The sequence below is a fragment of the Mycobacterium sp. IS-1264 genome, assembly GCF_001954195.1.
GTDB lineage: Bacteria > Actinomycetota > Actinomycetes > Mycobacteriales > Mycobacteriaceae > Mycobacterium.
The window spans coordinates 57,672-149,390 of record NZ_MBES01000086.1; the positions used below are offsets into that span (position 1 = coordinate 57,672).

Below are 91,719 nucleotides of genomic sequence, written 5' to 3' on the forward strand. Positions count from 1 at the left end.
CATGAGTCGGCGACCGTGGGGCTCGCGGATGTCGCTGTGGGACAGGCGGATTCGGTGTTGCTCGTGGTCGGCCCGGAGGGCGGTATCGCGCCCGACGAGTTGGCGGCGCTGACGGACGCGGGCGCGCTAGCGGTCCGGCTCGGCCCGCAGGTGCTGCGGACGTCGAGCGCGGCCGCGGTGGCGCTGGGCGCGCTGGGCGTGCTGACCGACCGATGGGACGATCCGTCGAGCCTGTAATTTCGCAGGCCCTTACTCGCACTTTCCCTGCGAAATTACAGCCTCGCGGTGACGGCTTGCCGGCCATTGGGTCAGCAGCCACCCGGCGGTAAGATGGGAAATCTAGAAACTGCGCCCACCACGGGCGGGAACCGCAGAAGGCAGGCATCGGAAACCACGTGACGCCACGCGAGACCAGCGCCGCTGACGCATCGGCCTCTGCTCAGGTTCGCAGCAGCATCGATGTTCCGCCCGATCTCGTCGTGGGCCTGTTGGGTTCGGCCGACGAGAACCTGCGGGCATTGGAACGGATGCTCAACGCCGACCTGCACGTGCGCGGCAACACCATCACCCTGTCGGGTGAGCCGGCCGACGTCGCGCTGGCCGAGCGGGTGATCTCCGAGCTCGTCGCCATCGTCGGAAGCGGTCAGTCGATGACACCGGAGGTGGTGCGCCACAGCGTCGCCATGCTCGTCGGCACCGGCAACGAGTCACCGGCGGAAGTGCTCACGCTGGACATCCTGTCGCGCCGCGGTAAAACGATCCGGCCCAAGACGCTGAATCAAAAGCGTTACGTCGACGCCATCGACGCCAACACCATCGTGTTCGGCGTCGGCCCGGCGGGCACCGGGAAGACGTACCTGGCCATGGCCAAGGCCGTCCACGCGCTGCAGACCAAACAGGTGACGCGCATCATCCTGACCCGGCCGGCCGTGGAAGCCGGTGAGCGCCTTGGCTTTTTGCCCGGCACGCTGAGCGAGAAGATCGATCCGTATCTGCGGCCGCTCTATGACGCGCTGTACGACATGATGGATCCCGAGCTGATCCCAAAGCTGATGTCCGCCGGGGTGATTGAAGTGGCGCCGCTCGGGTACATGCGCGGCCGCACCCTGAATGACGCGTTCATCGTCCTCGACGAGGCGCAGAACACCACGGCCGAACAGATGAAGATGTTCCTCACCCGGCTGGGCTTCGGGTCGAAGGTCGTCGTCACCGGGGACATGACGCAAATCGACCTCCCCGGGGGCGCCAGGTCGGGCCTGCGATCGGCGGTCGACATCCTGGAAAGCGTCGACGACATCCACATCGCCGAGTTGACCAGCGCGGACGTGGTGCGTCACCGGCTGGTCTCCGAAATCGTCGACGCCTACGCCAGATACGAGGAGCCCGGCTCGGGGCTGAACCGGGCGGCTCGGCGGGCCTCCGGCGTCCGCAGTCGTCGATGATGGTGCCATGAGCATCGAGGTATCCAACGAGTCGGGCATCGACGTCTCCGAAGCGGAATTGGTCAGCGTCGCACGATTCGTCATCGCCAAGATGGACGTCAATCCGAGCGCCGAGCTGTCGATGGTGCTGTTGGACACCGCGGCGATGGCCGACCTGCACATGCGCTGGATGGACCTGCCCGGCCCGACCGACGTGATGAGCTTCCCGATGGACGAGCTCGAACCCGGCGGCCGCCCCGACGCGCCCGAGCCGGGGCCGTCGATGCTGGGCGACATCGTGCTGTGCCCGGAGTTCGCCGCCGAGCAGGCGGCCGCGGCGGGACACAGCCTCGGACACGAGCTGGCGCTGCTGACCATCCATGGTGTGCTGCACCTGCTCGGCTACGACCACGCCGAACACGACGAAGAAAAAGAGATGTTCGCCTTGCAGGAGCGGCTGCTCGAAGAGTGGGTCGCCGAACAGGTCGAGGCCTACCAGCAGGACCGCCAGGAGGAACGGGACCGCCGGTTGCTGGACAAGTCAAGGTATTTCGACAATTGACCGGTTTGTCTCAGCTGTTCGGCGCGATCGCGCTGATCGCGCTGGGAGGCCTTTTCGCCGCGATCGACGCCGCGATCAGCACTGTGTCGCTGGCCCGGGTGCAGGAGCTGGTGCGCGACGAGCGGCCCGGCGCGGTCGCGCTTTTCCGGGTGATGTCCGAGCGGCCCCGCTACATCAATCTGGTGGTGCTGCTGCGGATCATCTGTGAGATCACGGCGACGGTACTGCTGGTGGTGTTCCTCTACGACAACTACGGCATCAAGTGGGCGCTTTTCGGCGCGGCGACCACCATGGTGGTAACCAGCTTCGTCGTCATCGGGGTGGGCCCGCGCACCCTGGGCCGCCAGAACGCGTATTCCATTTCGTTGGCGACGGCCCTTCCGCTGCAAGCACTCTCGTGGCTGCTGATGCCGCTCAGCCGGCTGCTGGTGGTCTTGGGTAACGCGCTGACCCCGGGCCGCGGGCTGCGCAACGGGCCGTTCGCGTCCGAGATCGAACTGCGCGAGGTCGTCGACCTCGCCCAGCAGCGCGGTGTGGTGGCCGCCGACGAACGCCGGATGATCCAGTCGGTCTTCGAACTCGGTGACACCCCGGCGCGGGAGGTGATGGTGCCGCGCACCGAGATGATCTGGATCGAAAGCGACAAATTCGCCAGCCAAGCCACGAACCTGGCGGTCCGTAGCGGGCATTCCCGCATACCGGTGATCGGTGAGAACGTCGACGACATCGTCGGCGTCGTCTACCTGAAAGACCTTGTCCAACAGACGTTCTTGTCGGCCGACGGGGGACGGGACACCAAAGTCTCGCAGGTGATGCGCCCCGCGGTGTTCGTACCGGACTCCAAGCCGCTGGATGCGCTGCTGCGGGAAATGCAGCGCGACCGCAACCACATGGCGCTGCTCGTCGACGAGTACGGCGCCATCGCCGGCTTGGTCAGCATCGAAGACGTGCTGGAAGAAATCGTCGGGGAGATCGCCGACGAGTACGACCAGGAAGAGACCGCACCGATAGAAGACCTGGGGGACAAGCGGTTTCGGGTCTCCGCGCGGCTGCCGATCGAAGACGTCGGCGAACTCTACAATCTGGAATTCGACGACGACCTCGACGTCGATACCGTGGGCGGCCTGCTGGCGCTGGAATTGGGCCGGGTTCCGCTCCCAGGTGCCGAGGTCGTCACGCATGGCCTGCGGCTGCGCGCCGAGGGCGGACCCGATCATCGAGGACGGGTCCGGATCGGCACCGTTCTGCTGAGCCCGGCCGAACCCGTGGAGCAGGAAGGCGAACAGGATGGCTGAACGGCTGGACGACGAGGACGCGAAGCTGGTGGTGTTGGCGCGGGCCGCGATGGCCCGCGCCGAGGCTGACGGCGCCGCCGCCGTGCGCGACGTCGATGGCCGCACATACGCGGCCGCGCCGGTGAGCTTGTCGACGTTGCGGCTGACCGGTCTGCAGGCCGCGGTGGCCGCCGCGGCATCCAGCGGGGCGACCGGCCTGGAGGCCGCGGTCCTGGTGGCAGCGTCCGCCGACGATCCCGGCATCGCCGCGGTCCGCGAATTGTCCCCGACGGCGGTGGTCATCCTCACCGATCGCGACGGGAACGTCTTGTGACGGGTGTGCGCGCTCGCCCATGACTGAATTCCATTCCGGTTTCGTGTGTTTGGTCGGCAGGCCGAACACCGGCAAGTCGACGCTGACGAACGCTCTGGTCGGCACCAAGGTGGCGATCACCTCGAAGCGGCCGCAGACCACCCGCCACACCATTCGTGGCATCGTGCACCGCGACAACTTCCAGATCGTTCTGGTCGACACGCCTGGCTTACACCGGCCGCGCACGCTGCTGGGTAAGCGGCTCAACGATCTGGTCCGCGACACCTACGCCGAGGTCGACGTCATCGGGCTGTGCATCCCGGCCGACGAGGGGATCGGCCCGGGAGATCGCTGGATCGTCGAGCAGATTCGTTCGGTTGCGCCGAAGACCACACTCGTCGTCATCGTCACCAAGATCGACAAAGTGCCCAGGGACCGGGTGGCCGCGCAGCTCGTCGCGGTCAGCGAACTGGTCGACGGTTCGGCCGAGATCGTCCCGGTGTCGGCGGCGACCGGCGCCCAGGTCGACGTCCTGACCGACGTGCTGGCCGCCGCGCTACCGGTCGGCCCGGCCTACTACCCCGACGGGGAATTGACCGACGAACCCGAAGAGGTTCTGATGGCCGAGCTGATCCGTGAGGCCGCCCTCGAAGGAGTTCGCGATGAGCTACCGCATTCGTTGGCCGTGGTGATCGACGAGGTCAACCCCCGCGAGGATCGTGACGACCTGATCGATGTGCACGCGCTGCTCTACGTCGAGCGGGACAGCCAGAAGGGCATCGTCATCGGCAAGGGCGGTGCCCGGTTGCGGGAGGTGGGCACCGCCGCGCGCGGTCAGATCGAGAAGCTGCTCGGGACGAAGATCTATCTCGACCTGCGGGTCAAGGTCGCCAAGAACTGGCAGAGCGACCCCAAACAGCTTGGCCGGCTTGGGTTTTAGCGCCGCTCATCGTGTGACGCCGGCCCGTGCTGCCACCACACCGTGGGTTGCTTGCTCGCCCATCCGCAGACGGCCTCCAGCTCGGCCGCGAGTGAGATCAGCATGCCCTCGCTGTTGGCCGGGCCCATCAGCTGCACACCGATCGGCAGGCCGTCGGAGGTGAACCCCGCGGGCACGTTGATCGACGGCCAGCCCAGCACGTTCCACGGCCAGGTCAGCGGGCACGCCGCGATCATGGCGCGGTCGGTGCCCCAGCCGCTCAACCGGTCGAACGCGCGCGCCAACGGGGGCGGCTGCGCGGTCGTCGGGGCCAGCACCACGTCGACGATGTCGAAGATCGACCCCACCCGGCGCTGGGCCGCGGCCTCATGGAGGCGCGCGCTGCGCAGGATCGCCTGACCCAGCACATGGCCCATCCGCATGTTGGCCAGGGTGCGGGGGTCCCAGTTGACGCCGTCGCCCAGCCGTTCTTCCCAATCCCGAAGACCCGCCGTGGACCGGGCGAGAAAGTCCCACGACAACCGCAGCCCGTAGTCGGGGTTGCCGGTCTGCACGCTGTGGCCCAGCAGCTCGAGTTGCCTGGCCACGCTCCGGGTCGCGGCCAGGATGTCGGGATGCAACTTGGGCCGAAAAGCGGTGTAAGGGAACCGGGTTGACACCGCGATGTTCAGCGGACCGGGCGCGATCCCGACGTAGTCCGACGCCTTGATCGGGGGCGGCTTGTGCCGGTCGCCGTCGACGTTTCCGGACGCGGCGTCGAGCACCAGCGCGGCATCGGCCACGGTGCGCGCCAGCACGCCGTTGACCGTGATCCCGTTGAACGCCTCCGGTAACGGCCACGTCGAGATCCGGCCGCGCTGCGGCTTGATGCCTACCAGGTGGGTCCACGCGGCGGGGATCCGGATGCTGCCGGCGCCGTCGGAGCCGATGGCTGCGGTGACGAGGCCCGCGGCCACCGCGGCTGCGCTGCCGCCGGACGACCCGCCCGGCGTGTGCCGCCGCGACCAGGGGTTGCGGGTGTGTCCGAACCCGGGTCCGCTGGTGAACGGCCACTGGCCCAGTTCACAGGTGTTCGTCTTGCCGACGATCACCGCGCCGGCCGCCTTCAGGCGGCGCACCACCTCGGCGTCGTGGGTGGCCGGGGGCACATACCCCTCGGTGCCGAAGGCGGTCGGCACCCCGGCAACGTCGACGTCGTCCTTCACCGCGATCGGGATGCCGAGCAATGGTGCGGTGTCGCCGGCGGCCCGCCGCCGATCGGCCTCGGCGGCGTCGGCCAGCGCCGACTCGGTGAGCACCACGCGGAACGCGTTGAGGGTGGACTGACTGAGATCGATGGCGTGCAGGGCGCGGCGCACCAATGTGACCGACGTCACCGAGCGGCTGGCAAGCTGATAGAGCAGGTCGGTCAGCGTGGGCAGGCGCTGGCTGCGGGACCCGTAAGCGGACCCGGAAACGGACTCAGAAGCGCCGACCACGGGGTACGAGACTAACGGCGCGGATCCCCGCAATGTCGCGGCGGGGTGCAAAACTATTGTGATGCGGCTGTATCGAGACCGGGCTGTTGTGCTGCGCCAGCACAAGCTCGGCGAAGCCGACCGGATCGTGACCCTATTGACACGCGATCACGGGCTGGTTCGCGCGGTGGCCAAGGGAGTGCGGCGCACCCGCAGCAAATTCGGCGCACGGCTGGAGCCCTTCGCGCACATCGATGCGCAGCTGCACCCCGGGCGCAACCTCGACATCGTCACCCAGGTCGTTTCCATCGACGCGTTCGCCACCGACATCGTCAGCGACTACGGCCGATACACCTGCGGATGCGCGATGCTGGAAACCGCCGAACGCCTCGCCGGTGAGGAGCGGGCCCCCGCCCCGGCCCTGCACCGGCTAACCGTGAGCGCGCTGCGGGCGGTGGCCGACGGACGCCGTCCCCGTGACCTGCTTTTGGACGCCTATCTGCTGCGCGCCATGGGCATCGCCGGATGGGCACCGGCGCTGACTGAGTGCGCCCGGTGCGCCACCCCGGGCCCGCATCGGGCATTTCACATCGCCGCCGGAGGCAGCATTTGCCCGCAGTGTCGGCCGGCCGGTGCCACCACACCGCCGCTGGGCGTCCTGGACCTGATGTCCGCGCTGCACGACGGCGATTGGGAGGCCGCCCAGGCGGCGCCGCAATCCCATCGAAGCTATGCCAGCGGATTGGTCGCCGCGCACCTGCAATGGCATCTGGAGCGGCAGCTCAAAACGTTGCCGCTGGTGGAGCGCAACTATCAAATCGACAGGCAGATCGCCGAACGGCGCGCGGCGCTGATCGGGCAGGATGAGGCCTGTGGTTAAGTACCGGGTCACCGGGTCCCGGCGAACGGCCGAGCGCAAGCACAAGTTCAGCGACTTCCCGCAGCTGCCCCCCGCGCCCCACGACTACCCGACCTTTCCCGACAAGTCGACATGGCCGGTTGTCTTCCCGGAGCTGCCACCCGCCGCCGACGGCGGCCCGTGCCGGCCACCGCAGCATGTCTCGAAGGCGGCCGCGCCCAGGATCGAGGCCGACCGATTGCCCAATCACGTCGCCATCGTGATGGACGGCAACGGCCGTTGGGCAACCCAACGCGGGCTGAACCGCACCGACGGTCATAAGGCGGGTGAGGCCGTCGTGATCGACATCGTCTGCGGTGCAATCGAACTCGGCATCAAATGGCTCAGCCTGTATGCCTTCTCCACCGAGAACTGGAAGCGTTCCCCCGAGGAAGTCCGCTTCCTGATGGGATTCAACCGCGACGTGGTACGCATGCGCCGCGTGAACCTCAACACGATCGGGGTGCGGATCCGCTGGGTGGGTTCGCGGCCGCGGCTGTGGCGCAGCGTCATCAACGAATTGGAGATCGCGGAGGCGATGACGCGCAGCAACGACGTCATCACGGTCAACTATTGCGTGAACTACGGCGGTCGCGCCGAAATCGCCGATGCGACAAGGGAAATAGCACGCCTGGTGCAGGCGGGCAGGCTGAATCCCGAGCGGATCAGCGAGGCGACGATCGCACGTCACATGCAGCGGCCCGACATCCCCGATGTCGATCTTTTCCTGCGGACTTCGGGGGAACAGCGGTCCAGCAATTTCATGTTGTGGCAGGCCGCCTACGCCGAGTACATCTTTCAAGACAAGCTGTGGCCCGATTATGACCGCCGCGACTTGTGGGCGGCCTGCGAGGAATACGCGGAACGCAACAGACGGTTCGGGAGCGCGTAATGCCATCACTGCAGGAGCGCCTGGCCTCCATCCTCCGCGACGTGCTGCCCGTCGAGGACGAAGCCGACGGCGCACTGACGGTTCACCACGACGGCACCTTCGCGTCGCTGCGGGTGGTGAACATCGCCGAGGGCCTCGACCTGGTGTCGCTGACCCAGATCCTGGCGTGGGACCTGCCGCTGACCAAGAAGGTCAGCGATCTGGTGGCCAAGCAGGCGCACGACAGCAACTTCGGCACCGTGACCCTCGTCCAGAAGGTCAGCGACAAGGCGGTGCAGCGCAACTCCGGCAAGGGCGCGGCGAAGACCGCGGATGTGATGCTGCGGTACAACTTTCCCGGCGCGGGCTTGGCCGACGACGCGCTGCGCACCCTGATCCTGCTCGTGTTGGATACCGGCGCCGAGATACGGCGCTCGCTGACGGCCTAGGACACCGCCGCCGCGGTGGGCGCGACATCTTCGAAAGCGCCGCTCCGCAGCAGCGTGCCCAGCAGTTCTTGGTCGTGGTACGCCGGCCGGGTCGTGTCGATGAACCGTTCGACAACCTCGACGAAGCGGTCGGGATGGTCGTGATGCGGCTGGTGTCCGGACTTTTCGAAGATCTCCAGGCGCGAACCGGGCATCGCCGCGTGGGCCGTGTGGGCATGGTCCACCGGGATGATCAAGTCGTCTTCGCCCCAAATGATCTGCACCGGAACGGTTTGCATGAGGTAGCTGCGATCCAGCATGGTGACGAACTGGCCGCGGCTGTCCACCACCGATCGCAGGGTGCGTGCGAACGCCGCCAGCGCGGCGGGGTCCTGGAAGCCCTCGAGCAGGTTCACGGTATCGACGGCGTCGCGCCCGAATTTGGTGGAACCCAACAGGGTTTGAATGGCGCGGCCAACGACTCGCATGACAGGCAGCGCGCCCGGCAAGCGCACCATGGCCAGCGCTTCGCTGCCCATCGGGCTCGCCGCCAACCGCAGCGCGAAGCTCACGTCCTGCGCGACGCCGCCGGCACTCACCAGCACGATGCGCTCCACCAGCTGGGGATACTGATAGGCGAATTGCGCCGCGACGCCGCCACCGAACGAATGGCCGACGACGGTGACGCGGTCGATACCGAGCACGGCGAGCAGGTCGCGCATGCCGTTCGCGAAGGCCGCCAACGAGTAGTCGGCGCGCGGCTTGTCGGACTCGCCATGGCCCAGCAGGTCCGGCGCGATGACCGTGAACCGTTGCGCAAGCTTGGCGTGCACCGGGCCCCACGACGCGGATTTGTCGCCGACGCCGTGGATCAGCAGCAGAGCCGGTCCCGACCCCGCGATCCGGAAGGCGCGGCGGTAGCCATGGATCGTCCGGAACTGCAGTGACGGCGTCTCGACGTCGCGCACCGGCCGCAAGTGGGGCGATAGCTGGTTCCGCATCGTGTTCTCACTTCCCTTGAGGTGATGTCTCGGCCCGTGGGCCACTCATGGGTAGGAGCACGCGGCGGACGCGTGGCGGACACTTTTTTGCCGAACTTTTTTAGGAGCGGCACTCCGAGCAGGTGCCGAAGATTTCGATGGTGTGGCTGACCTCGGAGAAGCCATGCTTGGCGGCCACCTGCGCGGCCCACTCCTCGACCTCGTGGTCGCCCACCTCGACGGTGGTACCACAGCCGCGGCAGACCAGGTGGTGGTGATGATGCTCCGAGCACCTGCGGTAGACGGACTCGCCGGTATCGGTGCGCAGGGTGTCGACCAGTCCCGCCGCCGCCATCGACTGCAGCGTCCGGTACACGGTGGTCAGCCCGATGTTTTCGCCGCGGCGGCGCAGCTCGTCGTGCAGCTCCTGGGCCGAGCGGAATTCGTCGAGCGTCTCCAACAGTGTGGAAATCGCCGCCCGCTGACGGGTGGACCGAACAGTCGCTCCCGTCACTGCGTGTCCTCGCTCGCGTGCGCGACCGCATCGACGACGATGTGCGCGAGGTGGTGGTCGGCGAGGCGGTAGAGCACCTCGCGACCGGATCGCTCCCCGGCGACCACACCCGCGGCTTTGAGGATCTTCAGATGCTGGCTCACCAGCGGCTGCGGCACCCCCAGCGCGTCGACCAGTTCGTGGACGCAGCGCTGGGATTGGCGCAATTGCAGCACGATCGCGATCCGCACCGGTGCGGCCAGCGCGCGCAGCAGCTCGCCGGCGGCGTCGAGGATCTCCCGCGGCGGCGGCACGGGGTAATCGCCGAATTCGGCGTGCCCATGGGCATCCGCGCCGAGATCCGCGGTCGACGACGAGCCGTCGGCCGCCGTCGGCGTTGAGGAGGACATCACCATGGGAGAGTCATCACCTCGAGAGGTCCCGGGTCGTAGGAGCGCCTGCCGGTGGAAGGGCGATAGGCTTCCTCCACTGTCACATGCATGATGATGCATGTCAAAGACCGCGGGGCTGGTCGATACCATGACTGATGTTTTGCGCGCGGCGGTTGATCGCCGCACGCGTCCGCCCGACCCGGAAAGGGAGTGCACCACCCCGTGGCGTCCGTCATCGACACCGTAGTCAACCTGGCCAAACGGCGCGGCTTCGTCTTCCCTTCGGGCGAGATCTACGGCGGCACAAAATCGGCGTGGGACTACGGGCCGCTGGGCGTGGAACTCAAGGAAAACATCAAACGGCAGTGGTGGCGGTCGGTGGTCACCGGCCGCGACGACGTCGTCGGAATCGATTCGTCGATCATCCTGCCGCGGCAGGTCTGGGTGGCCTCCGGCCACGTCGAGGTGTTCCACGACCCGCTGGTCGAGTGCCTGAACTGCCACCACCGGCACCGCCAGGACCACATGCAGGAGGCCTACGCGGCGAAGAAGGGGATCGACGACCCCGAGTCGGTGCCGATGACCGAGATCGTCTGCCCAGACTGCGGCACCAAGGGCCAGTGGACCGAGCCCCGCGAGTTCAACATGATGCTCAAGACGCATCTGGGGCCCATCGAGACCGAGGAGGGGCTGCATTATCTGCGTCCCGAGACCGCCCAGGGCATCTTCATCAACTTTGCCAACGTGGTGACCACCGCCAGGCGCAAGCCGCCGTTCGGCATCGGTCAGATCGGTAAGAGCTTCCGCAACGAGATCACCCCGGGCAACTTCATCTTCCGCACCCGCGAGTTCGAGCAGATGGAGATGGAGTTCTTCGTCGAGCCGTCGACCGCGCCGGACTGGCATCAATATTGGATCGACACCCGCCTGCAGTGGTATGTCGACCTCGGCATAAATCCGGACAATCTGCGCCTATTCGAACACCCCAAGGACAAGTTGTCGCATTACTCCGATCGCACCGTCGACATCGAATACAAGTTCGGATTCGTCGGCAATCCGTGGGGCGAGCTGGAAGGCGTGGCCAACCGAACCGACTTCGACTTATCAACGCACGCACAACATTCCGGCGCCGATCTGTCATTCTACGACCAGGTCACCGATACCCGGTACACGCCGTACGTCATCGAACCGGCTGCGGGCCTGACCCGGTCGTTCATGGCGTTTCTGATCGACTCCTACACCGAGGACGAAGCCCCGAACGCCAAAGGCGGGATGGACAAGCGGACCGTGCTGCGCCTGGACCCGCGGCTGGCACCGATCAAGGCCGCGGTGCTGCCGCTGTCTCGGCACGCCGACTTGAGTCCCAAGGCGCGTGACTTGGCCGCTGAATTGCGCAAAAGCTGGAATATCGATTTCGACGACGCCGGTGCCATCGGGCGCCGTTACCGCCGCCAGGACGAGGTCGGCACGCCTTTCTGCGTGACGGTGGATTTCGACTCACTCGAGGACAACGCCGTTACCGTTCGAGCGCGCGACGACATGACACAGGAGCGCATTGCGATGGACGCCGTCGCCGATTACCTGGCGGTGCGGCTCAAGGGCAGCTAATCCGCAATTAATTGGCGAAAGTCCAGCCATTTCGCCGTCGGGTTGGCTTACGATCACCTGTGGCGGGTTTCACATGTGTCTAGTTGCCACGGGTGGGTGTCGAGCTGTGTGCAAGGGCGTTGATGCGGTGCACGTGTTGAGGTTGTGATGTTCTTCCCCTGGTTGCCACCGGAGATCAACTCGGCGCTGATGTTTGCTGGCGCGGGTCCGGGGCCCCTGCTCGCGTCGGCCACGGCCTGGGACGCATTGGCGGCGGATCTGGCGGGGGCGGCGGCGTCCTTCGATTCGGTCGTTTCGGGGCTGACCGGCGGACCGTGGACCGGTCCGGCGTCGCTGTCGATGGCGGCGGCGGCGGTGCCGTATGTGACGTGGCTGAACGCGGCCGCGACACAAGCCGAGGCGGCGTCCGCGCAGGCCTTCGCGGCCGCGGCGGCGTTCGAGACCGCGCAGGCGGGCACCGTGCCCCCGGCCGCGGTGGCGGCGAACCGGGCGCTGTTGCTGTTGCTGATCGCGACGAACTTTTTCGGTCAGAACACCGCGGCGATTGCGGCGACCGAGCTCGAGTACATGGAGATGTGGGCTCAGGATGTGGCCGCGATGACGGGGTACCACGCCGGGGCGATGTCGGTGGCGGCCACGTTGCCGTCGTTCAGCGCGCCCCCGGTGGGCCTGGCCGGGCTGGGCGCCGGGTTGGGGAACATCCTGTCCTCGTTCTTGTCCTCGTTCGTGTCCTGGTTGTCGGGCCTGCTTCCGGTCGGGGGATTGGCGGGATTGGCCGGCCAGGTCCAGACCTTCATAGCGGGCATTCCCGCTGTGCTCATCAATGCCGTGACTCAGCTTCCGACGACGTTGTCGGCGGTGCCGCTGACGTCGTTGGCGTCGGTGGCGCAGGTGGCGCAGGTGGGGATGGTTCCGGCGAGCATGGTTGCGTCGCCGATGATGAGCCTGGCGCAGGTCGCAAACGGCGCGGGGTTGGCCAGTTCCGCGACCACCGGGATGGCTGCGGTTCCCCAGTTCGTCGGTTCGAGCGTTCCCCCAATCAGTGTGCTGAGCGGCGCCACTACCGGCCTGGGGCCGGTTGGCGCCGGGCTGGGTAATGCGCGGTTGGTGGGGGCGATATCGGTGCCGTCGACGTGGCCGGGGTCGATGCCGATGCGCATGGCCACCCCGGTGACGTCCGGGCTGGGTGCCGGGTTGCCGAGCGCCGCGGCGGCCGAGGCGGCCGAGGTCGCCCCTGCGGCCGGAACACCGATGTCGCCGATGCCCGTGGGTGTCAACGGTATGCCCGGCAAGACGGACCGGGCGAGTCCGCATGTGGTGCCGACGAGGCCCACGGTGGTGCCCCGGACCGGGGTCGGATAGGGATCGGTCAATTCCGGATATCGAGCTCGGGACTGGCCTACGATAAATGTGCTTGTGCGAAAGGGGGCATCGTGCTATTGCCTCTTGGGACCCCGCTGCCGGACGACGCGGTGCTGGCGCAACGCGGCGAGTCGGGCTTGCTCGGTCGCTTGTCGGTTCCGATGAGTTGGGGCGTGGCCGTTCCGCCGGACGACTACGACCACTGGGCGCCGAAAGCCGAAGAGGGCGCCGATGCCGACCACAAGGTCGGCGACGGCGGCAATGCCGAGCCGGCTACCGACGAGGCCGAACCGCACTTCAAGGTGGCGCGGCCCAAGGGTGTGGTGCCGCATTCTCCTGCGGCCGGTTGACGGCCAACACGCCTAGAAACGGCCGCCGCCACCCATAAAGCCGCCGGATGCGCGCACGCTGCCGCCGAACGATGTGGGTCTCCATCCGCCGAATCCTCCCCTCATCGCGCCGCTGAGAAGGTCGCCGACGATGATTCCGCCCAGCAGCGCGCCGGTGTCGTCGCCCCTGCGGCGGGTGTAAGCGCGCTGCGCCGACTGCACATCGGCGTTCGCCAACGACTGCGCGGTGGCGGCCAGCGTCGAGGCGGCATTGGCGTGGGCGATCGCCCCGGCCGGATCGGCCGCCTGCTCGTGCGCGGTGGCGAGGTGCCGTCTGGCTTCGGCCAGCCGGGTCCGGGCCTCGGGCCCGACGCTGCCGCGGCGGGTGTCGATGTATTCGGAGACGCCGCGCACCCGCGACTCCGCGGTGAACAAGGCCTGCTCGAGTGATCGGTTGAGGCGCGCGGCGCTCGCCCGCTCCTCGGCCAGGACCGCCAATAGCCGATTGAGCTCGGCGTCGGCCTTGCCCAGCCGGGCGAAAGCGCCCAGCGGATCGGTGCCACCGCGCGCACTGTCGACGGCGCTGACGGCCGCGTCGCGCGCCGCACGCAGCTCGCTCTTGGGGTTCTGGTTTTGCAAGTGCTCGTTGGCGCGCTCGATGCCCGCTTGAATGTCGGCCATGACCGACGGCAGCTCGTCGACGGCATGGCGGATGTCGCCGGCCGCGCTGTCGATTGCGTCGAGCAGCGACCGCGCCTGGCCGAGCGCCGACTCGGCGGCTCGGAAGGCGTCCACCAAGCCGCCCTGCTGTCCGCTCACGGCCCGGTCGGCGAGAGCCCGAGCCGCCCCGATGTTGCGGTCGGCGAACGCCAGCCGCTCCTTGGCGGTCGTCACATTCCCGGCAACCGAAGTCAGTGCGGCGGGGTCGAATTCGTTGTGCAGCTCGGTCAGCCGCTGCTCGGCCGGGCCGATGCGGGCGGTGAGCTCGACGACCTGTTGGGTCAGCGCGTCGAGCCGCGATGCGGCGTTGATCACCAAATCCCGCAGTTTCTCGAACGCCTCGGTCTGCGACTCCAGCTCTCGGTCGGCGCGCGCCGCCGACACGATCACGCGAGTGAGCAGTTCGCGACGCTGCACCGGTGTCTCCGGTGTGTCGTCATCCAGCTGCTGGCGCACGGTGAACCCTTGGGACAGAGCCGTTTTGGCGTTGTTCACCGCCCGCGTGAACGGTTCGGTGCGCTCATCGCCGAATTCTTCGACAGCAAGCGCGAGTTCGTTGCAGCTCGTGCGCAGCGCGTTGTCGACGTCCACCACCATGGACCGGGACAGGTCGTCGAGGGTGTTCAACGGCACGGCGGCCAACGCATTCGCGTCGGTCGGGTCGACTTTTCGCGCCGCGGCCAGCGCGGCGGCGCGGCGTCGCCGGGTGCGATATCGCGTGACCAACAGCAGGACCACCACCGCGACGGCGACGACGCCCAGCGACACCAGCAGGACCACCCGGCCCGACGATCGGGGCGCCGTGTTGAGCCCGTTGGCCGCGGCGACTGCCGCGCCGCTCCAGTCGCCGGCGTGCAGCGCGGGTTCGATCCGGTTGCGCCGCAGGTTATCCACCTGGCCCGCGTTGATGCCCCTGATCGCGGACGGCACCAGGAAGGCGTATGCCCGGCCGGTCGTGGCCACCGCCAGCAGCGCGTCGTAGTCCCCGAGGTCGCTGGCGCTATAGGTCCGCTTCGCCCAGTCCTCCGCGCTCTGTCCGGAGAAGTCGCCGACGTAGACCACCCACAGTCGGATGTGGCGATCGGCGTAGAGCTTGTCAGCGGCCGACGTCACCGCGGCGCGACCGGAATCGGACAGGGCCGCGGCGTTGTCGGTGACGTACCCCGGCAGCCGAAACGGCGGTTGCGCGCCGGCCGATGGAGCCAGCAGCAGCCCGGCCGCGAGGATCGCCACCATCACACAGAACGGGCGAGCCGTGCGCATACTGGCAGACTGTGCCTCGGTGACCACGAATCAGCAAGACCCCTACGACGACTTCGACCGTCAACGACGGGTACCCGAAGCGCCGAAGACCGCGGGTTTGCCGGGTACCGAAGGCCAGCAACACCGCACCGACTTCGCCCGGGATCGTGCCCGCGTGTTGCACAGCGCCGCGCTGCGCCGGCTGGCCGACAAGACGCAGGTCGTCGGGCCCCGCGAAGGCGACACCCCGCGCACCCGGCTGACGCACTCGCTGGAAGTGGCGCAGATCGGCCGTGGCATGGCCGTCGGCCTGGGCTGCGACCCCGATCTCGTAGAGCTCGCGGGTCTGGCCCACGACATCGGCCACCCGCCCTACGGGCACAACGGTGAGCACGCCCTCGACGAGGTCGCCGCCGAGTACGGCGGCTTCGAGGGCAACGCGCAGAATTTCCGGATCCTGACCAGCCTCGAACCCAAAGTGCTTGACGCACAAGGCCACAGCGTGGGCCTGAACCTGACTCGCGCGTCCCTGGACGCGGTCACCAAGTATCCGTGGACGCGGCGCAAGGGCCGGGGCAAGTTCGGCTTCTACATCGAGGACCTCGAGCCGGCGGACTGGGTCCGTCGGGAGGCGCCGGCGGGCCGGACCTGCCTGGAAGCGCAGGTGATGGATTGGGCCGACGACATCGCCTATTCGGTGCACGACGTCGAGGACGGTGTGGTGTCGCAACGCATCGATTTGCGCGTGCTCGCCGACGACGACGAGGCCGCCACGTTGGCCAGGCTGGGGGAGAGCGAATTCTCGCGGGTGAGCGCCGACGACTTCAGGGCCGCCGCGCGACGGCTGTCCGCGCTGCCCGTGGTTGCCGCGGTCGGCAAATACGACGCCACGTTGGCCTCGTCGGTCGCGCTCAAGCGGTTGACCAGTGAGCTGGTGGGACGCTTCGCTTCGGCCGCGATCGCCACTACGCGTGCGGCGGCCGGGCCCGGGCCGCTGGTGCGTTACCAGGCCGACCTGCAGGTGCCCGATTTGGTGCGTGCCGAGGTGGCCTTGCTGAAAATCCTGGCGCTGCAGTTCATCATGTCCGACCCGCGGCATCTCGACACGCAGACTCGGCAGCGCGAACGTATTCACCGGGTGGCGCAATGGCTGTACGCCGGCGCACCCGGAACGCTCGATCCGGTCTTCGCCTCGGCGTTCAGTGCGGCCGCCGACGACGGCGCCCGGCTGCGGGCCGTCGTGGACCAGATCGCGTCCTACACCGAAGGCCGCCTGGAGCGCGTCGACGCCCGGCAGGGGAGTCCGTAACGACACCCCGGGGGCTAGGCTCCCGATATGACCAAACTCACCGCCGTTGCCGCCCTGCTGTCGCTGCCCGTCGTGGCCGTCAGCGCATGCAATTCGCCTCAGCATGCGAGCACGCAGCCGGGCACCACGCCGCCCGTCAAGAGCGGTGCATCGGATTCGTCGACGACGGCCAGCCCGTCTCCCGGGTCGCTCAGCGCCCAACTCAACGCACCCGACGGCCGCTCCGTGGCCACGGCGACGTTCGATTTCACCGGCGGCTACGTCACCGTCACCGTCAAGACCGTTACCGGCGGAATCCTCTCACCCGGTTTCCACGGGCTACACGTCCACGAGATCGGCAAGTGCGAGCCGAACTCAGTTGCCCCCAACGGCGGGGCGCCCGGGAATTTCTTGTCCGCCGGCGGTCACTACCAGGCACCGGGGCACACCGGGAAACCCGAAAGCGGCGATCTGACCTCGTTCGAGGTGCGCCAGGACGGCTCCGGCTACCTGGTCACCACCACCGATGGGTTCACCCGGGACCAGCTGCTGGCGGGCAACAAGACCGCGCTGATGCTGCATGGCCCCGACGGCACCGACATGGCCATGGACCGCGTCGCGTGCGGCGTCATCGGCCCCGCCAGCTGACTCGGCCGGGGCTTTAGACTGGGCCGATGGCTGGCCGCATCTCCGATCGCGATATCGCCGCCATCCGCGAAAAGGTCCGCATCGAGGATGTCGTCGGCGACTACGTCCAGCTGAAGCGCGCCGGCGCCGACTCGCTGAAGGGCCTCTGCCCGTTCCACAACGAAAAGTCGCCGTCGTTTCATGTGCGCCCGAATCACGGTCATTTCCACTGCTTTGGCTGTGGCGAGGGCGGCGACGTGTATGCGTTCGTCCAGAAGATCGAGCACGTCAGCTTTGTCGAGGCCGTGGAAGTGCTCGCCGACCGGATCGGGCACACGATCAACTACACCGGCGCTGCGGCCACCAACGTGCAGCGGGATCGCGGCAGCCGCAGCCGGCTGATCGCGGCCAACGCCGCCGCGGCCGAGTTTTACGCCGCAGCGCTGGAGTCCGACGAGGCGGCACCGGCCCGCCAGTATCTGACGGAGCGCAACTTCGACGCCGAGGCGGCGCGTCGCTTCGGCTGCGGATTCGCGCCGTCGGGCTGGGAGACGCTGACAAAACACCTGCAGCGCAAGGGTTTTGAGTTCAAGGAGCTCGAGGCCGCCGGCCTGTCCCGGGAGGGACGCCGGGGCCCAATGGATCGTTTTCACCGGCGCCTGCTTTGGCCGATCCGCACGTCGGCCGGTGAGGTGATCGGCTTCGGGGCCCGGCGGCTGTTCGACGACGACCCGATGGAAGCCAAGTACATCAACACCCCCGAGACGCAGCTGTACAAGAAGTCGTCGGTGATGTTCGGCATCGATCTGGCCAAGCGCGACATCGCCAAGGGGCACCAGGCGGTCGTCGTCGAGGGCTACACCGACGTCATGGCGATGCATCTGTCCGGAGTGACCACCGCGGTCGCGTCGTGCGGCACCGCGTTCGGCGACGAGCATCTGGCGATGCTGCGCCGGCTCATGATGGACGACAGCTTCTTTCGCGGTGAACTGATCTATGTGTTCGATGGCGACGAGGCCGGTAAGGCCGCCGCGCTCAAGGCTTTTGACGGCGAGCAGAACCTGGCGGGCCAGTCCTTCGTGGCGGTCGCGCCGGACGGCATGGATCCTTGCGACCTCAGGCTGAAGTCGGGCGAGGGCGCCCTGCGCGACCTGGTCGCGCGGCGAACCCCGTTGTTCGAGTTCGCGATTCGCAGTGCGATCGCCGAGATGGACTTGGACAGCGCCGAGGGCCGGGTCGCCGCGCTACGCCGCTGCGTGCCCATGGTGGGCCGGATCAAGGACCCGACGCTGCGCGACGAGTACGCCCGACAACTCGCCGGCTGGGTCGGCTGGGACGATGTCGCACAGGTCATCGACCGGGTGCGGGGGGAGGCGAAGAAGTCCAAGGCCCCGGTGCGCGGCGGCCCCGGACACGATGCTCCCCGCCGCGCCGCCCAGCGGCCCCGTGCCACGGCCGAACCCGCCGCCCGGCCCGACCCGCGTGACCCAACACTGTGGCCCCAGCGGGAGGCGCTCAAGGCGGCGTTGCAGTACCCGGCGTTCGCGGGGCCGGTGTTCGACACGCTGACCGTCGAGAGCTTCACCCATCCCGGGTACGCGGCGGTGCGCGCGGCCATCGACGCGGCCGGCGGCACGTCGACGGGCGCCACCGGGGCGCAGTGGATCGAGGCGGTGCGCCAGCGGACCACGTCGGAGCTGACTGCCGGCCTCATCAACGAGCTGGGGGTCGAGGCCATCGCCGTCGACGACGAGAAGCTGCCGCGCTATATCGGCGGGGTGATGGCTCGCCTGCAGGAGGTGTGGATGGGCCGGCAGATCGCCGAGGTGAAGTCCAAATTGCAGCGCATGTCGCCCATCGAACAGGGCGACGAATATCACGCGCTGTTCGGCGACCTGGTCGCCATGGAGGCCTATCGGCGCAGCCTGCTGGAGCAGGCTAGCGGCGACGATCTGACGGTGTAAGCGCCTCGTCGGCCGGTCGCTCGACGGGGCGTTCGACGATCGCCGTCTGGTCGTCGATCTCGGCCAGCGTCACAAACCCGGCGTCGGGCGAAATCCGGTTCGCGATCTTGCGGCGCCCGCCCTCGATCATCGATTTGGCCACGGGACTGCTGGTCAGCGCGCGATAGGTGCCGACGATCTGCTCGTATCGGCGGCGCCCGGCCTTCGAGCCCAGCACGTAACCCAGCGCGAGCACCACGACATACCGGATCAAAGCGTTCCTTCCCGACGATCGATGGCTCCATCCTGCCTCACGCGGCCGCATGCTCGCGCGGTTGATCCCCCGCCTGCGCCGTCCTTCTAGTTGGGTGCGGCGGGGCCAGTACGCTAGAGTCGTCCCGCGATCTGCGCAGATCCGCGCGGACGGGTTAATCCCCTGTAGCTCAATTGGCAGAGCGTTCGGCTGTTAACCGAAGGGTTCCTGGTTCGAGTCCAGGCGGGGGAGCAGGACAGGGCACATTCTCAGACGGCCCTCGAACCGCCACTCGCGGCTTGTTCACTGGGAATGGCCGCGGACTGATCAATTACCGCAACGGCGCGGTCCAGTAACTCGGGGACCTGACGCCAACGCCGTCCCGACATGCGGAGGGCAGATCCGCGGGGCGGCGGAAACGCTATGGGAAAGTGATTGAACGACCGAATGCGGGGAACTGCTATTGCTAGTCAGCGCAGATCGCCGATGTTCAGCCCGAGCAAACCCTAATTGAAGACTCACCACGGAAAACTATTAGAATGTTGTCTAACAAGAATAGAAGCTCAGCAAACAAATTCATACAGAAACAAAAATTAATGGCTCCCGATTGCAATCCGAACCATAAATACATTCAGCAGTGCCCTGAATGCAACGAGATACACGAAACACGCAGGCAGAACGACGAGTACTGCATTCAATGCAAAGAGAATGAATTGACCGCGTAGACCGCTGACGGTCTGCCCGGTTGCGTCGCACAGCGACGGAGGGCCACCGGTTGGTGTTCGGCGAATTTGGCACTAGCTTTCGGCGGCATTCGGGTGTTGGCTTGCCCTGTGGCAAACAGCCACAACGGTTGAGGAGGCACCACCATGACCATCGTCTCGTTCGTAACAATCCACCCAAATCCGGGCGTCCAGTGGGACGAGGTGCAGAAGCAACTCAAGAAGACAATTGACCTAGCCCGCAAGCACGGCGCCGAGAACGTCACCGTGATGGCGACCATGGTCGGGGGTCCGGCGACCAACACCATCGCCCTGCTGTCCACCGCCGAGGACTGGGCGCGGTACGGCCAGATCCAGCAGGAGTTGATGGGCGATCCTGAGATGCAGGCCGCCTTGATCGAGGCTGGCCAGATCGCAACCTGGGAGACGTACGTCAGCCAGACGATCGAGGTGTAACGCGCACGTTGTGAGTAATCGAACCTCACATTTGATCGGACCGGCCCCGTTGGGGCCGGTCCGATTCGCTGGGATCTGACAAACTGTGATCGGCATAGCGTCCGCGCGATCTCGAATGTGCCGCGACCACAACATATTTCAGGAGGGCGCATGGGCTACCTAATGTCGAGTGTGAATCCTGGGCTTTGCGTGTGCGTTCAGGGCGGGAAAATCGCCTGAATCCCGCCACCACCTCACACTGAAAGCCCAGGATTCACACTGAAAGCCGAGGATTCACACTCGACGCCCTAAACCCGGGCTAGTCGTAGACCGGCCGCCACATCGCGTCGTGCACGGCCTGTCGAACATCGTCGTGCTCCCGGGTCGCCACTCCGTCTTCGACGGCGGCGCGGTAGACGGCCTCCGCGACCGCCGCCGAGATGGCACGCAGGTTCTGCACATCCGGCAACAGCGAATCGCCAGGGTTCGCCGGACTGGCTTGCCGCACAATGGCTTTCGCCGCCGCCTGCAACATGCCCGGGGTGAACAGCCGCGCTCGGGCGACGATGATCCCCAGGCCGATTCCGGGGAATACCAGCACGTTGTTGGCCTGGCCAATGGTGTAGGTGGTGCCGTCGTACTCGACTGGGGCGACCGGGGTGCCGGTCGTGATCAGTGCCCTGCCCTTGGACCACTGCAGCACATCGGCCGGCATGGCCTCCATGTGCGAGGTCGGGTTGGACAGCGGAAAGATCATCGGCCGTTCGCAGGACGCGGTCATCGCCTCGACGACCTCCTGGTTGAACGCGCCGAACACGGTCGACGAACCCAACAGAACGGTGGGTGACGCCAGCCTGATCGCGTCCACCAATCCCACCCGTGCCCCGGCGGCCACACCGAGCTGCTGGCGGTTCTTGGCGTAGGGCACCTGGAAAGCGCGCAAGTCGTCCATGTCGTCGAAGAGCAGGCCCTGCTTGTCGATCGGCCAGATCTGGGACCTGGCCTGTTCGTCGGTGGCGCCATCGGCAACCATCGCATCCCGGATCTGATCGGCGACACCGATGCCGGCGGTCCCGGCCCCGAAGACGATCGCTTTCTGGTCGCGCAGCGGAACGCCGGTGATGTGGCAGCCGCCGTACACGGCGGCCACGACCACCGCCCCGGTGCCCTGGACGTCGTCGTTGAACACGCAATAGTCGTCGCCGTAGGTCTGCAGGATCTTCCGGGCGTTGAGCGGTCCGAAGTCCTCGAAATGCAGGATGGCATGCGGAAACATCTCGTGGGCGGTCTCGATGTAGCGCCTGATGAACTCGTCGTACTCCTCGCCGCGGCGCCGCGCGTGCCGGTTGCCCAAATAGAACGGGTCTTGTAATAGCTGTTCGTTATCCGTGCCGACGTCGAGCGACACCGCGATGCAACGACGGGGATCGACGCCCCCGCCGGCGGTGTAGAGCGCCAATTTGCCGACGGCGATTTGGATTCCGCCCACACCCCAGTCACCGATACCCAAAATGGCTTCGGCGTCGGTACAGACGATCAGGTCGACATCGTCGGGTTGCAATCCGAAAGTCTCGAAGGCCTCGCCGATCTCGTCGGGCTCGTCGATGGTCAGAAAAAGCCCGCGCTGCCCACGATATTCGTCGGAGAATCGTTGAATGGCCTCGCCGACGGTGGGCGTGTAGACCACCGGCATCAGCTCGGTCAGATGGTCTTCGAGCACCTTGTAGTACAGCAGTTCGTGACGGTAGTGCAGCTGCTCGAGGAGCAGATTGCGCCCCAGATCAGTTGCGAGGCTTTGCAATTGACGCCACACGCGATCGGCTTGTTGATCGAGCGTGAGCACGGCCGATGGAAGCCGCCCGGTGAGGCCCAAGCGTCGCCGCTGCTCGTGGGTGAAGCCCACCCCGCGATTGAGGCTCGGCGCGGCCAACGCTGGCGGGATGCGCGGCGTGCAGGGATCGCTCATCACAACCTCCAGGCCTGGTGTCAGATGGAGAAGTCCTCGCCGTGCCACACCCCGGCCTCGGGTGGCCGGATCACTCGGCCGTTCTGCGGGCCCTCGCCTGAAGCCTCCAGTTTGGCCACCCTGGTGAGCAGGGATTGCAGGCTGACGCCGACGAGGTCGGGCATCATCGAGTCGTCCGGCGTGCCCCGGCCGGCGCGGCTGATGACCTGCCCGGGGACCCCGACGACCACCGAACTCGACGGCACCGGCTTGACCACCACGGCGTTGGCCCCGATCCGGCTGTCGTCGCCGATTTTGATCGCGCCGAGGATCTTGGCGCCCGCGCCGATGGTCACGCGGTCGCCGACGGTGGGATGACGTTTCCCGGTATCCGCCCCGCTGCCGCCGAGGGTGACGCCGTGGTACATGTGGACGTCCTCGCCCACCTCTGCGGTTTCCCCGATCACCACGCCGGTCGCGTGGTCGATGAACAGGCCGGGGCCGAGGGTCGCGGCGGGGTGGATGTCGACTCCGGTGAAAATGCGGGTGAGCTCGGCGAACGTCCGCGCGGCCAATCTCGCGCCGCGGTTCCACAGCCAGTGGCTGATCCGGTGACCCCAGATCGCGTGCACGCCCGGGTAGGCGAAAACGACCTGCAGCGTCGTGGGCCGGGCGGGATCGCGCTCCTTTGCCGCCCGTATATCTCGCCGCATCGCTGCGAACATGGCTAGTCCGCCACGTCGGCGAACAGGGGCGTGCTCAGGTAGCGCTCGCCGAAGTCGGGGAGCACGACGACGACCAGCTTGCCGGCGTTCTCGGGCCGGCGCGCCACCTGCAGGGCCGCTACGGCGGCCGCCCCCGAGGAGATGCCGACCAGCAGTCCCTCTTCGGCGGCCAGCCGCCGGGCCAGGTTCAGCGAGTCATCGTTGCCGACCGTGATGACCTCGTCGACCAGATCCATATCGAGGACCGCCGGGACGAATCCGGCGCCGATGCCCTGGATCGGGTGGGGTCCCTTCTGTCCGCCGGACAGCACCGGCGACGCGGCCGGTTCGACGGCGACGAATTGCGCCGACGGCTTGCGTTCCTTGATGACCTGGGCGACGCCGGTGATGGTCCCGCCGGTGCCGATCCCGGCCACGAAGATGTCGACCTTGCCGTCGGTGTCGCGCCATACCTCCTCGGCGGTTGTCGCGCGGTGTATCGCCGGGTTGGCCAGGTTCTCGAACTGCTGGGGCACGAAATAGCGCTGGTCGGTCTTGGCCAGCTCCTCGGCCTTGGCGATGGCGCCCGGCATGCCATCCGGCCCGGGGGTCAGGACGAGTTCGGCGCCGTAGGCGCGCAGCAGCATCCGCCGCTCGATGCTCATCGTCTCGGGCATGGTCAGTACGCATCGGTATCCGCGGGCAGCGCACACCATTGCCAGCGCGATGCCGGTGTTACCGCTCGTCGGCTCGAGGATGATCGTGTCGGGCTTGATCAGGCCGGCCTCTTCGGCCGCGTCCAGCATGGCAACGCCGATTCGGTCCTTCACACTGTTTGCCGGGTTGAAGGATTCCAGCTTGGCGACGACGTCGGCGACGGCGCCCTCGGTGACCCGGCGCAGCCGCACCAGCGGCGTGTTTCCGATCAGCTGTGTGACATCCTCGGCGATGCTCATGAAACTTCTTCCTTAGGCGACGGTGGTGCGGGACTGATCGGATCTGCCAGTTGACGGTGCGCCCGGTGCCGGACGTAGTCCTTCAGTGACGCCGAGCGTCAATGGGATTGGCACCTGAAATCGTCCTATGAGTTCGGATTCGGCGGTTGCTTCGGTTGTTTTGGGTTCGTCGATGTCCCGAAAGACTTTGCTCACCCACTGAGTAGGCAATTGTAGAGGTCGCGCGATTGGGTCTGGATTCCGGCTGCCGGCGGCCGGGCCGGCACCGCCTGCATCCCTTCGTGGGCGGCGCAATTGCGTTCACCCTGAATCGAACACTTGCTTTCGGGCTGACTTCTCCGAACTGTGAGCTTTGACAGCGACTGCCGAACGGTCGGCGGTCGCAGATGCGCGAGTAGGTTCCGACATGGCGGAAAGAAATCCGCACGGCCTTGCTGTGGTCGCCCGCGCCCCGCCCAGTCTCGCACCGGCCCCCATCTGAACGCGGCGGCGCACGTTCGCCGCATTGACCAGATTTCTTCTGATTGATTGCAACCCTCACGCCGGGCATCTCTTTGCCCGTAAGTTGCTGCAATGTTCTATGCGTGCAACAGACGACGCCGTCCGCATGTAAACAACGCTTACCCGTTACCGCGCAACTGATTACGAGCGGGTGAAACTTATTACGAAACTGGGGGACGGATGAACGCCACCGCCGTGGCACGGCCCATGAACGCGCTGGGTCAGTTCTTCGTGCTCAGTATCGAATCCCTGATTGCGGTGGTGCGTGGTCCCTGGGCGTGGCGTGAACTCCTCGAACAGATCTGGTTTGTCGCCCGGGTCTCGATCTTTCCGACGATCATGCTGTCGATCCCCTACACGGTGCTCATCGTATTCGTCCTGAACATCCTGCTCGTGGAGATTGGAGCCGGCGATCTTTCGGGTGCCGGCGCGGCGCTCGCGTCGGTAACTCAGGTTGGGCCGGTCGTCACCGCGATGGCCGTTGCCGGCGCGGGCTCGACGGCGATGTGCGCCGATCTGGGCGCGCGCACCATCCGCGAGGAAATCGACGCAATGAAGGTGATCGGCGTCAATCCTGTTCAGGCCCTGGTGGTTCCGCGCATCCTCGCCGCGACCTTCGTGGCGTTATTGCTGTACTCGGTGGTCGCGGTCACGGGCTTGACTGGCAGCTACATCTTCGTGGTCTTCGTTCAGCACGTCACGCCGGGCGCCTTCATCGCCGGCATGACACTGGTCACCGGGCTGCCGCAGGTGGTGATATCGCTCATCAAGGCGACGTTGTTCGGGTTGTCCGCCGGCCTAATCGCTTGCTACAAGGGCCTGTCGGCGGGCGGGGGCCCCTCTGGCGTAGGGAACGCGGTGAACGAGACCGTGGTGTTCTCGTTCATGGCGCTGTTCTTCATCAACATCGTGGTCACCGCGCTCGGGGTAAAGGTGACCGCGAAATGAGTGACGTCGCGGGCGAACCGACGTGGGTCGCCAACCTCGGGCCCCGGCTGGTCGCCGCCACCCGGAGGCTGGGTGAACAGACGGCGTTCTATGGCCAATCCTTAGCCTCCACCGGTGACGCGGTACGGCGTTACCCGGGGGAGCTGCTGCGGCTGATCGCCGACATGGGTATGGGCACAGGCGCTCTCGCGGTGATCGGCGGCACCGTCGGCATCATCGGCTTCCTCACGCTGACCACCGGCGCCCTCGTCGCCGTACAGGGCTACGACACCCTGTCCAACATCGGAGTCGAGGCGCTGACCGGATTCCTGTCGGCGTTCTTCAACGTCCGGATGATCGCACCGTGCACGGCCGGGGTGGCGCTGGCCGCCACCATCGGCGCCGGCACCACAGCGCAGCTGGGCGCGATGCGCATCAACGAGGAGATCGATGCGCTCGAAGTGATGGGGATCCGCTCGATCACCTATCTGGCGTCCACCCGGATCATCGCCGGCATCCTCGTCGTCATCCCCCTGTACGCGGTTGCGGTGCTGATGTCGTTCTTCGCGGCCAAGTTCGGCACGATTTACATCTACGGCCAATCGCGCGGCGTGTACGAGCACTACTTCTCCACGTTCCTGCGTCCCACCGACCTGTTTTGGTCGTTTTTGGCGGCGCTGACCATGGCGGCGGGCGTGATGGTTGTGCACACCTATTACGGCTTCACGGCGACGGGAGGCCCCGCCGGGGTGGGGGAGGCGGTCGGTCGGTCTGTGCGGTCGTCGATGATCGTCACCGCCTTTGTGTGCCTGATGATTTCGCTGTCCATCTACGGGCAATCCGGCAACTTCAACCTGTCGGGATGACGATGAGTACCGACCGCAGCAGGCATAGCAAGGGCAACCGCACCCGCCGGGGCAAGATCGACCCGATTTGGTGGGCGCCAACGTTGTTTCTTCTGGTGGCGGGTTTGATTGTGCTCACGGCCGCCTCGTTCTCGGGCACGTTCCGCCCATCCATCCCGCTCACGCTGGAGTCGGACCGGGCGGGACTTGTCATGGAGCCCGGGGCGAAGGTGAAGCTGCGCGGTGTACAGGTCGGCCAGGTCGCATCGATCGGCACCGACGTGAAAGCGGCTCAGCTGCGTCTGAAAATGGACCCCGGCCCCTTCAAATACCTGCCGAGCAACATCGAGGCGGAAATCAAATCGACCACGGCGTTCGGGTCGAAGTATGTCGATCTGATCGTGCCCGAGCACCCCAGCGCTGCGGCGCTGCAGCCCGGCGCGGTGCTGCACTCACGCAATGTCACCGTGGAAGTCAACACGGTGTTCGAAAACCTGCAGTCCGTGGTCCAGGCGCTTGACCCGGCGAAACTCAACGCGATCTTGTCGGCCTTTGCGCAGTCGGTGCGCGGCAAGGGCGACCGGATCGGGCAGGCGATCACCGACGCGAACAACCTGCTGCTCGCCGTCAACCCCAGGATGGGAACGATCCAGCGGGACTGGCGGCTGTTCGGCAAGACGTCGACCGCCTATTCCGATGCGGCACAGGATATCCTGTCAATCCTCGACTCGGCGTCGACCTCGAGCACCACCCTTACCGAAAACCAGCGGTCGCTGGACACGCTGCTGTTGTCGGCGGTGGGCTTCAGTCAGGCCGGCATCAATGTGCTCGGCAACAACGAATCCAACATTGTGCGTTCGGTCAACCTGCTCGACCCGACCACGGCGCTGCTCAACAAATATTCGCCGACCTACACCTGCTTGTTCCAGGGCGCACAATGGTACGTCGACCACGGCGGCCGAGACGCGTTGGGCGGCAATGGCTATTCGGTAATCCTGGACGCGGCCCTGCTTTTCGGTGACGACCCGTACCGATACCCGAAGCATCTACCGAAGGTCAACGCGACGGGCGGTCCCGGGGGCAGGCCGAGCTGCGGTTCGCTGCCCGATCCGAGTGCGAACTTCCCGGTGCGAGCGCTGGTCACCGACACCGGCTGGGGCGCCGCGCCGAACGAGATCCGCACTAACGTGGCCGCCGGTAATCCATGGTGGGCCAACTACTTCCCGACCACCAAGAACCCGCCCGAGGCGCCGCGCTACTTCTGGCGAGGGGGACAGCCGCCGCCATGAGAAGACGAAAGATGTCCGCCGTGATCGCCCGGGTGGCGCTGTTCACGGTGATCTGCCTGGTATTCACCTTCGCGCTGATCGCGGTGTTCGGGCAGTTGCGTTTCGAGGACCGCACCGGCTATCAAGCGGTCTTCACCAACATCTCCGGCCTGAAGTCCGGCAATTTCGTCCGCATCGCCGGGGTCGAAGTCGGCAAGGTCGGCGACCTCACACTGCATCACGACGGCACGGTGACCGTCGGCTTCGCGGTCGACAGAGGAGTGCGGCTCACGGAGGGCACCAAAGCCGTTGTGCGGTACGAAAACCTGATCGGCGACCGGTATCTCGCCCTCGAAGAGGGTGCCGGCCCGCCACGCCGGTTGGCACCGGGCGCGACGATTCCGTTGGCGCGAACGTCGCCGGCACTGGACATCGATGCGCTGATCGGCGGCTTCCGGCCGTTGTTCCGCGCGCTGGATCCCGATCAGGTGAACGCGCTGTCCGGTGAGCTGCTGCGCATATTCCAGGGTCAGGGCGGCACCCTCGCGTCGGTGCTGGCGCAGACCTCGATGCTGACCTCGACGCTGTCCGGGCGCAGCGAACTGATCGGCGAGCTGATCACCAACTTGAACACCGTGCTGCACACCTTCGCCACGCGCGACCACGAGTTCTCCGACGGCCTGGACAAGTTGTCGGCGCTCGTTGACGGCCTGGCGCAGCGCAAGACCGACATCTCCACCGGTCTGGCGTACATCAACGCGGCCGCCGGATCGGTCGCCGACCTGCTGGTGCAATCGCGCCAACCGATCAAGGACGTGGTGCGCGAGACCGACCGGATGTCCAACCAGATCCTCTCCGACCGCGAGTATTTCGACAACCTGCTGAAGGAGCTGCCTGACATCTATCAGGTCCTGGCCCGCCAGGGCCTCAACGGCGACTACTTCGGCTTCTACTTCTGCGAAGTGTTGCTCAAGCTCAACGGCAAAGGCGGCAACCCGATCTTCGTCAAACTGATCGGCCAGCCGAGCGGGCGGTGCACGCCGCGATGAAGCGAATCAACATCAAACCGCTCAGCGAGCGCAACCCTGTCCTGGTCGGCCTTGTCGGCACGGTGATCGTGACGTGCGTGGTGATCGCCGCGTTCGAATACAACAAGTTGCCCTTCATCAAGAACACGAATGACTACTCGGCCTACTTCTCCGAGGCCGGCGGCATCAAAACCGGTAGCACGGTTCGGGTTTCGGGAATGGGGGTCGGGAGGGTCTCGGAGATCCGCCTGGACGGCACCAAGGTCCGGGTCGGCTTCACCGTCCGCAAGGACATTCAGCTCGGCGACCGCACGGAAGCGGCGATCAAGACCGAGACCATTCTGGGCAGCAAGATGCTCGAGCTCACGTCGCGCGGCAACGGGAGCCTGACGGGACCCATCCCGCTGGAACGCACCCGCTCGCCGTACGACCTTCCCGACGCGCTGGGCGACCTGACGACCACCATCAGCGGCCTGGACACCGCCCAATTATCGTCCGCGCTAACGACATTGGCGAACACCTTCAAGGAAACGCCGCCGGATCTCAAACCCGCGCTGCAGGGGGTGGCCCGGTTCTCGGAGACCCTCAATAGCCGCGACGCGCAGCTGCGCAGCCTGCTAGGGAATGCCAACAAGGTATCGGCGGTACTGGGCAAGCGCAGCCAACAGATCGCCTCCCTGGTCGCCAACTCCAACGCCCTGCTGGCGGCGCTACTTGACGAACGGGATTCACTCGACGCCTTGATGAACAACCTCACCGCGGTGTCACACCAGATCTCGGGGCTGGTCAACGACAACAGGACTCAACTCAAGCCCGCACTCGACAAGCTCAACGGGGTGCTCGAGGTCCTCGACAACCGCAAAGAAGACCTGCAACGCACCCTGCCCAAGTTCAAGCGGTACGCGATGTCGTTTGGCGAATGCCTGGGTTCCGGCCCATTTTTCAAGGCCTATGTGGCCAACCTGATTCCCGGCCAGCTCGGCGGCCCCGTCCTCGACGCCGACATGTACGACCGGCTTTTGGACCCGAACCAGAAGCTGCCGTCGGAGTCCGTCGACCCGCCGACCGGCACTCCGCCCGTGCCGCCGGAGAACGCGCCGGTCCCGTTGTGGTCCCAGCCGCCGTCACCCCCGCCGTCGACGCCGCCGGTCCGGATCGTCCCCCCGCCAGCCCACCAGCCCGACGGGCCGTGAACATGAACCGTCGCACCCTGCAGATCCTGGCCGCCGTCAGCCTTGCGGCCACGCTGACGATTTCTTCGGTGATCGTCGGCGTGAAGCTTTTGCGCACCGTCGAAAAGAACACGTACTCGGCGTATTTCGCCGAGACCAACGGCCTGTTCGTGGGCGACGAGATCCGCATCCTCGGCGTCGCCGTCGGTGTGGTGGACAAGATCGAGCCCCAGCCCACCAGCTCCAAGGTGACGTTCTCGGTCGACAAGCAGTATGCGGTCCCCGCCGACGCTCGCGCCGCGATCCTGTCGCCGTCCCTGGTGACCTCGCGGGCGATCCAACTCGTCCCGGCGTACTCCGGCGGGCCCAAACTGAGCCCCGGCGCGTCGATCCCGCTCAACCGCACAGCGGTACCGGTCGAATGGGACGACTTCCGCAAGCAACTGGAAAAACTGACCGACGCGCTGCAGCCGACGGCCCCGGGCGGCGTGAACTCGGTCGGCGAATTCATCAACTCCGCCGCCGACAACCTGCGCGGCGAGGGGGACACCGCCCGCAACACCGTACTCAAGCTCTCCGAAGCGATTTCGGCGCTCGGCGATCACGCCGACGACATCTTCAGCACCGTGCACAATCTGCAGCTGCTGGTGTCGGCGCTGTACTCCAGCAGCGACCTGCTGGCCTCTTTCAACCAGAACCTCGCCGGCGTGACGACGGTGCTGTCGAACACACCCAACGAGGTCGCCAACGCGGTGAAGGGACTCGACCAGGCCCTGGGCGATGTGCGCGACTTCCTCGCCGAAAACCGGGAAACAATGGGCGTCACGTTCGACCGGATGGGTTCCATCACCACCGCGCTGAACGACAGCCGCGGCGACATCAAGCAGATCCTGCACATCGCCCCAACGGTTTTCCAGAACTTCCTCAACATCTACCAGCCGGCGCAGAGCGCGATGACCGGCATCATCGCGCTGAACAACTTCGCCGACATCCCGCAGTGGATCTGCAGCTCGATCGAGGCGGCGTCACGCGCGCGGCTGACCCGGGTGTCAAAGCTGTGCATGCAGTACGTCGAGCCGGTCATCAAGAACCGTATCTACAACTACATCCCGGCGGGGCTCAACCCGTTCGTGGGAACGCAAGCCCGTCCCAACGAGATCACCTACAGCGAGGACTGGCTGCGGCCCGGCTACACGCCCCCCGCGGCCCCCCCGCCGCCCGCGCCGCCCGAGGCGCCCGCACCGCCCGACGCGCCCGCACCGCCCGACGCACCGCCCCCGCCCGAGGCGCCGCTTCCACCACCGAACGGCACGATCAGCTCGACGCAGGTGCTGCAGAACCTGATGCTTCCGACGGGGCCATCATGAGACGCGCGATAGCCACGGTGCTCGGAGCGATATGCGTTGCCGCGCTTGCGGGTTGCGGATGGCGAGGCTTGAACTCGTTCACCCTGCCCGGCACCGCCGGCGGTGGCCCGGGCTCCTACACGATCCAGGCGCAGATGCCGGATGTGGTCACCATTCAGGAGAACACCCGCGTCCGCGTCGACGACGTCAACGTCGGCAACGTCACCAAGATCGAGCTGCAGGACTGGCACGCGTTGGTCACCATGCGCATCAACGGCGACGTCCGACTGCCCGCCAATTCGACCGCCAAACTCGGGCAGACCAGCCTGCTCGGGTCGATGCATATCGAGCTCGCACCGCCCAAGGACGAGCCACCGGCAGGTCAGCTCACCAACGGATCGGTCATCCCGCTGGCACGCGCGAGCCTGTATCCGAGCACCGAACAGACGCTGGCCTCGGTGTCAATCCTGCTCAACGGCGGGGGAATTGCGCAGTTGCAGGAGATCAACCAGGCGATCGCCAAGGCGTTCGCCGGCCGGGAAAACGACATGCGCAGCCTGCTGGGCCAGTTGGACGAGTTCATCGCGCGCACCAACGATCAGACCGACGACATCATCGCCGCCGCCGAGAACCTGAACTCGCTGGCGGGTCAGGTGGCCGACAAGGATCCGGTCGTCGACAAGGCGTTGACGACGGTGCCCAAAGCCCTTGCGGTGCTGGCCGACGAGCGCACCAAGATCGCCGACGCGATCGATCAGCTGGGCAAGTTCAGCGCGCTGGCGGCCGACACCATCCACCAAAGCCGGGAATCCCTGGTGAACAACCTGCGCAATATCGCGCCGGTGCTGCGCTCGCTCGCCGACGCCGGCCCGGCGCTCACCAGGGGCCTGGACGGGTTGGCGGCCTACCCCTGGCCCGCGTCCACCGTGCGCAATTGGTTCCGCGGTGACTACGCGAATCTCACCCTGGTCGTCGATTTGACCTTGAGCCGCATCGACCAAGGGCTTTTCACCGGCTCACGATGGGAAGGCAATCTCACCCGACTCGAACTGCAGTGGGGACGCACGATCGGCATGCAGCCGAGCCCGGCCACCGCCGGAAACCCGCTGACCTATCCCTACCACAACGGGGGATACTGATGCTGCGCCTCAATCGCAGGACCTGGATCCAGTTGGCGGCCCTGTCGCTGGTGACGGTGTTGTCCTGTGGCGCAATGGCATTCAACTTCATGAAGTTGCCCGCGACGGTGTTCGGGATCGGGGAATACACCGTCACGGTCGACCTGCCGCAGTCGGGCGGGCTGTATGAGACGTCTGTTGTCACCTACCGGGGTACCGACGTGGGTCAGGTCAAGTCGGTCGACGTCACCGCCACCGGGGTGCGCGCGGTGCTCGCCATGCGATCCGGGGTCAAGGTGCCATCCGACGTCCAGGCGTCGGTGCACAGCCGCTCCGCGATCGGTGAGCAATACATCGAACTGACCCCGCAGCCCGGCAAGGATGGCGACCATTCCCGGTCGCTGCGTGCCGGCGACGTGATTCCAGCCGGCCGGGTCGACGTGCCCGTCGACATCGGTCACCTGCTGGACCTGACCAACCGTGCGCTGCAGGCGATTCCGCGCGACAATCTGCGCACCGTGATCGACGAGAGCAACCGCGCCGTCGCCGGGCTGGGGCCCGAGCTGTCGCGGATCGTCGACGGGTCGACCGCGCTGGCCATTGCGGGAGGCCGAACTGTCGACCCGCTCGCCACCCTGATCGACCAATCGCCGCCGGTGCTCAACTCTCAGGTCCAGACGTCGGGTGCCATCGCCAGGTGGGCCGATCGCACCGCCGCCATCATGGCGCAATTCAAGGCGCAGGACGCTGCGGTGCGAGATCTGCTGACACAGGGCAGTTCTGGGGTAGAGGAGGGTCGCGCGCTGCTCGACCGCGTTGCGCCGGCGATTCCGGTGTTGTTCGCCAACCTCGCGAGCCTCGGTGACATCGCGGTCGTCTACCGCCACGACATCGAACAACTCCTGGTGCTGTTGCCGCAGGGCATCGCGGCGATGGCGGCGATCGTCGTGCCGAGCTCCAACACCAAACAGGAGTACCGGGGCGCCCAGTTGGACTTCAATCTCAACATGAACCTGCCGCCGCCCTGCACCACCGGGTATCTGCCGCCGACCCAGCGCCGCTCACCGGCCAGCGTCGACGCCCCGGACCGTCCGGCGGCGGACCTGTATTGCCGCCTGCCGCAGGACTCGGAGCTCAATGTCCGTGGGGTACGGAACATTCCGTGTGAGGCCAAGCCATGGAAGCGCGCCCCGACGGTTGAACTCTGTGAGAGCGACGAGGAGTATGTGCCGCTCAACGATGGCTACAACTGGAAGGGCGACCCGAACGCCACGACGACGGGCCAGGGCGTACCGCAGTATCCGCCGGGCCAGGACCCGCGGTTGCCACCGCCGCGCGGCACCGCGCCGTCGGCCCCGCCACTTGCCGTCGCAACGTATGACCCGGCGACCGGCGACTACGTGGGCCCCGACGGACACCGCTACACCGAATCCGACCTGGCGCACCCGCGTGCCAAGAACTGGCAGTCGCTGCTGGTGCCGCCACCGTGAGAATGAAGGAGCAAGATGGCCGACGAACCTGAAACCACCGACGAAACACAATCCGAAGCGCGGCTTGCCCGTTGGCGACACCGGGTCACCGGGCGGCGGCTCTCGGGCGCCGCATCGGTGTTGGTGGCCAGCGCGGCAATCCTGGCGACGCTGACCGGATTGGCCGGCTGGCTCGGATACCGCGCCTACGAAAAGCATGAGGCCCAGGCCCAGCGCGATCTGTTCGTCCAGATCGCTCGCCAGGGCGCGGTGAACCTCACGTCGATCAACTACACCGAGGTCGACGCCGACGTACAGCGGATCCTCGATTTGGCCACCGGAGCGTTCCGCGACGACTTCGCGCAGCGCTCCAAGCCTTTTATCGAGGTCGTCAAGGCGGCGCAGTCGAAATCCGAAGGCACGGTTACCGATGCCGGGCTGGAATCCCAGCGAGGCGACTCGGCCCGAGTTCTGGTGGCCGTCGCGGTGAAGTCACGGACCGCCGGGGGCGAGGAGGCCCCGCGGGAATGGCGCATGCGAATCGAGGTCCAGGCGGTCGGCGACGGCGCCAAGGTGTCCAACGTGGTGTTCGTGCCATGACGACTCTGAGCGACAAGATCGAAGACACAGTCGACGCCGACGAACCAGAGATCGACGAGGTATCCGGTGAGGAGCCCGACGCCAGGCGTCCGATCGCGTGGACGCGAGTGCTCACCTACGGTGTGTTCCCCGGGCTGGCATTGCTGGTTGCGCTGGCGGCGGGCTACTTCAAGTGGGTGGACGGGTCGGCCGACGCCGTTGCGCTGGCCCGCACCGAATCGGCGCGGGTCGCAAGCGAAGACGCGGCCGCTCTGTTGTCGTACAAGGCTGACTCAGCCGACAAGGAGCTCGGGGCGGCGCGCGAACGGCTGACCGGCGAGTTCAAGGACGCTTACACCACGCTGACCCGGGAGGTCGTCATCCCGGGCGCGAAGGAAAAGCACATCTCGGCGACCGCCAAAGTGAGTGCGGCGGCGCCGGTTTCGGTGACCGCCAACCACGCCGTCGTCCTGCTGTTCGTCAACCAAACCGTGACCATCGGCAACGGCGCCCCCACCGACACCCAGCCCGTCATTCGGGTGACGCTGGAAAAGGTCGACGGGCGATGGCTGGTTTCCCATTTCGATCCGGTGTGATGAGGGCCCCATGATCGTGTGGAAGCGCGGTAGCGCGCGGGCGCTGCCGGTGGCCGTGATCATCTGGGGGATAGCGGGATTGGCGACGCCGGCCGCGCACGCCGATAACAAGCGCCTCAACAGCGCCGTCGTCTCCGGCGTCTACACGCTGCAGCACCAGGCCGGCTGCACGAACGATGTCGTCAGGAACAACGCGCTGACGTTGGCCGCTGAATGGCACACGGATGACATGCTCAACAACCGGAATATCAACGACGACATCGGATCCGACGGGTCGTCGCCGCAGGACCGCGCGAACGCCGCCGGCTTCCAGGGCAAGGCCGCCGAGACCGTGGCGATCAACCCGGCCATGTCGATCAGCAGCCTCGAGCTGATCAACCAGTGGTACTACAATCCCGATGCCATGGCGATCATCCGCGACTGCGCCAACACCGCCATCGGGGTGTGGTCGGAGAACAGTTTGGACCGCACCGTCGTGGTGGCGGTGTACGGGCAACCGGCGCCGCGTAACCGATGACACGCCCAGTCGGCATTTACGACGTGACGTAGTCCTTCGCCGCGTCAAGGTCCTCCACGGCCTCGCCGGTGACTTCGCAGACGCACACCTGCTCGCTGCCGGGCAACCAGCGTCGCAGCTGGGCGTGGCGCTTGCGCAGCAGGTGTTGCGCGTAGACCTTGTCGCATTGCGCCTGGGAAAACGCCATGTCCAGGTTGGTCGGCAGGCCCGCCCAGTCGACCTGGTCGCGGCTTACCGCGCCGTGCCGCAACCCGCACCGCAACGGGCAGGCGGGCTTCCCGGCGTCTCTAGCTGCCACATCCGAAATGCTGCGACGGGGATGTTTCAGCCGAATGCGCCGCATGTTTCGGCCGCATTACGGCTTTTGGCTAAGCTCGCGCTGTGCGTCGTCGGCTGATCGTGATGCTCCTGATCCTGGCGACGTCGGCTTGCGGCTCGAACGCTCCGACACCCCGCGCGACGCCGGCTCAGACCTGCAAGGAATCCGACGGGCCCACGGCCGACACGCTGCGAGAGGCCATCGCCTCGGTTCCGGTCATCGTCCCTGGCTCGACGTGGGTCGAGATCGCGCGCGGGCACACCCGTAAATGCCGCCTGTACTGGGTGCAGATCATCCCGACCATCGCCAGCGAAAACACGCCCCAGCAGTTGCTGTTCTTCGATCACAACACGCCGCTGGGTCCCGCTACGCCGAATCCGAAGCCGTACATCACCGTGCTGCCGCCGTCGGATGACACGATCACGGTCCAGTACCAGTGGCAGAAGGGGAACGACCAGCCGTGCTGTCCCACCGGAACGGGCACTGTGAAATTCCAGATAGGACCCGACGGTAAGCTACGCGCGCTCGGGAAGATCCCCAACGAATAGCGTTGCCCCCCAGGCCCGGCGCCTAGGAATCGGGCAGATTTTCGGGGTGCAGCATTTCGGCGTACCGCAGCGGCTCGGGGATGCCGAACCCGTCGACGAGCGTTTCGGCATGCGGGCGCAGCGCGCGGCAGCGATCGTTGATACCCCGGGTGACCGCCTTGGCTCGCCCGGTGGACAGATACCCGTGCTCGACATACCAGGCCTTGTCGTCCTCGATCACCGACAACGCGTAGAGGTCGCACACGAGCTCGAGCAGTTCGCGGGCGTCGTCGTCTTCGCACGCGTCGATCCCGGCGACGAAAGCTTCCAGCACCACCCGGTCGATGTGTGCGCTCGCCGCGTGCAGCACATGATCCTGTACGGCGTTGAACGCGTCGAACTCCGACATGTCTTTCGATTTGTCCCGCAGCCGGCGCGCGACCGAAGACAGCAAGTAGTCCTCGCGCTCCTCGAACATGTTGACCTGGGTGCCGCGGTTGAACAGGCTGCCCTCTTCCTCGCTGTCCTGCCGGGCGTCCACGATTCTTTGCATAATCGCCTCGGCCGCAGTGCGTTTCATCACCCGCTCACCGACGGTGTTGGCGGCGAAGCGCACCCACTCGACCGGGCTCATGCTGCGGATGTCGTCGGCGTAGGCCGTCAGCAGTTCCTTGGCCACCAGTTGGGTAAGCACATGGTTGTCGCCTTCGAACGTGGTGAACACGTCCGTGTCGCCGCGCAGCGCGATCAGCCGGTTCTCCGCCATGTAGCCGGCGCCGCCGCAGGCCTCGCGGGCCTCCTGAATGGCCTGCGACGCGTGCCAGGTGTTGGCCGCCTTCAGCCCTGCGGCGCGCGCCTCCAGTTCGCGCTGCTCGTCGGCGTCGGGGTCATCGGCGGTCTGGATGTCGTGGCACTTGCTGACGAGCTCGTTCTGCGCGAATTGCAGGGCGTATGACTTGGCGATCAACGGAAACAGCCGGCGCTGATGCACCAGATAATCCATGATCAGCACCTCGGTGTCCTCGTCTGGTGCACTGAATTGCCTGCGCTGCAACGCATATCGAGTGGCGATATCCAGCGCGACACGAGCCGCCGCGCCCGCACTCCCGCCCACCGTGATGCGGCCGCGTACCAGTGTGCCCAGCATGGTGAAGAACCGCCGGTTGGGGTTGTCGATCGGGGAGCTGTACGTGCCATCGGGGGCGACGTCGCCGTACTTGTTCAGCAGGTTCTCCCGCGGTACCCGGACGTGGTCGAACACGATGCGGCCGTTGTCGACACCGGGTAGGCCGCCCTTGTATTCGCAATCCGATGTGGTGACCCCGGGGAGGTCGTTGCCTTCGGCGTCGCGGATCGGGACCATCACGCAGTGGACGCCGTGGTTGACCGGCTTGCCGTCCTCGTTGGTGATCAGCTGCGCGAAAACCGCTGCCATGGTGGCGGTTTGGGCGGCGCCGCCGATGTAGTCCTTGCGGGCCGTCGGGCTCGGGGAGTCGATGACGAACTCTTCGGTCTCAGGGTCGTAGGTGGCGGTGGTCTCCAGCGCCTGCACGTCGCTGCCGTGTCCGGTCTCGGTCATCGCGAAGCAGCCGCGCAGCTCGAGGCTGATGATCTGTTTGACGTAGGCGTCGTGGTGGCGCTCGGTGCCCAGGTTTTCCACGGCGCTGCCGAACAGCCCCCACTGCACCCCGGCCTTGACCATCAGCGACAGATCCGACATCGCGAGCATCTCGATCATCGTGATGGCCGCACCGATGTCGCCCGTCCCGCCGTGCTCTTTGCGGAAGTTGTCGGCGGCGACACCGAACGCGGCCATGATCCTCATCTGCTCGGCAACCTTGGTGCGCGCGATCACCGTGTTCGGCGTGTAGTGCGGGCGGAACAGCTCCTCGGTCAGCGTCCCGCGCATGCGGTTCTTCACGTCACGCCAACGTCCGTCCAACGTGTTGCGCAGATGTTCGGCAGTGCTACTCGTCTCTGGCGCCATAGTGCGACGGTAACCCGCTGCTCGGGCCTTCGAAACAAGTCGGGAGACGCGGGGCTGCCTAGCGGTGCGTCGGGGCCCACCGTTTAGATGGCGTCATGGCCCAGCCGGATACCCCATCACAGCAACCCGACCCCGTGTACGACGTCGGGCACACCCATCCCGACATCAGCGGAGGCTGGTTACGCGCGGCCACCTTTGGCGCGATGGACGGCCTGGTCAGCAACACCGGCCTGATCGCCGGCGTGGCCGCGGGCGAAGGCGCCCATGCCGTCACCGTCGCCGGGGTCGCCGGGTTGCTTGCCGGGGCGTTCTCCATGGCACTGGGCGAGTACACGTCGGTGACGACGGCCAACGAGCAGATCGAATCCGAGGTCCACGTCGAACGCCGCGCCCTGCGCACCCGCCCGGAAGCCGAACGGGCCGAGCTGATCGGCATGCTCGTCGATCTCGGCCTGTCCGAGAAAACCGCACAGCTCGCCACCGACGAGATCCATCGCGACGAGAACCGCGCGGTCAACGTCCACCTGGTGCGGGAAACCGGCATCAATCCGGACGAGAAGCCGTCGGCGTGGGTAGCCGCGAGTTCCTCGTTCGTCATGTTCGCCGTCGGCGCGCTAATTCCCCTGATCCCTTACCTTCTCGGGTACGGGACGCTGGCGACGGGGATGGCGTGCGGCGCGGCAGGGCTGCTCGTCGCCGGCGGACTGACCGCCCGGTTCACCCGCAAGCCGGTGTGGTGGGCGGCGTCTCGGCAGCTACTCTTTGGCGCGGTCGCCGTCGCGGCGACGTACCTGCTCGGTTTGCTCGTGGCCGCGCTCTTATGACGCCCGCGCCCGATCGACCGGGTTGGGCGAGCGCAGCCGGTACAGGATGAACCCGATCCCGAGCATGCCGAAGCCGGTGAGCATGATCATGTCGAACGCCCACCAACCCGAATAGTGTGTCCACATCTGCGCGTTGGCGGCCAGCGCGTCGATCCGGCGCAGATCGGCGGTGGACGCCGAGGCGGCGAAGCCCCATTGGGCCGGGACAAACCATGAGATCTGCTGGAATCCCCACCTGCTCACCAGCTGCACCAGGCTGCCGTTGAACAGTACGGATGCCAGGAGCAGCGGTAGTAGCAGCGGCACGACCTCCCGCAGCGAATTGGCCAGCGCCGACAGCGCGAGCGCGACGATGGCGGACACGATCGCGGTCACGGCCACGCTCACGTAGAGCTCGATCGTGGCATTCTGCAGCGCGGCGGCGCCGTGCACGGGCGCGCCTTTGCCGACTACGACGATCGAGAACGTGATGGCCGTGAGGATGGCCGCGGCCACGCTGACGAAGATGAGCTTGCCGGCGACGTAGGCCGGCGTGGACAGCCCGACAGCCTGCTCGCGCCGAAAGACGCGGCGCTCGCCGACCACCTCGCGGATGCCTAACGCGGCGCCGATGAGGACCGCGGAGACGTTGAGCGCCGCCAGGATCTCGACGGCCTCATGCGGGTGGGGGCTGGCCGGATTCGGCTTGCTCAGGCCGGAATTGCCGGGAATCAGCAGTGTCAGCGCCGCCAGCACGAAGGGCAGTAAGACCAGGAAGACGGAGTAGACGCGGCTCGCGAGTAGGAGGCGAAGCTGGCGGCCGATCACCAACCGGATTTGCCGGCTCGCGCTGAGTTCGGCGGGCGGTGGCCATGGCGCGGCCGCCGCCGGCGGAGGGGCCGCCGGCTGTTGGGCACGGGCCGCGGCGGGATCGGCGCTTACCTGCCCGAGGATCGTCGACCAGTCGGTGCTGCCCGTCAAAGACTGGATCTGCAGCGGTGTGCCGGCGAAGGCCATGCTGCCGGTGGCCGTGAGCACCACGACCTGGTCGCACATGTTGAGCCCCGCCGGCGAGGTCGGCGAATTCATTGCCACCACCACGACACAACCGATGTCGGCCTGGCGGCGCAGCACCGCCATCACGTGACTTTCCTGACCCGCGTCCAGCCCGGCGCCCGGCTCGTCGACGACGAGGAGCGTCGGCCTGGTGGTGAGCTCCACCGCCAGCGCGGTGCACCGGCGCGCTTCGGGCGGCAGCTTGCTGATCCGGGTCGAGCGGTACGGCGTTAGCTCGAGTTCTTCGAGAATCTGATCCACCACGCGGCGGCGGTGTTCGGGCAAGGTGTCCGGCGGCAGCCGTAGTTTGGCCGCGTAGTGGACCGCTCGTTCGACGGTGAGCTGCCGATGAAGGCGGTCGTCGCGCGCGACTATTCCGATGCGGGTGCGCATCGACACGGGCTCGGCGTGCACGTCGTGGTCGTCTACGGTGATTCGGCCGGAGCTGAGTTTCCTTGTGCCCGCGAGCATTCCGAGCAGCGCGGAGTTGCGTGCGGCCGACGGCCCGATCACCGCGGTCAATGTGCCCGGTCGCGCGGTGAAAGAGACGTCCGTGAGCAACGCGCGCCCGTCGACGACCAGGCCCAAATGGTGTGCGGCCACGCCGACTGTGCGCGCGCCAGCCTGCATCGGCAGCCGAAACGTGGGGTCCGCCTGCTCGGTGCGAAAGGACGGAGCCGCGGCGCGCAGCTTTCGAGTTCTCATCCGCTCGATCAGGCCGGGGGCCCGTAGTTGTTCTGTCGCGCCGGCGGCAGCGGGTTCGGGCGGTGGCGGATGCTCGGCCGGCACCGGTGGCGGTGGCGCGGCCGGCGGAACTGGGTACGACGCCGCGGGCGGGTGCGCGGGCGCCGCGGCCGGCCCGACGGGCGGCACCGGCGGCGTGAACGGCCGAACCGGCGGCGGCGCCGGCTGAGACGGTCGCTCAACCTCGTGCGATTGGGTGGGTATCCGCATGGGTCCGGTGTCGCGCTGTGTCGGGGCGGGCGGCGGGTGGGCCGGGCCTTGATGCGGACCGGGCGGCCCGACCGGCGGTGCAATCTGCGGCGCGACCGGCGGTGTGATCTCAAAGACCAGCCGGGGACCGTGCTGCGGGTCACCGAGCGTGATCGCCTGCCCGTCGTGGATGTCGACCGCCGGCACCCGGAACCCGTTGCTGAAGATGCCGCTGCGGCTCTTGTCGATGGCCACCCAGTGCGTGCCGAGGAACCGCAGCAGAACCTCCGGGCGAGGCGCCTGGGGCGGCAGCCCCCCGAGTTGCTCCAGCGGAATGTCAGCCCCGGCGCCGTAGCCCACGACCACGTCGCGGCCCGGCGGGAAGGCATAGCGCATCGATCCGACCCATACGGTGAGCGGGGAGGCTGGCACGGCGGAAGCCTCGGGCCGCATCGAACGCCACCTTTCGTCGCCGGTCAGACCGGATTGATCCCGTCTTCAGACCAATCGGGGATTGATCAAGTGTCTACCCGCCGCCGCTCGGCGATCCACCGGGCGTCGATCAAGCCGATCACAGGGTGTGCCGACGCGGCGCGGCCGCCGCATTGTCGAGTAGTCGGCGCAACACGTCGACCGCTTCGGACAGCACCCGGCGATCGGACGGCTCGAGCAGGGCCAGTTGCGGTTCGATCGCGGCCGCGCGGTCGGCCCGCACGGCGTTGAGCGTGCGCATTCCCTCATTCGTGATGCGAATGCGGACCGCCCGGGCATCCCCGGGATCGACGGTTCGAGTGACCAGGCCGGCGTCCTCGAGCCGGCGCACCTGCGTGGTCATCGTGGGCTGCGAGCAGTGGTCGACGGCGGCCAGATCACCGATGCGGGCTTCTCCGTGGACTTCGATGGTGGCCAGCAGCCTGGCCTGCGCGGCGGGCAGCGGCATCTGGATGCGCTGGGTGGCCAGCCGATTGAGGCGCGCGACGACGGCGAGCAGGTCTGCTCCCAGGCCAGACTGGGGATCGGTGTTTGCGGCGTCAACGACATCGGTGTGGTTGGCGGCGGATGCATTCATACCTACATCGTTGCATAGCTTTGCTAAGCGAGCCGAACCGTGGACACCCCGAGATCCGTCTGTGTGCTGCGACGACTTGGCGCCGCGGCCTGGCAGAATCGTTGGGGTGACCGTTCCGAGATCTCCCCGGGTGGGCCGTCGGGGTGGGTCGCTGCGTCCGGTCGAATTGGCGCAAGCCTCGGTCATGGGCGCGCTGTGTGCGGTCATCGCAATCATTTCCGTCGTCATCCCGTTTGCGGCGGGATTGGCCTTGCTGGGCACCGTGCCCACCGGGCTGCTCGCCTACCGCTATCGGCTGCGGGTGTTGCTCGCGGCGACGGTTGCCGCCGGGATGATCGCCTTCCTGATCGCCGGGTTGGGCGGTTTGATGACGGTCATCCACTGTGCCTACATCGGCGGCCTGACCGGAGTCGTCAAGCGCAGGGGCCGGGGCACGCTGACGGTCGTCGTCTCCTCGCTGATCGCGGGGGTCGCCTTCGGCGTGATGTCCGTCGGCGCGCTGACCGTGATGACCCGCCTGCGGCACCTGATTTTCGACGTGATGACCTCGAACGTGCACGGGGTCGCGTCGTTCCTGGGCCGGGTGCATCTGCAGCGGCCCGCCGATGCGCTGATGCGGTATTTCACTTGGGCACTGGGCTACTGGCAGTGGTGGATGGTGGCCTACTACGGCCTGGGAATCATGGTCGTGTCGTTGATCGGCTGGTGGGCGCTGTCCCGTCTGCTGGAGCGGATGCGCGGCCTGCCTGATGTGCACAAATTGGAGGCGTGGGGTCACGGCGACACTGTCCCGGTCGGGCCGGTCCCCGTGCGGCTGGACCGCGTGCGCTTCCGTTACCCCGGCGCCGGCCAAGACGCGCTGCGCGAGATCAGCCTGGACCTGAAGGTCGGGGAACACGTGGCCATCACCGGGGCCAACGGCTCCGGGAAGACCACGTTGATGCTGATCCTGGCCGGCCGCCAACCGACGTCGGGCAGCGTGGAGCGACCCGGCGCGGTGGGTCTGGGTGAGCTGGGCGGTACGGCCCTCGTTCTGCAGCACCCCGAAAGCCAGGTCCTGGGCACGCGGGTGGCCGACGACGTGGTGTGGGGCTTGCCGCCGGGCACCGAAATCGACGTGAACCGGTTGCTCAGCGAGGTCGGCCTCGAGGCACTCGCCGAGCGCGACACCGGAAGCCTGTCAGGCGGCGAACTGCAGCGCCTCGCGCTCGCCGCGGCGCTGGCCCGGGAGCCGGCACTGCTCATCGCCGACGAAGTCACCACGATGGTGGACCAGCAGGGCCGCGACGCGTTGCTGGGTGTGCTCTCCGGGCTCACCACGCGGCACCGGACCGCGCTGGTGCACATCACGCATTACAACAACGAGGCCGATTCCGCGGACCGCAGGATCGATCTCAGCGATTCGCCGGACAACACCGGCATGGTTGAGACCTCGGCCGCCCCCACACCGGCAATCCCGGTGGATTACCGCCAGCCGCACGCGCCGGTCATCGAACTCATTGGCGTCGGCCACGAATACGGGAGCGGCACGCCTTGGGCCAAGACCGCGCTGCGCGACATCAACTTTGTGGTGGAGCAAGGCGATGGCGTGCTGATCCACGGCGGCAACGGCTCCGGTAAGTCGACGCTGGCGTGGATCATGGCCGGCCTGACCATTCCCACATCCGGCGCCTGCCTCATCGACGGCCGGCCCACCCATGAGCAGGTCGGCGCGGTGGCGTTGTCGTTCCAAGCGGCCAGGCTACAGTTGATGCGCAGCCGCGTAGACCTCGAAGTGGCTTCGGCAGCGGGCTTTTCGCACCTCGACCAAGATCGGGTCGCAACCGCTTTGGGCGTGGTCGGACTGGATCCCACACTGGCCAAGCGGGGCATCGACCAGCTCAGTGGTGGCCAGATGCGCCGCGTCGTGCTGGCCGGACTGTTGGCCTGCTCGCCACGCGCCTTGATCCTCGACGAGCCGCTGGCGGGTTTGGACGCCGCCAGCCAGCGTGGCCTGCTGCGCCTGCTGGAAGACCTGCGTCACGAGCGCGGCCTGACCGTGGTGGTGATTTCCCACGACTTCGCCGGGCTGGAGGAGCTGTGCCCGCGCACCCTGCATCTGCGCGAGGGCACCGTCGAACCGATGCCGACCGCGGCGGGAGGCATCGCGTGACGACGACTTCGACGACGGCAACGGCGGACGGCGCAACGCGTCGCCCCACTCGCCCGGTGGTGCTGCTGATCCCGGTGCCCGGACATTCGGCCATCCACGGCTTGTGGGCAGGGACCAAACTGCTTGTCGTTTTCGGTCTTTCGGTGCTGCTGACGTTCTACCCGGGCTGGGTGACGATCGGGATCGCGGCGGCCCTGGTGGTTGCGGCGCTTCGGATCGCACACATCCCACGCGGCGTGCTGCCGTCGATACCACGGTGGCTGTGGATCGCTCTCGCATTGGGCTTCGTCACGGCCGCCCTCTCCGGCGGTCGCCCCAAGATCTTGATCGCCGGGGTCGAGATCGCACTCGGCGGGGCGCTGAACTTCCTGCGGATCACCGCGCTGTCGATCGTGTTGCTCGGGCTGGGAGCACTGGTGTCCTGGACCACCAATGTCGCCGAAATCGGGCCGGCGTTGGCGACATTGGGCCGACCGCTGAAGATATTCCGAATCCCGGTCGACGAATGGGCGGTGGCATTGGCGCTCGCGCTGCGCGCGTTCCCGATGCTGATCGACGAATTCCAGATCCTCTACGCCGCCCGCCGGCTACGTCCGAAACGAATACCGAAGAGCCGCAAGGCTCGTCGCCGACGCCATGCCCTGGAGCTGATCGACCTGATGGCCGCCGCCATCACCGTGACCCTGCGGCGCGGTGACGAGATGGGCGACGCGATCACCGCGCGCGGCGGCACCGGTCAGCTCTCCGCCCGTCCGGTCCGGCCGAAGCTGGCCGACTGGGTGACGATCGCGATCACCATCGCGGCCAGCGGGGCGGCGGTGGCGCTCGAGACGATGATGCATTCGCCGTACTGAGCGTGAAAGTGGCTGAGGCTCAGAGCGTCCGCGCGATCGCGGCCCGCGTGCACGAAGTCTGGGATGTCCTTGCCGATTTCGGGTCGATCGCTTCGTGGGCCGACAACGTCGACCACTCCTGCATCCTGTCCTGCGGCCCCGACGGCGGGCGAATTGGCACCGCCCGGCGAGTTCAGGTCAAACGCGACACCCTCGTCGAGCGCATCACCGAGTTCGACCCGCCGCACGCACTCGCCTACGACGTCGACGGCCTGCCCCGGCGCCTGCGCAGGGTGACCAATCGCTGGACGCTGACGGCGGCGGGCGATTCGACAGTGGTGACCCTGATCAGCACGGTCGAAATCGGGTCTCGGCCACCGCAAAAGCTGGCCGAACGCGTGCTGTGCCGCTTCCTCGCACGACAGTCCGACGTGATGCTCGCCGGGCTCGCGAACCGATTGGAGAACGCCCGTGTCTGATCGCCCCGACATCGTGATCGTGATGACCGACGAGGAGCGCGCCGTTCCGCCGTATGAGGATCCGGACGTCCTCGCCTGGCGCGACCGAACGCTGACGGGACGCAAGTGGTTCGAAAGTCACGGCGTCAGTTTCGCCCGGCACTACACCGGCTCGCTGGCCTGCGTGCCCAGCCGCCCAACGATTTTCACCGGCCACTTCCCCGACCTACACGGGGTCACCCAGACCGACGGCATCGGGAAGACGGCCGACGATTCGCGCATGCGTTGGCTGCGCCAGGGTGAAGTGCCCACACTGGGAAACTGGTTCCGCGCGGCCGGCTACGACACGCACTACGACGGCAAGTGGCACATCTCGCATGCCGACCTGATCGATTCGTCGACCGGACGTGCGCTGGCCACCAACGACGACGACGGCGTCGTCGATCCGGTGGCGGTGCAACGCTACCTGGACGCAGATCCGTTGGGGCCGTTCGGATTCTCCGGCTGGGTCGGCCCGGAACCGCACGGCGCACTGCTGGCCAATGCCGGCATTCGCCGCGATCCCCTGATCGCCGAGCGGGTGGTCGCATGGCTCACCGACCGCTACGCCCGCCGTCGTGCCGGCGACCCCACCGCGCAGCGTCCCTTCCTGCTCGTCGCCAGCTTCGTCAATCCCCATGACATCGTGCTGTTCCCGACGTGGTCGCGCAGAGGCCCGGTCAAGCCGTCACCGTTGGATCCGCCTCCGGTGCCCGCGGCGCCGACCGCGGACGAGGACCTGTCGACCAAGCCCGCCGCCCAGATCGCCTTCCGCGAGGCCTATTACTCCGGCTACGGCCCGGCGCCCGCGATCAACTGGACCTACGACCGCAACGCGCAGCGCTACCGCGACCTGTACTACCGCCTGCACGCGGAGGTGGACGCGCCGATCGACCGCGTCAGGCGGGCCGTCACCGAAGGTGGTTCGGACAACGCGGTTTTGGTGCGGACAGCCGATCACGGCGATCTGCTCGGCGCCCACGGTGGGCTGCACCAGAAATGGTTCAACCTCTACGACGAGGCGACGCGCGTTCCGTTCGTCATCGCCCGGATCGGCGCGGGCTCGACGTCACCTCGAGTGATCACGGCGCCGACGTCGCACGTCGACCTGGTGCCGACGCTGCTCGCAGCCGCCGGTGTGGATGTCGCGGCGGTGGCCGCGACCCTGGCCGAGACGTTCTCGGAAGTGCACGAGTTGCCGGGCCGCAACCTCATGCCGATCGTCGACGGCGCACCCGCCGACGACGGCCGAGCCGTCTACCTGATGACCCGCGACAACATGCTCGAGGGCGACAGCGGCGCATCGGGCCTGGCGCGCCGCCTGAAGCGCACCGTCAATCCGCCTGCGCCGCTGCGCATCCGAATCCCCGCGCACACCGCCTCCAATTTCGAGGGACTGGTCCTCCACGTGGACGACGCGACGGCGCCCGGGGGCGGCGGTCATCTGTGGAAGCTGGTGCGCACCTTCGACGACCCTGGTACCTGGACCGAACCCGGTGTGCGTCACCTTGCGGCCAATGGGCTTGGGGGAGAGGCGTATCGGACGTCCCCGCTCGATGACCAGTGGGAGCTCTACGACCTGACCGCCGACCCGGTCGAAGCCGTCAACCGGTGGACGGACCCGGGCCTGCACGAGTTGCGTCAGCACCTGCGGGCGCAGCTGAAACACGTCCGCGCCAGTTCCGTCCCCGAACGAAATCAGCCGTGGCCCTATGCCTCTCGTCGACCGCCGAGCCCGGCTCCGTCCAGGCTGAGACGACTCGTCAGGTCCGCATTCGGTCGATGAGGTTCGACAGCACCACAATGCTTTCGCTGCGTTCGATGTCGGCGCTTGACCGGATCCGCTCGAGGGCGGTCTCGAGGTGCCGCATGTCACGGGCCAGCACGTGCAGGATCGCGTCCGACGTGCCGGTCACGGTCGCGGCGCTGACCACCTCCGGCATATCCACCCACGCCGCCCGCAGCTGATCGGGCGCGATCGTGCCATGACAGAACACTTGCACAAACGCCTCGGTGTTCCAGCCGAGCGCATTGCGGTCGATGACGGTGGTGAAACCCTTGATCACACCGTCGTCCAGCATCCGGTCGACGCGACGCTTCACCGCCGGCGCCGACAGATTCACCTTCTGCCCGATTTCGGCGAACGTGGCCCGCGCGTTCTCGGTGAGCTCGGAGAGGATGCGCTCATCGGTCTCGTTCAGACGTTCCATGCCACTCCTCAGCGCAACAAATCGTCGCAGAAGCAAATCTAGCACAACAAATCATCTATAGACACGCAAGAATCGTCGTTTGCTTGTCACACGAGCGGCAAATACCGTTGATTTATGACGGATTCGTACGTGGTGGCAGCCGCCCCTCCCAAGCCTCACCGCACGGCTCGGGTCCGTCGGTACGCGATGACCCGGCCGGACTTTTTCGCCGTCGAGTACGCGATCAATCCCTGGATGGACGTCAACGCACCGGTCGGTGTCCACCTCGCGCACGCGCAGTGGCGGGCGCTCTACCAGACCTACGTCGACCTGGGCCATCGCGTGCATTTGATCGACCCCGTGCCCGGGCTGCCGGACATGGTCTACGCCGCCAACGGCGGCTTCGTCGCCGGCGACGTCGCCATCGTCGCCCGATTCCGATACGCCCAGCGCGCCGCCGAGTCGAAGGCCTACGCCGAATGGATGTCGTCGATGGGCTATCGGCCCGTGACCACACGCCACGTCAACGAGGGCCAGGGCGACCTGCTGATGGTCGGCGACATGCTGCTGGCGGGCTACGGCTTTCGCACCGATCTGCGGGCCCACGACGAAATCTCGGCTCTGCTGGGCGTGCCGGTCGTGTCCCTGGAGCTGGTCGATCCCCGGTTCTATCACCTCGACACCGCGCTCGCCGTCCTCGACGACCACACGATCGCGTTCTACCCGCCGGCGTTCAGCACGGCAGCGCAGGAGCAGCTGCGCGCGCTGTTCCCCGACGCCATCGTGGTGGGCAGCGCCGACGCATTCGTGCTCGGGTTGAACGTCGTATCCGACGGCCTGCACGTCGTGCTTCCCTCCGCCGCAACGGGTTTCGCTGCTCAGCTGCGTGAGGCCGGCTTCGGGCCCGTCGGCGTCGATCTCTCCGAGCTGCTCAAGGGCGGCGGTTCCGTCAAGTGCTGCACATTGGAGGTATTTCCATGACGATCCTCGATGCCCGGCCCACGACACAAACCGACGCGGCGATCGAGCTGGTCGAAAGGCATGCGGCGCACAACTATTCGCCACTACCCGTGGTGGCGGCCAGCGCCGAGGGCGCCTGGATCACCGACGTCGACGGCCGGCGCTACCTGGATTGCCTGGCCGCCTATTCGGCGGTCAACTTCGGCCATCGCAACCCCGAGATCATCGCGACGGCCCACGCCCAACTCGACACCGTCACGCTCGTCAGCCGCGCGTTCCACGCCGAGAACCTCGGACGATTCTGCGCCGCGCTTGCCCAGTTGTGCGGCAAAGACATGGTGCTGCCGATGAACTCGGGCGCCGAGGCGGTCGAGAGCGGTCTGAAAGTCGCCCGCAAATGGGGCGCCGACGTCAAGGGTGTTCCCGCCGGTCACGCCAACATCATCGTGGCCGACAACAATTTCCATGGCCGCACCATCAGCATCGTGAGCTTCTCGTCCGACCCGACGGCTCGCGACGGCTTCGGACCCTTCACACCGGGATTCCGCTCCGTGCCGTTCGGCGACGCCGCGGCGCTGGCACGGGCGATCGACGACAACACCGTCGCGGTGCTGTTGGAGCCGATCCAGGGCGAGGCCGGGGTCATTGTCCCGCCCGACGACTACCTTCCGGCGGTGCGCGCGCTGTGCGACGAGCGCAACGTGCTGATGATCGCCGACGAAATCCAGTCGGGGCTGGCCCGCACGGGCTACACGTTCGCCTGCGACCACTGGGGTGTGGTGCCCGACGTCTACCTGCTCGGTAAGGCGCTGGGCGGAGGCGTGGTGCCGCTATCGGCGATGGTCGCGGACCGCGACATCCTCGGCGTGCTGCACCCCGGCGAGCACGGCTCGACGTTCGGCGGCAACCCGTTGGCCGCCGCGATCGGCACCACCGTGGTGTCCATGCTGGCGACGGGAGAATTTCAGGCGCGCGCCGCCGAATTGGGTGCCCAGCTGCACCGGCGCCTGAAGGCACTGATCGGCGATGGTGTGCGGGCGGTGCGGGGCCTCGGATTGTGGGCCGGGGTCGACATTGAACCGGCCTTGGCCACCGGTAAGGACATCAGCCTGCGGTTGGCCGAGCGCGGGCTGCTGGTCAAAGACACCCACGGCTCGACGCTGCGCTTCGCGCCGCCCCTGGTGATCACCGAGCAGGAAATCGACTGGGCGATCGACCAATTTGCTTTTGCGCTGGCGGAGGCTGCCTCATAATCAGCTGATCCGACCCCAGGAGGCGCAATTGCCGGCCACGTCGATCGGCCTGAGACAGCAGATGCTGCGCCGCCGCCCGGTGACCGGCGCTCCCGTCGCGCACGGGGCCGCGGACCACCTCAAGCGCAGTTTTGGCACGTTCGAGCTGACCATGTTCGGCGTCGGCTCGACGATCGGCACTGGCATTTTCTTCGTGCTTTCGCAGGCCGTGCCTGAAGCCGGGCCGGGAGTGATCGTCTCGTTCGTGATCGCCGGCATCGCGGCCGGACTTGCGGCCATCTGCTATGCCGAATTGGCTTCCGCCGTACCGGTTTCCGGTTCGTCGTACTCGTATGCCTACACCACGCTGGGCGAGGCGGTCGCGATGGGTGTGGCCGCCTGCCTGCTGCTGGAGTATGGGGTGGCCACCGCGGCGGTCTCCGTCGGCTGGAGCGGCTACGTCAACAAGCTGCTGAACAACTGCTTCGGATTCCAGATGCCGCATGGGTTGTCGGCGGCGCCGTGGGATTCGGACCCGGGCTACATCAATCTGCCGGCGATCGTCCTGATCGGCATGTGTGCGCTGTTGCTGGTCCGCGGCGCCAGCGAGTCCGCCCGGGTCAACGCGATCATGGTGCTGATCAAGCTCGGCGTGCTGGCCATGTTCGTGATCATCGCCTTCACCGCCTTCGACGCCAACCACCTCCAGAACTTCGCGCCATTTGGTGTCGCCGGCATCGGCTCGGCGGCGGGCACGATCTTCTTTTCGTTCATCGGCCTCGACACGGTGTCGACGGCGGGTGATGAAGTGCGAAACCCGCAGAAGACCATGCCGCGCGCGCTGATCTCGGCGCTGGCGATCGTCACGACCGTCTACGTGCTCGTCGCGCTGTCCGCGCTAGGCACCCAGCCATGGCAGGATTTCGCCGCGCAGGAGAACGCCGGCCTGGCCACCATCCTTGACAACGTCACCCACGGCATGTGGGCCAGCACGATCCTGTGCGCGGGCGCGGTGATCTCGATCTTCACCGTCACCCTGGTCACCATGTACGGCCAGACCCGCATTCTGTTCGCCATGGGCCGCGACGGACTGCTGCCGTCGCGGTTCGCGACGGTCAATACCCGCACGATGACGCCGGTGAACAACACGGTGATCGTCGCGATCGCTGCGGCCCTGCTCGCGGCGTTCATACCGCTCGACAAACTGGCGGACATGGTGTCCATCGGCACCCTCACAGCGTTCATCGTCGTCTCCGCCGGCGTCATCATCCTGCGGGTGCGCGCGCCCGACCTGCCCCGCCCGTTCAAAGTGCCGGGTTACCCTGTCACGCCCGTACTTTCGGTGCTGGCGTGCGGCTACATCCTCGCCAGCCTGCACTGGTACACCTGGATCGCGTTCACCGGCTGGATCTCGGTGGCGTTGATCTTCTACTTCGTATGGGGCCGTCACCACAGCGCGCTCAATGACGGCGGTGATGGCCTCATCCCGACCGCGGCCGCGTCGGAAGACGAGCCGAGGGAACTGTTGTGACCGTTGTCGTCGGCTACCGGGCCGGCGAGGTCGGCCTGTCGGGGTTGTATCTGGCCGTGCGCGCCGCGCGGACGCTCGAGACGTCGCTGACGGTGGCGACCATCGTCCCCCAGCCGTGGCCGACGCCGTCGTTCGCTCGCGTCGACGCCGAATACGAGCACTGGGCCGACCAGTTGGCCGCGGACTCGGCCGCGGAGGCCCGGGGTTATCTCCACGGCGTGGCCGATGGACTCGAGGTCACCTACTCCCACCGTGCACACCGGTCGGTGTCGGGTGGGTTGATCGAGCTGATCGCGGATGTCGACGCCGAGGTCCTGGTGCTGGGGTCATTACCGAGCGGCGGGCGCGGCCAGGTGGTGATCGGCTCGACAGCCGACTGGCTGCTGCACGTGTCACCGGTGCCGGTCGCGATCAGCCCCCGCGAATATCGTTCGTACACAGGCGGATTGACTCGAATCACCTGTGCCTATGCCGCCACTCCGGACTCGATTGACGTGGTGCACCGGTGCGTCGAATTCGCTCGGCGATTGGGGTTGCCGGTACGGGTGATCACTTTCGCGGTCCGCGGCAAGACGATGTATCCACCCGAAGTGGGGCTGGACGTGGAGGATTCGATCCTGCAGGCGTGGGCGGCGCAGGCGCGAGAGGTTCAGGAAAACCTGAAGACCGACGGCGTCGTCGACGCCGACGTTGCGCTGGACGTGGTGACCGGCCACAGCTGGAACGAGGCGATGGAGAAGGTGGACTGGCAGGACGGCGACGTCCTGGCGTTGGGCACATCGCCGCGCGGCGACATCCGCCGGGTGTTCCTCGGATCGCGCAGCGGAAAAATCATCCGCGAGAGCACCGTGCCGGTGGTGGTGCTGCCTGGCTGAGGCTACCGGCGGGCGTCGGCGTTGGCCGCCTGGTCTGCAGAATTCGGGGTCTGGAGTTCTATGTCGTTGTGCGCGTTACTTTTCGATCCGCACGAGGGCGCGATTCTTCGTATCCACAAAGAAGCGCTCACCCGGCTGAATCGCGGCCGGCTCGATTTGCAGGACATCGACGGTGGCCGGGTCTACTCCGCGTTTCGCGGCCAGACTCAGCACTCGCCTTCCGAGGTCTTGGTCGGGAGTTTCCGCGCCGCCCACCATGGTCACCGAATGATGTACGTGGTGTATCTGCCCGTCGGCGCGACCAAATACCACGAAGCACTTTACGGAATGTACTCGCGCCGTTCCGGTGGTCATGAATTTCATCGCCTACCCCTTTCTCAACCCCAGTAATCCATACGTAGGACGGCCCACGCCTCGGCGTCGGAGCCGGTAGACAGGTCCGCCGTAACGGAACTGATGAAGTCGAAGATGACGGGCGGCTGCGACAGCCAGCCTCCAAGATCGTGATCTTCGTCCGCGCCAGATTCGAGCCGTTTTCGGTAGTGGCTGATCGCTACTCTGGCGGCAGCGCCTCCACTCGTGTCATACCCGTGCAACCAAACCTGCGCGCCGACCCAGGCCGGCGCGATATTCACGTCGATAGTGTGGTTCCACCCGTTACCACCCCAGCCATGCCACCAGTGCCAGTCGATTTCGTATGTCGTCATGATCGGTTCTCCTTCAGGGAAAAGCGTTCGGGACATACGGTAGTCGCTGTTCGATTCACGGAGTGTTGGAATCGGGAACCCGCGCGAGTAACGGGTTGCTAGCGGCGGGCGGCGGCGTTGGCCGCCAGCTGGGCCCTGTGCAGGATGTCCGCGACATCGCCTCGGCCCAGGAACATTTCGTCGAAGTAGCTTTGCAGGGCGGTGTCGCCGGCGGCGAAGCCCGCTCCGCCCGGTGCCGGAATGCGCGGCCCGTCGAGCACCGTGAAGAACGGTGTGACGTCGACGCCGCGGGCGGCCCAATAGTCGTAGTAGACCGGTTGGGCGGACAGCACCGCGGGGATCGCCGCACCTTGACGGCCCAGATACGCGTTGCCCTCACCGCTGCCCATCCACGCCAGCACCTGGCGCACCGCATCCGGATGCTTGGTCGCCGCATTGCCCGCCGCGGCAATGCCGTTAGTAACGCTCACCCGCCCCGCGGGCCCGATCGGCAACATCGCCACACCCCAGTGGAACCGGGCATCGCGGGCCACCGGCGCCAGGTTGTAGGTGCCGGACTGAAAGAGCGCCATCCTGCCGGCAAGAAACTGGTTGCGGGAGAAGTCACCGTTGTCGTTGGTGTCCGAGGCGGGCGGCGCGACGTGATCGTCGTTGATCAGGCGGACCAGGTAGCGGAAGGCCTTGATCGCCGCGGGGTTGTCGAACGCGAACTCGTCTCCGCGCTGAAACACCCCGCCGGCCGACCCGATGTAGTTCAGGTAAATCGCCTGAGCGTCGTTGGCGGCGTTATAACCCCACTGACGTACCCGCCCGGCGTCGAAACCCGGTGTGCCCGCGGCATGTCCATCCGCATCGGCGGTGAGCCGGGACAGCAACGGCCGCAACGTGTCGTCGCCGTCGGGGCTCCACCGCAGGCCGTTCAGCTGGGCGGGATCAATCCCCGCGGCCGCAAGCAGGTCCGCGTTGTAGAACACGGCGATGCCCGCGTCGGTCAGCTGCGGCACACCCCACAGCGTGCCGCCGCGGGTGAATTGATCGACCACGGCCGGCTCCCACGCCGACGCGGCGCCCGGGCCGAGCGTCCTGCCGACGTCCATCAGCCGGCCGCTGTCGGCATACGCGGCCAGATAGGCGTTGGACACCCAGAAGATGTCGTCGGCGCTGCCGCCGGCCACGTCGGTGCGCAGGGTGTTGAAGTACGTCGAGTAGGCCACCGTGTTGAGATGCACCTGGATATCGGGATGCGCGCGGGTGAACGCCTCGAACGATTGCCGATATGCCGTAGCGATCTGATCGCCCCAGACCCGCACCGTCACAACGGTCTTGCCGCCGTGTGGTTCGCCGGAATAGTCCAGCAGCATCGCCGTCGCGGCCAACAATGCCGCGACGAGCGCGAGCGCTCCCGCGACCAGCGTGGAAGACCGAGGACGGGTCATCGCGTGCGCCCAGATTGCCGTGGTGGTCGTAAATTCGTGAAAATCGCAGCCGTGGCGGCAATCTCGGCGCGGGTCCGGGTCACTTGAGCCCCGACACGACGATCGACGCGACGATATGCCGCTGGAAGATCACAAACAGCACGATCAACGGCGCGATCGCGATCGTGGTCGCGGCCATCACCAGCGTCCACTGCGAGTTGAACCGCGACTGCAGGTCGGCCGTGGCCACCGTCAGCACCCGCCACTTGTGTCCACTGGTGATCACCAACGGCCACATGAAGTTATTCCATTGCGACACCACGGTGATCAGCGTTAGGGCGGCCAGGACCGGACGGCTGGACGGAATCACCACGTGCACGATCACGTCCAGCGTGGTGGCCCCGTCGAGGCGCGCGGCGTTGATCAAGTCGTTCGGAATGATCCGAAAGTGCTCGCGCAGCAGGAAAATCGCGTAGGGCGAGCCGAACATGAACGGCAACACCAACGCCCAGAACGTGTTGCGCAGACCGAGCTGCGCCATCATCAGGTACATCGGGACTACCGTGACGGTGCCCGGCACCATCAGCGTCGCGATGTAGACCCAAAACAGCGCGTCACGCCCGGGAAACTGCAGCCGAGCAAACGCGTAGGCAGCCAGCACTGAAAACGTCAGTTGGCCAACCAGAATCACCGCCGTCATCAACGCGGTCACCGCCGCCGCCCGGCCGAACCCGGCCCCGGCGAGGTCGGCATAGTTGGCCAGCGTCGGTGGCCGCGGCCACTGCAGCGGCGTACCCGTCGCGAACTGGTGAGCCGACGTGAACGACGTCAGCAACCCAAGTCCGAAGGGCGCCAACGTGATCAGGGCACCGATCACCAGGCCCGAATAGATCACGCCGTTGGAGAGGCGACTAGGTGAGGTCATAGCTGATCCGCCGCCGGAAGTACAAGTGCTGGACGGCCGTGACGCCGACCAGGATGACGAACAGCACCACCGCCATGACCGACGCCCGGCCGATCGCCGCCGAGCCGAACGCCTCGGCGTAGATGCGGTGGGCCACCAGGTCGGTGCGGAGTTCCGGACCGCCGCCGGTCAGCGCGTAGACGGTGTCGAAAACCTGTGCGCTGCTGACGATCCCGGTCACCAGGACGAAAAACATCGTCGGCCTCAGCATGGGCAGCGTGATGCGCCAGAACCGCTGCCAGGCGGTGGCGCCGTCGGTGCGTGCGGCGGCGTAGATGTCGGCTGGGATCGCCAGCAGACCCGCGAGAAAGGACAGCGAGACGTAGCCGACGTTGGTCCACACGACCACCGCCGACACCAGCGGCAGCGCAAAGCTGGGATCCGACAGCCAGCCGATGCTGTGCCCGAGCACGGCGCTGACAGCGCCGTCGGTGGGAGCCAGGATCCAGCGCCACAACACGGCGATGGCCAGCGGCGCGCAGATCCACGGCAGCACGTAGAGGGTGCGAAACAGGCCGGTGCCCGGCAACTCGCGAGCCAGCATCGTGGCGGCGACCAGCCCCAGCACGGTCTGCGCGGGAACGACGATCGCCACGAAGACGGCGGTGACGATCAGCGAGTTGCCGAAGTCGGCGTCGGCCAGCACCGCGCGCCAGTTGGCCAGACCCACGTAACGCAGCGGGCCGAGCAGGTCCCAGCGGTACAGGCTCAGCCAGATCACCACGAGAATGGGCAGTAGCAAGAACGCGACCACGCCGAACAGGCTGGGCGCCAGCAGGGCATAACCCAACGGAGTGGATCGGCGGGGCGCGTCGGCCATGGGTGTATTAAAGCGGGTCGTTACGGTGGATTCGTGACACCGAACCGGGGGATCGATGCCGACTTCCTGGACCTGCCGCGCCACGAACTGGCCGACGCCGCGCTGTCGGCGGCCACCAAGGCCGGGGCCAGCCACGCCGACCTGCGGGTTCACCGCATCAGTACCGAGATCGTCCAGCTGCGTGACGGCGAGCTGGAGACCGCGGTCATCAGCCGAGAGGTGGGCCTCGCGGTGCGCGTGATCGTCGACGGCACCTGGGGATTCGCCTCGCATGCCGAGTTGGCGCCGTCGGTCGCCGCCGAGACCGCGCGCCGTGCCGTGCATGTCGCCACCACGCTGGCGACGCTGAACACCGAGCGCGTCGAGCTCGCGCCGGAGCCGGTCTACGCCGACGCCACCTACGTGTCGAACTACCGGATCGATCCGTTCGACATCCCGGCCGCCGACAAGATCGCCGTGCTCGAGGATTACTCCGGGCGGCTGCTGGACGCCGACGGCATCGACCACGTGTCGGCCGGGTTGACCGCGGTCAAGGAGCAGACCTTCTACGCCGACACCTTCGGATCGTCGATCACTCAGCAGCGGGTGCGGCTGCAGCCCTCGCTGGAAGCGGTGACCGTCGATGCCGCCGCGGGCAGTTTCGACTCGATGCGCACGCTGGTGCCGCCGATGGGGCGGGGCTGGGAGGTGGTGGCCGGTGACGACGTGTGGAACTGGACCGACGAGCTCGCGCAGCTGCCGTCGCTGCTCGCCGAGAAGGTCAAGGCGCCCAGCGTGACCCCGGGCCGCAAAGACCTGGTGATCGACCCGACCAATCTGTGGCTGACGATTCACGAATCCATCGGGCACGCCACCGAATACGACCGCGCGATCGGCTACGAGGCCGCCTACGCCGGAACGTCGTTCGCCACCCCAGACAAGCTCGGCACCATGCGCTACGGGTCGCCAGTGATGAACGTGACAGCCGACCGCACTGTCGAATTCGGCTTGGCCACAATCGGTTACGACGACGAGGGCGTGGCCGCGCAAAGCTGGGACCTGGTGCGCGACGGGGTGTTCGTCGGCTATCAACTCGACCGGGTCTTCGCGCCCAGACTGGGCCAGCCGCGTTCCAACGGCTGCTCGTATGCCGATTCGCCGCATCACGTGCCGATCCAGCGGATGGCCAACGTGTCGCTGCAGCCTGGCCCCGACGAAACCAGCACCTCCGATTTGATCGGCCGGGTCGAGGACGGCATCTACATCGTCGGCGACAAGTCGTGGTCGATCGACATGCAGCGCTACAACTTTCAGTTCACCGGGCAACGGTTCTTCCGGATTCGCGACGGCCGCCTGGACGGCCAGCTGCGCGATGTCGCCTATCAGGCGACCACGACCGACTTCTGGAATTCCATGGAAGCCGTGGGCGGCGCGTCCACCTGGCGGCTGGGCGGCGCGCTCAACTGCGGCAAGGCCCAGCCCGGGCAGATCGCCGCCGTCAGCCACGGCTGCCCGTCGGCGCTGTTCCGGAACGTCAACGTGCTCAACACTCGTACCGAGGGTGGCCGATGATTTCTGCGCAGCACGTCGTCAACATCGTTTTGGACGAGGCGGCAAAACGCGGCGGTGTCAACGAGACCATGGTGCTGGTCACCGACCGAGTCGAGGCGACGTTGCGCTGGGCGGGCAATTCGATGACCACGAACGGGGTTTCGGTCAACCGCAGCGTGACGGTGATTTCGATTGTGCGCGATGGCAGCAGCACGCGCGTCGGCACCATGGTTTCCGCGGAAGTGGATCCGCGGGTGATCCCTGGGCTGGTTGCGGCGTCCCAGGACGCGGCCCGCTCCGCGCCGGAGGCCGGCGATGCCGCACCGCTGCTCGCCGATACGGGGGTGCCGGCCGATTGGAATGCCCCCGCGCCGGGGACGGGCCCGGAGATATTCGGCGACCTCGCCGCTTCGCTGAGCCGCGGGTTCAAGGGCAGCGACCGTTTGTATGGCTATGCGCACCATAGTGTTTCGACGACGTTCCTGGCGTCGTCGACCGGGTTGCGCCGTCGCTTCACCCAGCCCGCCGGTGCGGTGGAGATCAATGGCAAACGCGGCGACGCGAGCGCCTGGGTGGGGGTCGGCACGCCCGATTTCGTCGATGTGCCAACGGATCTGCTGCTCGAGCAACTGTCGACGCGGCTCGGTTGGGCGCAGCGGACCGTCGAATTGCCGGCGGGGCATTACGAGACGCTCATGCCCCCGTCGACGGTGGCCGACATGATGATCTACCTGGGCTGGTCGATGGCCGGCCGCGGCGCGCACGAGGGCCGGACCGCCTTCTCCGCCCCCGGGGGCGGGACCCGGATAGGGGAGCGGCTCACCGATCTCCCGCTGACGTTGTTCTCCGATCCGATGGCGCCGGGTCTGGCCTGCACGCCGTTCGTCGCGACGAGCAACTCCTCGGAGACCGTGTCGGTGTTCGACAACGGCATGGAGATCGGCCAGGTGGACTGGATCCGCGACGGGGTGATCAACGCGCTGGCGTATCCGCGGGCCATTGCCGCCAAATACGACGCCCAGGTCGCCGTGGCCGCCGACAACCTGGTGATGACGGGCGGGTCGGCCGAGCTGGCCGACATGATCGCGAACACCGAGCGCGGACTGCTGCTGACCACGCTGTGGTACATGCGGGTGGTCGACCCGACCACACTGCTGCTCACGGGCCTGACCCGCGACGGCGTATACCTGGTCGAAGACGGCGAGGTGACCGCGGCCGTAAATAACTTCCGCTTCAACGAGAGCCCGCTGGGCCTGCTGCGGCGGGCTACCGAGGCCGGGGTCAGCGAGAAGACCCTGCCGCGCGAGTGGGGAGATTGGGCCACCCGGGCGGCGATGCCGTCGCTCCGCATCCCGGACTTCTACATGTCGTCGGTGAGCCAGGCGCACTAGCCGATTGCCCGGCGGCGGGGCGGGTTCTAACGTGTGACGGATGCTGACGCGGTTAGTGGCGCTGTCGCCGGGCGACGGACGCATCACGGGACTGGTGCGACGGGTGTGCGGGCAGACGTTGTCGCTGCCGCCGTTGCCCGCTTGCGTCGAGGTGGACGAGCCCGCGACGGAGGCTGAGGCCGTCGTCGCCGAGTTCGCCGAGCAGTTCAGTGTCGATGTCTCGGCCATCACCGGAGAGCAGCGATCGCAGCTGTGGAAGCAGTTGGGGGACAGCACCTTCGGCGTGGTGGTGCAGATGTACATCGCAGACTTCGTTCCGCGGGTGCGCGCTGGGTTCGAGGCGCTCGGTGTCGGCTCCGAGTATCTCGACTGGGTTGACGGGCCGATCTCGTGGGATCACGCCACCGACCCTTCCGATGTGGTGTTCAACGACTTCCTGCCCGCGGTGGCGCGGATGCGGGCGCTTGATCCCGTCACCGCCGAGCTGGTCCGGCTGCGCGGCGCGGCCCAGCACAACTGCCGGCTGTGCAAATCCCTGCGCGAAAGCACCGCCCTGGACGCCGGGGGTTCCGAGATGCTGTACGGCGATATCGAGCGCTACGAGGACTCAAGTTTGCTCGACGAGCGCGCTAAAGCAGCGCTGCGCTACACCGATGCGTTAATTTGGACTCCTGCGCACCTCGTCGCCGACGTTGCCGCCGAGGTGCGCTCCCGGTTTTCCGAGGCGAAGGCCGTGGAGCTCACGTTCGACATCATGCGCAATGCCAGCAACAAGATCGCGGTGTCGTTGGGCGCCGACGCCCCCCGCGTCGAGCACGGCACCGAGCGCTACCTGCTCGACGCCAGTGGCCAGACGGTGTTCAGCTAGAGGCGGCGTGGCACCATGGATGCCGCGCCAAGCGGGGGCGGTAGCTCAGTTGGTTAGAGCCGCGGACTCATAATCCGTTGGTCGCGGGTTCGAGCCCCGCCCGCCCCACCGAGCAAAAGTGCAGCTCAGAGCTACATTTTCGGCCGTCCAATGCTGCCAGCCAGTGCCTGTTTTGCCGCTATTGTCGGCGGTTTGTCGTCAGTCGGTTGACTTAGAGCAAGAATATTGCGAGACCGCAAAGCAGCAGCACAGTCGCACACCACGCACGACAACACCTTGCGGCGCCGTTGTAGTGACAGCTCACGCCGTCCGCGCTACTGTGCAGCTGTGCCGCTGACCGGCGGCACCACCACGCAAGTCAGAGCGCGCATTCACGGAGCGGCCCCTTCGGGGAGAGCCCGCACGGCGGATGCAAACGACAAGGCGTTACGTCACGGCGGCCCTTCGGGAGGCACGCGCGAGAACGCGGTCCACCTTTCACCGTCCGGTGCAAGGTGCCCGTTTTCGCACCGAAGGGATAGCAATGTATCTAGATACCAGCACTCGAAGTAGCGATCCACCAATAGATCTCGATGCAGCCGAGAAGCTTGATCACCGCATTCAGCGCATGGCTGACACGGCAGCGCGGAACCTGGACACACTCGCTGATTTGCTGGCCAAAGCCAAGGCGGGCCAGGTCCATGCTGTGCTGGGGTTCGACAGCTGGACTGCGTACCTAGTAGATCGGGTCAACCCGCTCGCTAAGGTCCTTAATTCCGACGACCACCGCGTTCTAATCACCGAACTGCGCGACGCGGGCATGAGTATGCGGGCGATCGCGAAAGCCGTAGGCACGTCTAAGTCAACTGTGTCGCGGCAGGTGTCCCAAGCTGGGACAGCTGGCCACGGCGCGGCTGTCCAAACCACAGGGATCGACGGCAAGGCCTACCCGCGCCGCAACTGCGGCGGTGGGCACAGAGGACCGTTGCCGGTGGGCACAACCCTCAGTCGCGCCAAAACCGCCATCGACAAGATCACAGGCCTTGACGGCGACGCCGATGCCTTGCGAACGCAGATATGCGAATTGATCGACCGGCTTCTCGACAGCCTTTCAGCAACTAGATTGGACGTATCTTCGACGATTGCGCGCCGCGCAGGTAATGGAGGGGGAGACAGTGACCTACGGTTACGAGACTGAACCCTTGGCAGACACAGCATCGAAACTGGGTGTTACAGTGCCACGCCCGTTGTTGGACGTGGTGCATGAATATGCCGACGGGTTGCCGATAACCGCAGCACACGTGGTGCAGACAGGAACGCGGACCTTCCGCTTCTATTGGGTATCTGGCTTGTCACTAGTGGTGCTTGAGTCCCAAGAGGTCGAGAAGGAAGATGCCGGTTTTGTCATTCGTGCTGCTGGCCAAGTGAGACCGATCAAGTCTGCCCGCCTGGACCTCGAAGTGACCGCGCTTCAGGCACCGGCGCCAGTGCAGGACTGGACCCTGATACGCACTTTGCGACTCACATTCGATGGCGAAGCTGAGCCAATGACTCTCCCTGATCCGCTCAGCCTCCCCCTCGATAGCGAACCGAAGCGGGACCAGGTGAATTCGTTGCTGGATGCAGTTCTGCAGGCTTACACCACTAATTAGCCGACGAGTACCCAGTCGGGGTTCAGGCGGAGGCTGGGGACATCTAGACGACCAAATGCTGCGCCGCGCGGCCAGCTTCTTAGTTGCCATGGCTACCTACCGTTTACGCCGATGATCGGATCACACGGTGGGCTTTGGGCACGGTACCTTCCACCCTTGGACGGCGGCTTGTCCCAAGCCGATTGTGGTGGACAACGTGTACCACAACTACTTTCAGCCGGCTTGCAAGGCGTTAGGCCTCGGGAGCGTTCGCTTTTACGACCTGCGGCACACCTTCGCCACGTTGGCCTTGAGCGCTGGGGAGCACTACATGCAGGTGTCCAAGTGGTTGGGACACAGCAGCTACGTCCTGACGCTAACCACCTACGCGGACTAGATCCGCGAGGACGACACAGCGGCACCGAAGCTGGCTAGGCAGGTTGCAAGCGTTACAGACAATGTTGTGCTTATCGAGCGGAGAGCTCGCTAACTGGCACCGGTCGGAGCCGGGGCATTGCGGTATCCGCAGTGCTTGCACACCTTGGCCTCATCGAAGATGGTCTCAGCGCAGTCGGGGCACTTCTTGGTTGCCGGTTCAGGGCCGCGCTGTGGTGGCTCTTTCGGAAGATTATCTCTGCCTATTGATTTCTCCACGACGTGTAACAACCTTTCGCGGCGCTCGACGCCACCCGCTGTGAACTCATCGAACTTCTCCGCCACGTCGGCGTCCTTGAGCCAGTACCAGACGGTTACCCGGAACATCTTCTTGGCTGCAAGGTGCAGATCCTCGGCGTCTTCGCAGAATGCAGCTTTCCAGAGTTGGATGTGTACATTCCTGTCAGGATCTTGATCCTTGAAACTTACCTGCGCCTGTTTGATCTGGTTATAGAGATTAGCGAGGTAAGAATATTGAGCAGAAAAGCGCGCATAGAAGGCGACATAGACAGCACCCCCTATGGCACCCAGCCAAGGGACAGTTCTCGCGATGTCATGAAGGATTTCCTGGCTGTTCCAGGAGAAGTCCCCCTGTCGGATGTGAAAAGGCGTCGGATGCGCCAAGCCGTGGAGTACCAGGGCGGCCACATATAGGAGGAACGTTACGTAAGCCGTACGGAAGAAGATAACCGTGCCCCCGTTGGGGCGGCCCTTCTTCAGCATCCATTCGCCCGACAGACGTTCAACAATCGATTCCAACATTGTTACCCCTGTAAGCAATTTGCTGCAGTCACTCCCGTTACGGAGGTTAGCGGCGATGGCTACTGCAACTGAACAGATTTTACCGAATTGATATGAGCGGTATCTCAAGAGAAGAGTGCGCAGTAGAACGGGACGAGCTTGCCCCGCCCTGGCTGTTCCAGCAGCCCGGCCGAAACCGGCACTCTAGGTCAAACATCCGGCTCATCCGGCTCAGTGGTCCCCTGGAGCCGATCGTCGCGAACGACTCCCATATCCCTGAGGAACTCATCCTCTGCTCTTAGCAACTCTTCGTGCTCCTGCTCCCGCCGGTGTTGCTCTTCATCACCAGGATTCGTATAGACCCAAACCCCACTATGCTCTTGGCCGTAGTCCTTGAGCGTGCCCGCAATGTCATACAGGGCCTTCTCGACGGTCTCGCTCTTGTGTTCCGTAACATACGTTGTGTTCCAAAACATCTTGATATCCAACGAGATTGGATTCCGATAGCTCGGTTTGTCGGGGATCATTTTGTCGTCAAAGTCCACGTGGCCGATGAACTGATCCTGAAGGGTTCCTTCATACTTCCTTCGCCGGGCAGCGGAGTCCCAAACCGTCCGCCACTCTTGGCCAGGTGCCAACACGGCAATGCTCTGGGGCACGTAGAGGTGTTTGACTTCCTGACCTGTGTGGATGTTCCTATAGGGCGCGACCTGCAATGGGGGAAGCTTCAGCCGAATGTTGTACGCCGTAGTCTGTCCAAAGTTCTTGATTACCAAATCCATATAGCGCCGCACTTCGTGACGGTCTACGTACACAACAACATCAGGTTGCGCCACCCGTTCACGCGTCTTCCGCGCTTCGCGCACTTGGCCGCGGGCGAAAACCGCCGCACCGAACGCAATTCCGGCCGTGGCCCATTGTGCGATTGCGGCCCAGGCGTCAGCGTGCATGCGAAATGGCAGCGCTAGGCCGGTTTGTCTTCGGCGTGCTCGTCATCCTTACCGCTCACTCGATCTAGGAGACGGACAAACGGGTTCGGGCTTTCAGGCTCCTCGCTAGACAGCCGACCTTCCAAGTAGATTGTCTTGGCCATGCCGACACGGATTTCCGCCTGTTCATCAGGCGTCAGTTTCGTGATAAACGCCTCGAAGGTGTTGAGTCGCACTTCAGCGCTCTTGCTTGCTCTTGCCTGGCGGTGATTGGTTGCGCCGCGACTAAATAGGTAGCCACCCAAGATGACTGCACCAAGGATGATGCTCCCACGGGTCATACTGACCGCTATGGTTCCGCCGGAGCCTTCACTGGTGGTAAGGAAGTGGATGAGGACGAAGACAAGCGGCACGCCGATTACCGCAGCGCCAAGCACGTCATAGGCCCATCCGGCAGCTGATTTTCGGCGGGCTTGCTCGCCAAAGTCTTTGGCGAACGCTCGTTTCGACAGCCAGTCAGCGGAGTTCTTGCTAGCGGCTGCTAGGTCCTCGGCCTCTTGTTGCGCATCGAGTGCGCGTTCTACGTGCTGTTTGGCTTTGCGCTCCAGAGCTTTTAGCTTGTCGATGCGCTCGCCAAGAGTGTCTTCGATTGCTTTGTCGTAGGCTGCTCTACCGGATTCCTCTACGCGATTTATGGCGTCTAGGTACTCGCTTTCGCGCTCCTGGAGCGAAACCGTGTAGTTGTCCTCCACACCCGTCATCTTTGTTTCGACGGTGGCCATATCAGTGCGTAGTGTCTCAAGCTGGTTCTTGAGTTCTGTGTTCTGTTCGGCCAGGCTTTCTAGAGCCAGTTCGGCCTCTCGTCTGTACTCAGCGAATGCGCGACCGGCCGCGCTGGCCTGGCCGCCCGCTGGCAGCGAGGGCCACTGCGCAACATAATGGAAGATCACTTCAGACTGGTCAGCGGCGTCGTTGACCGAGTTTCCGTAGTTGTCTGGATTGCCCACGAAGTTCGACAGTGACTGGATGATCGGTCCGGCGAGCTGCGCGTCGACGTTGTCGAGCATCGACTTCGTGTAGAAGACCTTCAGGCCTTTTGACTGATGTTCGCGTAGCAGCTCAAGCGCGGTTTTGAGGCGAACAATTGACAAGCGTTGCGGTGCATCAAGTGCCTTCGGAAGACGTTCGTCGTCTAAAAGACTCGCGAGCTGGTCGACCTTGCCCCAAACCGGGTGCTGGTCAAAGACGTCGTCGTCCCAAGAGCTCACAACTGGATGCTATCGAGGCGGCCTGACATAAACCGACCATTCGCGCGGGCATGTCTCTGCGCGGTGACCAGCAACCCTGCTGAGCGGGTTCTTGTCGGTGGTTTGTCGTCGTACTTCCGGCAACCTGTTGATTTGCCGCGATGGGTTAGCAGCCGCCGCTAGGCCCGGTTTTGAAACAAAAGCGCTGGAAAACTACGGGATAGCAGCCGCTGTCTAGCGATTCTCGGACCTAGCAGAGTTTGCTACAGAGCCGCGGACTCATAATCCGTTGGTCGCGGGTTCGAGCCCCGCCCGCCCCACGTCAGCTGTATGACCTCAGTTGATGCCTGACATCTTGCCTTCGGATGATGCCCGACAGTGTTCCGGCTGATGGTTGACAGATACTTCGGCTGATCCTTGACACTCCTTCGATGAGGGAGTTAACCGTGGCCGAGCAGAGGGACCGGGCCTTGCTGGCGGTGATGGGTTATCGAGTTCGCAGGTCGCCGAGAAGGTGAGTGTGTCGCGTCAGACGCTGCATGCCTGGTTGGTGTGAACCGTGCGATTCTGGAAAACTTCGGCGCGATCAGAGCAGGAGAGGCGCGTGACAACCACCCATACTGAACGGCTCCCGCTGCTGACCCGGCGCGACCGCATCATGATCACCATCACGGTTATCGCGGCCGTGGCGACCGGAGTTCTGCACTTCGCCCACGTGAATGCAGTGCTGGCGTTCATCGTGTCCGCACTTGCGTTGGCCACGCTGGCATCTTTGGTCGGCCGTTCGGTGGAGGCGCTCGGAGACCGGCTCGGGCCCAACGCGACTGGGATACTGCAGACGGCGTTGGGGAACCTGCCCGAATTGTTCGTCATACTGTTCGCGCTCAAAGCAGGTCTTTATGGGGTGGTTAAGGCCACCATCGTCGGCTCGATTCTCTCCAACGCCCTGCTGGTGCTCGGGCTGTCCTTCGTGGTCGGCGGTATCAAACACGGCCGCCAGCGCTTCGCCGCCGACGACGGACGCACCCTCGGATTGATGTTCACCCTCGCGGTATTCATCCTCGCTGTCCCCTCGCTCACCGCTGCAACACACACCCCGGCGCAACCGCACGAGCGGGCGGTGTCGGTCGTCGTCTCCATCGTCATGCTTGCGCTGTTCGCACTCTCGCTGCCGGCCACGCTCGGAAAGCGTGCTGTCGCCCCGGTGGGGCAAGTTCGTCATAAAACGTCCAGAGCGTCGTCTCCCATTGTGGCCAGCCCCGATTCGGCCAAAGCCGCCAGTATGGCGGCAGCACACGGGGAGTGGCCGCTGGCGATGGCTATCGGCATGCTGGCCGTCGCTGGGATCGGTGCGGCCTTCGTGTCGGAATGGTTCGTCGCCGCCCTAGAGCCGGCGATGCATGCAGCGGGCATTAACGAGGTGTTCGCCGGTCTGGTGATCGTGGCGATCGCCGGCAACGCTGTGGAGAATTTCGTCGGCATTCAGCTGGCGGCCAAGAACCAGATGGACTACGCGGTCCAGGTGATCCTCCAGTCGCCCGTCCAGATCGCGCTCACCATCGCCCCGATCGTCTGCCTGGCGGCGGCATGGCTCGGCCAGCCTGGTTTCGATCTGGTGTTCTCACCGCTGTTGCTGGCGTCGATGATCATGTCGGCGCTCGTTGCGGTGCTGGTGACCTTCGACGGCGAGTCGACCTGGTTCGAGGGGACGGTGCTCATCGCGCTCTACGTGGCGATCGCCACGTCGTTCTGGTGGGGGTGAGTACCTCAACCGTCTGAGATCCGTCGTCGCGCCTGGCGAGTTCGCGCTCAAGGCTCGCCCGCTACCAGCACGGTCGAAATCCACCGGGAGTGCGGCCACGTGACAGCGGCGTGACAGCGTACGGCTCCGCTAGTCGTCGGCCGTGTAGCTGGCGGCGCCTGTGGCCGATCCTGAGGATAGACTCGCGGCATCGAAGTTCCAGGTGGCGCGGCTAATCCGTGGTTCGCAGCGACCGCCGATCGTGAAAGTCGGTGGTGCGCGGTGATTGGGTCTGGCGACGAGGCCGCTGACGCTGCGCTGGAAGTCATGCGGTCGGACGAGGTTGCAGCAGCGGGTTTTCGGGAGTGGCTGGCTGCCGCAGAGCGGGCCGGTCAAAGAGTCCTGCGGGAGCCTGACGGCACGTACGTGTTATGGCGGCGCGACGACGTCCTCGCCGCCGTACGTGACGGCGAAGTCTTCGCCAGCCGCCAAGGCGAACTGATGGAAGGCAACCCGCCGTTCGGCCCGTACCGGAAAATCATGGTCGAGCTGTTGTTCAATCCGGAAAATTCGCGGGAAATGCTGAAGCCCGTGCGTGGGATCATCGAAAAATGCGTCGGCGCCGTTGCGGCGACACGAGACCGTTGCGATGGTGCGGCTGTCGCTGAGGTTGTTTGGCGCGCAGCATTCGTTACGGTCTGCGGGCTGCCGACTGACGTCGCTCTCGAAGCGATCGACACGCAGCTGGTGCGGAAGACCCGTCGAGCACCGCAGGGTGGCCCTGATGTGATCAGCCGCCTCGCCACCGAACCGCTCAGCGACAAAGAAGTGTTGGGACTGATGGCGTCGGTGGGCCGCGGTTTGATTTTCGCGTCGTTCGCTATTAGGGCCGGACTGGCGGTGCTGGCGCGGATGCCGATGCTTCAGCGGGAGCTACGCGAAAATCCAGGCCGGCAACGTAGATTCATCGAGGAACTGCTGCGGTTGGATGGCGGGGCGAAGACCGTTTCACGAATCACGAGTCGCAGTGTGACAATCGGCGGAACGACGATTCCCGCCGGGTCCCCTGTTGAGTTGTGCGTCGGACTTGTTCACCGTGATGAGACCGACGAGATGTCAGGTCACAGCATTAAACTTGATGGCCCGCAACGGAATTGGAGTTTTGGGGGAGGCCCGCATCGGTGTCCGGCGTCCCACCTGGCCCGGGATCTGCTGGGCGCATTCTTTGAAGTGTGGCTTGCCAAAGTCCCATTTTTCTCGTTCGACTGGAACGGCGGCGATGTCCCCAAAGCGTGGTACCCCAAACCCTACGACCCTTCGCGGGGCGCAATTTTCGAGGGTTGGTTCCCTGCTCACGTGCCGCTCACGTGGCGACCTTAGCGGTGACTACCACTCGCCCACTTTGGGGCGTTACTCAAACCTCCGTGTCTCGCGCCCATTTTGGCGGGCGAGTTTTTGGCCTGTGCGGCGAGCGCGCCGCCGCCAGTGTCGCCGCGCGCTCACCAATGATCGCGGTCTGCGCCGGAGGCTGGCCCTTGCGCAGCGTCGCGATCAACTCCCGGTAGGGACCGATCAGGTACACGGTGTCGCCGGCTTTCAGTCGGGAGTCGCGGCGGGGTCGCAAGCTGACCGGCCCTTCCGGTCGAGTGATCGCGATGACGCGCGCTTGCGTGGATAGTTCCAGCATGCGCAGTCCATCGAGCTCGCTGCCCTCCGCCACGAGCATCGCGCCGACCATGAACGAGCGCTGCCCGACCCAGAATGTCCCCAGCACCTGCAGACCCATCGCGGCGCCGATGAACCACGGGGCCGCCAGGTCGACGATCGATCGCACGTTTTCGAAACCGAACCGCTGATTTATCGCAGCACCCAGCGCGCGGCCTTGCACGCGCATCACGATCGGCGTCTTGGTGTCCGATCCGAGGATCTCGAGCAATACGATCCCGGTCTCGATATTTTTCATGTCGTCCTGGGTCACGACCGCCACCCCGCGGGCGCGATCGACACGCGCCGATTCCAGCGTCTGGCGCATCGTTGGGTCACCGAAAATCACCGGAACGTCGAGTTCGGCCGCGGTCGGCAGAAACCGGTTGTTCTCGTCTTTCTCGATGACCAGGACGTCGCATCCGGCCGCGGTCAGGTCACTCACGACGCGGATGCCGACCGAACCCAGTCCGACGACGACGACGTGGCCGCGCATATGGCGCGCTCGTCGGAGCCCGGCCAATTGCATGAAACGGCGCGACAGCAGCAGGTCCGCGAGGAACGCGACAAGGATGGCCGTAACCATCGCGCCGCCGAACATCAACCCGACATTGAACAGTCGCAGGAATATTGGCTGCTGACCGAAGCCGACTTCGCCGTAGCCCACGGTCGTGATGGTCTCGGAGGCGAAGTACAGGGCGTCGATCCACGACATCCGCGGGTTGCGGTAGGCGAAGTGCTCCACGGCCGTCGAGCCGAGCGTGAGGAACAGCGCGAATGCCAACGAGGGAAAAAGCAGGGGGTTCACGTCGTCGCGCATTGCGCGCGCGGCATCGATCGCGCGTCGCACGCGGGAGTGGCGAGAGCGTTGCGCGGACGCCGGAGGCAGGGTGATCCCGCGAGCCTGCAGTTCGTCTTTGACGCCGATCATCGACGTCCAGTCTCCGGCAGAGACCTTTTCATCGCGTCCCGGGCACGGCACCACTTCGCCGGGGGCGGGAGAGTTCTTGCCGTGCACCACCGCCACGGGCGCCAGGTCGCCGTAGATCTCGCGCAGAGTCCCGTCGCACGGCGCCTCGGCTCCCCAGACAACGAATTCGATACCCGCCGTGTCGAACTGGTGCGCGTTGCGCGACAGAACCGCCTCGACGAGGGAGGGTGTCGCGAGCTCGGCGACGTCCAAGATCGCGCCGGGGCCGTTCACGGCGGACACCGCCTCGCGCAGCACATCGTTGGCCAGACGCGCCACCACGCGGACATTCGGGCTGTGTTGCCTTGCCAATAGCGCGATTTCGAGGTTCACCGCGTCGTTGGGACCGGCGCAGACGACGGCGCGCGCGCGATTAACCCCGGCGCCGAGCAAATCGGCGGCGGTATTGATCTTGATTATCCGCGCGCCGGCGCCCCTGAGCTCCTCGGCGATCGTCTTGGACAGCGCGTCGTCACCGCTGACGATGATCTCGCGATGCATGATCTCGCGTAGTTGGGGAGAACCGGGTTGTCGCGCCCGCTTGTTACTGCGGTCGACCTCCGGCGTTCGTTCAAGCCCGGGAAGCGCTGGCATCGTCTTCATCATTCGACCGTGGGTTTGTGTTGTGCGGCATGAATGATCCGACCACTGCTGGCACCTGCGTTCCCTCGTCGTACCCGTTCTTATGACTATCGGGCACCGTGCCGAATCGCGCCACCGGAGCCGACTCAGTGGCGTCAACGGCCCTCAACGCAGATATCACGCAGACGGAGTCGCAACAGGTTCGACTCGGGCTCGTCACGCATACGAAATAGATGAAGCGTACAAAAAACCGGCGCCCCAACACTGCCCATGTGCTGCGATGGCGTGGCGCGCGTGAGTCGTCAGTGAGGGGTTCGGCGTCAGGCCGCGGACACCCAGGGAAGGGAGCGTTCCGTGCCCGAACAGACGCCCGACGATATCTTCAAACTCATTAAGGACATGAATGTCGAGTACGTCGACGTCCGCTTCTGTGACCTGCCAGGCACCATGCAGCACTTCACAATTCCGATTTACGCGTTCGACGAGAACGTATTCGAGGAGGGTCTGGCGTTCGACGGCTCCTCGATCCGAGGATTCCAATCGATTCACGAGTCCGACATGCTGCTGCTTCCCGACCCGGAAACCGCCACGATCGACCCGTTCCGAACCGCCAAAACGCTGAACGTGAACTTCTTCGTGCACGACCCATACACCCTCGAGTTGTACTCACGCGATCCACGCAATGTCGCGCGCAAGGCCGAGAATTATCTGATCAGTTCCGGCATCGCGGACACCGCCTACTTCGGCCCGGAAGCCGAGTTCTACATCTTTGACTCAGTGAAGTTCGACTCGAACATCAACGGCTCGTTCTACAAGGTGGACGCGACCTCGGGGTGGTGGAACACCGGAGAAGAGACCGAGTCCGACGGCAGCCCCAACCGCGGCTACAAGGTCCGACCCAAGGGCGGCTACTTCCCGGTGGCCCCGGTCGACCACTACGTCGACCTGCGCGACGAGATGCTAACCAACCTGACCAACGCCGGATTTGTCCTGGAAAAGGGCCACCACGAGGTGGGCAGCGGCGGCCAGGCCGAAATCAACTACAAATTCAACACATTGCTGCACGCGGCTGACGATCATCAGATGTACAAATACATCGTCAAGCAAACCGCATGGCAGTCCGGCAAGACCGTGACGTTCATGCCCAAGCCGCTGTTCGGCGACAACGGCTCCGGCATGCACTGCCACCAGTCGTTGTGGAAGGACGGCGTGCCGCTGATGTACGACGAGACCGGGTACGCCGGCCTGTCGGACACCGCACGCCACTACATCGGCGGCTTGCTCTACCACGCACCCTCGTTGCTGGCCTTCACCAACCCCACGGTCAACTCGTACAAGCGTCTGGTCCCCGGCTACGAGGCACCGATCAACCTGGTGTACAGCCAACGCAACCGCTCGGCGTGCGTGCGCATCCCGATCACAGGCAACAACCCGAAGGCCAAGCGGCTGGAATTCCGTTGCCCCGACTCGTCGGGCAATCCGTACCTCGCGTTCTCCGCCATGCTGATGGCCGGCCTGGACGGCATAAAAAACAAGATCGAACCGCCTCCGCCGGTCGACAAGGATCTATACGAGCTGCCGCCGGAGGAGGCTGCGGAGATCGTCCAGGCCCCTACCCAGCTGTCCGCGGTGATCGATCGCCTGGAGGAAGACAGCGAATACCTCACTGAGGGAAGCGTATTCACGCCCGACCTTATCGCGACGTGGATCAGCTTGAAGCGCGACTACGAGATAGCGCCGCTCAATCTCCGGCCTACCCCCGGCGAGTTCGCGCTCTACTACGACGTCTGACCAACGTAACCCCTGACGCGTTAACGGCTTAGAGGATGTAAAGCATCTCCTGGTACGTCGGTAGCGGCCACAAATCGTCAGCCACAACGCTTTCCAGCGTGTCTGCGGCCGTGCGCACCGCTTGCATCGCCGGCAGCAGCTGCTCCTGGGCGTGCTTGGCCTCGTCGAGGGCCGACACCGCCGAGTGGTCGGACAGCGCCGTCCTCAGCGTCGCCAACGCCGCGGAAAGCTCGGCAAGCGGAGCCGAAACCGCCTCCAGCGCAGCCGTGCTGGGATTGACCCCGGCGGCCTTCAAAGTCGCGACGTTCTGCGCGAGCTCCGTTTGATAGCGAATCGCCGCCGGCAGGATGATTGTCGTTCCGATCTCCAGCGCCAGCTTCGCCTCGACTGCGATCGTTAGTGCGTACTGCTCCAGGCGCACCTCGTAGCGGCTCTGCAGCTCACGCTCGGTGAAGACGCCGTATTTCTCGAAGACTTCGATCGCTGCCGGCTTGATCAGCTCCGGAATCGCGTCCAGCGTGGTCTTGAGGTTCGGCAGTCCCCGCTCGGCCGCCTCGATCTGCCAGTTCTCGGAATACCCGTCCCCGTTGAACACCACCGCGCCGTGTTCGGTGATCACCTCGGTGAGCAGCTTTTGCACTGCCACGTCGAAGTCTTCGCCGTTTTCCACGGCCCGCTCGAGGGTCGTCGCGAGGTAATCGAACGAGTCGGCCATGATCGTGTTGAGCACGATCATCGGCACGGCTACCGTCTGCCCGGAGCCGGGCGCCCGGAACTCGAATCGGTTGCCCGTGAAGGCGAACGGACTCGTGCGATTGCGGTCGCCCGCGTCGGTCGGCAGCGGGGGCAGCGTATCGACACCAATGATCATGGTGCCCTTGCCCTTTGATGACGTCGCCGCTCCTTTGGCTATCTGCTCGAACACATCGGCGAGCTGTTCGCCGAGGAAGATCGAGATGATCGCCGGCGGTGCCTCGTTGGCGCCCAGCCTGTGGTCGTTGGTGGCTGACGCGACTGACACCCGCAGCAGCCCGGCGAACTTGTGCACCGCACGGATCACCGCGGCGCAGAACACCAGGAACTGTGCATTCTCGTGCGGGGTGTCGCCGGGCACCAGCAGCGAGCCCAGCTCAGAGTTGCCGACCGAAAAGTTGACGTGCTTGCCCGATCCGTTCACCCCGGCAAAAGGCTTCTCGTGGAACAGGCACTCCATGCCGTGCTTTTTGGCCAGCGTCTTGAAAATCGTCATCAGCAGCTGCTGATGGTCGGAGGCGATGTTGGCCCGTTCGAACATCGGGGCCACCTCGAATTGGCCCGGGGCCACCTCGTTATGCCGAGTCTTGGCGGGAATACCGAGCTTGAACAGCTCGCGCTCGGTGTCCATCATGAAGCCCAGGACACGCTCGGGCACCGCGCCGAAGTAGTGGTCGTCGAACTCCTGGCCTTTGGGCGGCTTGGCGCCGAACACGGTGCGACCGGCGTTGATCAGGTCGGGCCGCGCGAGGAAGAAGTGCCGATCGATTAAGAAGTACTCCTGCTCGGGGCCGCAGAACGACACGATTTTGTTTAGGTCCTTGTGGCCGAACAGTTTCAAGATGCGCTCGGCATGCACACCCATCGCCTGCTGGCTGCGCAGCAGCGGCGTCTTGTAGTCCAGCGCCTCACCGGTCATCGAGACGAAAACCGTTGGGATGCAGAGTGTGTTGCCGTTCGGATTCTCCAGGACGTAGGCGGGGCTGGTGACGTCCCAGCCGGTATAACCTCGCGCCTCGAAGGTGCTTCGCAGGCCCCCCGAGGGGAAGCTGGACGCATCGGGCTCACCCTGGATGAGGGTCTTGCCGGCGAACTCGGCGAGCGTCTGCCCGTCGGAAACGGGCTCCAGGAAACTGTCGTGCTTCTCGGCGGTCAGGCCCGTCATCGGGTAGAAGACGTGGGCGTAGTGGGTGGCGCCTTTCTCCAGCGCCCAATCTTTCATGGCTACCGCGACTGCGTCGGCGACGGCGGGGTCGAGCTTGGCGCCTTTCTCGATGGTCGCCGCGACGGACTTGTATACCGACTTCGGCAGCCGTGCCTGCATCTCCGCCTTCGTAAAGACGTTGGAGCCGAAGACCTCGCCGGGGGCTTCACCAGCGACAAAGCTGACGGCCGGAGGGATATAGGCCTCGACGTTGTTGATCGCCTGCAGGCGGACTGGGTTTCCGCTCAATTGAGTTCCTATCGCTGAGGGGGGTCCGCGATTTTCCGGTTCGGACGATGGACCGCCTCACCCTAGGAAGGTTCGATGACAAATCTGTTACGGCGACGTCAATGGTAAAACCCGAACGGTTTAGAACCTTGATCGCGAACTTTCCTGTAATGAACCGTGACCCCCGGCAGGTTCATCTGCGGCACAACGTTGGACGGTCCGGGACGCTGGATCGATTGGATTACTGCCCCAGCGATACGACGCCATCTAGCAACTCGTATGACCGCAGCAAGCAGCGAGTTTGCTCACCTGCGAATACTGTGTCTTTCCTTGACCGTCTTGGGAGAGTGGTCATACACTTTGGACACATATGTCCGTGCCCAGCGCCTATCCGGGCGTCAACGGAAGTTGAGACATCGATGAACACGCACAGCACCGCCCCCAGCGTCTTCGACGCTGGTCTACCCACGTTCGATTACAGCCTCACCGCCAGTCCACACGACATCCTCGAGGACGTCCGAGAGGCGCAGTTGTGCGCGCCCATTGCCATTGGGCCCTTCGGCCCGGAAATTCTCTCCTATGACTTGGCTCGGGCAATATTGCGCGACAGTAGATTCCGCCTGCCGCCCGGTATCACTTTGGCATCGCAGGGCATCACGTCAGGTCCGTTGTACGACAAGATGGCGAACAGCCTCCTGGGCCTGGACGGCGCACCACATGTCCGGTTACGCAAATTGGTCTCCAAGGCGTTCACCCCCCGGGCGACATCACGTCTGCAAGAAACGATCCACGAGGTGGTGAACGGGCTGATCGATCAGGTGGCGGACGCCGGACGGTGCGACGTCGTGACCGACATTGCGCGTCCCTACCCGACCCCGATCATGTGCGCGCTGCTCGGTGCGCCTAGCGAGGATTGGCAACTGTTCGCGGACTGGACTGAGGAAATCTTCAAAGCCCTCAACTTTCAGCCGGATGCCACCTTCGATGAGTCCGCGATCATGCGCGCATGGGGTGAACTCGACGCCTATGTCGACGACATGGTCGCCGCCCGCCGAAATAGCCTGACCGATGATCTGCTCTCCGAACTCATCCGCGCCGAAAGCGACGGCGATCGTCTCAATCTCGACGAACTCCGCATGCTGGTGGCCGGCTTCTTGATGGCGGGAACGGATACGACGCGGAACCAACTAGCCGCGTCGGTGCAGGTGCTCTGCGAGCATCCGGATCAATGGACGAAGCTGCGTGACCATCCAGAACTCGCGATGCAGGCGGTGGAGGAGAGCATGCGCCACTCACCCGCGGGCAGTATCGTGCCGCGAGCCGCCCTCGAGGATGTCGAGTTTGGGGGCTATATGTTCCCGGCGGGGACCTTCGTACTCGCGAACACCTTTGCAGCCAACCGAGATCCAGCGATCTACCGCGATGCTGACCGCTTCGATATCGGGCGCAAGGACGTACCCGCCATTCTGACGTTCGGTGGAGGTGCGCACTACTGCCTGGGGGCCAACCTCGCGCGCCGGGAACTGGCGGAAGCACTCACAGTCCTCACCCGCCGGCTCCCCGTTGTCCATCGCGCCGGTCCGGCCCCGTGGAAGTCCCTGCTGGGAATGACCGGTCCGACAACTCTTCCCATCGAATTCACCAGCGAAAGGCTGGTGACGGCGGATGCGTAGTCGCGGTTGGGCGGGTTCGACGCCGGCATCGGACGAGGAGGCGATTTCGCGCATTCTGACCGCGGTAGACGAAGAAGTCGCCGAGCACGGATCGGACTTACGCCTCGCCGACGTCGCCCGCAGGCTCGGTGTCACTCGCCAAACTGTGTACCGCTATTTCCCCAACGCTGACGCGCTACTTATCGCCAGCTCTATGCGCGCTGTCAACGGGTTCATCGACCAGGCCGTAGAACACGTCGGGGGCCTCAACGACCCGGTCACTGCGGTCGTCGAATGCGTTTCGTTCGGCATCGAGAACCTCACCGGTGATCCGCAGCTGGAGAGCCTATTGACCCGGCGACATGAGGGCGAATCCGTCACCTCGCTGACGTCCGACACGGCGATCGCATTTTGCTTGTCGGTTCTGCACCGCCTCGATGTCAATTGGAGGCTCCACGGCTTCGACAGCGCCGCGCTCCATGAACTCGCCGAAATGACCCTACGTACAGTGCAGTCTCTCCTGACCGACCCCGGGCCGGCGCCGCGCGACGGAATCGCGTTACGCCGCTTCGTGTCTCGATGGCTCGGCCCGGCGATCCTCTATCCACGGATTATGTCGCTATCGATCCACGAACGACACGCATCATCGGACCAGTTCGAGGCCGCCGCGATGCGCACGCCTGGCGCGCCGTGAAGGCGCCGCACCGGGGCGTCGCGATGAGTTTTGCCCTCTGGTGCAGTCTGATCAGCATGGGCAAACTCATCTATGGCTTCAACGTGTCGGTGGACGGGTACATCGCCGACGCACAAGGCAATATCGACTGGGCCGATCCGAGCGAAGAACTGCACCAGTACTGGAACGACTTCGAGCGGGAGACCGCCCTGTCGTTCTACGGCCGGCGGCTCTACGAACTGATGTCCGCGTACTGGCCGACCGCCGACCAGGCTCCGGACGCCACCCCTCTGATCGTTGACTTCGCTCGCATCTGGCGCGACATGCCGAAGGTCGTGTTCTCGCGCACCCTCGAGTCCGTCGACTGGAACTCCCGCCTGGAACGCGGCGACCCGGTCGAAGTGGTGACGAAGCTGAAAGCCGAAACCGACGGCAGGCTGGAGGTGGCCGGCGCGACGCTGGCCGCACCGATCGTGCAGGCCGGACTGGTGGACGAATACCGGATCGTGGTCGCGCCCACCGCGGTGGGCGGCGGCACGTCGTTCTTCCCGACCCTGCCCTCTTGGATCCCGCTGCGCCTGCTGGAGAACCGCACCTTCCCTGGTGGCACGGTCCTGCTGCGCTACGAGGCGAAACACGACTGACCGGACATATACAGCGCGGAGCGCCCGGAGCAGAATCGAAAGCGTCCGCAACAGCGTCCACATCGTCGGGGAGAGTTGCCCGTAACGATCGATCGTCAGGGAGGAACAGGATCATGACGATCACACGGGGGATCGCCGCAGCCGTCATGCTCGCCGGTTCAGCGGTCGGTACAGCTAGCAACGCGTCTGCGGACACGACGATGAGCGGCCACTACATCATGACTGAGACGTATAAAGATGGTCGGCCGGTAACCAACGATTGGGATTTCACTCCGTGCGGTGACGGATGCGCCTCATTAGTTAGCAATGGAATCCCTATTGGTCGGGCGCGATTGGTCAACGGACAATGGATCAGTCCAGAGGCCGCGGGTGACATCCACTGTCCCGACGGCACAGTGGTTCCCAATGCGAGTTCCGCACATATGGTGTGGGATCCGAACACCCTTGCAGGCATAGACCAAATAACCCTGACCGTGCCGGCCTGCGGTGCCCCGGCGGGGTATCAATACGATCGCAAGATCCAACTCACCCAGGCGCCCTGACGCAGATGTCTAGAAGCCGCGCTTGGCGGCCCGCACCGCGGCAACGCTATCGTCATCCCCGCCGAAGTCGGCGCGGACGGCGTTGCGGCCGAACGCGAACAGCAGCAGCTCCAGCGGTTCGCCCGTCACCGTGACCGGCTAACCGCTGCCGACCGCTACGACTGTCTGACCGTCGGGGGTGCGCAGCGTCAGCCGCGCGCGCACCGCGTTCATTGACTTCGACATTCCGGCCCGGCTGATCATCGCGACGCGCCGCTTCACCGCCGCGCTGGTGCGCGCATCGAGTTCCCTTGGTTCCCAGCCATTCTGCGCACGGCGGACGTCCTCATGGTGGACGAACATCTCGTGGATGCTCGCCACCGGGTCGAGAACCTTGAACAGGGAGAGCGCCGGGGGACCCGAAGCGAACAGTTCGACCAGATCCTCCCACGTCCTCGTCGTCGCCAGTCGGGTCTGCATGCGTGCGGTGTAGGACGCCAAGGGCCCGAACACGAGGCCGGGCAACGCGTCGGGGCGGCGTTCACGCACCACGAGGTGCGAGACCAGGTCGCGGGTCGTCCAGCCCTCGCATAGGGTCGGGGCGTCCGGTCCCACTGCGCGCAGGGTTTCGACCATGGCGACACGTTCGCGTTGAACTACCGACATGCCCACACGATAAGCCCACGACGCAAGGGTCTACGCAACTCGGACGTGCCTCCGCACGCCGGCCCATCCCATCAGTCGGTGAAATCGATCCGCACCGACACGGGTGTCGTTTCCAGAGCCTTTACCACCGTGGCCCCCAGTCGCCCGAACTTGCGACCTCGCGCGACGACGTCATCGTCTGGCCTCAATGTCGCGATACCGGTGCGCCACTGATGCCCTTGTCGCACACGGATATTCGGATTGCCAGCGATGTTACGTCCCCACCCGGAGCGGGTGCCGTGCTGACTAATAACCCACGCGCCTTTGTCGTCGAATTGAGCGGACACGGGGACGCGGCGCACCTGGCCAGTCTTGCGCCCGATGGTCTCCAGTTCGGTGGCCAGCGCGGTTCGCACTCCCAGCTTGCTCAACCCTTTCACTATTGGGTTGAGAAAATAGCGTCCGATAGCCCGTTCCCTTCGGAACTTTCGTAGCGTCTTGGCGCCGTCCGTATCCGTCATGGCAATCTCCGCTTTTCAGATGTGTTGAGCATGCATCAACCGTTAGCCAGTACCGGTGTCGATCGCGGCTTGCTCAGGCCGCTTTGCTTGCGGATGCCGTTGTCCAGCAGGGCGGCTGGCGCGATGCGCTTCAGCAGAGTCAGTTGTCGCGCCTGGCGGCCCGCGGGGTAGCGGAGTTTGACCCGCTTGTCGGTGGCCGCGGCGTACGTGGCGTCAGCGACCACGTCGGGCATCTCGGCGCTGCGAATTTTCTCGGCGACCATCGCGCGGGCGGTCGCGCGATTGTCGGCGTAGGTGGCCTGCGGTGTGTCGGCGTCCCACATGTTCGCCTCGAAAGCAGTTCGGGTGTAACCGGGTTCGACCAGCAGCGCGCGCACGCCGTACTCGCGAAGTTCGTGGTCCAACGATTCGGTGTAGCCCTCCAGGGCATGCTTCGACGCCGAGTACAGGGCCGCGTACGGCGCGGGAAGGTAGCCGAGCACGGAGCTGATGTTGATGATGCGCCCACTGCCGCGACGGCGCATGTGTGGGAGCACCTCGTTGGTGAGGCGGATGACGCCGAAGAAGTTGGTCTCGAACAACGAACGGGCTTGCGCGATCGAACTCTCCTCGGCGGCGCCCACGATTCCCAACCCGGCGTTGTTGACTAGGACGTCGATGTGTCCGGCGCGGTCAGTGACCTTTGACACCGCCGCGTGAACTGCTGTCTCGTCGGTGACGTCCAGCGCCAAGGTCTCGAGGCCGGGGATCGGAGCGAGGCGCTGCGGTGCGCGCGAGGTGCCGAACACCCGGAATCCCTCGTTCACCAGTTTCTTTGCAATGGCGGCGCCGATACCTGAGGACACTCCGGTGATCAGCGCGACGGGCGGTGTGGATGTCATCGGGGCGACCTCTCCATGTGTTAGACCGGTTGGTCTATCTGACGTTAGTAGACCAATCGGTATACTGCAACCGGCGGGCTTAACCGAGGGCCCGGGAAGGGTGAGACGATGACCGCGCGCGAGCGTCTGATCGGCAGCGCCATCGAACTGCTGCGCCGTAACGGAGTCGCCGGTACCGGCCTGGCTGCGCTGCTCGAACACAGCGGCACGGCGCGCCGGTCGGTCTACGTGAATTTCCCGGGCGGGAAGTCGGAACTCATAACCGAGGCAACCCGGACAGCGGGCCGACTCATCGATTCGACGCTGACGGGCACTGCGCAGGACGGCGATGGACGCGAATCGTTGGCCGCGTTCGTCGAGTCGTGGAAGGAGACGTTGCGTTCCAGCGATTACACCGCCGGATGCCCGATCGTTGCCGCCGCGCTCGGACGCACGGAGTCGCCCTCGGCCGCAGATGCCGCCGGTGAGGTATTTGCCGAGTGGCAGACGATGATTGCCGGACACCTGAGGGCCGAGGGAGCCGAGATCGACGCGGCGGAATCTCTGGCCACCACCGTGGTGGCTGCCGTCGAGGGTGCGGTCATCCTCTGCCTGGCCGCGCGATCCACCGAGCCCTTGGACCGGACCGTGCAGATGCTCGACCAGCTGATCGCGCACCACATCCGGTGATGACGAGAGGGTTCAGTGAACGGCGCTTCTTAGTGAGGGCCGTTAGTGGCCGGTGAAGGCGGGGCCTCAAACATCGTTGGGTCGGCCACGGCGACGCTAGGCGGCACATCGCCCGTCCGGGTCGCGACGACGGGTGTTCGGTACACCGTTCCCTGGTTGCCGCATTCATTGGTGAGGACGGTTTCGGTCGCAACGCCGCGGAGCGTGCCGTCGGGTTGTGGGTCCAATGACCAACTGAGGGTCGAGGTGTCAGCGGCTGTGCCGGTTGCTCCGCGGCACTGTACTGGTGGATGAAGATAGGGCGTGTCCTGCCAGTGACCGTCGGCGAAGTGGAGTACGTGCGCAACACCTTTGGCGTCGTTGTGGTTGGTGTCGTCGAGCCGGGATCCTGTGGCCACGCATCCCGCGGCTGTGCACAACGAACGGAACGCCCACCAGTTAGTGGTCTGGGCGGTGGTGGGATCGCCGGTTGTTGGGTGGTCGTTGGCCGTTTGCTTTGACCAGTCGTAGTCCACGCGATAGGTCCCGTCGAGCGCCGGACCCGTAGCGGCTGGGGCAGGGGTGCTGGTCGCCGGGGCCCCGGTGACTGTCGCTGGGTCGGCCACGGCGACGCCCGGGGGCACATCGCCTGTGCGTGTCAACACAAAGGGCGTCTGGACCAACGTTCCTTGGCCCGCGCATTCATTGGTGAGAACGGTTTCGGACGCAACGCCTCGGAGCGTGCCGTCGGGCTGTGGATCCAATGACCACGTAAACGCTTCGGTTTCTGCACCTGCTACGACTTTTTCGTTTGCTCCGAGGCACCGCGGTTGCTGGATTTGGCCTTGAACAGGCGCGGCTTGCCAGTGACCGTCGACGAAATGGAGAACGTGAGGAGATGCCGGCGTGCGCGCCCCTTGATGGTTGTTGTCGTCTGACTGCGCCCCGGTGGCTACGCATCCCGTGGGTGTGCACATCGAACGAAAGGCCCACGCAGAAGTTGACAGAAAGGCCCAACCGGGCTGGGTTTGCGCACCGTTCTGCGTTTGCTTTGCAAGGTCGTAGTCCACGCGATAGGTCCCGTCGAGTACGGGACCCGCAGCGGCTGGGGCAGCCGCTGGTGCAGGGGTGCCGGTCGCGGGCGCGGAGGTCTTCTGGTCGGGGGCGCCGATGTTGTAGACGAGGACGCCGAGCATGACGGCGAAGGCGGCCACCGCTGCCGTGTCGACCACGATCCGGCGGCGCCTGCGCCCCAGAGCTCCCCAGCCCGAACTCGCGGTCGCCGAGTACGCTGCCGCGCTGTTTCGTCCCTCGGGCGCCGACCCGCCGGGCTGCAGGAAGAAATCGCGCTGGTCGCCGGGCGGCCTGGCGTCTTGCACCATGCGCGGATAATACGACGGCACATCGGTGGGCGCCTGTTGTACGGCGTTGAGCAGCTCGCCGAGACTGACGGGATAGGCACACGAGATGCGGTCTGACCTCCCATCTGCGACGATCAGTACAGCCATGAAATTACTGCTGACCCTGACGAGCTTTGCCGCCATCATCGGCATGGCCATCCCCGCGCACGCTGATAGCACCGACGACGCATTCATCGCCTCACTGAAGGCGGCGGGAATCAGCTATTCCGACCCGGATGCGGCGGTAGGTGCGGGCAAATGGGTGTGCGACAAGGTAAACGGGGGCACGGACGTGTCGTCTGTCGTCAAGACGCTCGCAACCAAGAACGCCGCGCTAAACCCCGACAAAGCCACCAAGTTCGCGGCGATCGCCGCCAACGCGTACTGCCCGGGCGCGATCTCGACCACTGATGTCCCTGCCAGCGCCCCGAGCAGTGTGCCCAGCACTGCCCCGAGCAGTGCCCCCGTGAGTGCGCCCAGCAGTGCCCCCGTGAGTGCGGCTGGCAGCGCGCCGAGCGGTGAGCCTAGCAGCGCTCCGAGCAGCGTCCCTCGGAGCACCCTAACGCCCTAGCCACGCCGTCTATCGGGGCAGCACGGCCTCGATGGCGCTGATGACTTCGGGCGCGTCCGGTTCGGTCCGCGGCCGAAACCGATTGACCACCTCACCGTCGGGCGCGACCAGAAACTTCTCGAAGTTCCACTGAATGTCGCCTGCTTTGCCATCGGAATCGACTGCGTTGGTCAGCTCGGCGTAGAGCGGGTGGCGGTCGTCGCCGTTGACGTCCGTCTTCTCCAGCAACGGGAACGTCACCCCGTAGGTGGTCGAGCAAAACTCCTGGATCTCGTCGGCTGTGCCGGGTTCCTGGCCCATGAACTGGTTGCACGGCACCCCGACAACCGTCAAGCCACGGTCGCGATAATCCTTGGCCAGCTTCTCCAATGCCGCGTACTGCGGAGTGAGTCCGCATTTGGAGGCTACGTTCACGATTAGCGTTGCGCCGGTGGACAATTCGGCTAGCGTGGCCGGCTTGCCGTCGAGAGTGGTCAGGGCGATGTCTTTGAGGGTCACGCCGACGACGCTAACACTCCTCGCAGGGTGTGAGCACCCTAGCCGCGGACCCCGCTACTGGCCCGCGTTGTGGGCCATATCGATGGCGTACTGACTCACGAAGGTGCCGGCCGGCGGATCACCCTTGTCGCATGACCCGTCGGATTCACCGGGACGCTTGATCCACAAGTAGGCGTCAGCGTGCGCGCCCGCGGTAGCGGTGGTAGGCGGAGTGCCCAGCCCTCGGCCGCTGGGGTTGCACCAGTTGAGCCCGGAGTCGGGCGCCGGCCCGGCACCGTTGCGCGACGTATCGATCACGTAGTGCGAACCATTCGTAAGCCCCGAAATCGCTTCCCCGTAACCGATTTCGTCCCCGGTGGTGTAGAAGTTCGCGGTGTTGAGGCTGAAACCGCGTGCGCGGGAAACGTCGACCTTGTTGAGCCTCGCGGCCATGTCCTCGGCGCTGTGCCAGCGCAAGTGACCACCGTCGACGTACACGGCCGTCGCCGGACTGCGCGTCAGCGTGTCGACGGCGTAGCGAATCAAGTCGTAGCGTTCCTGGCGCTGGTCGGCCGACAGGCAGTCGGCCATCGCGAGCGCATCGGGTTCGAGGATGATGGCCGTCCGCGTACCACCGACGCCGGATGCGATGCCGTCGATCCACCCGCGGTAGTCGTCGGCCGTCGCCATGCCGCCCGCCGCGAAGCTGCCACAATCGCGGTGCGGGATTCCATAGATCGCCAGCACCGGTATCGCGCCGGCAGCCGCCGCGTCGCTGGTGTACTTGCCGACCGTCCCCGCGGAAGGACCCGGCACGATCCAGTACGCCTGCGGCGTGTTGGCGATGGCGGTCAACTCGGGACTCGGCGGATCGGCATGCTGTGCGGCACGCATGGCCGCCGAGCCTGGATTGACGTAGAAGGGCATCCCGGCCAACGGGTTGGCGTCGTCGGCCAGGCGCACCGCCGGCGCGGGACCGACCCCGAGAAAACCAACGGCCGCGACCGCCAGCAAGACGGTGACCCACCGCGCGACTGCACCAGCAGCTGAGAACATCACCCCAGGAAAAGTAGTGCATTGAGCGCCAGTCGGCGACGGCAGGTGTAACCGCCGGGCAGCGGCCGGCAGCGGGCTAGATTACCCGTATGCGCCTTGTCCGCCTGTTCGGTGTAGTCCTGATGATCCTCACCGCGGGGCTGCTATTCGCAATCCCCGCGGAAGCCCAACCGCCGTCCAAGCTCACCGATCACGTCACCGACAACACGGGGGCGTTGACGGATTCCAGCCGGGCGGCGGTCAGCTCGGCAATCGACCGGCTCTACCGCGACAAGCACATCCAACTGTGGGTGGCTTACGTCGACAACTTCTCCAGATTCAAACCCGAGAACTGGGCCGACAAAACCCGGACCGCCAGTGGGATGGGCGACCACGACGCCCTGCTGGCTGTGGCGACGAACACCAAATCATACTGGCTTAGCGTGCCGCCGACGGTGCTGGGCCTCACGACGGACGAGTTAAACAGCCTGCGCAGCAACCAAATTGAACCAAAAGTGAACGCCAAAGACTGGAGCGGTGCTGCGGTCGCCGCGGCTGACGGGCTGAACAAATCGGCGAGCTCGTCACACCGGATCTGGCCGCTGATCGCGATCGGCGTGGCCGTGATCGTGCTCGTCGTCGTCATCGTGATGCTTCTCCTGCTCTACCGCCGCCACCGCCGACGGGCCCGCCACGTCGACTCCCGCGATGCGCCCATTGAAAGCAGCGGTCAGCGGCAGGCCTTGTCCACCGCGGACGCCAGGCTGCGCCAAATCTCCGACTACATCGCCCGGCATCGCGACAGCATCGGCGCCGAGGCGAAGGCCCGCTGCGAAGATGCGAAGCGGTATTTGGCCGCGGCGCATGGCAAAGAAGCAGACTCCGAGGCAATTGCCTATGCCAACCGCGCATCGACGCTGGCCGCTGAGGCGCAGACGCTGGCCAACGCCGACGTGCAGGCAGCGCACCGCACGCCACGACGGCGAGGCACCACTTCCACGCGTTGACCCCGACCGCAATGGTTGCTCATTCGACTGACTAGCGCTCATCTGACCGATAAATTGTCTTCGTGAACAGCGACCGGCGGAGTCCGTATTCGCCTGCCAGGGCAGGCGCGCGGCGGTGAGCCGAGTCGACGAGCTGGCCGCAGCGCTCGACCAGATGGAGCGACTGGTGCGCGCCATCGTCGAGATCGGTTCCGATCTGGACCTGAACGTGACGTTGCAGCGAATCGTCAGTGCGGCGATGGAACTAACGGGCGCCCGGTATGGAGCGCTAGGGATACGCGCTCCCGACGGTGTACCGGTCTCCTTCGTCCGCGCGGGAATCGATGAGGACACCGCGCGGCGGCTCGGCGGTCTGCAGGTAGGCGAGGGCCTACGGGTCGACGATCTGAGCGCTCATCCGCAGGGCGCCGGGCTGCACACAGCCGGCGCACCGCTGCGGGCATTCCTCGGAATCCCGATCACCGTGCGGGACACTGACTTTGGGACCCTTTATCTGGCCGACGGCCGGCCCGACCACGTGTTCTCCGACGCGCAGGAGGCAGCCGTCCGCGCGCTGGCCACCGCGGCGGCGGCGGCCATCGACAACGCTCGACTCTTCGAGCGCGAGCGCGAGTCGGCGAAATGGACGACGGCCAGCCGCGAGATCACGACCGCGCTGCTGTCCGGCGACCCGCAGACGGGGCCGTTGCAACTCATCGTCAACCTGGCGCTCGAATTGGCGGGCGCCGAACAGGCCATTCTGCTGGTTCCGCGGGAGCCCGATCTGGCCGCCGAAGACGTCGACACCCTTGTCGTGGCCGCCACCGCGGGCCGGTACTCCGCGGAGGTCATCGGTCAGCAGGTTCCGATGGAGGGCTCCACCACAGGCGGTGTCGCGCGCAGTGGCCTACCGCTGATCACCGACTCCTTCCAATATCCGATTGAGGGATTCACCGATGTCGGTGAGCGTTCGGCGATCGTCATCCCGCTGATCGCGGACGGTGCTGTGCTCGGAGTGATCGCGGTCGCCCGCCACCCACACCAGCCGCCCTTCGGCAACGACTACCTCGAGCTGGTCAGTGACTTCGCCCGACACGCCGCCCTTGCATTGGCGCTCGCGGCAGGTCGAGAACATGCGCTCAACCAGGAGCTCGCCCAAGCGGGCAACGTCACTGACGCGGTGCACGCCGCCGCCGAGGAACTGCGCCGCCTGTGGCGGGCGCGCCGGGTCGTGGCTGTCACCTTCCCCGCCCATATGTCCGCAGCGGAAATCGATTCCGGTGCAATGGATTTGGTCTCGGTCGGCGCACCCGCGCAGTGGGTGGATCTGCCGTCGGACACAAGAGAGATGCTCAGCTCGATGCGGGACGGCGACCTACTCACCCCCCACACGACGCAGCCCGGTGAGGCGGCCATCGCGCTGCAGCATCCCGAGGGCGTGCTCGTCGTGTGGATCGAGCTGGCGGAGGAACGGCCGTTCACCCTCGAGGACCAGACCTTGCTCACCGTCCTGGCCGGCCGCCTGAGCCAGGGCCTGCAGCGGGTGCACCAAGTTGACCAGCAGCGTGAAACCGCGCTTGCGCTGCAACACGCAATTCTCGGCCCCGCCGATCTGCCGCGCGGGTTCGCCGTGCGCTATCAGGCCGCGACCCGACCCCTGCAAGTCGGCGGTGACTGGTACGACGTCTTCGACCTCGAGGACGGCCGCATCGCGTTGATTGTCGGTGACTGTGTCGGCCACGGCCTCGGCGCGGCGACCGTAATGGGACAGGTGCGCAGCGCTTGCCGCGCGCTGCTGTTCGAAAACCCCAGCCCTGCCGCCGCCCTGGCTGGGCTGGATCGGTTCGCCGCCCGGCTTCCCGGCGCCAAATCCACGACCGCCGTCTGCGCGGTGCTCAACCCCGACACCGGTGAATTGGTGTACTCCACTGCCGGGCATCCGCCGCCGGTCATGGTCCACGCCGACGGCACCAAACGGATGCTCGATGATGGCCACACCATCGCATTGGGAGTGCGACCCGACCGGCCCCGCCCCGAAGCCCATGTGACCGTACCGGCGCGCGCGACCCTGTTGCTCTACACCGACGGGCTGGTCGAACGTCGCCGTGTTCCCCTCGACGAAGGCATCGCCCGCGCCGCCAGCTTCCTCGAGGAGGGCCGCGGCTCGCCTTTGGAGGACTTGGCGAACGAGATCATGTCTGGTCTCGCGCCAAGCGGCGGCTATCAGGACGACGTTGCCCTTTTGCTGTATCGCCAACCCGCCCCGCTGGAGTTGAAGTTTCCCGCCCAAGCCGGCAACCTCGCTCCATCCCGGAAAGCCTTGCGCACCTGGCTATCCCGGGCGCGGATAGGCCCGGATCAAGCCCTGAACGTGCTCATTGCCGCCGGAGAAGCGGTCGCCAACGCCATCGAGCACGGTCATCGCGACGATCCAGACGGCACGATCAGCGTGGCCGCGATCGCGCTTGTCGACCAATTGCTGGTGACCATCGCCGACACCGGCTCGTGGAAGCCCCCACAACCGGCCGCTAACCCCCATCGCGGCCGGGGTATCACCCTCATGCGAGGGCTGATGCACGATGTCACGATCAACCTCGACAACGACGGAACCACAGTTCACCTATCCACGAGGATCACCTGATGCCCGCCTCGCTTACCCTCGACACCGCGCGCGACGACGACGGGAAACTCGTGCTGAGCGCGGCCGGAGAAATCGACCTGAGCAACATCGACACATTCGACCAAGCCCTCGGTCTCGCCATCACCGAGGCCGCGGACGGCGGCGGAACTCTCACCGTCGACCTCACCGCCGTCGAATACTTGGACAGCGCCGCAGTCAACGCCTTATTCGCCCGGGCCGACCACATCCGCCTGATCGCTCATCCGGTCCTTATGCCCGTCCTGACGATCAGTGGCCTCGCCGAACTGGTCCCGATCGAATCCGCTCCGCCGGCATCAGAAAACTGACGCATCGCGCGCCGTCGAAACTGGGCGCGGGTATCCCGTCGATCAATTACATTCCCTCATTGGGCATTCTGCAGGAGTCGACTCGATAAGGGCATCGAACAGGGGCGAATGCATGCGATCGATAGTTGTAAGGCTCGGCGTGTTGGGTTCCATCGTGATCATTGCTGTCACCTACGCCGCGCTGATCGGTCTCTACGAGGACACGGTCGAAGGAACCGCGGCCGGAATCCTCAGTGACAACACGGAGCCGGCCACCCAAAGTATGGCGACACTGACCGTGGAGGAAATGCAGTCGAACTACAGCGCGGCTACGGCCAACCTCGCCGTCGCACCCGGATCCGAGCTGTTGGATCCGCTGACGCTGCGCCTCAAGGACGACCTCGTACTCAGGGTCAGATCCTCCGCCGCGCCCAGTCGACACGAATACTCGAAGGGCATGTTGCCAGGGGTCTTTCCGGTCCCGCTGACCCTCGCCGGGCACGTCGAGCGGTGGCCGTTCGACAACTACAGCTCCGGGCCGATCGAGGTCCAGCTGTTTCCCGGCGGCGATACGACCAAGCCGCCCATGCTCATTCCGGTGCGCTTCGTCGACCATCTGCCTGGCTTGAAGGTCTCCGCCAGCAAAATCAATGGTCAACTGACGTACCGGATGACCGTACGGCGCGCGGCGAGCACCGCGTTGTTCGCCATCGTCATTTGCGGCGTGCTCATCGCCATCGCCGCACTGGCCCTTGTCGTCGCGATCCAAACGTTTCGCGACCGCCGGAAGTTTCAGCCGCCGATGACGACGTGGTACGCGGCGATGCTCTTCGCGGTCGTGCCGCTGCGAAACGCGCTGCCCGGCTCGCCGCCATTCGGGGCGTGGATCGATGTCACCGTCGTGCTATGGGTGATTGTCGCGCTGGTGCTTGCGATGGTGCTCTACATCGTCAGCTGGTGGCGGCACCTGAAGTCGGATGTTGTCGCCCGGCCGGAAGTCGCTGCGCCGCCCGCGGATCCAGTTCCGGCACCAGCGGGCTGAGGCTCGACTACATTGCGCGGCGGGCAAGTCAACTGCGCGGTAGGCGCCTGGGTGAGAACTACTGCGGAGCCAAACGGAGGCGTATGAAGTCACCCTTGGACTGGTCCCTGATCGACTTCCCGGCGCAGGCGCTGATCGTCGTGTCGGTGGTCGGTCTGCTGGCGGCGTTGCTGTGGCGGCGCGGGCGCCAGTGGTGGCTGCGGGCGGTGCCGCTGTGCGTGGCGATAGCGGTAGCGGTCGCGGTGGCCGCCTATTTCACGGTGAACTACCGCTGGCATCCCTACCCCGACATCATCCCGTGGACGCTTTTCGCGTGGGGCGGGTTCGCCGCCCTGGTGTTGTGCCTGTCGGCCGCCAGGATGCGTCGTTCCGGCTGGCCGGTACGCGCTCTGATGGTGCTGGGCGTGCTGTGGTCGGTGCTCGTGATCGTCGCGCAGGCCAATATCCACTACGCGGCGTTCACCACCGCACGCAAGCTGGTCAACCCGCTGCTGCACCCCGTCGGCGACCTATCCTCGATCACCTCGAGGCAGCCCAGCGCGGTGCTCGCCTCGACCGGCAGCACGCTCGAAAACCTGTGGCAGCCCCCATCGAACATGCCCACGGACGGCAAGGTGGTGAAGGCATCGATTCCGGCTTCGGGCCGGTTCAACCCGCGTGAGGCGCTGATCTACCTGCCCCCGGCTTACCTGGCCACGCCACGGCCCGAACTGCCCGTGCTCGTACTGCTTCCCGGCGACCCGGGAGCGCCGCGCGACTGGATCGACAAGGTGCACGTCGACGACGCGCTCGGCCAGTTCGCCTCGCAGCACAAGGGCCTGGCGCCGGTAGTCGTAATGGCCGACCAGCAGGGTGTCGCGGAGAACAACCCCAGCTGTGTGGACTCGTCCTGGGGCACGCCGCAGACTTACTTGGCCGAGGACCTTCCGCGCTGGGTCTCGACGAACCTGCAAGTGAGCCGTGACCATCGCCAGTGGGCCATCGGCGGCCTGTCGTCGGGCGGCACCTGTTCGCTGCTGGTGGCCCTGCACGCCCCCGAGACCTTTCCGAACTTCGTGGACATGTCCGGCCAGCGCGAGCCGATCCTGACCAGCCACGCCGAAATCGTCGCCAAGTTGTTCAACGGCGACGAGGCCGCCTACAACAACGTCACACCGAAGGACATCATGGCCAAGCGGCAGTATCCCGACACCAACGCGCTGATCACGGTGGGCTCCGATGATCGGGTCTACAACCCTCAGCAGCATGAGATCTACGATGCCTGCCGCCAGGCGGGCATGAAGGTGCAGTGGCAGGAATTTCCCGGGGGGCACACCTTCGCCGTCTTCCGGGCCTCATTCGAAGCCGCGATTCCGTGGCTGGCGACGCACGCGGGGCTGACCCAATGACCGCTGCTGTGCTCGATAAATCGACTACGGTGCTCGACAAGCACGCCGTCGTGCGGCACAACGCGCGCTGGGCGCTCGCGCTGCTGCGGCAGTCGCCGGTCACCGTCGGGCTGGTTGTCGCGCTGTGGATGCTCGGCGCGATCACCCACGCCTGGTCGGTGTGGTCGAACAACACCGAAAACTCGCCGGGCATGCCCCACGGCCTCGTATCGAAAGTGGCCATCGGCACATCCCAGCTAGAGCACGGCTTCTGGTGGACCCCGTTCACCGCCGGGCTGTGGAACGTGTCGCTGGCCGCCTATGTGGTCGCCACGCTGTTCACGCTGGCCGTCGGCGTTCCCGGCGAACGGTTGCTCGGACCTCGCCGGACCGCTCTGTTCCTCGTGACCGGCCAGGTGCTGAGCAGCCTGCTCGGTGTCGGCGCCGTCGCGCTGCTTTCGCGCACCGGTGACTCGTGGTTGACCAACCTCGACAAGGAGGTCGCGGTCGGCACCACGCCGGCGCTGGTTTGCCTCGGCGTGGTGATGACATTCAAGCTGTCGGCGTTGTGGCGCCGCCGATTGCGGTTGTTGATGTTCAGCGGCGTGGTGGTGTTCGCGCTGTACTCGGGCACTCTGCTCGATGTCCTGCGAGTTTTTGGCGCGGTCGTAGGACTGCTGTTGGGCTGGCTGTTGTACCGCTCGGAAGCGCGTGCCGCCGTCTCGCCCCCCTCGCGCTCGGAGTCCAGGGTGCTGGTTGCCACAGTGGTCGCCGCCACGGCCTTCGGGCCCCTTCTGACCCTGCTCGGCTCCACCGGCGCCTGGCTCGCCTACCCCGGCTACGGCCCGCTGCGGATCTTGCAGTCGCTGTTCGCCTCGCCCGCCGAGGACAGCGAACGCATGCGACAGCTGTGCGTGGACCCCGGGCTCAGTGAAGCGTGCCGGCTGGCGGTCTCGCAGACCCTCGGGACCGGTGTGGGCTCGGCGATCACCTCGGTGGGGCCGGCGCTGCTGCTGCTGGCGGCGGCAGTCGGTCTGCGCCGCGGGCGCCGCTTCGCTTGGTGGTTGGCGCTGCTGCTCAACGCGGCACTCGTCGCGGGCAGCGCCTGGTTCGCCGTGCTATGGACGCACGACGCGGAGGACGCGGGATCTTTCGTGCACGACGCCGACGACACGTACTCGTTCGCTCACGACACGTTGATTCTCGTCGCGCCGATTGTCGTTCCCTGCCTGATGATCGCGCTGTTGCTGTTCACCCGGCGGTTGTTCACCGTGACCGCACCACGCGCCACCTATCTGCGGCTGGGGCTGGGCCTCGCGGCCACCGCTGTGCTCACCGCCGGCGGGTACCTGCTGATTTCCTATTGGGAGCGCAAGGAATTCGACCCCCCGCCAGGACTCGCCCAGCTGGTCTCCGACTTGCCCACCCGCTATCTGCCGCCGGCCTACGAATTGGCGCACAGCGCAAAGTTCTTGCCCAACAGCGGGCTTGCGCTCCTGGCATGGGAGTTCTGGGGGGGGGGGGGGGGGGGGGGGGGGGGGGGGGGGGGGGGGGGGGGGGGGGGGGGGGGGGGGGGGGGGGGGGGGGG

85 protein-coding genes, 2 tRNA genes and 3 pseudogenes (1 of these 90 cut by a window edge) are annotated in these 91,719 nt (G+C 65.8%); 60 read left to right on the forward strand and 30 right to left on the reverse strand.

Annotation, left to right across the window (positions count from 1 at the left end):
* The 6 genes from A5744_RS22905 to era form a co-directional block, all read left to right on the forward strand.
* A protein-coding gene (locus A5744_RS22905; protein ID WP_076064666.1) for a 16S rRNA (uracil(1498)-N(3))-methyltransferase crosses the window boundary here: on the forward strand, window positions 1-237 show its 3' end. It extends 525 nt beyond the left edge of the window; the window shows 237 of its 762 coding nt (coding positions 526-762); the start codon falls outside the window, past its left edge; its stop codon occupies window positions 235-237.
* A 158-nt stretch (window positions 238-395) separates the two neighbouring features.
* A complete protein-coding gene (locus tag A5744_RS22910) occupies window positions 396-1,442 on the forward strand; it encodes a PhoH family protein (RefSeq protein ID WP_076064667.1) in 1,047 nt (348 codons plus the stop codon).
* Window positions 1,443-1,449: 7 nt separating this feature from the next.
* Window positions 1,450-1,983: an rRNA maturation RNase YbeY gene (ybeY, locus tag A5744_RS22915; RefSeq protein ID WP_076064668.1), complete on the forward strand. Its 534-nt coding sequence runs from the start codon at window positions 1,450-1,452 to the stop codon at window positions 1,981-1,983.
* Window positions 1,980-3,278: a hemolysin family protein gene (locus A5744_RS22920; protein ID WP_076064669.1), complete on the forward strand. Its 1,299-nt coding sequence runs from the start codon at window positions 1,980-1,982 to the stop codon at window positions 3,276-3,278. The genes ybeY and A5744_RS22920 overlap by 4 nt, the downstream gene beginning before the upstream one ends.
* Entirely contained in the window at window positions 3,271-3,591 is a 321-nt protein-coding gene (locus tag A5744_RS22925) for a cytidine deaminase (RefSeq protein WP_076064670.1), read from the forward strand. Before A5744_RS22920 ends, A5744_RS22925 begins: the two co-directional genes overlap by 8 nt.
* Before the next feature lie 19 nt (window positions 3,592-3,610).
* The gene (era, locus tag A5744_RS22930; RefSeq protein ID WP_076064671.1) at window positions 3,611-4,510 is read left to right on the forward strand and encodes a GTPase Era; all 900 of its coding nucleotides are present in this window, start codon (window positions 3,611-3,613) and stop codon (window positions 4,508-4,510) included.
* On the opposite strand, the gene A5744_RS22935 is transcribed toward era, so the two are convergent.
* Complete coding sequence (locus A5744_RS22935; RefSeq protein WP_076064672.1) at window positions 4,507-5,988, reverse strand: amidase; 1,482 nt, start codon at window positions 5,986-5,988, stop codon at window positions 4,507-4,509. The two genes, era and A5744_RS22935, sit on opposite strands and share 4 nt — an antisense overlap.
* 61 nt (window positions 5,989-6,049) lie before the next feature.
* Between A5744_RS22935 and recO the strand changes: the two genes are divergently transcribed.
* The 3 genes from recO to A5744_RS22950 are packed head-to-tail and all read left to right on the forward strand — an operon-like array spanning window position 6,050 to window position 8,185.
* Complete coding sequence (gene recO / locus A5744_RS22940; protein WP_076064673.1) at window positions 6,050-6,847, forward strand: DNA repair protein RecO; 798 nt, start codon at window positions 6,050-6,052, stop codon at window positions 6,845-6,847.
* Window positions 6,831-7,757 (forward strand): decaprenyl diphosphate synthase, encoded by a 927-nt coding sequence (locus tag A5744_RS22945; RefSeq protein WP_076064674.1) that lies wholly within the window; start codon window positions 6,831-6,833, stop codon window positions 7,755-7,757. The genes recO and A5744_RS22945 overlap by 17 nt, the downstream gene beginning before the upstream one ends.
* Window positions 7,757-8,185: a hypothetical protein gene (locus A5744_RS22950; RefSeq protein WP_076064675.1), complete on the forward strand. Its 429-nt coding sequence runs from the start codon at window positions 7,757-7,759 to the stop codon at window positions 8,183-8,185. The genes A5744_RS22945 and A5744_RS22950 overlap by 1 nt, the downstream gene beginning before the upstream one ends.
* Here the strand turns inward: A5744_RS22950 and A5744_RS22955 are convergent.
* From A5744_RS22955 to A5744_RS22965, 3 genes are all read right to left on the reverse strand, one after another.
* Entirely contained in the window at window positions 8,182-9,165 is a 984-nt protein-coding gene (locus A5744_RS22955; protein WP_076064676.1) for an alpha/beta hydrolase, read from the reverse strand. The two genes, A5744_RS22950 and A5744_RS22955, sit on opposite strands and share 4 nt — an antisense overlap.
* A 100-nt stretch (window positions 9,166-9,265) precedes the next feature.
* A complete protein-coding gene (locus tag A5744_RS22960) occupies window positions 9,266-9,658 on the reverse strand; it encodes a Fur family transcriptional regulator (RefSeq protein WP_076064677.1) in 393 nt (130 codons plus the stop codon).
* On the reverse strand, window positions 9,655-10,053 hold the full coding sequence (locus A5744_RS22965) for a metalloregulator ArsR/SmtB family transcription factor (protein WP_076064678.1): 399 nt from the start codon (window positions 10,051-10,053) through the stop codon (window positions 9,655-9,657). The genes A5744_RS22960 and A5744_RS22965 overlap by 4 nt, the downstream gene beginning before the upstream one ends.
* Window positions 10,054-10,239: 186 nt before the next feature.
* On the opposite strand from A5744_RS22965, the gene A5744_RS22970 reads away from it, so the two are divergent.
* The 3 genes from A5744_RS22970 to A5744_RS22980 all read left to right on the forward strand — a co-directional run bounded on the left by A5744_RS22970 (window position 10,240) and on the right by A5744_RS22980 (window position 13,349).
* Window positions 10,240-11,637 (forward strand): glycine--tRNA ligase, encoded by a 1,398-nt coding sequence (locus A5744_RS22970; protein WP_170874572.1) that lies wholly within the window; start codon window positions 10,240-10,242, stop codon window positions 11,635-11,637.
* A gap of 147 nt (window positions 11,638-11,784) precedes the next feature.
* Window positions 11,785-12,999, forward strand: coding sequence for a PPE family protein (locus A5744_RS22975; protein ID WP_076064679.1), 1,215 nt, complete (start codon window positions 11,785-11,787; stop codon window positions 12,997-12,999).
* Window positions 13,000-13,070: 71 nt separating this feature from the next.
* Complete coding sequence (locus A5744_RS22980; RefSeq protein ID WP_240563160.1) at window positions 13,071-13,349, forward strand: hypothetical protein; 279 nt, start codon at window positions 13,071-13,073, stop codon at window positions 13,347-13,349.
* A gap of 12 nt (window positions 13,350-13,361) precedes the next feature.
* Here A5744_RS22980 and A5744_RS22985 read toward each other — a convergent pair whose 3' ends face one another.
* Window positions 13,362-15,311: a TPM domain-containing protein gene (locus A5744_RS22985; protein WP_076064680.1), complete on the reverse strand. Its 1,950-nt coding sequence runs from the start codon at window positions 15,309-15,311 to the stop codon at window positions 13,362-13,364.
* A 19-nt stretch (window positions 15,312-15,330) separates the two neighbouring features.
* Between A5744_RS22985 and A5744_RS22990 the strand changes: the two genes are divergently transcribed.
* From A5744_RS22990 to dnaG, 3 genes are read left to right on the forward strand one after another with little or no spacing between them, the layout of a single operon-like run.
* A complete protein-coding gene (locus A5744_RS22990) occupies window positions 15,331-16,599 on the forward strand; it encodes a deoxyguanosinetriphosphate triphosphohydrolase (RefSeq protein ID WP_076064744.1) in 1,269 nt (422 codons plus the stop codon).
* Between the two features lie 27 nt (window positions 16,600-16,626).
* On the forward strand, window positions 16,627-17,226 hold the full coding sequence (locus A5744_RS22995; RefSeq protein WP_076064681.1) for a superoxide dismutase family protein: 600 nt from the start codon (window positions 16,627-16,629) through the stop codon (window positions 17,224-17,226).
* A 26-nt stretch (window positions 17,227-17,252) separates the two neighbouring features.
* Window positions 17,253-19,169, forward strand: coding sequence for a DNA primase (gene dnaG / locus A5744_RS23000; RefSeq protein ID WP_076064682.1), 1,917 nt, complete (start codon window positions 17,253-17,255; stop codon window positions 19,167-19,169).
* On the opposite strand, the gene A5744_RS23005 is transcribed toward dnaG, so the two are convergent.
* Window positions 19,144-19,422 carry a hypothetical protein gene (locus tag A5744_RS23005; protein ID WP_076064683.1) on the reverse strand — a complete coding sequence of 93 codons (279 nt, stop codon included), beginning with the start codon at window positions 19,420-19,422 and terminating at the stop codon, window positions 19,144-19,146. The two genes, dnaG and A5744_RS23005, sit on opposite strands and share 26 nt — an antisense overlap.
* A gap of 158 nt (window positions 19,423-19,580) precedes the next feature.
* Between A5744_RS23005 and A5744_RS23010 the strand changes: the two genes are divergently transcribed.
* Both A5744_RS23010 and A5744_RS23015 read left to right on the forward strand, forming a co-directional pair.
* Window positions 19,581-19,653, forward strand: a tRNA-Asn gene (locus tag A5744_RS23010).
* 617 nt (window positions 19,654-20,270) lie between these two features.
* Window positions 20,271-20,579 carry a hypothetical protein gene (locus A5744_RS23015; RefSeq protein WP_076064684.1) on the forward strand — a complete coding sequence of 103 codons (309 nt, stop codon included), beginning with the start codon at window positions 20,271-20,273 and terminating at the stop codon, window positions 20,577-20,579.
* A 298-nt stretch (window positions 20,580-20,877) separates the two neighbouring features.
* Here A5744_RS23015 and A5744_RS23020 read toward each other — a convergent pair whose 3' ends face one another.
* From A5744_RS23020 to cysK, 3 genes are read right to left on the reverse strand one after another with little or no spacing between them, the layout of a single operon-like run.
* Complete coding sequence (locus A5744_RS23020) at window positions 20,878-22,524, reverse strand: NAD-dependent malic enzyme (protein ID WP_076064685.1); 1,647 nt, start codon at window positions 22,522-22,524, stop codon at window positions 20,878-20,880.
* Between the two features lie 20 nt (window positions 22,525-22,544).
* Complete coding sequence (gene cysE, locus A5744_RS23025; RefSeq protein WP_076064686.1) at window positions 22,545-23,228, reverse strand: serine O-acetyltransferase; 684 nt, start codon at window positions 23,226-23,228, stop codon at window positions 22,545-22,547.
* A 2-nt stretch (window positions 23,229-23,230) separates the two neighbouring features.
* Window positions 23,231-24,163 (reverse strand): cysteine synthase A, encoded by a 933-nt coding sequence (cysK, locus tag A5744_RS23030; protein ID WP_076064687.1) that lies wholly within the window; start codon window positions 24,161-24,163, stop codon window positions 23,231-23,233.
* 681 nt (window positions 24,164-24,844) lie between these two features.
* Between cysK and A5744_RS23035 the strand changes: the two genes are divergently transcribed.
* Genes A5744_RS23035 through A5744_RS23085 form a run of 11 tightly spaced genes read left to right on the forward strand, consistent with a single transcriptional unit; the run spans window position 24,845 to window position 35,529 of the window.
* A complete protein-coding gene (locus A5744_RS23035) occupies window positions 24,845-25,612 on the forward strand; it encodes an ABC transporter permease (RefSeq protein WP_076064688.1) in 768 nt (255 codons plus the stop codon).
* Window positions 25,609-26,457 (forward strand): ABC transporter permease, encoded by an 849-nt coding sequence (locus A5744_RS23040; RefSeq protein ID WP_076064689.1) that lies wholly within the window; start codon window positions 25,609-25,611, stop codon window positions 26,455-26,457. Before A5744_RS23035 ends, A5744_RS23040 begins: the two co-directional genes overlap by 4 nt.
* A gap of 2 nt (window positions 26,458-26,459) precedes the next feature.
* Window positions 26,460-27,725: an MCE family protein gene (locus tag A5744_RS23045; protein ID WP_139331474.1), complete on the forward strand. Its 1,266-nt coding sequence runs from the start codon at window positions 26,460-26,462 to the stop codon at window positions 27,723-27,725.
* The gene (locus A5744_RS23050; RefSeq protein WP_076064691.1) at window positions 27,722-28,753 is read left to right on the forward strand and encodes an MCE family protein; all 1,032 of its coding nucleotides are present in this window, start codon (window positions 27,722-27,724) and stop codon (window positions 28,751-28,753) included. Before A5744_RS23045 ends, A5744_RS23050 begins: the two co-directional genes overlap by 4 nt.
* Window positions 28,750-29,925 carry an MCE family protein gene (locus A5744_RS23055; protein ID WP_139331468.1) on the forward strand — a complete coding sequence of 392 codons (1,176 nt, stop codon included), beginning with the start codon at window positions 28,750-28,752 and terminating at the stop codon, window positions 29,923-29,925. Before A5744_RS23050 ends, A5744_RS23055 begins: the two co-directional genes overlap by 4 nt.
* Complete coding sequence (locus A5744_RS23060; protein ID WP_076064692.1) at window positions 29,922-31,271, forward strand: MCE family protein; 1,350 nt, start codon at window positions 29,922-29,924, stop codon at window positions 31,269-31,271. Before A5744_RS23055 ends, A5744_RS23060 begins: the two co-directional genes overlap by 4 nt.
* A complete protein-coding gene (locus A5744_RS23065) occupies window positions 31,268-32,389 on the forward strand; it encodes a virulence factor Mce family protein (RefSeq protein ID WP_076064693.1) in 1,122 nt (373 codons plus the stop codon). Before A5744_RS23060 ends, A5744_RS23065 begins: the two co-directional genes overlap by 4 nt.
* Entirely contained in the window at window positions 32,389-33,858 is a 1,470-nt protein-coding gene (locus tag A5744_RS23070; RefSeq protein ID WP_076064694.1) for an MlaD family protein, read from the forward strand. The genes A5744_RS23065 and A5744_RS23070 overlap by 1 nt, the downstream gene beginning before the upstream one ends.
* Window positions 33,859-33,873: 15 nt before the next feature.
* Window positions 33,874-34,437 (forward strand): Mce protein, encoded by a 564-nt coding sequence (locus tag A5744_RS23075; RefSeq protein ID WP_076064695.1) that lies wholly within the window; start codon window positions 33,874-33,876, stop codon window positions 34,435-34,437.
* Window positions 34,434-35,012 carry a hypothetical protein gene (locus A5744_RS23080; RefSeq protein WP_076064696.1) on the forward strand — a complete coding sequence of 193 codons (579 nt, stop codon included), beginning with the start codon at window positions 34,434-34,436 and terminating at the stop codon, window positions 35,010-35,012. The genes A5744_RS23075 and A5744_RS23080 overlap by 4 nt, the downstream gene beginning before the upstream one ends.
* 10 nt (window positions 35,013-35,022) lie before the next feature.
* Window positions 35,023-35,529 (forward strand): CAP domain-containing protein, encoded by a 507-nt coding sequence (locus A5744_RS23085; RefSeq protein WP_076064697.1) that lies wholly within the window; start codon window positions 35,023-35,025, stop codon window positions 35,527-35,529.
* A 16-nt stretch (window positions 35,530-35,545) separates the two neighbouring features.
* Here A5744_RS23085 and A5744_RS23090 read toward each other — a convergent pair whose 3' ends face one another.
* Complete coding sequence (locus tag A5744_RS23090) at window positions 35,546-35,827, reverse strand: hypothetical protein (protein WP_076064698.1); 282 nt, start codon at window positions 35,825-35,827, stop codon at window positions 35,546-35,548.
* A 104-nt stretch (window positions 35,828-35,931) separates the two neighbouring features.
* Here A5744_RS23090 and A5744_RS23095 point away from each other — a divergent pair, with 104 nt between their 5' ends.
* Window positions 35,932-36,396 carry an LppP/LprE family lipoprotein gene (locus A5744_RS23095; protein ID WP_139329600.1) on the forward strand — a complete coding sequence of 155 codons (465 nt, stop codon included), beginning with the start codon at window positions 35,932-35,934 and terminating at the stop codon, window positions 36,394-36,396.
* 22 nt (window positions 36,397-36,418) lie between these two features.
* Here the strand turns inward: A5744_RS23095 and A5744_RS23100 are convergent, their stop codons facing one another.
* Window positions 36,419-38,362, reverse strand: coding sequence for an acyl-CoA dehydrogenase (locus A5744_RS23100; protein ID WP_076064699.1), 1,944 nt, complete (start codon window positions 38,360-38,362; stop codon window positions 36,419-36,421).
* A gap of 95 nt (window positions 38,363-38,457) precedes the next feature.
* On the opposite strand from A5744_RS23100, the gene A5744_RS23105 reads away from it, so the two are divergent.
* Complete coding sequence (locus A5744_RS23105) at window positions 38,458-39,186, forward strand: VIT1/CCC1 transporter family protein (protein ID WP_076064700.1); 729 nt, start codon at window positions 38,458-38,460, stop codon at window positions 39,184-39,186.
* Here A5744_RS23105 and A5744_RS23110 read toward each other — a convergent pair.
* Together A5744_RS23110 and A5744_RS23115 are read right to left on the reverse strand one after the other, a co-directional pair.
* Window positions 39,181-41,607, reverse strand: a complete 2,427-nt coding sequence (locus tag A5744_RS23110; RefSeq protein WP_076064701.1) for an ATP-binding cassette domain-containing protein — start codon at window positions 41,605-41,607, stop codon at window positions 39,181-39,183. The genes A5744_RS23105 and A5744_RS23110 overlap by 6 nt on opposite strands.
* A 118-nt stretch (window positions 41,608-41,725) precedes the next feature.
* Window positions 41,726-42,223: a MarR family transcriptional regulator gene (locus tag A5744_RS23115; protein WP_076064702.1), complete on the reverse strand. Its 498-nt coding sequence runs from the start codon at window positions 42,221-42,223 to the stop codon at window positions 41,726-41,728.
* Between the two features lie 106 nt (window positions 42,224-42,329).
* On the opposite strand from A5744_RS23115, the gene A5744_RS23120 reads away from it, so the two are divergent.
* The 4 genes from A5744_RS23120 to A5744_RS23135 are packed head-to-tail and all read left to right on the forward strand — an operon-like array spanning window position 42,330 to window position 47,491.
* Entirely contained in the window at window positions 42,330-44,375 is a 2,046-nt protein-coding gene (locus tag A5744_RS23120; protein WP_083662925.1) for an ABC transporter ATP-binding protein, read from the forward strand.
* Window positions 44,372-45,229, forward strand: a complete 858-nt coding sequence (locus A5744_RS23125) for an energy-coupling factor transporter transmembrane protein EcfT (RefSeq protein ID WP_076064703.1) — start codon at window positions 44,372-44,374, stop codon at window positions 45,227-45,229. Before A5744_RS23120 ends, A5744_RS23125 begins: the two co-directional genes overlap by 4 nt.
* A gap of 8 nt (window positions 45,230-45,237) precedes the next feature.
* Complete coding sequence (locus A5744_RS23130; RefSeq protein ID WP_076064748.1) at window positions 45,238-45,687, forward strand: SRPBCC family protein; 450 nt, start codon at window positions 45,238-45,240, stop codon at window positions 45,685-45,687.
* Window positions 45,680-47,491, forward strand: a complete 1,812-nt coding sequence (locus tag A5744_RS23135) for a sulfatase-like hydrolase/transferase (RefSeq protein WP_076064704.1) — start codon at window positions 45,680-45,682, stop codon at window positions 47,489-47,491. The genes A5744_RS23130 and A5744_RS23135 overlap by 8 nt, the downstream gene beginning before the upstream one ends.
* Here A5744_RS23135 and A5744_RS23140 read toward each other — a convergent pair.
* Complete coding sequence (locus tag A5744_RS23140) at window positions 47,469-47,915, reverse strand: Lrp/AsnC family transcriptional regulator (protein WP_076064705.1); 447 nt, start codon at window positions 47,913-47,915, stop codon at window positions 47,469-47,471. The genes A5744_RS23135 and A5744_RS23140 overlap by 23 nt on opposite strands.
* Window positions 47,916-48,029: 114 nt before the next feature.
* Here A5744_RS23140 and ddaH point away from each other — a divergent pair, with 114 nt between their 5' ends.
* Genes ddaH through A5744_RS23160 form a run of 4 tightly spaced genes read left to right on the forward strand, consistent with a single transcriptional unit; the run spans window position 48,030 to window position 52,492 of the window.
* A complete protein-coding gene (ddaH, locus tag A5744_RS23145; RefSeq protein ID WP_076064706.1) occupies window positions 48,030-48,875 on the forward strand; it encodes a dimethylargininase in 846 nt (281 codons plus the stop codon).
* Window positions 48,872-50,107 carry an ornithine--oxo-acid transaminase gene (gene rocD, locus A5744_RS23150; RefSeq protein ID WP_076064707.1) on the forward strand — a complete coding sequence of 412 codons (1,236 nt, stop codon included), beginning with the start codon at window positions 48,872-48,874 and terminating at the stop codon, window positions 50,105-50,107. The genes ddaH and rocD overlap by 4 nt, the downstream gene beginning before the upstream one ends.
* Before the next feature lie 28 nt (window positions 50,108-50,135).
* Entirely contained in the window at window positions 50,136-51,617 is a 1,482-nt protein-coding gene (locus A5744_RS23155) for an amino acid permease (RefSeq protein WP_076064749.1), read from the forward strand.
* Window positions 51,614-52,492 carry a universal stress protein gene (locus A5744_RS23160; protein ID WP_076064708.1) on the forward strand — a complete coding sequence of 293 codons (879 nt, stop codon included), beginning with the start codon at window positions 51,614-51,616 and terminating at the stop codon, window positions 52,490-52,492. Before A5744_RS23155 ends, A5744_RS23160 begins: the two co-directional genes overlap by 4 nt.
* 75 nt (window positions 52,493-52,567) lie before the next feature.
* On the opposite strand, the gene A5744_RS23165 is transcribed toward A5744_RS23160, so the two are convergent.
* The 5 genes from A5744_RS23165 to A5744_RS23185 form a co-directional block, all read right to left on the reverse strand.
* Entirely contained in the window at window positions 52,568-52,846 is a 279-nt protein-coding gene (locus A5744_RS23165; protein ID WP_139329595.1) for a hypothetical protein, read from the reverse strand.
* 23 nt (window positions 52,847-52,869) lie between these two features.
* Window positions 52,870-53,199 (reverse strand): hypothetical protein, encoded by a 330-nt coding sequence (locus tag A5744_RS23170; RefSeq protein ID WP_139329594.1) that lies wholly within the window; start codon window positions 53,197-53,199, stop codon window positions 52,870-52,872.
* Between the two features lie 98 nt (window positions 53,200-53,297).
* Entirely contained in the window at window positions 53,298-54,635 is a 1,338-nt protein-coding gene (locus tag A5744_RS23175; RefSeq protein ID WP_076064711.1) for an extracellular solute-binding protein, read from the reverse strand.
* A 79-nt stretch (window positions 54,636-54,714) separates the two neighbouring features.
* Window positions 54,715-55,539, reverse strand: coding sequence for a carbohydrate ABC transporter permease (locus tag A5744_RS23180; RefSeq protein WP_076064712.1), 825 nt, complete (start codon window positions 55,537-55,539; stop codon window positions 54,715-54,717).
* Window positions 55,526-56,398: a sugar ABC transporter permease gene (locus tag A5744_RS23185; protein WP_076064713.1), complete on the reverse strand. Its 873-nt coding sequence runs from the start codon at window positions 56,396-56,398 to the stop codon at window positions 55,526-55,528. The genes A5744_RS23180 and A5744_RS23185 overlap by 14 nt, the downstream gene beginning before the upstream one ends.
* Window positions 56,399-56,431: 33 nt before the next feature.
* Between A5744_RS23185 and A5744_RS23190 the strand changes: the two genes are divergently transcribed.
* From A5744_RS23190 to A5744_RS25315, 7 genes and pseudogenes are all read left to right on the forward strand, one after another.
* A complete protein-coding gene (locus A5744_RS23190; RefSeq protein ID WP_076064714.1) occupies window positions 56,432-57,949 on the forward strand; it encodes a TldD/PmbA family protein in 1,518 nt (505 codons plus the stop codon).
* Window positions 57,946-59,319 (forward strand): metallopeptidase TldD-related protein, encoded by a 1,374-nt coding sequence (locus A5744_RS23195; protein WP_076064715.1) that lies wholly within the window; start codon window positions 57,946-57,948, stop codon window positions 59,317-59,319. Before A5744_RS23190 ends, A5744_RS23195 begins: the two co-directional genes overlap by 4 nt.
* 40 nt (window positions 59,320-59,359) lie before the next feature.
* Window positions 59,360-60,187 carry a carboxymuconolactone decarboxylase family protein gene (locus A5744_RS23200; protein ID WP_076064716.1) on the forward strand — a complete coding sequence of 276 codons (828 nt, stop codon included), beginning with the start codon at window positions 59,360-59,362 and terminating at the stop codon, window positions 60,185-60,187.
* A 34-nt stretch (window positions 60,188-60,221) separates the two neighbouring features.
* Window positions 60,222-60,295, forward strand: a tRNA-Ile gene (locus tag A5744_RS23205).
* 415 nt (window positions 60,296-60,710) lie between these two features.
* A complete protein-coding gene (locus A5744_RS23210; RefSeq protein ID WP_170874573.1) occupies window positions 60,711-61,364 on the forward strand; it encodes a helix-turn-helix domain-containing protein in 654 nt (217 codons plus the stop codon).
* Window positions 61,342-61,818, forward strand: a complete 477-nt coding sequence (locus A5744_RS23215) for a hypothetical protein (RefSeq protein ID WP_139331469.1) — start codon at window positions 61,342-61,344, stop codon at window positions 61,816-61,818. The genes A5744_RS23210 and A5744_RS23215 overlap by 23 nt, the downstream gene beginning before the upstream one ends.
* 175 nt (window positions 61,819-61,993) lie before the next feature.
* Window positions 61,994-62,287, forward strand: a pseudogene (locus tag A5744_RS25315) (site-specific integrase); the annotation flags it as partial.
* Here A5744_RS25315 and A5744_RS23225 read toward each other — a convergent pair.
* From A5744_RS23225 to A5744_RS23235, 3 genes are all read right to left on the reverse strand, one after another.
* Window positions 62,284-62,994: a hypothetical protein gene (locus A5744_RS23225; RefSeq protein WP_139331470.1), complete on the reverse strand. Its 711-nt coding sequence runs from the start codon at window positions 62,992-62,994 to the stop codon at window positions 62,284-62,286. The pseudogene A5744_RS25315 and the gene A5744_RS23225 overlap by 4 nt on opposite strands.
* A 188-nt stretch (window positions 62,995-63,182) precedes the next feature.
* Window positions 63,183-63,923 (reverse strand): hypothetical protein, encoded by a 741-nt coding sequence (locus A5744_RS25165; protein ID WP_240563161.1) that lies wholly within the window; start codon window positions 63,921-63,923, stop codon window positions 63,183-63,185.
* Window positions 63,924-63,937: 14 nt separating this feature from the next.
* Complete coding sequence (locus tag A5744_RS23235) at window positions 63,938-65,170, reverse strand: hypothetical protein (RefSeq protein WP_076064720.1); 1,233 nt, start codon at window positions 65,168-65,170, stop codon at window positions 63,938-63,940.
* 538 nt (window positions 65,171-65,708) lie between these two features.
* On the opposite strand from A5744_RS23235, the gene cax reads away from it, so the two are divergent.
* Together cax and A5744_RS23245 are read left to right on the forward strand one after the other, a co-directional pair.
* Complete coding sequence (gene cax / locus A5744_RS23240) at window positions 65,709-66,911, forward strand: calcium/proton exchanger (RefSeq protein WP_240563162.1); 1,203 nt, start codon at window positions 65,709-65,711, stop codon at window positions 66,909-66,911.
* A 306-nt stretch (window positions 66,912-67,217) separates the two neighbouring features.
* Entirely contained in the window at window positions 67,218-68,270 is a 1,053-nt protein-coding gene (locus A5744_RS23245; protein ID WP_139331471.1) for a cytochrome P450, read from the forward strand.
* A 34-nt stretch (window positions 68,271-68,304) separates the two neighbouring features.
* On the opposite strand, the gene A5744_RS23250 is transcribed toward A5744_RS23245, so the two are convergent.
* Window positions 68,305-70,065 (reverse strand): NAD-binding protein, encoded by a 1,761-nt coding sequence (locus A5744_RS23250; protein ID WP_083679380.1) that lies wholly within the window; start codon window positions 70,063-70,065, stop codon window positions 68,305-68,307.
* A 435-nt stretch (window positions 70,066-70,500) separates the two neighbouring features.
* Here A5744_RS23250 and glnA point away from each other — a divergent pair, with 435 nt between their 5' ends.
* The gene (gene glnA, locus A5744_RS23255; RefSeq protein ID WP_076064723.1) at window positions 70,501-71,937 is read left to right on the forward strand and encodes a type I glutamate--ammonia ligase; all 1,437 of its coding nucleotides are present in this window, start codon (window positions 70,501-70,503) and stop codon (window positions 71,935-71,937) included.
* A 28-nt stretch (window positions 71,938-71,965) separates the two neighbouring features.
* On the opposite strand, the gene A5744_RS23260 is transcribed toward glnA, so the two are convergent.
* A complete protein-coding gene (locus A5744_RS23260; RefSeq protein ID WP_076064724.1) occupies window positions 71,966-74,143 on the reverse strand; it encodes a glutamine synthetase III in 2,178 nt (725 codons plus the stop codon).
* A 398-nt stretch (window positions 74,144-74,541) separates the two neighbouring features.
* Between A5744_RS23260 and A5744_RS23265 the strand changes: the two genes are divergently transcribed.
* The 4 genes from A5744_RS23265 to A5744_RS24495 all read left to right on the forward strand — a co-directional run bounded on the left by A5744_RS23265 (window position 74,542) and on the right by A5744_RS24495 (window position 77,633).
* Window positions 74,542-75,795, forward strand: a complete 1,254-nt coding sequence (locus A5744_RS23265; protein WP_076064725.1) for a cytochrome P450 — start codon at window positions 74,542-74,544, stop codon at window positions 75,793-75,795.
* The gene (locus A5744_RS23270; RefSeq protein ID WP_076064726.1) at window positions 75,788-76,468 is read left to right on the forward strand and encodes a TetR/AcrR family transcriptional regulator; all 681 of its coding nucleotides are present in this window, start codon (window positions 75,788-75,790) and stop codon (window positions 76,466-76,468) included. The genes A5744_RS23265 and A5744_RS23270 overlap by 8 nt, the downstream gene beginning before the upstream one ends.
* Window positions 76,469-76,524: 56 nt before the next feature.
* Complete coding sequence (locus A5744_RS23275) at window positions 76,525-77,091, forward strand: dihydrofolate reductase family protein (RefSeq protein WP_076064751.1); 567 nt, start codon at window positions 76,525-76,527, stop codon at window positions 77,089-77,091.
* A gap of 113 nt (window positions 77,092-77,204) precedes the next feature.
* On the forward strand, window positions 77,205-77,633 hold the full coding sequence (locus A5744_RS24495; protein WP_139329592.1) for a hypothetical protein: 429 nt from the start codon (window positions 77,205-77,207) through the stop codon (window positions 77,631-77,633).
* A gap of 9 nt (window positions 77,634-77,642) precedes the next feature.
* Here the strand turns inward: A5744_RS24495 and A5744_RS23280 are convergent.
* From A5744_RS23280 to A5744_RS23290, 3 genes and pseudogenes are all read right to left on the reverse strand, one after another.
* Window positions 77,643-78,278, reverse strand: a pseudogene (locus A5744_RS23280) (TIGR03085 family metal-binding protein).
* Window positions 78,279-78,349: 71 nt separating this feature from the next.
* Window positions 78,350-78,778 carry a nitroreductase/quinone reductase family protein gene (locus A5744_RS23285; RefSeq protein WP_076064727.1) on the reverse strand — a complete coding sequence of 143 codons (429 nt, stop codon included), beginning with the start codon at window positions 78,776-78,778 and terminating at the stop codon, window positions 78,350-78,352.
* A 35-nt stretch (window positions 78,779-78,813) separates the two neighbouring features.
* On the reverse strand, window positions 78,814-79,659 hold the full coding sequence (locus tag A5744_RS23290; RefSeq protein WP_076064728.1) for an oxidoreductase: 846 nt from the start codon (window positions 79,657-79,659) through the stop codon (window positions 78,814-78,816).
* 108 nt (window positions 79,660-79,767) lie between these two features.
* Between A5744_RS23290 and A5744_RS23295 the strand changes: the two genes are divergently transcribed.
* Window positions 79,768-80,328: a TetR/AcrR family transcriptional regulator gene (locus A5744_RS23295; RefSeq protein ID WP_076064729.1), complete on the forward strand. Its 561-nt coding sequence runs from the start codon at window positions 79,768-79,770 to the stop codon at window positions 80,326-80,328.
* 29 nt (window positions 80,329-80,357) lie between these two features.
* Here the strand turns inward: A5744_RS23295 and A5744_RS24500 are convergent, their stop codons facing one another.
* Window positions 80,358-81,866 carry a hypothetical protein gene (locus A5744_RS24500; RefSeq protein ID WP_139331472.1) on the reverse strand — a complete coding sequence of 503 codons (1,509 nt, stop codon included), beginning with the start codon at window positions 81,864-81,866 and terminating at the stop codon, window positions 80,358-80,360.
* On the opposite strand from A5744_RS24500, the gene A5744_RS23300 reads away from it, so the two are divergent.
* Window positions 81,859-82,278: a DUF732 domain-containing protein gene (locus A5744_RS23300; RefSeq protein WP_240563164.1), complete on the forward strand. Its 420-nt coding sequence runs from the start codon at window positions 81,859-81,861 to the stop codon at window positions 82,276-82,278. The two genes, A5744_RS24500 and A5744_RS23300, sit on opposite strands and share 8 nt — an antisense overlap.
* A 9-nt stretch (window positions 82,279-82,287) precedes the next feature.
* Here the strand turns inward: A5744_RS23300 and A5744_RS23305 are convergent, their stop codons facing one another.
* On the reverse strand, window positions 82,288-82,776 hold the full coding sequence (locus tag A5744_RS23305) for a glutathione peroxidase (protein ID WP_076064731.1): 489 nt from the start codon (window positions 82,774-82,776) through the stop codon (window positions 82,288-82,290).
* A 54-nt stretch (window positions 82,777-82,830) separates the two neighbouring features.
* Window positions 82,831-83,814 carry a glycoside hydrolase family 6 protein gene (locus tag A5744_RS23310; protein ID WP_076064732.1) on the reverse strand — a complete coding sequence of 328 codons (984 nt, stop codon included), beginning with the start codon at window positions 83,812-83,814 and terminating at the stop codon, window positions 82,831-82,833.
* A gap of 86 nt (window positions 83,815-83,900) precedes the next feature.
* On the opposite strand from A5744_RS23310, the gene A5744_RS23315 reads away from it, so the two are divergent.
* The 6 genes and pseudogenes from A5744_RS23315 to A5744_RS24830 form a co-directional block, all read left to right on the forward strand.
* Complete coding sequence (locus tag A5744_RS23315; protein ID WP_076064733.1) at window positions 83,901-84,797, forward strand: TPM domain-containing protein; 897 nt, start codon at window positions 83,901-83,903, stop codon at window positions 84,795-84,797.
* Window positions 84,798-84,951: 154 nt separating this feature from the next.
* Window positions 84,952-87,417 carry a SpoIIE family protein phosphatase gene (locus A5744_RS23320; protein WP_083679381.1) on the forward strand — a complete coding sequence of 822 codons (2,466 nt, stop codon included), beginning with the start codon at window positions 84,952-84,954 and terminating at the stop codon, window positions 87,415-87,417.
* Window positions 87,417-87,743 (forward strand): STAS domain-containing protein, encoded by a 327-nt coding sequence (locus A5744_RS23325; RefSeq protein ID WP_076064735.1) that lies wholly within the window; start codon window positions 87,417-87,419, stop codon window positions 87,741-87,743. The genes A5744_RS23320 and A5744_RS23325 overlap by 1 nt, the downstream gene beginning before the upstream one ends.
* Before the next feature lie 112 nt (window positions 87,744-87,855).
* A complete protein-coding gene (locus A5744_RS23330; protein WP_076064736.1) occupies window positions 87,856-88,764 on the forward strand; it encodes a DUF4436 domain-containing protein in 909 nt (302 codons plus the stop codon).
* A gap of 83 nt (window positions 88,765-88,847) precedes the next feature.
* The gene (locus A5744_RS23335) at window positions 88,848-90,152 is read left to right on the forward strand and encodes an alpha/beta hydrolase-fold protein (protein ID WP_076064737.1); all 1,305 of its coding nucleotides are present in this window, start codon (window positions 88,848-88,850) and stop codon (window positions 90,150-90,152) included.
* Window positions 90,149-91,719 (forward strand): annotated as a pseudogene (locus tag A5744_RS24830) (hypothetical protein); the annotation flags it as partial. The gene A5744_RS23335 and the pseudogene A5744_RS24830, both read left to right, overlap by 4 nt.

Excerpts from the sequence above, each read along its gene's own strand:
- ybeY (WP_076064668.1), top strand. The coding sequence starts at position 1,450 with ATGAGCATCGAGGTATCCAACGAGTCGGGCATCGACGTCTCCGAAGCG.
- A5744_RS22925 (WP_076064670.1), top strand. The coding sequence starts at position 3,271 with ATGGCTGAACGGCTGGACGACGAGGACGCGAAGCTGGTGGTGTTGGCG.
- era (WP_076064671.1), top strand. The coding sequence starts at position 3,611 with ATGACTGAATTCCATTCCGGTTTCGTGTGTTTGGTCGGCAGGCCGAAC.
- recO (WP_076064673.1), top strand. The coding sequence starts at position 6,050 with ATGCGGCTGTATCGAGACCGGGCTGTTGTGCTGCGCCAGCACAAGCTC.
- A5744_RS22945 (WP_076064674.1), top strand. The coding sequence starts at position 6,831 with ATGAGGCCTGTGGTTAAGTACCGGGTCACCGGGTCCCGGCGAACGGCC.
- A5744_RS22950 (WP_076064675.1), top strand. The coding sequence starts at position 7,757 with ATGCCATCACTGCAGGAGCGCCTGGCCTCCATCCTCCGCGACGTGCTG.
- A5744_RS22955 (WP_076064676.1), bottom strand. The coding sequence starts at position 9,165 with ATGCGGAACCAGCTATCGCCCCACTTGCGGCCGGTGCGCGACGTCGAG.
- A5744_RS22965 (WP_076064678.1), bottom strand. The coding sequence starts at position 10,053 with ATGGTGATGTCCTCCTCAACGCCGACGGCGGCCGACGGCTCGTCGTCG.
- A5744_RS22975 (WP_076064679.1), top strand. The coding sequence starts at position 11,785 with ATGTTCTTCCCCTGGTTGCCACCGGAGATCAACTCGGCGCTGATGTTT.
- A5744_RS22985 (WP_076064680.1), bottom strand. The coding sequence starts at position 15,311 with ATGCGCACGGCTCGCCCGTTCTGTGTGATGGTGGCGATCCTCGCGGCC.
- A5744_RS22995 (WP_076064681.1), top strand. The coding sequence starts at position 16,627 with ATGACCAAACTCACCGCCGTTGCCGCCCTGCTGTCGCTGCCCGTCGTG.
- dnaG (WP_076064682.1), top strand. The coding sequence starts at position 17,253 with ATGGCTGGCCGCATCTCCGATCGCGATATCGCCGCCATCCGCGAAAAG.
- A5744_RS23015 (WP_076064684.1), top strand. The coding sequence starts at position 20,271 with ATGACCATCGTCTCGTTCGTAACAATCCACCCAAATCCGGGCGTCCAG.
- A5744_RS23020 (WP_076064685.1), bottom strand. The coding sequence starts at position 22,524 with ATGAGCGATCCCTGCACGCCGCGCATCCCGCCAGCGTTGGCCGCGCCG.
- cysE (WP_076064686.1), bottom strand. The coding sequence starts at position 23,228 with ATGTTCGCAGCGATGCGGCGAGATATACGGGCGGCAAAGGAGCGCGAT.
- cysK (WP_076064687.1), bottom strand. The coding sequence starts at position 24,163 with ATGAGCATCGCCGAGGATGTCACACAGCTGATCGGAAACACGCCGCTG.
- A5744_RS23035 (WP_076064688.1), top strand. The coding sequence starts at position 24,845 with ATGAACGCCACCGCCGTGGCACGGCCCATGAACGCGCTGGGTCAGTTC.
- A5744_RS23040 (WP_076064689.1), top strand. The coding sequence starts at position 25,609 with ATGAGTGACGTCGCGGGCGAACCGACGTGGGTCGCCAACCTCGGGCCC.
- A5744_RS23045 (WP_139331474.1), top strand. The coding sequence starts at position 26,460 with ATGAGTACCGACCGCAGCAGGCATAGCAAGGGCAACCGCACCCGCCGG.
- A5744_RS23050 (WP_076064691.1), top strand. The coding sequence starts at position 27,722 with ATGAGAAGACGAAAGATGTCCGCCGTGATCGCCCGGGTGGCGCTGTTC.
- A5744_RS23055 (WP_139331468.1), top strand. The coding sequence starts at position 28,750 with ATGAAGCGAATCAACATCAAACCGCTCAGCGAGCGCAACCCTGTCCTG.
- A5744_RS23065 (WP_076064693.1), top strand. The coding sequence starts at position 31,268 with ATGAGACGCGCGATAGCCACGGTGCTCGGAGCGATATGCGTTGCCGCG.
- A5744_RS23070 (WP_076064694.1), top strand. The coding sequence starts at position 32,389 with ATGCTGCGCCTCAATCGCAGGACCTGGATCCAGTTGGCGGCCCTGTCG.
- A5744_RS23075 (WP_076064695.1), top strand. The coding sequence starts at position 33,874 with ATGGCCGACGAACCTGAAACCACCGACGAAACACAATCCGAAGCGCGG.
- A5744_RS23080 (WP_076064696.1), top strand. The coding sequence starts at position 34,434 with ATGACGACTCTGAGCGACAAGATCGAAGACACAGTCGACGCCGACGAA.
- A5744_RS23085 (WP_076064697.1), top strand. The coding sequence starts at position 35,023 with ATGATCGTGTGGAAGCGCGGTAGCGCGCGGGCGCTGCCGGTGGCCGTG.
- A5744_RS23095 (WP_139329600.1), top strand. The coding sequence starts at position 35,932 with ATGCTCCTGATCCTGGCGACGTCGGCTTGCGGCTCGAACGCTCCGACA.
- A5744_RS23100 (WP_076064699.1), bottom strand. The coding sequence starts at position 38,362 with ATGGCGCCAGAGACGAGTAGCACTGCCGAACATCTGCGCAACACGTTG.
- A5744_RS23105 (WP_076064700.1), top strand. The coding sequence starts at position 38,458 with ATGGCCCAGCCGGATACCCCATCACAGCAACCCGACCCCGTGTACGAC.
- A5744_RS23110 (WP_076064701.1), bottom strand. The coding sequence starts at position 41,607 with ATGCGGCCCGAGGCTTCCGCCGTGCCAGCCTCCCCGCTCACCGTATGG.
- A5744_RS23115 (WP_076064702.1), bottom strand. The coding sequence starts at position 42,223 with ATGAATGCATCCGCCGCCAACCACACCGATGTCGTTGACGCCGCAAAC.
- A5744_RS23140 (WP_076064705.1), bottom strand. The coding sequence starts at position 47,915 with ATGGAACGTCTGAACGAGACCGATGAGCGCATCCTCTCCGAGCTCACC.
- ddaH (WP_076064706.1), top strand. The coding sequence starts at position 48,030 with ATGACGGATTCGTACGTGGTGGCAGCCGCCCCTCCCAAGCCTCACCGC.
- rocD (WP_076064707.1), top strand. The coding sequence starts at position 48,872 with ATGACGATCCTCGATGCCCGGCCCACGACACAAACCGACGCGGCGATC.
- A5744_RS23165 (WP_139329595.1), bottom strand. The coding sequence starts at position 52,846 with ATGACCACCGGAACGGCGCGAGTACATTCCGTAAAGTGCTTCGTGGTA.
- A5744_RS23170 (WP_139329594.1), bottom strand. The coding sequence starts at position 53,199 with ATGACGACATACGAAATCGACTGGCACTGGTGGCATGGCTGGGGTGGT.
- A5744_RS23175 (WP_076064711.1), bottom strand. The coding sequence starts at position 54,635 with ATGACCCGTCCTCGGTCTTCCACGCTGGTCGCGGGAGCGCTCGCGCTC.
- A5744_RS23180 (WP_076064712.1), bottom strand. The coding sequence starts at position 55,539 with ATGACCTCACCTAGTCGCCTCTCCAACGGCGTGATCTATTCGGGCCTG.
- A5744_RS23185 (WP_076064713.1), bottom strand. The coding sequence starts at position 56,398 with ATGGCCGACGCGCCCCGCCGATCCACTCCGTTGGGTTATGCCCTGCTG.
- A5744_RS23195 (WP_076064715.1), top strand. The coding sequence starts at position 57,946 with ATGATTTCTGCGCAGCACGTCGTCAACATCGTTTTGGACGAGGCGGCA.
- A5744_RS23200 (WP_076064716.1), top strand. The coding sequence starts at position 59,360 with ATGCTGACGCGGTTAGTGGCGCTGTCGCCGGGCGACGGACGCATCACG.
- A5744_RS23210 (WP_170874573.1), top strand. The coding sequence starts at position 60,711 with ATGTATCTAGATACCAGCACTCGAAGTAGCGATCCACCAATAGATCTC.
- A5744_RS23225 (WP_139331470.1), bottom strand. The coding sequence starts at position 62,994 with ATGTTGGAATCGATTGTTGAACGTCTGTCGGGCGAATGGATGCTGAAG.
- A5744_RS25165 (WP_240563161.1), bottom strand. The coding sequence starts at position 63,923 with ATGCACGCTGACGCCTGGGCCGCAATCGCACAATGGGCCACGGCCGGA.
- A5744_RS23245 (WP_139331471.1), top strand. The coding sequence starts at position 67,218 with ATGCGGTCGGACGAGGTTGCAGCAGCGGGTTTTCGGGAGTGGCTGGCT.
- A5744_RS23250 (WP_083679380.1), bottom strand. The coding sequence starts at position 70,065 with ATGCATCGCGAGATCATCGTCAGCGGTGACGACGCGCTGTCCAAGACG.
- A5744_RS23265 (WP_076064725.1), top strand. The coding sequence starts at position 74,542 with ATGAACACGCACAGCACCGCCCCCAGCGTCTTCGACGCTGGTCTACCC.
- A5744_RS23270 (WP_076064726.1), top strand. The coding sequence starts at position 75,788 with ATGCGTAGTCGCGGTTGGGCGGGTTCGACGCCGGCATCGGACGAGGAG.
- A5744_RS23275 (WP_076064751.1), top strand. The coding sequence starts at position 76,525 with ATGGGCAAACTCATCTATGGCTTCAACGTGTCGGTGGACGGGTACATC.
- A5744_RS24495 (WP_139329592.1), top strand. The coding sequence starts at position 77,205 with ATGACGATCACACGGGGGATCGCCGCAGCCGTCATGCTCGCCGGTTCA.
- A5744_RS23285 (WP_076064727.1), bottom strand. The coding sequence starts at position 78,778 with ATGACGGATACGGACGGCGCCAAGACGCTACGAAAGTTCCGAAGGGAA.
- A5744_RS23290 (WP_076064728.1), bottom strand. The coding sequence starts at position 79,659 with ATGACATCCACACCGCCCGTCGCGCTGATCACCGGAGTGTCCTCAGGT.
- A5744_RS23295 (WP_076064729.1), top strand. The coding sequence starts at position 79,768 with ATGACCGCGCGCGAGCGTCTGATCGGCAGCGCCATCGAACTGCTGCGC.
- A5744_RS23300 (WP_240563164.1), top strand. The coding sequence starts at position 81,859 with ATGGCCATCCCCGCGCACGCTGATAGCACCGACGACGCATTCATCGCC.
- A5744_RS24500 (WP_139331472.1), bottom strand. The coding sequence starts at position 81,866 with ATGGCCATGCCGATGATGGCGGCAAAGCTCGTCAGGGTCAGCAGTAAT.
- A5744_RS23315 (WP_076064733.1), top strand. The coding sequence starts at position 83,901 with ATGCGCCTTGTCCGCCTGTTCGGTGTAGTCCTGATGATCCTCACCGCG.
- A5744_RS23320 (WP_083679381.1), top strand. The coding sequence starts at position 84,952 with ATGGAGCGACTGGTGCGCGCCATCGTCGAGATCGGTTCCGATCTGGAC.
- A5744_RS23325 (WP_076064735.1), top strand. The coding sequence starts at position 87,417 with ATGCCCGCCTCGCTTACCCTCGACACCGCGCGCGACGACGACGGGAAA.
- A5744_RS23330 (WP_076064736.1), top strand. The coding sequence starts at position 87,856 with ATGCGATCGATAGTTGTAAGGCTCGGCGTGTTGGGTTCCATCGTGATC.
- A5744_RS23335 (WP_076064737.1), top strand. The coding sequence starts at position 88,848 with ATGAAGTCACCCTTGGACTGGTCCCTGATCGACTTCCCGGCGCAGGCG.